This is a genomic window from Peribacillus simplex NBRC 15720 = DSM 1321, assembly GCF_002243645.1.
In the GTDB taxonomy this organism is placed as follows: Bacteria; Bacillota; Bacilli; order Bacillales; family DSM-1321; genus Peribacillus; species Peribacillus simplex.
In genome coordinates this window covers 3,425,074-3,540,416 of record NZ_CP017704.1, presented here as the reverse complement: position 1 = coordinate 3,540,416, position 115,343 = coordinate 3,425,074, and the positions used below count along the sequence as shown (strand labels likewise).

The window sequence follows — 115,343 nt, the reverse complement described above, 5'->3', positions numbered from 1 at the left end:
AATTCCCCCTCCTACCTCTGCATAACCTAGCCCTATGGATGGTGCTGATAACCCTAAATTCAACATCACTCCCCACAATAGACCGGAGTGACCTTCCATAAGTGGATACTTATGCCCCTTCCACCCCTGAAACACGCAAGCGATCCCGGTGAAAATGAGCGAGCTTCTCATGGTCATTTCCGTAACATTGGGAGGAAGATCAAAAGCTGCGCCAATCGATATGGGCACTACTACCGTATTTGCAAAAATAAAAAACAACCATTGAAAAGAAGAAAATAGAGTCACAGAAGATCTCCAACTTTTCATAGATTCCATCTCCTTTAAACATGAAACTTGTAAAGCTCATGGTGAATTTCAATTGCCCTCCCCTTGAAAAAGGCGATAGGAAAGCACCATGCTAATAAACGCGGTTACAGAATGGTCAGCTGCCATTGCTGGACACATGATCAATGTCAGATGACCTTTGCAGACGCAAGCGATATGATAACGTTACCATTAATAGTAACAAAGACTGCGGCTCCCTGCTAAATTGTTTGCTTGACTAAGGCTGCAAGGCAAATGGACAAGCAGAAGCCAGTCCGTTTAAAGTATATCGGGCCATAACGATATGACATGGGAGGGCTAACCAATATAGCAAAAAAAAAATCACTTCCACAGCATATAACATAAGTAAGTAAAAGTACACGGAAGCGGAAGCCTTTCAAAACCCAAAACGAAAAAGGAAATCCGGAAGTATCCAGAGATCCTTTTTGGTTTAGTCTTACTGTTCAATTGACTGCTTTTGTTTATATAGTGAACCGGAAACTAAGTTCCCCTTGTAAATGACCGCTTTACGTTCAGAACGCCTGGCAACTGCCTCAGCAGAACAGCTTGCGTCAATTAACACCAGACTTGCAGCATCCCCCGCTTTCGGCCATACCTGGTTACCCTTTTCATCCAATGGGGTTTTTCCGCCAGTTATATACCCGAGTGTTCGGGAAAGTGAGACTTCATCAATCCATTTGAAACGTTCTGCGAGCCTCCCTGCTCTCTCCAGGATGTCACCATTCCCAAGAGGTGACCATACATCAAAGATATTATCATTTCCTACCGATACTTCAACCCCTCTTTCTTGTAATAAATCAACAGGGGGCATCTGCCTGTTAATAGGGACACTGGTGACGATGGAAATCCCCGCATCCCTAAGAATGTCAGCCAGTTCATAGGCTTCTTCCCTGGATACGTCCCCGATACCGAAAGCATGGCTTAATGCCACCCTGCCTTCCCAGCCCGCTTGCTTGGTCAGAGCTGCCAAACGTTTCATGGTGAACGTGCCCAGATGGCCTGGATCATGTAAATGCAAATCCACATCAGCGTTCGCTTCCACCGCTAAATCCATCAATTGAACCAGCGATGCTTCAATATTGTTATCGACTGTGGCTGGATCCACCGCCCCGACGATTCCTGCTCCGTTTCGCAATGCCTCTCTGACAAGCTTGACAGAACCGGACCGCAACAATCCGTGCTGCGCAAATGCGACTATTTCTGAACTGAGTCTATTAGAATAGCCAGCAAGCGCCTGTTGTACTTGCTCTAAGTTTTGTAATCCCACTTCCGGATAGATATCAACATGAGTCCGTATATGTGCAGAGCCAGAAGCTAGAAGGATTTCCAGTAAAGATTCTGCACGTTTACATGTGCTTGTTGCAATGGAAGGCAGCACCCTCTTCTCATTTTCAAAGCGTTCAATGACACTTGAAGAAGGAGTGCACGCCCTCCAAACATCCCCCATCAGTGTTTTATCAAGATGAATATGCTTTTCAATGAAGGATGGTAACGCCAGCAATCCTTTTGCATCTTCCACTGGTAAATCACCAGGTATGGCTTCTCCATCTTTGACAATCTTCGTGATCCTTCCATCCTCCATCAACAGATGAAATAACCCGGTCATCGTTCCTGTAACTCTTTCATTCTCTTTCCGGTAGCCACATTCCAAACGAACATTCTTTAACCAATAGATTGTATTCATGATCTTCATCCCTTCTTGAAATAGACTTCATTTCGACTTCAAGGCGGATTCGCGATCGAGTCCGCCGTAAACCAGATTTCCATTGACCATAACCGCAGCCCGCGTCGATCTCCTGGCAACTGCCTCGGCAGCACATGATGCATCCACAAAAACCATACTTGCTTCATTTCCCACCTTCGGCCATAAGCGATTTCCTTCAGGGTCCAGTGTCTTGACCCCTCCCGTAATGAATTGGAGCGATTGAGACAATGCATACTCGTCCTTCCAGTTGTACCTCTCGGCCAATCGGCCTGCCTTTTCCAGCATATCTCCTGTACCAAATGGGGACCAGGAGTCATAAAAGCCATCACATCCGAGAGCAACATGGACACCTTTTTCATGCAGTGAATCAATCGGGGGAATGACCCGGTTGATCGGAACCGTAGACATGACGGCTATCCCCAGGTTTGATAATTCACTGGCCAAATCAATTGATTCTCCAATTGAAACATCCCCCAGTGCAAAAGCGTGACTCACAGCGGCTCTGTTTTTCCACCCTGCTTCATCGATCAAAGAAGCCAGTTTCTTGATCGTATATAAACCAAGATGACCGGGATCATGTATATGAATATCAATATCTGCATCAAATTCAACGGCCAGATCGACCATTTCATATAGGGAAGCTTCTATATTATTATCCACTCCGCCAGGATCCAGGCCGCCAACTAAGGACGCCCCTTCTTTCATCGCTTGTCTCATCAACCCTTTTGAATTCGTTCTTAGCAGTCCATGCTGCGGAAATGCCACGATCTCATATGTCATTTTCCCTTTGAAACGATATAGTGCACTTTGAATCTCTTCCAAGTTTTTCATACCGATGTATGGATCGATGTTAACATGCGTCCTTACATGCGTTGCCCCGCCGCTTAACAATAGTTGAAGCATCCGTTCAGCCCGGAGCCGCCCAGTTTCAGCCAGTTCAGCAAGCTCTTTTGCTTCTAACTTTAAGCGTTCTATTAAATTCGGAACAGGAGTGCATGATTTCCATGGCAGTCCTAAATAAGTCTTGTCAAGATGGTTATGCATCTCTTTAAAAGGAGGAAGTGCAAGCAGCTTTCTCGCGTCGTGAACGGGACCATCCGTTTTCAAAGGCATACTTGAAGCCAATTGCAATTCCTTTATGATCCCATTTTTTATAAACATGTTATATATAGCTGTCTTCGTCCGATCAATTCGTTCATTCTCAAAAACAAACCCACTATCAAGTGTAACGTTTGTAAGCCAGTATGCTTCATTCATCAAATCACTCTCTTTAATAGAAGATTAAACACCTGTCGTCTCAAAAGATGAAATAGATCCGCTAACAACATTGCCCCTGAAGATGACAGCGGCACGCTTTGCCCTTCTAGCCACCGCTTCCGCTGAACAGCTGGCTTCAAGCAAAACGATATTCGCCTCATCCCCGACATTAGGCCATGCCTTGACCCCGTCTTGGTTTAATGGGGCCTTCCCTCCTGTTATGAATTGCAGGCTTTTCGCTAAGGAACGTTCGTCAATCATGCGAAACCTCTCTGCAAGGCGACCGGCTTTTTCCAGATTGTCCCCGATGCCAAAGGGTGTCCAATGATCAGTGATGCTGTCATTACCCAATTCAACTTTCACCCCTTTTTCATGAAGCAGGGGGATGGGGATCGTTCTGAAGATGGGCACTGTGGATGTAATCGATATTCCTGTTTCCGAAAACCTTTCGGCTATGCCCGTTGCCTCTGGGACTGAAAGATCAGCCAACCCGCTAGCGTGGCTAACCGTTACCCTTCCTTGCCAGCCTGCGTCTTCCGTCAGTGAAGCAAGGCGCTGCATGGTGAAGAGTCCAAGCTGATCCGGATCATGTAAATGGACATCGATATCGGAATTCGATTCAACTGCGATATCCATGATCGTTTCAAGTGACCGCTCTATGTTTTCATCAATGGTGGCGGGGTCCACTCCTCCTACCAGATTCGCCCCATTCTTCATGGCCTCCCTTATTAAACCAACGGAATCGCTGCGTAATAGTCCATGCTGTGGGAATGCGACGATTTCATACGTCAATTTATCCTTATATCCTTCCAGTGCCTGAATGGTGGCCTCTAAGTTTTTCAGTCCTATAACGGGGTCAATGTTGCAATGTGTGCGTATATGGGTAGATCCGAAGTCCAATAATAAATCCAGCATTTTCTCTGCTCTTACTTTAGCGGTAGGCAATAATTCGGGCAGTAACACCTGCTCTTCCTCTATCCGGGTTTTCACGCCATTAATGGCAGGCATGCAAGCCTTCCACGGACCGCCATAGTAGGTTTTATCAATGTGGATATGCATTTCCTTAAACGAGGGGACCATCAGGAGACCATGAACATCATGCTGCGGTTCCTGATCCGTTATCGATTCCTTCGCCAATAAAATGGAGGATATTTTTCCATTTTCAATCTTGATGTGGTAATGACCGGTTTCAGTGCCGGTGATTGTTTCATTTTCATTATAAGTAAAACCATTTTCCAAGCGTACATTCGTCAACCAATACGATTGAGACATTAAACTCACCCTTCCATTTCAGATTGAACATGCATCACTTTCATTATAGTTTTAAAGATCAGCAAATAATTTCAGAATTTTTACTCGTTTTTATGTTATTTTTACTTATTGTGCCAAAGAAAAAGGCTCACCCTAATGGATGAACCCTTTCAGACTGTAGACAACTCTATGAAAACTAAGTTTGCCTGCAGTTTTTTATTTAAAAAGTTCAATTGATTTCAGAGATCCGCTCCCTTTCCGCCGACTGTCTGCCAAGCCTCCTCGGCCAAGCGCCTGTGGGGTCTCGGCTAGCCAGTAATTCGGCAGGAGTGTCGCAAATCTCTTCAATCCAATGTAGATTACAGTAAAAAACCATAAAGACCGGAGCACTTTGTTCGACCCGCTGCACTGTCTTGGGCCGTTGACGCAATTTATCGACCTAAACCACAAAATATTCGGCCGTTCACGCACAGTATTCGGCCTACCCCGCACTTTATTCGACCGTTCACGAATTTTTTTCGACCTTCACCTTACTATTCGGACTCCAATCCTCATTTCTGGCTACAGTTATACTCCCTTGGACGCGCTTTTCCCGCAGGAGTCTTGCACACCCGTTCCAATCAACTTTGTTAGAACACTTAGATAGAAACCATATCTGAGGAATTGAAAATGTTGCTTTGGGTCAGTTGGTCGGGAACATCATTTGATGAAGGTACGTTTTCCCAACCCCTTTCGTCTACAAACTGAAAGGCTCACCCTAATGGATGAACCCTTTCTACTTTTCTGCCCATCACTTTATCGTTACGTTATTTATCTCCAGATAACCTGAAGGGCTGATTGAAAATCCTTTTACTTCTTTCGCGACTGCAGCAACATTTTCTATGACCCTTACAGGAATATACGGGGTGTCACCCATCTCGATTTCCTGTGCCTCTGCGTATAGTTCTTTGCGTTTCTCCTCTTCCTTTTCCTTCCTGGCGGCATCTATTAAACGATCAACCTTTTGATTGCTGTAAAAGAATGTATTTCCGGCCGCTCCCTGTGATTCCGTATGAAATAGATTATATTGATTATAATCAGCATCCCCCGTCGCGTTTCTCCAACTGATGATGAACATTTCCGATTGCCCTTTATTCACTTGTTCCACGAACGTACCGTACTCCATGACCTGTACCTTCAAATTAATCCCTATACCTTTTAGTTGGGATTGCAGGACCTCAGCCAAGTTAACTCTTTCTTTACTGTCCATTGTCAGGATGGTCGCATCCAAGCCTTTTGAATATCCAGCTTCGGCCATCAGTTTCTTTGCTTCCTTTAAATTGTAATCATAGGCTTCGAGTTCTTCGTTGTACCCGAATACTTTAGAACCCATCAAGGAGTTCGCCTTTACTCCCACATTATTGAAGACACCTTTGATAATCGAGTCCATTTCAATGGCATGGGCAATGGCTTTACGGACCCTTACATCATTGAACGGCTCATTATTGACATTGAACCCTAAATATTCGGTACCGTACCCTTCACTGCGATAAACATCCATTGCCGGTGAAGATTCAACCTGGTCCATTACAGCTACAGGAAGAGGCTCTGCGATATGCGCTTCACCCGTTTCAATCATGGATATCCTTGTGGAGTCTTCCGGGACGACCTTGAAGATGACCTTGTCCACTTTTGGCTCGTCTCCCCAATAGCTGTCGTTTTTCGTCAAGGTGATTTCCTGGCCTGGGGACCATGAATCAAAAACGAAAGGACCGGTTCCATTCGGTTCCTGGATAATCTTTTTTCCATACTTTTCAATCGTTTTCGGACTGATGATTCCGCCTTCATGATTCGCCAATATCGAAAGGAGAGGGGAAAAAGGTTCCTTCAAAATGAATTGCACGGTAAATTCATCAACCGGTTTCACCTCTTTTACCATATCGAATACTACCGCTCTGGGAGAAGCGACCTTCGGATTCAATAGTCGATCGAACGTCTTTTTTACTGCGTCTGCATTAAATGGTGTGCCATCATGAAACTTTACATCTTCCCTAAGCTTGAATTCCCAGGTCGTGTCATTTAATTGCTTCCATTTTTCTGCTAGCATTGGCTGTATCTCACTATTCTCATCCCGTTGTACAAGTCCTTCATAGATTTTATGGTGAGTGACGCTAGCGGCGTTAATCGTGGACATGAACTGCTGATCCAAATTCTCAGCGTCGGATAAGCGGGCAATAACCAATGTACCCCCTTCGTTTGATGCTTTGTTCGGATCACTTGCTGTTGTGCTTACGTCTTTGTTAGAAGAACAGCCCGTAATGATGATGGCCATGATCATGACTAGAAAAAACTTTCCTGTCCCACGTTTTAACCCCATGGACTTCGACCTCCCAATTTCATTTTTTGAATACTTGTCTAATTATAAGAAATATTCTGACTATTCATTTCGAATATCTTTACTATGTTTTTCATTTTCTTTACTTGTTTGGTTTTTATGCTTCTGTATCGCTATCGATTCCACGACCTTGAATGATGGCTTAAACAATTCTTTCTCAGGAAGCTCCTGATAATCCCTTTCCATATATCCTCTTCTCATCTTAGTAAAATATTGTTGCCCCTTATATTTGATTTCAGTTAAATCAAGATTGGGGATTATTTGATCCTTCATGACTACCTTTCCATTTATGATGGATAATTTAACGTCCCTCCCAGACCCGCTTACGAACATGGTTCGAATGGGATCATCGATTACTCCCATATGGAAACCGTCCAAGTCAATCGCGATGATATCCGCCTTGGCCCCCGCTGCGATGCGTCCTAGATCGTTCCTGCCAAGAAAAGCGGCCGCATCTAGTGTGGCTGAACGAAAGAAATCGGCATAGACAGAGCCTTCCGTTTCTCCTTCCACCATCCGTGAGAGCATGCTGCCTGTCCTGACGTTCTGGAACATATCAGGAGGGAATGTGTCCGTTCCAAGGGCTATATTGATCCCAGCCCGTTTATATTTAGCAAAGGATTCTAACGCCTCCCCATGCCTCCCAATGATCAGAGGGCAATGTATCACCGTTGTATTCGTTTCCCGCAGCAGCGCCAAGTCATCACCCTGTCCATATTTCGCTTTACTATATCCTGAAACAAAGTGGGCATGCGGGATCCCTGTTCTTGGACCGAGAAAGCCAAGGTCGTATAAATATCTGATCGGTGTAACATGATGGGCTTCCCATATGGTGTTGAATTCAAAACTTCCTTGTGCAGCATGAAGCTTTATGGGTACATCCAACTTTTCGCTGTAATATTTAATCTGTTTTAATTGATCTGCCGTTTGAGACTCTATACGTTCCGGAGCAAGCATTCCTCTGACCATTCCTTCAAAGGCTCCATCGAATTTTTCTACAAACTCGACCGCTTTCCGTAATCCCGCTTCCCCGGCTTTTTCATCCCAATGCAGTTTAATTTTCCCGTTAGGCTCGACGACTCTCATTCCTGATTGGAAACTCGGGCCCAGGTAAATCCTTAACCCCAATCCAGCAGCATGTTCTGCGGCAGCTGCCAATTCATCATAGGTTTCAGCCCAGCTTTTATAAAAAACGGAAGTAATGGGCATCGCCGTCGTCACGCCATGAAGAATGAGCTGTGAATAAGCATATAGTGATTTGAAGGCTTCTTCTTCCCCGATCATTAATTCAGGATGTCCGCTTTTTATATATTTATCTGACCAGAGAAGGTTCTTCTGTCTGTCGGTACCGGCTTCAAAATGTAAAATATCATGGTCAATGTCCCCTAATGCATTTAAATCTATGAAGCCAGGACTGATAATGGCGTTACCGGCATCCATTACCTCGTCAACTTCTTCTGGATAATTTTTTCCGACATACAGAATCGTGTCTTTTTCATAAACGATCTCTGCATTTTCCAAAATGACATGATCGTACCCATCATACCCAATTACATATCTTCCTTTAAGCTTGGTTTTCATCTTATTCCCCTTTCAACATCGATAGCGTCTTCTCGTTCGTCATATCGCTTTTCATCTACATAGGCCCTGGCATGGCCCCAGAAATATTTCGTCGGTTGCATATACTTTTCGAGCCCCGCACGCTTTATCGTTGAAAAGGCCTCCTCATTCGCTTCGTTCAGCACTGTACTTTCATGTACGGTCCGTACATTCCTCCCTTCCATGATCAATTTCCCATCCACGATGACATGCTCCACGTCATTCGCCACTGCTTGGAATACAAGCCGGTGAACATGCATGAATTCCGGGGTCAGATGAGGCTGATGCAGATTGACCGTAATGACATCCGCTTTTTTCCCGATCTCAAGGGAGCCTATTTCATCATCCCAACCAATGCATTTCGCAGCATCTATCGTGATCATTTCCAACAGCTTGCCTGGGGGTAGATAATAGTAGTCCCTAAGGGCTGCCTGGTGAACAAACTGTGTTTTCCTCATTGCCTGAAACATATCGAAGCTTGTGGAAGGGGATGTCCCATCCGTGGAGATCGCCACAGTTGCCCCCATCTCCAATAATTCAGTTATCGGGGTACGGGCATGAACCTGGCCAAATCCAGGTGATGCACTGACGTTGGTACCTGTTTCCGCCAGTATTCTTGCTTCATCGAAGGAGATGCCCCGACAGTGCTGTAAATGGACATCTGGACCCAATAGGGCATTTTCCTTATCCTGTATCGCTAAATGAATCATCCCGCCAAAGGCATCCGAGTGAATGCGTGTGTTATATTTCCTGGCAATCTCCCTTATTTTCTTCGCTTGATAAAGATCATGATCATTCAGCCCATAAAGCCTGTCAGGAGAGGTGGGATTGGAGGGATCCACTGATGTAACGATGACAAATGGTGTAATGAAGGCTCTCGTGCGGTCTTCATTTGCATGGTTCAGCGCCTCGATTACAGCTTCCGCCCCCTGTAACACTTCTTCATAGGAAACTTCCTTTACCACTCTCTTTCCGTCAATCCACCGGCTGAATGAATGGGGCCATGGAGGGTTGCAAGGACCCGTGCATACCACTTCCCTGATCCCCACTTCGGCGTATGCTTTTGCATGATTGATGGCGAAAATCGGTTCATCGGATCGCGGCATGGATCCTAAAACGCTAACCCCAGTTGTCACGCCCGCCTTTAATCTCTCAAGAGAGGATAGCTTTCCTTCGTAATACCAAAAGTCATCTGTAACAAAATGCTTGTACGCATTCGTCATGATGGGCATCCAAAAATCAATATTCTCCATTGCGATCGTTTTGAACATGGAATGTCCCCCATGACCATGAACATCTATCAATCCAGGCAATATGCATTGATGGCTGCAATCGATGACTTTTACAGCTTCATACTTCATTTTCAGTTTTTCCGTTGAATCTACGGCTAAAATCCTTCCTTGATTTATGGCGATGGCGCCATCTTGCAGAATTCTCCTGTTTTGATCCATGGTAATAACGGTCCCATGGATTAGCAGTAAATCTATCATATTTTCCCCTCCTAATTGAGAAGACAGCATAACTTCCTTATGCTGCCTTCCCTTTGTGATGAATTCCCTACTTCACGGTTACGTCATCAAGCATTAAATAATTTGCCGGATTCAGCCAAAGTCCTTTAACCGTCCCACCGTATACCGCCAAGTGTTCATAGTTACGGATAGGAACATATGGAACTTCTTCCCTTTCAATTGCTTGTGCCTTCGAATATAGTTCCATACGTTTATCGCCATCCGATTCTTTACGTGCATTTTCAATCAATTTATCCACTTCAGGGTTGCTATAGAATGAACTATTTCCCGCTGCACCTTGGGATTTGGTATTGAAAAGATTAAATTGATTATAATCTCCATCCCCAGTTGCATTGCCCCAGCCGCCTATCGATACCTGATGCTCGCCCTTGGCTGTCGCGTCAATGTAAGCACCATACTCAAGGACTTGAATCTTGACCTTAATACCGATTCCTTTTAGCTGGGATTGAATCACCTCGGCCATATTGATCCTTTCCTTACGATCACTCGTCGTCAGTGTAAACTCCAAACCATCCTTGACCCCTGCTTCAGTCAAGAGCTTCTTCGATTCATTAATATCATAGTCGTAGCCTTTTATATCCTTATCATAGCCAAACACCTTCGGGCTCATTGTTGAATTAGCCCTCGTACCGACGTCGTTATAAACCCCTTTGATAATGGAATCGACCTCGATGGCATGAGCGACCGCCTTACGGACCCGTACATCATCAAAAGGTTTTTTCTTAACATTGAAGCTTAAGTATTCAACTGCAAGTCCCTCCGTGCGATATAAATCCATCGTGCCCGACGCTTCGATCCTATCAATCTCCGTCACTGGCACTTGATCGGTCACATGCGCTTCTCCCGTTTCAATCATCGCAATCCTCGTGGCATCTTCAGGGACAACCTTGAATACCACCCCATCAATCTTAGGCTGATCCCCCCAGTAGTCCTTGTTTTTCGAAAGTGTGATTTCTTCACCTGGTTTCCATGATTTAAAAACGAATGGCCCTGTCCCAACAGGGTTTTGACTCAATTTGTCACTATGTTCCTTAATCGCTTTAGGGCTGATGATGCTTCCTTCATTACTCACTAAAATCGATAATAGCGGAGCATAAGGATATTTCAGCTTGAATTGTACAGTCGTTTCGTCAACGACTTTAATTTCTTTGATCATTTCCAATTTACCAGCCTGCGGAGAAGCTGTTGCCGGGTCCAGTATCCTGTCGAAATTGGTTTTCACCGCTTCGGCATTGAATGGAGCTCCATCATGGAATTTGACTCCCTCCTGCAATTTAAACTCCCAAGTGACTTCATCCAATTGTTTCCACTCTTTTGCGAGCAGCGGTTTAGGATTCATGTTTTTGTCAGGAACGACCAATGTTTGATAAACCTTTTCATAAATGACGTTTGCAGATGGAATGTCTGTTATGAAATGAGGGTCCAAGGTGGTCGCGTCAGATAATCGCGCGACGATCAGCGTTCCTCCTTCTTTCGCTTTTCCCTCTGTTTCCTTGCTGCCGGTTTGTTCTGTTGCACACCCTGATAAAACGGATGAGATGCCTAATAAAGATGCAAAAAGCAACCCAATCATACCTTTTCTCATTCTATTTCCTCCCTTTTCAACCTGCCTTTGTTTCTCCAAGTAACTTTCAGCTATGAGTACATCGGGCTTACTGTAAATTATAAAAAAAAACCGAATTTTATATTTTCAGAATCTTTACTCATTTTTTAATTATCTTTACTGCTTTTCCGCATCATATTTACTTCAATACCTTTTTTGAATAAATTGAATGAAAGAAAAGGAGGAAGTCCAATGAAGCCAGAGGTCGTAATGAATAATACCGAATTGAATGTAAAAGAAAGAAAATCTCCGAAACTAAGACACTGGAAAGCCTTTTATAAAAAATTCAAGCGAAATAAATTGGCATTGATAGGCGGGTACATCGTACTTTTTTATATTTTATTGGCTATCTTTGCACCTTTGATCTCACCGCAGGATCCCTATGAAATTGATTTAGTCAACAAACTCCAGCCTCCGTCAGCCGAACATTGGATGGGTACGGATGATAAAGGAAGGGATATTTTAAGCAGATTATTATATGGAACACGGCTTTCATTAACGGTTGGGTTTGTCTCTGTATTCTTCGGGGCGTTCATAGGCATACTCCTCGGATTAACAGCTGGTTATTACGGAAAATGGATCGATACCGTCATTATGAGGATTGTCGATGTTCTACTGGCTTTCCCGGGAATATTGCTTGCTCTTGCCATCATTAGTGCCCTTGGTCCAAGTTTAATCAATGTAATGGTAGCGGTCGGCGTCTTTTCCATACCGATGTTTGCCCGGATTGTACGCGGTTCCACATTGTCAGTCAGAAAGCTGGAATATATCGATGCCATTCGTGCATTGGGAGCCACTGACATAACGATCATATGCAAGCATATTTTTCCGAATATTCTATCACCTGTCATCGTTCAAGCTACATTGCGTCTGGCAACAGCCATTCTGTCGGCTGCCGGATTATCATTCCTGGGACTGGGAGCCCAGCCCCCCTCACCAGAATGGGGAGCGATGCTGAGCAGCGGTCGGGATTATTTGTTCAGCGCCCCGCACATCGCTTTGTTTCCGGGGATAGCGATATCAACATTGGTACTTGGCTTCAACATCTTCGGGGATGGACTTAGAGATGCCCTGGATCCAAGAATGAAAAAATAAGGAGGAGAGAAAATGTTCGTATTTATTATCCGACGAGTACTTCAAACCATACCGGTTTTACTAGGAGTAAGTCTTGTTGTTTTCCTCATCATGCAAATGGTCCCTGGAGATCCGGCAACACTGCTTGCGGGTGAAGGAGCGACTAAAGAAACGATTGAATCGCTGCGGCATGAGCTTGGCTTGGATCGTCCAATCCTTTATCAGTACGTCGACTATATCCTTCATGCTGTTCAAGGGGACTTTGGAGAATCACTCCGCAGCAGCCGCCCTGTTTTGGACGAGATCATGGTCCGCTTGCCCATCACCCTTGAACTGGCACTTGCCAGCATTTTCATAACCGTTGTGCTTGGAATGCTCGCAGGAATCATCTCGGCTACCAAGCAATACTCGGCAGCTGACATTTCCATCATGATCGTTGCTTTACTTGGAATCTCGTTACCTAGTTTTTGGCTGGGCCTCATGCTTATCTACTTCTTTTCCGTAAATCTTCATTTGTTTCCGGTTTCAGGTTGGGGAACTTTCAGGCACATGATACTCCCAGCCATAACCCTTGGGGCCGGCGGAGCGGCAATCGTTGCCAGGATGACCAGGTCAAGCATGCTTGAAGTCGTTCGCCAGGACTACATCCGGACCGCAAGAGCCAAGGGATTAAAAGAATATATCATCATTTATAAACATGGTCTGAAAAATGCGCTTATCCCCGTCATTACGGTCGTTGGCCTCCAGTTCGGTGCACTCCTTGGCGGCACCGTATTGACAGAGTCCGTTTTTGCCATCAATGGACTTGGGAGATTGATAGTCGATGCAATCAGAACGAGGGATTTACCGATGGTTCAAGGCGGGGTCCTTATTGCTTCCGTTATCTTCGTATTCATGAATTTAGCAGTAGATGTCCTCTATCGATACTTTAACAAAAGAATAGACTTGAACTAAGGAGGTATGATGATGAATCAGGTTGATGATAAAATACTGGAGGTAAAAAATCTGCAGACCCACTTTTTTACTGACGAAGGTACGAGTAAAGCAGTCAATGGAATCAGTTTTACCCTCAATAAAGGGGAAACGCTTGGAATCGTCGGGGAGTCGGGAAGCGGTAAAAGCATAACATCTCTATCATTGTTAAGACTCATTCCATCGCCACCCGGCAAGATTGCCGGGGGCAGCATCCTTTTTAAAGGGGAGGATCTGCTTACGAAATCTGAAAAACAGATGCGGTCCATACGCGGGAATGAAATTTCGATGATATTCCAGGAGCCGATGACATCATTGAATCCCGTATATTCAGCAGGCGAGCAAATCGCAGAAGCGATCCGGCTCCATCAAAAGCTGGGAAAAAAGGAAGCATGGAATAAAGCGGTCGACATGCTTCGGCTCGTCGGAATCCCCTCACCTGAAAAAAGGGCAAAACAGGAGCCGCATGAGCTAAGCGGCGGAATGAGGCAAAGGGTCATGATTGCGATGGCACTTGCCTGCCACCCTGAGGTTTTAATAGCGGATGAACCTACAACAGCACTGGATGTGACGATCCAAGCCCAAATCCTCGAACTAATCAAGACGCTGCAAAAAGATTTCGGGACGGCTGTCATTTTGATTACTCATGATCTGGGTGTCGTATACGAAACCTGTGATCGGGTTGCCGTCATGTACGCAGGGAAAATCGTTGAATACACTTTGGCCAAGGAAATATTCACAAACCCAAAACATCCATACACCATTGGTCTATTAAGCTCCCTTCCGCGTCTGGACATGGACCAGGAAGAACTGACTACAATTCCCGGGACCGTTCCAAGTCCTTACAACATGCCCAAGGGATGCAGCTTCGCTCCCCGCTGTGCAAACAAGAAGAGCATTTGTGAACAAGCCGTACCGGATCTCCAGGTAACCGGCCCAAACACCCAGGTCAGCTGCTGGATGTTCACCCCCCAATGGGAGAAAGAATATGACGCTCAAGAGAAGGTGGGAATTTAATGATGGTTGTACCAGCTGCAGAGAAAAAGGTTCTGCTTAAAGTGGATCAATTGAAACAATATTTTCCGATAAAGGGTGGATTTTTCGGAAGAACCATCAATCATGTAAAAGCCGTTGATGACATTACCTTCGATATCCATCAGGGAGAAACCTTAAGCATAGTCGGCGAATCCGGCTGCGGAAAATCGACTACCGGCAGGGCCATACTTCGATTGGATGAACCAACAAGCGGGAGCATTCACTTTCAGGATAAGGATTTACTGAGTTTAGGAAAAAAAGAAATGAGGCGTACCAGGAAGGATCTGCAAGTCATTTTTCAAGATCCATTTGCCTCCCTTAATCCTAGACAGACTATCGGCCAAATTCTCGGGGAAGCTTTATCCATCCAAAATGTAGTGCCTAAAGAAAATCGAAAGAGCAGGATTGAAGAATTATTAGGACATGTCGGGCTGAGACCAGAATCCATGGAAAGATACCCGCATGAATTCAGCGGCGGCCAAAGACAGCGGGTCGGTATTGCGCGGGCTCTTGCAGTGGACCCAAAATTGATCATATGTGACGAAGCTGTATCTGCACTGGATGTCTCCATTCAAGCGCAAGTGTTGAATTTATTAAAATCCTTACAGCGGCAGTTTGACCTTACCTTTCTTTTCATATCACATGATTTAGGTGTGGTCAGACATATCTCGGATCGGGTAATGGTCATGTATCTCGGAAAGATAGTCGAAATAGCCGATAAAAAGTCCATTTTCGAACAGCCGCAGCATCCATATACAAGGGCATTGCTGTCGGCCATCCCAGTACCGAATCCTGTGCATGAAAGGGAACGGATCCTATTGACGGGTGATGTACCCTCACCCATCGACCCTCCAAGCGGCTGCCGCTTCCATACACGATGCCCTTTTGTACAGGATATCTGCAAAACACAGCTACCCGAACTAAAACGATCGGCACAAAATCACCAAGTGGCTTGTCACATTGTGTCATAAGCTGTAGATTTCCGAAGGGGTCTTTAGTATGATACTAATAAACAGAATAATTCAAGTTATTTAAAAATATAACCAGCAGAGGTTCTCCATGCTAAGTTACGAGGGATTCACCTTAATTATCATGCTCTTCATTTTAGCTCCCATCATGGGAGCTATCGCTCTTTTATTTCTATTCATATTCGAGAAGAGGATCGACCTTCTTGAAAATAAAAACAAAGAGATCCGCCTGGAGCAAGCACTGCAAGAAGCACAATATAATAAATTGAACCAGCAAATCCAGCCACACTTTTTGTTTAATACACTAAATGTCATATTGGGCTTGGCCCGCCTGAACAGGACGGCTGAATTGATACGGGCCTTAGAGGCATTTTCGCAATTCTTGAAATTCAAATATAAAGCATCAGAACCATTGATCCCCCTTTCCCAGGAAATTCAGTATACCCAGCATTATCTCGACATCCAGACCCTTCGCTTCGGTGATCGGCTCAAGATTGATATGGAGTGCCCGGAACCATTATCAATCGCACTGGTCCCTCCCTTCATTCTCCAGACTTTGGTGGAAAATTCGTTTAAACACGGATTGGAAAAAAAAGTGGGTGAAGCCCTTCTGCATATCCGGTTTTATCTGGATTCGCAGATGGTATATCTGGAAGTGGCGGATAATGGATTAATGGGAAATGAATCTTCCATTACGGACGAAGGCGGCCATGGCCTGGATAATATCCAAAAACGTTTATATTTGTATTTCAATGACCGTGCACAATTGAATATAGTTTCTAATGAATCGGGAACAAAGGTAGAGGTATCATGGCCACTGGTTTTTGATAAGAAAATGGAGGAGGCCGCGCCGGAATGAATGTATTATTAGTTGATGACGAACCATTGGTCCTTGAACAAATGGAATATATGATTCAGTCCATATACCCTTTTTGGAAGTTTTACAAAGCTGCTGATGCCTGTCAGGCACTGACCCTCAACCAAAATCATAAAATCAACCTCGCTTTCCTGGATATTAATCTACCGGGGCGATCGGGTCTTGAATTTGGTGAAGACCTAAGGGCACTAAACAAAGAAGTCGAAATCATAATGGTGACCGCGCATCAAAGTTTCGATTATGCCCAACAATCCATCAGGATAGGCGTGGTTGATTATTTAACGAAACCTGTAATAGAAAGTGAATTGCATAAAGTCCTGGCTAAGTATGACAAAAGGGAATCTTCCCATAACTATTCAACCCTTATTCACCATTCGCTTTCATTCATTCATGAAAATTATGCCGAAAAGCTCTCCCTTTCGGACATCGCTCGTGAAGTGCATACCAATCCGACTTATTTAAGCAGGAAATTCCATGAAGAAGTAGGCACTTCCTTTTCGGAATATTTAATGCACTATAGAATAAAGGCCGCTAAAAGGGCCTTAACCAATAACACCAGCTGGAGCATATCAGACGTCGCTGAAAAATCGGGATTCAATAGCCAGCATTATTTCAGCACTTTATTCCGGAAGATAGAAGGAATCACGCCCAAGGAGTTCCGCGAGAAAGGAAAATGAACATTGCGATCACGTACATTTCAAGAATACGTACAAGGCCCCATTCAAATCGGGATGGGTTTAGGGATCATCTCCCTCCTGGCACGCTGGGTGACAGGAACCACGATATTATCCTCCCCCGAATCGATGGTGAAGTATGGAGTTTTCGGAGGGATCGGATACGCCCTGATGGGAGCGATCGCCCTGTTCATGTTCAGCTTCATCGGGAAGAGGGTCCGGCAGGATTTTCCAGTGGGTTTGACCATCGGGGACTATTTAAAAGCCCGGCTTCATCCCCTCGGATATTGGATATTGATCGTGATTCTTATCATAACCAGTTTACACATTTTATTCATTCAGGGAATGGCCGCGTCCACCCTATGTCAGTTTCTTTTCGATACCCCGCTCTATGTCGGGTTGTTCTTTTTCTTCGGTTTTTGTGTCCTTTTTGCTGGATTCGGCGGGTTAAAGCTCATTCATGGATTCGCAGCTTTTCAAGTCGTCTTCATGTTTGCCGCAGTTATCTTAATTCCTTTATACTTTTTCGTTAAAGAAGGGATTCAGCCTGTTTATGATGGGATTCGTTTATACCATCCATACATGCTCGTCATCAATAAATATGATCTATGGAGTTTTCTTTTTGCAGGACTTCTTGTTGGATTCGGCCAGTTTTTCTTTGACCTGACATCATGGCAGCGATTATTCATGATAGAAATCAAAAAGGTTCCATTGACATTCTCTTTATCTGGCCTTATATGGATCATATTCCCGCTCTCCTTTTCATCCCTGTTCATCATGGTTATCTTTACGGGCGGCTTCACTGATATACACTCGATTCTGGCTGGATTGGCAAACAAAATAACCACACCATTCTTTTTCATCCTTTTTGTGCTCTGCGCTTTCAGTGCAATCACCTCAACATTCGGTGCCTGCCTGCATTCATTGGTAAGCCTGATCGTAGCCAATATTCTTGAACCATTAAAAACAAAAAAAAGCGACCAGCAAAAAATAAGGATGGCCTGCCTGCTTTCAATATGTATTGGAGGATTGGTTTTCGTTGCTACACTCTTCTATTCCCCAAACCTATTGGAGCTCTTATTTTATTCAGGCAATATATACTCGGCATTGCTGGCTCCAATCCTGGTTATCGTATTCAGCAAAGGGAAAGTTGCTGATTACATACCGATAAGCGCGGTACTGGCCATTGTGGCTTCATACATCATCCAGCCTTATGTAAGTGAATTCCAAAGCATATGGTTTAGTGGATTAGCTTCATTGACGATCCTAGTGATTTGTACGATCCTTACCCTTATTAAGAACAAATGGAGATTCGTGAAAACAAAACTATGAATACTGCCAACCCCATTCATTATGATATTCCTTACATGAATGGGGTTCTTCTTTAATCTCGTAAAAACTTAGCTTGCCACCTTTCTGAAATACCGATAAACCTTTTCTAGCTTTTGAGTTTGTTTCCCCTTTGGACTTTCCATATTACCGAATTCGAAAAACTTCACTTTTTTGATTCCGACAAAATTTAATAAGGCTCTTTTCATCAATATTTTATGCGCATCATTCAACCAGAGAAGCGGATACTTTGCAGGTCCCTTCATCGTGGACACACATACGACCGACTTTCCTTTCAGAAGACCTTCCGGGAACAATCCCTTTTTATCCCTGTAGGCAAAATTCGCAGAAAATAATTGATCAATATATCCCATCAGCATTGCCGGAGGCCTACCCCACCAGATTGGATAGACAAAGACAATCTTGTCGGCCCAAGTAATTTGATTTCTATATTTTTCAAGCTGAGGATCACAATGCATATCACGCCTTCGTTTATGCTCATTGAACTCCAAGAGCGGATTAAAGCCCTCTTCATATAAATCCAAGACCTGGAGCCCCTTTATGTTGGGGTTCTCCTTACTGCCTTTGATGACTTTTTCTAAAAAAGCATAGCTTAAACTTTTATGGTTTGGATATGTGTAAATGACCAGCATGTTCATGACGCACCCCATTTACTTATCATTTGATAACAATAATATAACACCGTCTATTTTTAGTTGTCAAATGATAATTGTATTTTGATAACACTTTTGATATCTTCTCAGTAAGAGGTGAAAGTTATGGACAAAAAAGCTCTTTTTGAAAAAATGGTTACATTTACAACTTCCGTACATCAAGTCACAAACGAATTGACACAAAATGCAAAATCCGATTCCATCACGCCGGTACAATATAAAATTCTTGAATATATAACAGTCAGTCAGCCTGTCACACCAAGTGAAATCAGTGACTGTCAACATATCTCCATGCCTAACACGAGCCGTGAATTGAAAAAATTAAGCGAAAAGAATTTAATTGAAAAAATAAATGATTCGGAAGATCGACGGAAACAATACATCCGTCTCTCCAAAGAGGGGGAAATGATGATGAACGAGGCTTTTGCAATCGTAGAATCCCGTTTCCAAAGCCGGCTGCAGCATGCATCAAATGAAGATTTAGCGGATATTGACCGTGCCCTGGACATTCTTCAAACAAAACTTTTTTACTAAAGCATGAATACACAAAAATGGCTCCCGCAATTGAAGTTGACAACTGATCAACTTAAACCGCGGGAGCTCCTTCATTATCTCCATGCACGCAAAAACTAACTTATAATCAGGTACCGCAAAAGGTCCGGTAAGGTTTTGTTGACTCAGGCAGTGTCGAGTATTCAGCTTGTTCTTCGCAGTGTGCATAAGGATTTGAAAGAACAGCCAATAGCCGTTCCATCACGCTGTAGTCCCCTTGTTCCACCGCCGCTTCCAATGCCTCTTCCACCCGGTGGTTCCGTGGGATCACTGCAGGATTGCTGTTCTGCATCAACTGATTCGAAGATTCTTTCGATTCCTTCTGCCTGCCCAGTCTTGCCTGCCATAGCTCTTGCCACTGAGCGAATTCCGGTGTCCCGAAAAGGACCGTATCCTCCATTTTATCAAAGGTCAAAGCACGGAAGGTATTGGTATAGTCGGCACCATGCTTTTTCATCATACTGAGGATGCCATTAATAAGGGCTTCATCCTGAGTCTCTTCATTGAATATCCCCAGCTTCGCCCTCATTCCCGCTAACCAATTAGCGTGATACAGATCGTTAAAAACGGAAATCTTATCTTGGGCCAGTGTAACGGCCTGATCCATGTCATCATGAAACAGCGGCAATAAGGATTCAGCGAATCGCGCAAGATTCCACCCCCCAATAACCGGCTGGTTACCATAGGCATAGCGGCCTTGTGTATCAATTGAACTGAATACTGTTGCAGGGTCATAGGCATCCATGAAGGCGCAAGGTCCATAATCGATGGTTTCCCCGCTAATCGTCATGTTGTCGGTGTTCATCACCCCATGAATGAAGCCAACCAGCTGCCATTGGGCAATGAGCTTTGCCTGACGCTTGACCACTTCCTGCAGCAGCGAAAGATAACGGCTTTCATCGGTTTCAATGTCTGGAAAATGACGCTTAATGGCATAGTCGGCAAGTGTCCGGAGTTCCTCGATCGTGCCCCATTTTGCAGCGAATTGAAAAGTTCCGACACGAAGATGACTCGAAGCAACACGGGTCATGATGGCACCAGGCAGCCCCGTTTCACGGATTACCGTTTCACCGGTCGTCACCACTGCCAGACTTCGGGTGGTAGGAATGCCGAGCCCGTTCATCGCCTCGCTGATGATGTATTCGCGCAGCATCGGTCCAAGCGCAGCCCGGCCATCGCCCCCGCGGGAGTACGGCGTTCTTCCTGGACCCTTCAGCTGGATATCGACCCTATCGCCTTCGGGCAAGACCTGCTCGCCAAGCAATATCGCCCGGCCGTCCCCTAACATGTTAAAATGACCGAATTGATGCCCCGCGTATGCTTGGGCAAGAGGCGAAGCACCTTCAGGAAGCTCGTTTCCGGCAAACACCGCCACGCCATCTTCGCTTTGGAGCGACTTAACGTCCAAACCAAGAGTTCCAGCCAAACTCTCATTGAGAATGACCAACTCCGGTGAACTTACAGGAGTCGGGTTCGTGCTCGTGAAAAACTTTTCCGGAAGACGTGCATAGCTATTGTCTAAATTCCATCCCGTTTCATTTGTCATGGTTTCTCCTTTTCTTATTTTGACTTTTTGTATAAAGGTTCTTTCACTCATATTCAGTTAATACACGCGATAAAACTCAGTTGCAGTCCATTTTTTAATGTCTACCTCTGCCTATTAATTATACCGTTTCTGCATAAAAATGGCTCTTTTAAAGTCATGTTAAATTCATGACGCGTCCCGGGATTTCATAAAACGATTTTGTGAAGCGCCAATATCCTCATCGGTTCCTGCTGCTTCTCCTTTGAATATCTTTATCGATCTGCATTTCCGCTTTTACAATTGTGATGCGGTTTAACTCCCGTACGGAATTGGTTCAAGATTTTTAAGTTAATTTAGTGTAATAGTTACAATTTCATCAAGATTTTCACATCAAAAAAAGCCTGCCGTTAATTCGGCAGGCTTTTTTATCATCATGATTTTCACAAACAGGTGAACTGAAACTTTCTAATCGTGTGGAGGATTCATGTTTTCAGCATGCCTCCCCCACCTTTTTCTGTCTTCTTCCTCTTCTCCCACATCCCTCTTCTAATCCAGGATATGCTTAATTCAGTAAAGTCAGGCTGATAAAGGCAATGCCAAATATACAGTACAGAATGAGGGTAAAGGGCTGGGGAAAAATAATATATACCATCATGCTAATGATCATCAGCAGGATGCTGAAGGCATTTATCCTATCTCTCCACATACTCACCTTTGGTCAACTCCTTTTCCATTGCGTTCAAGCGTAAGGTACATTTTCATCGCATACTTCTTCCGGTGCTGCCTGGTCGGCTTTGAGGAAACGCCATAAAAATTCTCCTCCCACAGTCAAAGCGAATATCAGCAAAAATAGAGTTTCTTCTTCATCCATCGTTCCTCTTTGTTATAATGGCTGTGTGCCTAATTTGTATTTTTTCATTTTTCGTTAGTAAGTAAGCGACTGATAATTTATAATTATAAAATTGAACCCACTAAACAGCCATGTAGCCAAAATGATAAATTCATGAAAATAATTTAAATTTTCAGATTTTTTAAGGGGTATGAAGTGAATGATCTATAAAACTTTCAAGGTTGTATTGAGGACCATGCACAAAGGTCAAACCGAGGAATTCTCCTATGTATTTGAAGGGAAAAGCCTGCTGATCGGCCGTGCAAGCCAGCACTCCAAAGCTGATTTCAAGCTTTACAATGACTTTGTTTCCAGGGAACATTGCCGGATTTATATGGAGGAAGGACAGCTACTCATTGAGGATTTGGCAAGCAAACACGGTACCTCGGTGAACCAGATGCCGCTCGTACCGGGCAATCCCTGTCACATTGAACCGGGGGATTCAATTACTTTGGTTAATGGATTGATTGAATTTATGATTTCCATCGACAACGATTTAACACGGGATTTCACGCCGGTGAACTCGGATATCCAGCAAACCGTAGCTATCAATGAGCACCTTCAGACCGTGATCATCAATGAAGAATCACCCATTAAAATGCCGACTAAGGAATTCAATTGCTTTAAGCTGCTTTATGAGAATTTGGACAACCTTATTTCAAAGGAAGAGATTGTCCAGCAAGTATGGCCAGAGAGAGTCGGTGATCCCGAGCAAATTGTGACTGCAGAAGAAATCGCTTCACTCCTGTACCGGGTGCGGAAACGGATAAATGGGCACTTCGCAATAAAAGCCGTCATTCAAAAGGGATATTATATGGAATCCATCCTTTCATTCAATCTATCGGACTTATAATGAAAATCATTCGAAGACATGAAAAAAAGCATTGCGGATAACAATGCTTTTTTTTCATGTTTATTGGAGATGGCAAGCAGGTATCCACTCTTCCATCATTCCGATATCCACTGGTCCATTATCACTTCTTTGGTAAGTCTAGATTAGTGAATTCATCGACTGGAACGATGTCTTCTTCCATATCCATCACCTTCAGCACAACCCGGTCTCCTACATTCGTCAACACAATATCAGATAGCGCATTGACACCTGGGTCCACCGAGAACCTCTTGGTATTGCCTTCGACGATTAAATGGAATACGTATCCATTTGAGAGATTGGCATCATTTATCCTTATTACCTTCCCCTTTATTTCTTTCATTTCAAATCCTTTTTGAGGCGTCACACCGCTGACTTTCCCTAATGAGGCAATCAGTTTTTTATAATTACGGAAAGCTTCGTCTTTCGTTTTCCCAAAGACCACTTGAGGATTATCGCTATTGGCGTAAACAATCGCCACTCCTTGGAACTTGCTGCCCTTTGTAACCGGAATGACATAAGTGGGAGCACCATAAATCGTATAGAAAATTCCATTAGTTGCTTTCCAGCCTGGATATTTAGACAAAAACTCACTCGCATTGGCGTTGGATTTTGCTTCCTTGCCAGTTAAAACGGACGTGACGCCTTTATAGTACGTCATTTCACCGGTTTTGGCATTGAAAACGCCATAACCTACAAGGGTTTTGGAGTTGCCTTTTGATTTAGCCCGGGTAAAGTCCACTACATAAATCAATTCGCCTTTTTCGTTAAACGTAACTTGCATATTATCCTCATTAGGAATCAGGACATCTTTCTTCGGCCCAATCAGGGACTGGTTTTTCCACCCGTGAACATATTTTCCCCAGTAGGTCCAATATTCCAGGGCTGTTTCCAATGTGAATGTTCTATCCACCCATTTAGGTTCTTTTCCTTTTGGATAGTATTTCGTGTCTCCCGTTTCCGGATTTACCAATACCACCCCGTCCACTACGGGACCGCTGCGGTATTTCAAATAATGTCCGACTGAAGCTACGAAGAAGGGCTTTCCATCTTCGTCCGGTTCCAAATATGAATCATGGATGATTTTATTCGGATATGCCTTGCGGATGGTCCTTTCCAAATCATGATCGAGGTACTGTGAGGGAGCATACAGCATCTTCCCTTTGACAGTACTTGCCCCTTTATCCGTTGATACGGCGGAAATCAGATTATAACCTGGCGTGTATTCCGCTTTCCCTGCTTTCAAAAACCCGTCCATTTCAATGGGTGATGTATAAGCCAATTCACCATTTATATTGGTTAGACGGTATTCGCCTTCAGTGAAATATGATGCATTTTCAATTTTATTAATCGCTGCATCGCCTTTTGCGTCAGCCATTTTCACTGTAACAAGCGGCATGGTTTTTATATCTTGAACTTCTTCCAGCTCTTTTTTCTTATCGACCTTCGCCAATCCATGCAGATCTGCGGCAAAAGTGATCGGGTAAAACAGCATGATGACCCATGCTGCAATCAAAACGACACCTATCAAACTATTGAAATGTACGTTCCAAGGTGTTTTTGGTTGCTTCGCAGCTACATCTCCCCTCCGATTCCGTCGGGTACTTGAAGATTCACTCGCACTGTACATATACATTCTTGAATCGATGATGAGAATGAGCCCAAGAATAATGGCAAAACTCGAAAAGAATGCAGCGGCAGTAATATCCAGCAGCATGATATCGATAACGAAAAACAATACGACAGCAGAAACTAAAAGTCTCAGCACTTGTTCAATGAAAAAAGGTATATCCTTTTTGGTGATTGCGTTTGTCCATCTCTGCGGAATCATGGAAAGTCCCAATATGGCAAATGGTATTTTCATTAAAATTCCTTTCAAGATGAAAACGAGTAGTGAAAGTATCATGGTTTTAAAAATCTCTCCTTGTCATGTATGTTCCCATTTACCCATTTTATCACTTTTGTACAACTAATTTACTATTTTTTAAATATATCGAAATAACGTCAAAAAACTTCCAAAACTATTTACTCCAATGATGCTACTTTTACCGATTTAATGTTTATATAGACTCTAGAAAAGGATGGATGCCTTATGATATATGAAGAAACTTACCAATACCTATTAAGGAATGTATCTTCCACTGAATTCGATACGTGTTTGTATGCCTTGCTCCACAGTGATTGGGACGGGGTCATCCAGAGCCCGCTTCATATGATGGCCCGAGGAGTCGGAACGACAGAAAAGTATTTAAGGCAGATCATCAATAAATTCACCGCACCACAAGGATCACTAAAAAAAGTGTTTGTGCCTGTTCATCAAGGTGAAGATATTTTTTATAAGTTTAACCTTGGTCCTGCAAGTAATCTTGGCTATAACAGGAAGACGGACCGTTATTGCAAGAAATACCGTTTCTTTTATAGCGATGCTTTCAAAACCTTAAAGATTCATGGAAAACGGCTGCTGCTTATGGGTGCTTTCCGAATGTCTGTTTTGAAATCTGAAGAAGTACTATTTGATTATAATGAAATCGTTCCTGATTCCAGCTCGCTATTCACAAGGCAGCGCTTATTAGATGCAGTCGATGCAATCCATGACGCTTTAAGCCATTTAGTGACGATTTCTTTTGCGAGCAGGGCTTTTTCAAAGAAAGAAGTTCTGGTATTCACCTTTACCGAAGGCGTCTTGGAGCAGTATAAGGAAAATAGGGCGGAACGGACATTGTTGCGGAGAACGATTTTTAACTCTGGCTACCTTGGGCATATCAATGATTCAGTATGCAGGGAATTGGAACGGGTCGGCAAATATATTTTCCGTTCATTTCTGCAAGAAGCGACAAACACCTCCAATGATATCCAAAAGGAACTGCAGAAGTTAGCCCGTTTCGTCTATTCTCATTCTCTTAAGAAATTTGGCCAGGCACTTCCTGCCAATAAGCAGTTACTTCTTGCCCCAAAACAAGCCTCTGCTTATTTAAGCAAGATCATGTACAACGAGACATTGGAACAGATGGTCAAGTATGCCCACCAGGCAGAATCCATCAAAAGCCTGCTTGAACGCGCTCATTTTCATAGAAACATTTCCGAGAAAGCTCTCTGCCGGGAAGTGAATGATTTAGAAATGGCTGAACATATCGAGCCTATTCTCCATAAGTACCATCAAGCGGACTTCATCCGCCATGTGCTGAACGACTGGTGCGAAACATGGCTCATTTCCCGTGTAAAGACTGTGACCGAAGAATCTGGGGCAGAAGGAAAAAGGAAAAGTACCGATGATAAGCAGATCGCTGCCGAGTATATGGCGCGCATTAGAAACGATACATATGGCCAGTTGGACAGGCTGTTGACCTTGCTACTTAAATTCGGCAATCATGCAGTCGCTCCGTCTGTCCGGAACTTCCCTCTCACAAAGAAGAAAGAAACCCTCCAATCCTATTTCGCGATCCAAAAGGAGCGTCTTGATGTTCTCTCCATTTCATCTTAAATTCACAGCCTTTTAATATGTCATATGTTTTCGAAGAGAGCGGATCCGTTCTCTTTTTTTTGCTTGTAACGAAAGCCGACTGTGAATTGCAGAATGACGATTGTGGTTTGGTGATTGGCCCACTGTGGATTTCTCCTCTGAATTCGTGTATTGAATATGGATCTTGTGAATAAGGGAACTTGGGCAGCATGTTGTTTTGACGGCAGGCCATAACCCCTGTAAGGGCAAAGGCATTTATTATGGAGTTATTCTAAGGGTCTTAGAAAGGGTCTATATAAAGGAACTAAAAAAGGTTCTGATCATCAATATGAATAAGGTGTTGAATGCGGCAGGCCACTATTCGGGTAAAGGAAATGGGCCCCCATTTAAAATGGAAAGCCCACATGACTCGTTATGGTATTAATAATATTTTCCCCGAACTTTCCCGGCCTTCAAGAAGTCTATGTGCATCCGCCCCATTTTCCAACGAAAAAAGAGTCGGTTCCTTGATGAGGATTTTCCCTGACAGAATCCATTGGAACAGCTCTGCTGTTCTTCTTGTCCGTTCTTCATGGGTAGTCAGGACGTTCCAAAGGTCTCCACCTATTAATGCCTTGGATGTATCCATTAACATTCTAGGGTCGATTTTCTCTGGATCACCGCCTGCCATACCAAAAAACACCACAGTCCCTCCAGTCTTGGTCGCCTCGAAACTATCCATCAAGGTTTGGCCCACTGATTCATAAACGACATCAACGCCTTTACCGCCGGTTACATCCTTAATGGAATCCACCCAGTCAGATCCGTAAAGGAAAACATGATCCGCACCCATTTGTTTGGCAACAGCCGCTTTATCATTTGATGAGGTCAAGCCAATGACCTGACCGCCCTTCATCCTGATCATCTGTGTCATTAATTGACCGACTCCACCTGCAGCGGCATGGACCAGAATGGTTTCCCCTTCTGTAACTGAATGGCTGTCATGAGTTAAATATTGGGCAGTCAATCCTTGAAGTAAAACGGTTGCGGCCGTTTCAAAGGAAATGCCCTCAGGCAGAGGTAACAGTTTATCAGCTGGAACAGAAACCAGCTCCGCATTGGCATGGGGAACATCAGCGAACCCGACACGATCACCGGCTTTCACATGATAGACATCTTCCCCGACATATTCGATGACACCGGCCCCTTCATAACCTAAAATGAATGGGGGATCACCCACCAAATGATAATTCCCTTTCCTTCTATATATATCAGCAAAATTCAAGCCGATCGCTTTCATTCGAACGATCACGGCTGATTTTGAATGTTCAGGTTCTGCAATTTCCCTTACAGACAGGACTTCCGGTCCGCCAAAATTATCAAAGACAAGTGCTTTCATCATCCTAACTCCCTTCAATGCTTCTTCATTCTTTAAGATATAGGATGAACCGTTTGATGGCAAGAAACACAAATAACCGCCCTGCCCTTTAAAGGCAAGAGCGGTCACTAAGATTACTCAATCTGAATTGGAACCAGGACCGTTCTTTCGTTTATTTGCAGAAAATTCCTTACCGTGTGCTTCATGTTCTGCAATGATGTCCGCTTTCGGAATATGGTTATTCTTTTTCGGTGAACCGGTACGGTTACGATGTTTTTTTCCCATGATCTATCTCCCCTTAAATTCAATAAATGTTTAATGCCTGCTAATGTTAGCTTGTCCGATTACTCCCGAAAATACCGGCAAAATAGGCACTTCAAAATAAAGGAAAAATCTCGTGGAGACCGAATAGATATAAAACTGATATATGAGGAGGGAATACTATGTTTCCTGTATTGAACACGGAAAGGTTACGATTACGGGAAATTCGTGAAAGTGATGCGGAAGCTCTATTCCAATGTTTATCAAAAGATGAAGTCACCCGCTTTTATGGGCAGGATTCATTGGAAAATATCGAACAGGCGAATGATATTGTAGCATCCTTTGCGAAAAACTATCTTGAAAAACGGGCGGTTCGATGGGGAATTGAAAGAAAAGATACGCAAGAATTAATTGGCACTATCGGCTTTCATGCCCACAGTCCCAAATACAGACGGGCGGAAATCGGATATGAAATCCATCCTGCACATTGGCGGAAAGGATATGCGTCAGAAGCTCTTAGAGAAATTATCGCTTACGGTTTCAACGACCTTGATTTAACCCGCATTGGCGCGGTCGTTTTTCTGGAAAACAGTCCATCAAGTGAGCTGTTGCTTAAGCTGGGCTTCATCCAGGAAGGAATATTAAGGAGTTATATTTACCAAAACGGCATCCCTCATGATACATATGTCTATTCCTTGCTGAAGTGAAACGAAAACCTTCTTTGGAGGGTTCCATTTAAGAAATTTGCGACACTCCTGCCGAATAACTGGCTAGTCGAGACCCCACAGACGCTTGCTTTGATGAGGCTTGGCAGACAGTCGGCGGAAAGGGAGCGGATTTCTGAAATCAACTGGAACCTAGATTTGGTTTGTTCGGAGCATCCGTTCCCCATTCCATTTACTTATTCGAGTCGAAAAAAACAACAAATAAATTCCCTTAATATCCCAAATTACCCACAAAAAAAAGTCACCAAAACATAGCGACTCCCACTTCACGATTTAGGTGATTACAAGATAGTCCTTCAAGGCCTGCTGCAGCGTCCCTTTTGTTTCTGCTTTATTATCTACCTGAACCCCTGAACGGATCATTTTCGTAACAACTTCAGGGCGTAATCCAGTCACAACAGCTTTACACCCCATCATTGCCGTTCCATCGAGGATTTTCATTAAATCATTGATCATTTCAACTTCCATTTCAATGATACCGGATAAATCCAAGATCAAGGTCTGTATCCGCAGCTTCCCTATCTCCATCAATACTTTTTCCTCAATTATCCGTATTCGTGAATAATCGATTGTCCCAATTAACGGAAGGACACAGGTGGTGGAATTGACTGGAATGATTGGGACGGATAGATTTTCCACCAAGTTTTGCTGAGCCAGGATCAATTTATCTTTGTAATCGGAGTAACTGACGAAAAAGGATTTAAGAAATACATCAACCTTTTCATTCACTTTTTTCTCTAATTCAAAAAAGGTCTTGGATTCACTAAACACTACTTTTGCACTTTCGAACTTATAAAGAAAGGTCCAAAGAGTTCTGCGGAGGGCCTGAATCCATTCCAGCTTGAATGAAAGCGTCAAGGAGTGGGTGGCCCATGTAACTCCCTCTTGTTCGGCAAAGGTAATCATATCCGTTTCATTCTGTTCCACTATATATCGGATGAGCTTATGTGCATTATTCAAAAGGTCGACATTTCCAATCAGCAGAATTTCTTCGATTTTATCCCTGACATTGACAGCTTCTGATAAAAGATATTCTTCAAATTCACTTTTATTCTGCAAAAGGAATTCCATTATTTTTTCTTCCTCATAAACAAAACTCACCCTTCTCCACTCCCTTTTTGAACTTCCAACTGTGATTTTTGTTACTAATTACTTTCTATATAGGTGAAGTTTTTTCCTGCTGATTGCTCATATTAAAGATGTAAATGGGTAAAAACCGGTTACATCTTCTCGCCTGAAAAAACATTTTTCGATGCAGAAGAAAATATCAGGTGGGTGGACGATTTCCCATATTTAATGGCTTCATCAACGAAGTCCTCCAGCGTTTCCATGGAAAATGTACTAATTTTAATCAAATAACTGTATTGACCGGCTAACCGGTGGCATTCCAGTACTTCCGGATGGTTCAAGCTAAATTGATAAAAGTCTTTGCATCTATCCGTTTCGAATAATATGAATGCCGTTATGCTCCTATCAAGTTTTTCAAGTGATATTTCGGTTTTATATCCTTTTATCACTCCGCTTTCCTCTAATTTATTCACACGTTCTTTCGTTGCTGGAGCCGTTAAGGAAACTTCATGTGCCAGTTCTTTCATGGACATGCGCCCATTATTCTCCAGCAAGGAAAGTATCTTTTTGTCCGTTCGATCCATTTCAATCACTCCCACTTTTTATTATTAATAAAAATCCATTAAATACATTATAAAATAAACAGAAGCGAGATGATTACATAATTTATCGTATGTATTAGGCAATTTCAATTTTATATAATAAATACAAATATAAATAAGGGGGATGCTGCTATGAAAAAAGTATTGATGCTGCTATCCAATGGATTCGAAGCGGTTGAAGCAAGTGTGTTTACGGATGTATTGGGCTGGAATAAATTAGAGGGTGATGGTACCACTGATCTGGTTACGGTGGGACTTCATGAACAATTGAAATGCACATGGAATTTCATCGTGCAGCCCGAATTGACTATCGATCAAGTGAACCTTGATGACTTCGATGCTTTGGCCATTCCAGGAGGTTTTGAAGAAGCCGGTTTCTATGAGGATGCCTATGATCAGAGGTTTCTTGATGTGATCAAGTATTTTCATAACAAGAACAAAATCATAGCAACCATTTGTGTAGGTTCTCTCCCATTAGGAAAAAGCGGGATATTGGATGGAAGAAAGGCCACTACGTACAACCATCCAACCAGTAAGAGACAGGGGCAGCTAAAAGATTTTGGTGCGATTGTCGTTAATGAACCGATTGTCATCACGGACAATATCATTACATCCTACAATCCTTCCACAGCATTCGATGTGGCCTTTACGCTCTTGGAAATGCTCACTTCAAAAGAAAATTGTAAACATGTGAGGGAATTGATGGGCTTCCATTAAAAATGTGCTGATGAAAAAGGTTCCGAATGAATTCGGAATCTTTTTCACGTCACTTCCAATAAGCCAATGAACGGGTTTTCATGGATTCACTAACTGTTTTGTTGATTCTGGAAGGACTTTATTCGTTGCATATTCGATGATGACCCATACTGTCGAATGACATCCAGACTATCCAGCTCGCCATTGGCGAATTTATCTTCAACGCTTTGAATGTTTTCCTCAAGCCATTGTTTTCGGTTGGTTTTGATATTTTAAGTAAACATAAATGTTTCGCTATGCTTACACAACAATCTTATTTATCAGGTGTTTCCGATGTGCCTTCCTCACTGTTTTTGAGGTAAACTTCAGAAATTCCATTCATACCTTCCAAAAGTTGCGCTTTAGTATACTCCATACTGCCAACCAGTTTATGAAGCTTCTTATCATTATTCTCTTCTGTAAGTTTAGATTCTGAATCAGTCACATTTTTTCACCTCCATCATTTTAGGATGGCAAATCAAGATGGAAATATGTATGATAGGGGGACGATGATAGACAACCTCTTAAAGTCCAATTTAGGGGAAAAATGGTATCTCTCTTTGGAATTTGTACTTCGAAAAAGCAGGAAATGATTATTTTATGGATCTTTTTTAAAAAATCAGCTGTTTTCATGGAACTAAAGGGATATACTATAGGATAGCTTTTATTACATTTTTGTTAGTATTTCTTCTTGTCACACATTGTGTAATATTTTACAAGTTTTTCTATTTATATCAACAAAATGCTTAATGCAAAGGAGAATTGGATATGTCAGAAACGATTACCCAATCACAAACTGAACAACTTAATGCCCGCCAAAAACAATTAGATGTACTGGACCAATTATTAAAGCCTGAGGTTCAGGAATCATTGAACACTTTAGTTGAGCAGTTACCAAAACTGACTGAATTAGTGAATATTTTAACAAAGTCTTATGATTTCGCTCAATCGGTTGCGACTGATGATGTTTTGAAAAATGATACGGTCAGCGCCATTTCGGAGATCGCGACACCTGTAGTACATTCAGTAAAAGGGCTTGCGGCTAATGCCATCGAAGCTAAGGATCGTGCTGAAGTGAATAATGATGTGATCGGTCTTTTCGGTCTGTTAAGGATGATGAAAGATCCGCAAGCACAAAAACTTTTCCGTTTCGCCCAAGCTTTTCTTGAGGTCTCTTCAGAACGTAATAACCAAAAATAATTTGATAAACTTTCAATCAGTAAGGACGGGGGATTAACTATGTCAAAACAAATCATCATCTTAGGTGCAGGTTACGCAGGATTACTATCTGCCTTATCCGTACGTGAATATTACAATAAAGATGAAGTTCAGGTTACAGTGGTGAATCAATTTTCAACGCACCAAATCATCACCGAATTACACCGTCTTGCAGGCGGATCCATTTCTGAACAAGCCGTTTCCATTCCTTTGGAAAAGCTTTTCAAAGGAAAAGATATCGACCTTATCATTTCCAAAGTGGAGTCTTTCTCAGTCGATAACAAAGAAGTGAAACTTGCCAATGGTTCCACTTTATCTTATGATGCCCTGGTTGTTGCTTTGGGAAGCCAAACAGGATTCTTCGGCATTCCGGGACTTGAGGAAAACAGCATGGTCTTGAAATCCGTAAATGATGCAAACAAGATTTACAAACATATCGAAGATCGCATCCGCGAATATGCACAAACCAATAATGAAGCGGACGCAACCATCGTGATCGGCGGCGGCGGATTGACGGGCGTTGAGTTAATCGGTGAAATCGTGGATCATTTCCCTAAAATCGCTAAAAAGTTCGGAGTGGACTTCAAGGATTTGAAAATCAAGCTTGTTGAAGCTGGTCCAAAAATTCTTCCGGTCCTGCCTGATCACTTAATCGAACGTGCGATGACAAGCTTGGAAGCACGCGGCGTTGAATTCTTGACAGGTCTGCCTGTAACGGGTGTTAAAGGAAATCAAATCGAATTGAAAGACGGACAAACGATAACTGCCAATACGCTTGTTTGGACAGGCGGAGTTGCGGCTCTTCCTATCGTAGGCGAATCAGGCCTTGAAGTGGATCGCGGTAAAGCAACCGTTAATGAGTTCTTGCAATCCAAATCCCATAATGACGTATTCGTTGTCGGGGACAGCGCCGTTGCTTTCCCTCCAGAAGGCGGACGTCCATACGCTCCTACTGCACAAAATGCTTGGCAAATGGGCGAGCTTGTTGGATACAACCTATATGCAGCCTTTGAAGGCAAGAAACTTGAAGAATTTTCACCTGTAAACTCAGGTACACTTGCGAGCCTTGGCCGTAAGGATGCGGTGGCAACCGTTGGGGCCAATAACACGTCCCTTAAAGGTCTGCCGGCTACATTGATGAAAGAAGCAAGTAATGTTCGCTATCTAACACACATCAAAGCCCTATTCAGCCTAGCTTATTAATTTATTATCGCCGTGACATGTCACGGTACATGCCCTTTATTCCCGTTTGGAAATAAGGGCATTTTTCGTTTCAAAAAAGGCGGGCCCCCACTGAAGGAGCCCGCCATATTTCACTCTACATTACTATGTTTGGAATAAGTAAGCTCGTGGCTTATGGACTGGGTTAATGAATAGTCCAAGCATACTGCATCACATAAAACATGTACACATTGATCAAACAATGAACTTAACGGCTGGACGCTTTTCGTTTCATGTTCCAAGCGATTTTTCGTTGCAGCCGGAATCACCAAGACCTCATGAGAGACATTCGCTAAATCCGATTGGTCATTAGTCGTGATCGAAAACACCTTGCATCCCACTTCCCTGCCTTTTGCCGCAACCGATATCACACTTTTGGTCGAGCCGCTCCCGCTAATGGCTATGATCAGATCGTCTTTTGCAATAGAAGGAGTAATCGTTTCCCCGACTGCATAGACGTTTAAGCCAAGGTGCATCAATCTCATCGCAAAGGCTTTGGCCATGAAGCCCGATCTGCCTTCACCCACGATGAAGATCCTGGTGTCAGACCGTAAATTTTTTAGGAGCGCATCCGTTTCCCCTCCGTCCATTTTGTGAAATACACCGTTCATTTCTTCTAAAATAACCGCAATTTCCTTTTTCAAACTTCCTTCACACCTTTCTCCCCATTCACCGTTTCCTTAATTAGACGGGCAGCTTCTGCTGGATACTTTGCTTTTGTAATCGCCGAGCCAATGATAATGACATCAAGCCCCTTCCTGATCATAACAGGCAAGGACGAAAGAGTGATCCCTCCTGCTGCAGCTCTCATGGACCCAGCATGATTTCTCATATTGATCATGGCATGACCTGAATTCTCCTGGCTGTCCTTGCTTACATGCTCACAGAATATTGCCTGACTGTAAATCCGTAATTGATCAAGCCGGGTATCGGATACATTCAATAAATCAATCATGATCTGCCCCTTGTATTCACACGCTTTTTCCAGGCATTTTTGGATGGTTACATCCGATGCAGCCCCCATTACCGTAGCTACATCAGCCCCGCTTTGAAAGCAAAGATCCATTTCATAAGCCGCATTGTCCATCGTCTTCATGTCGGCAATGATTTTTTTTTCAGGAAAGTGATTTTTCATTTCTTTGATGCTGTTCACTCCGAACTCTTTAATCAGAGAAGTCCCCACCTCAATCCAATCAATCGAGGCTTCCACGCTTCGTGCCATTTCAATGGCTTCCTCCATATTCATGCGATCCAACGCCAGCTGAATCTTCAAGACGAAACCACCTCCATTTGCTTGACTGGCGTAACCGCAGGCTTTTTAACCATCAATGTGAGTAACGCTGAAATCAATAAAGATCCCGCCATGAAAATATAGGATGCTCCAGGCCCGCCGGTCAATCCGTTTAAATATCCGACGAAATAGGCACCTACAAATGAGCCAAGCGCCCCCATGCTATTGATCAGGGCCATTGCTCCGCCAGCCACATTTCTTGGAAGGATTTCAGGAATGATGGCAAAGAACGGTCCATACGGGGCATACATCGCACCGCCTGCAATGACCAACAGGGCATATGAAAGCCAGAAATTCGATGTGCCGAGCATGAAGGACCCGAAGAATGCGATTGCCCCGACAAGCAGCGATGTCCAAACGAACGTTTTCCGATTTAATGTTTTATCCGAAAAATAGGATAGTGCCAGCATCGATATGACCGCTAACAAATAAGGTCCGGATGAAAGCCAGCCCGTTGCCACTATATCCATGTTCGACGCCTGTTTAATAATGGACGGCAGCCACATGACGAACCCATAAACCCCGATGCTCCACATGAAGTATTGGATACTGAGCACGATGACCTGCTTTGACTTAAAAGCTTCCCTATAATTTTTTACAGGTTTTAATGCAGCCTGTTCTTTCTGGAGGGTCGCTTCCATATCTTGCTTTTCCTGATTTGTAAGCCACTTGGCATCTTTGGGACGGTCATTGGCGAGCTTATACCAGATAAACGCCCACAGGACAGCCGGAAGTCCTTCAATGATGAACAGCCATCTCCAGTCGAATGCCTTCAATAGGTAGCCGGAAAGGATCGACATCCACAATACAGTAACAGGATTCCCCAGAATCAAAAAGGTGTTGGCCCGGGAACGTTCTTCTTTTAGGAACCAGTGGCTAAGGAAAACGAGCATCGCAGGCATAACAGCGCTTTCAACAACACCAAGCAGGAAGCGAATCGGATAGAGCCATGCCACACTTGTCGCCATCCCCGTCAATGTGGCCAGTCCTCCCCAGAGAATCAAGCTCCAAAAAATCAGGATCTTGGCACTTTTCTTTTCTGCATAATGTGCACCTGGAACTTGAAAGAAGAAATAACCAAGGAAAAACAGCGCGGCCAGAAAGGAAGATACCCCGGCTGTGATATTAAGGTCTTCCCCCATTCCTCCCGCTACTCCAAACCCATAGTTGGCACGGTCGAGATATGCAAGACTGTATGTGATGAACACTAGGGGGATCAATCTCATCCACCTTTTTCTCGAAGCTACTTGTAATTGAGACATGATTGAAGCACTCCTTTTTTCATAAAGTGTTCTAGCTCTTCCATATTAGGGAGGCCTTCGTGATCTCCGGGAGACATCACGGCCTTAGCCCCTATCGCATTTCCGCGTAAAACTGCTTCTTCATACGATGCCCCTTCCAGTAAAGCGCTAATTACCCCGACAGCAAACCCGTCTCCTGCCCCTACGGTATCCACGACTTCCGTTACGGCAAAACCAGGTACCTCCTTCCTTTCATTTTGGGTCGCAAAGTAGGCTCCTTCTTCCCCGAGTTTAATCACCACAAGCTTAACGCCGAGTTCGAGGTAGTAACTGGCGATATCCTCCTTGTTGCTGTATCCTGTAAGAATTTCACCTTCCTGCATTCCGGGAAGCAGCCAATCCGCCTCTTCCGCAAACATATTGACGATGCTGATCATCTCCCTTTCATTCGGCCAGAGTGATGGACGCAGATTTGGATCAAATGAAACGGTTACACCCTTTTGTTTCATATGATTCAAGACTTGCCACGACAGCTCTCTGAAACTACTGGAAATGGCAGGAGGTATCCCCGTTAAATGCAGGTGCTGAGTTGAAGGGAGCTTCTCCAGGGGAAAGTCCTCCAGGGAAATCTTACTCGCACTTGAATTCTTCCTAAAGTACTCAACGACCGGATCTCCTTGTTCGACTTTCGATTTTAACTGGAACCCAGTTGGATTGAGTGGATCCACCAAAACATTGGAGACATCCACCCCCTCATTTGTGAGCGTTTTCATAATCATGCGCCCGAACGAATCATCCCCCACTTTGCTCATCCATGCAGTTTTAACCCCTAACCTTGACAGGCCAATCGCTACATTCGTTTCCGCCCCCGCCACATAACGTTTATAACTAAAGCAGTCTTCAAGATTCCCTGGCTCATCCGCTATGAACATCGCCATAGCCTCTCCCATCGTCAATACCTTAAGCTCGCTCATGGCTAACACCCCGCTCCATTTTCATGTGTGAAATATAGGTTTCTACATTTTCCAGGGTTACCGGGAATTCTATCGCTCTCGGGCATGTACCACTGAAACGTTCCATTAACTCTATTACATCAGGCTGCAGCGGCAAAGATACCGGCTCGGTCACCCATTCCTCTTTCTCGCGCTTCACTTGCTTCAAATGAATATAGTCCACATATCCCGCTAAATCTTTCGCAGCCTTCATTGGAACTTCTTCTGTATACAGCCAGTTGCCCGTATCAAATGTCAATCTAATCGGGATATCCAACTTTTCGGTGCGACTCAGGAAATGAGCGATCCGGTTTACATTTCCACCGCCCAGCGTTTGATCGTTCTCGATGGTGATTTTTAATTCACGGTTTTGCAGATTTTCCACCAAGACCTCATTCATTCGAAACATATCAGTTTTAAAGAAATCGTAGTTTCCTAGAGGCATCTTCAGCAATTCCGCTCCCAGTTCATCCGCTTCCCTTGCCAAACGTTTAAAACCTATTTCATTCATTTGATGGTTTGTTCCGATCAGGAAATCAGGAGCGGAATAATAAATGTCCAAGTTAAGCTCCCTGCATAAGGCACCCAATTCTTCCAACGTATCATCCGGGCCCAATAGCTCTCTTCTGATTTCGATTCCATCAGCTCCGGCAGCCGCTGACGCTTTTATAATTTCAAGATGTCCGAGTGTTTGAAGCACTTCCAGTGGTATTGAATTCATGCATACAAAGACTTTCATCGTTTATCCTTCCTCCTTTTGAATAAATGGTACCGGTACCATTTTACTTTTAAATAAAGTCTTCCATGCTTAGAAGACTTATTTCTGTATAAAAGGCGTCGTTTGCCTAACATTCAATTTCGCTTGATACGCCATTGTCTGCGCTGGGGAAACCTGTCCATCAATGCGGCGCAGGATCATTTCCATAGCAGCGACCCCTATCTGGTATGTGGGCTGTTCAATCGTTGTAATGCCCGAATAAACAATGGTGCTCCAATCAGGATTATCAAATCCCATCATGGCTAAATCTTCCGGGACCGACAGTTTCTTTTCTTGTAAAAGTAAAATTAATTTTAATAGCACGACGCTATTTGCCGTCAATATAGCTCTTGATACTCCTTTTGAGTCATCTAAAAAATGCTGGAGCTTGGACTCGACATCTTTTAAATCGTCGACATTGACTTCATAAACATCACCTGAACTCGGATGACTGTGGCTCATCAGCGTTTGCTGAAAGGATAGCCGCCGTTCATACCTGGTACTGACCTTGCTTGCAGGTTCACTGAAAAAAGCAATTCGTTCATAATTTTGGCCAACCAAATAATTGACCGCTTGTGAAGTAGCCTGAAAATTATCCAATCCTACCGTATCGATTTCAAGATCTGGCACCTTCCGATCCAAAAGGATGATCGGGGTCTTTTGCTCTTGCATCTGTTTTAGCATGTCGTGATTTCCGCCAGTCGTATGAATGATAAGTCCGTCGATGCGATGGGATAGAAGCATATCAAAATAGCCTCTTTCCTTCTCGGGGTTATTATCCGAATTGCAAATCATCAGATTATATCCATTCTGGCTGCATATATCCTCAGCCCCCCGAAGGATGGCCGTCGTATATGGATTGTTGATGTCCGCCACGATGATTCCAATCAAATAACTCTTATTGCTTTTGAGCCCTCTTGCCATCGTGTTTGGGCGGTACTCCATTTTGTTGATCGCCAGCTCGATTTTCTTACGGGTTTTGTCAGAGAGTTCATCATATCTCCCCCCTAAATAACGGGAAACGGAGGTTTTTGAAACACCTGCTTCTCTAGCAACATCGTAAATTGTAACTTTTGCGTTTTCTTGTTTAACCATTACATTCATCCATTCGCGAATTTTGGAACCGGTTCCATTTTTATAAATATTAACACATTACCAATGAATGTCAATCCATTTTATTCAAATTCTTCTCACATCAATTTTAAATAGCAGAGCATGCGTTTGATACACGAGCTTCTTCTTCCGGTTCCTGAATAAATACTCTTTGTTTAAAAATTAGAAAACCAATTTTACCGTGAAGCATATGAAAAATAAAGTAGTATCACTGCACCAGGGTTGACTTAGATACAGAAAATCACGATCAATTCAACGGTGAACTTGATGATAAATCCCCCTTATTGTTCGATGACATCGAGTAGGCAATTTTGCTTCCATTTTATTTAAAGAATCCATTTTGAAAGATCAAAATGGATTCCTTTTTTTGCAGGGATATTTAAACTTACATTTTAGTCGGCGCCGAAATTCCCAATAAACTTAGCGCATCCTTTAAAACAATCGCAACAGAAAAAGCGAATGAGAGCTTCATTTGTTTCCATTCATCTTCAACTAAGATTTTCGTATGTGCATAATACTTATTGAATGCACGCGATAACTGCAAGCTAAATTTCGCGATTTGTGATGGGTCGGCTTGTTCAAATGATTTTTGGACAATGATCGGGTATTGCTCCAGCAGCTGGATGACTGACCACGCATATTCTCCTAAAGCGTCATACTGGATGGCCTGCTCTTTAAATTCACCTTTTTCAAGCAATGAGGAAATTCGCGCAAATGTGTACTGTACATATGGACCCGTTTCTCCCTCAAAATTCATCATTTGCTCTAATGAAAAATCAATATCGTTCATACGGTTATTTTTTAAATCATTAAAGATTACCGCTCCGACACCAACCTGTCTTGCAACCAGCTCTTTCTGTTCAAGCGCTTGATTTTTTTCTTCAATATTGCGCTTCGCAGTTTCGATCGCCTCTGCCAATACATCCGCAAGCAGCACGACTTTCCCTTTACGTGTCGACATTTTCTTACCGTCTTTTAACATCATGCCAAATGCTACGTGCTGCAAATCTTTTGACCAATCATAGCCCATTTTTTCTATGACGTTAAAGAGTTGCTTAAAGTGCAGGGATTGTTCGTTTCCGACAACATAAAATGTTTTCTTCGCCTCATACTGTATTTTACGATACATGGCTGCAGCTAAATCACGCGTGGCATAAAGTGTCGCACCATCCGTTTTCGTAATCAAACAAGGCGGCATATCTTCCAATTGCACGACATAGGCACCTTCGGATAAGGTAAGTAAGCCTTTTTCTTTTAGTTCCCCGACAACAGCATCCATTTTGTCATTGTAAAACGCTTCGCCGGCATAGGAATCAAAACGGATGCCCAATAAATCGTAAATCGTCTCAAATTCTTTTAGAGACGCATCCCTGAACCATTTCCACAATGCCAGTGCTTCCTCGTCCCCATCTTCAAGCGACTTGAAGCTTGCGCGTGCTTGTTCATTCAACGATTCATCCGTTTCAGCTCTTTCATGGAACTTCACATAGATTTTCAATAATTCCTCAATCGGCGAAGCTTCGATTGCCTCTTTGTCGCCCCACAGCTTATACGCGACAATCAACTTACCGAATTGCGTGCCCCAATCTCCTAAATGATTAATACGCACTGCATTGTAGCCGTTTTTTTCGGCAATGTTAGCCAGCGCATTCCCTATGACCGTTGAGCGTAAGTGCCCCATGGAAAAAGGCTTGGCAATATTCGGGGAGGAATAATCAATCACGACATTTTCCTGTACAGGCTGCATCGAACCATACTGATCCTTTTCCCTTAATATCGTTTGCAGCACGTTTTCCGTCACCATCTGTTGATTGACGAAGATATTCAGATAACCCCCCACTACGTTCACTTCTTGGATCAACTTACTGTTTAATTGTTGGGCTATTTCAGACGCAATCACTTGAGGCGATTTTTTGAATTTTTTCGCAAGAGTAAAGCACGGAAAGGCGACATCACCTAACTCCATCAATTTTGGCTTTTCCATTAATTTTTCTATTTCACTTGCTGGCATTTCATTGTTCAAAGCAGTTGAAATCAATTCTGCAATTGGTTTATTCATCGTCATTTTCCCTCCTAAACAAAAAAGCCCCCGCCTCTAAATAAGAGACGAGAGCATAGATTCCCGTGGTACCACTCTAGTTGCCACAAATTGTGACCACTTTCCATTGTTAACGAGGTGACTCCCCGATTTTCCCTACTAAACGTTTCAAGAAATTTCTCCAAAGTGCGCTTCATTCATCCGTCCTGCATTAGGCTCCCACCATCCCTAACTCGCTTTCCATTTCAAAATGAACTACTCTCTTCATCACAGAATTTTCAATATTATAATTTAATCCATAGTACACAATTTAAAAAAACGTGTCAACAGGATTTAAGAAACAAATCCTAACCAGCCGGTAACTTCATTTTATCCTTGATGGTCGAAAGATATTTCCTAACTGTCCCTATTGTGCCGCTTAGCTGATTAGACGGTTCAATTTTGGATTGACCATCGGCTAAAAGCCCTAACACTCCCATTTCCCGGCCATTATTGCTGGAAGACTCATCTATAAGTTCTGGGGAGTATATTCGCTTGCCATCCATTATGCTGCGAATCGAGCAGGCTAACTCTTCACCCGGGCTATCCTTCAATAAATAACCACTTACATTAGCTTTTAATGCGAGTTGAAAATAACCAGTCCTTCGAAATGTCGTTAAAATGACCACTTTGCATTCAAATGACTTTAAAGATTCCGCTGCCTCAAGTCCGCTCATTACAGGCATCTCCATATCCATGATACAAACATCAGGCTGTAATTGCTGTACAAGTGACATCGCTTCTTCTCCATTACTGGCTTGCCCGACAATTTCTATATCTTCTTCAAGATTGAGTAGAGAACTTATTGCCTCTAACAGCATTTGCTGATCTTCTGCAATGACAATTCGAATCATTTTAAGTTCTCTCCTTTATCGAGTTCCTTATATGAAACAAAGACTCCCCAAAATCCAAGGATTAATAAGGGAGTCTGAAATGATACATGAACGTTACAGTTCAGATTTCACTTGAGCGGAAACGCTTTTTTTCGTTAAATATTTTATGTCTTTAAATCCAACAAAATTCTTGGATTCCTCATCCCATAAACGGAAACGGAGTGAGCGCAAGCTTGTCGCAAGAGTAATCGTTGGAACGTTCTTTAAAGGCTGCGTATTATTGTGAGCCATTTCCAATTTATAGTTAGGTACCCTTGGACTTAAATGGTGAACATGATGGTAACCGATATTACCAGTAAGGAACTGCATCAGTTTTGGAAGCTTATAAAAAGAACTTCCTTCCACTGCTGCTAATACATATTCCCACTCCTCATTTTCTTCAAAATAAGAGTCCTCAAATGTGTGCTGGACGTAAAACAGCCAAATGCCCACTGAACCAGAAATCATGAAAATGGAACCTTGTACCAGAAGGAACGACTGCCAGCCTACTGCCAGGCAAAGCAATGTTGCTAATACGACGATTAAAGCATTCGTCAAATACGTATTCATTTTCTCCTTCTTTCTAGCACCTTTACGGTTAAATCTATTTTTAAGAAGGAATACATAAATTGGACCTAAACCAAACATAACCAATGGATTGCGATAAAAACGATAGGCAAAACGAATTTTAAGCGGTGCAGCCAAATATTCATCTACCGTAAGGGTCCAAATATCTCCTGTACCCCGCTTATCCAAATTACCGCTTGTTGCGTGATGCACAGAATGCTCATGCCCCCACTGATCAAACGGGAATAAAGTCAAAACACCCATGATCGTACCGACTGCTCTATTCGCACGGCGGCTTTTGAAAAATGAATGATGCGTACAATCATGGAAAATAATGAATATTCTTGTCAAGAAGCCAGCTGCAATCACGGCTGGAATTAAAGTTAACCAATAAGAAACGGAAAGACTTATATATGCTAGGTACCATAGAATGATGAACGGCCCCAAGGTATTGACGATCTGCCATATACTTTGCTTTGTCGTTGATTGTTCAAAAGGAGCAATTTGTTTTCTCAAGTTCTTCGTATTTTGCAAGGTCATTATTCAATTGCACTTCCTTTTATTTGTCGTTATTCATAGTATAAAGAAATCAACCTGAAATTATTAGTACCAGGTGTCATGACTAGAAGATGACAAATGTCATGTACAAGTCATTTTCAACGGCAAACAAGCTAAACCAGTAAAAGCTGGTTTACCTTTCCTATTTTCGACAATGCCACACTACCCTCCACGGTAAACGTAAAATGAACTGTCATAAATCTCGAAGGCATGACAATTTTGATAATACAATAGTAAGTAAAATGATTTTAGAGAGAGGTTTGTTATCAACAAATGCTACTTATGATAGGCTTAGACTATAAGGATTTACCAGTTAAAAAGCTGTAAAGGGGGATTAGATTGGATAAGGAAATGGAGAAAATAATTGTAAAATCATTTTTCACCAAAAGGCTCCAAGATAGAGTTCTGTTCGAATTGTCTTCAGCCAAGAAACGCAAAGATGCCTTAAGTCGACTCTGTCATACTTACAGAACAACTCTTCGTGAAGAGTATATCATTGAGATTCCAAAACCTAATTCAGATCCAGTAGATATAGCTAAATTACTGAAACAGAATGGTGCTGAACACTCTTGTTATGTAATATCCTGGGATGAAGATATTGACGGTAAGGAGCTACCCTTATTAACTGCCTTAGAAAAAGCTGTTGGGATGGGGATGCCGTCAATTATATCCTGCATACCAAATAAACTCGCTTATTTTGAAGCTGAACAAGAAATCCTTCCATCTCCAAGATTTTTACTTAAAAGAAACCATATATAGGACTACCAAGTCCTATTTCTAAAAATATCAACATTAATCTTTAGTTACTGTCTTTTTAAAAATAAATAAAGACCATAATCCGTCGAAGTAGAAGCATAACCCATTTGGCGTAACATGGCTGTGATATTGCCACGGTGATATGTTCCACAGCATAATCGTAAATCCTTTTTATATCCCTATTTTCTTCTATATAGGGCCTTTCCACAATGTACCTCTATTTTAAAGGCTATTCTCCATAGTAAACTAGTAAAGTTAAATTTTACAAAGGGGAATAAAATAATTGTGAAAAAATTCTTTGGATGTTTTATTATGTTAAGCCTTCTTTGTATGTGTCTCTTTCCAACCAATGGTCATTCATCAAGTAAAACCCAAAACGTAGGTTCTGTTAAAGTGGACAATACAAAAGTTTTTAGTTCTCCTAAATTAAGTTCTACTCTATTAAAGACCTTAAAAAAGGGCGAGGAGTTTCCCATCATTTCTTCTGTCGTTGGGGATTCCGCGAGCCCTATCATTCATAAAGTAAAGACTGGAAACACATTATGGAAAGTAGCAAATCAATATGGAGTTTCAGTAAGTGCGTTACAAAAAGAAAACAAATTGACTTCTTCCGACATTACTGTTGGCCAAAGCCTGAAGATTCCCCAGAAATATAAGATCCATAAGGTTGTATCAGGCGATACATTGTGGAAGATTTCTTCTAAATATAAGGTAACCACAAGCGATTTGACGAAATTAAATAACTTACAAACGGTTACCCTTAAAGTGGGCCAAAAATTGAAGATTCCGGATTATTACTACCAGGTTCAATTGCTTGGCGGAAAAAAGGGATGGATAAAGAAATCCCAACTTCAAAAAAGGGCGCAAAAACGTATCGTCATGGGCTGGACGCATAATGGATCGAAAGAAAACTACACCCAACAAATTAAACACCCCAATTTAAATGTAGTTTCTCCTCGTTCCTATACACTGACGGATACCGGTAATTATGTTTCCGTTTCTGTAGATGAAAAACTCGTCCAAAACGCTCATAAACAAGGAAAACAAGTTTGGCAACTTATCGGTAATAAATTTGACCCTGTTTTAACTGGCTCTGTACTAGGCAGTACAAAAAAACGCCAGAAATTAGTTTCAACTTTACGCGATTCACTTGTAAAAACTAAAAGTGATGGAATAAATGTAGATTTTGAAAACATCGATCCAAAAAATAAGAAGGACTTTGTACTTTTCATAGGCGAACTTAAAAAGGCACTAAAACCACATGGAATTAAAGTATCTGTGGATGTCACCCGAGAAAATGAAGACCCTTTTTGGTCAAAAAGTCTAGATAGGAAAGCACTTGGCAAAATAGCGGATTATATAATCATAATGGGTTATGACGAGCATTGGGGAGGAAGCCCAGTAGCCGGGTCTGTTTCCTCGTTACCTTGGATCAAAGAAGGAACGAAGCTTTTAATGAAAGAGGTACCTGCCCATAAGATCATATTGGCTGTACCATTTTATACGAGAGAATGGGTAACCGATTTATCGACCAATAAAGTGAAAAGTCATGACCGTACCATGGCTGAGGTCAACAAAATCATTTCATCTCATAAACTTAAAAAGGTATGGGATAAAAAGACTCAACAAAATCACGTGGAGTATACTTCCAAAGGGAAAAAGTATCAAATATGGATAGAAGATAAAAAATCGATGAAGCTCCGTATTGACCTGGTAAAACAAAATCATCTAGGCGGTGTATCTGCTTGGTACATTGGATCAGAAACTCCTGACATTTGGGATGTATATCATTTTAATCAATAGGTTAATAGAAAAACCATAAAGGAAAAAGGCCTCACATTGTGTGCGGCCTTTTCTGCATGACATCATTTTCAGTCGGTCTTGAAGTCTTAAGCGAATAGACCACTCCAATGAAAATCAATGAAATACCCAAGATTTGAATCCTGTCCGGTTGAAATCCTGAAAGCAGAATATCCAATAGGATGGCAACTGCCGGATCTACAAAAATCATGAAAGATACTACATTTGTAGGCAAATGGCGAATACTATTAAAAAATAGAAGATACACGACGCCTGTATGAACGATGCCAGTAAGTACCGTATAAAGCCATTCGGAAGTTTTTAGCGTTGTGTATACTGAAAAATCTACAAAAGGAATCAATAATAGGAATCCAATGAACATTTGCAGAAAAGTGGTCGCATATACACTTGTCTTTTTAATGCTCTTTCCTAAAAGCATGGTTGCCGCATAGAAAAACGCAGCAATGATTCCATACATGATGCCTTCCCATTCAGGAGATGATGATCGAAATCCATCTGTTCCCATAATGAATAATGTGCCAATGAAACAAAGTGAAATTGCCAGGATGGAGAATAAAGTCATTTTCTCCCTAAATATGAAGCTGCCTATAATGAGTACAATGATCGGAGCTAAATGATAAAGAGAAATGGCAATTGTCACGGATATCAGTTCGAAAGATTTAAAGAGGAATATCCAGTTTAACAAGTTGGCCACTGCGCAGAAAATGATAAGCATTACCTCTCTACCATTCCATCTTTCCTTCTTGAAATGTCCGGTGATCATCCATGCTGCACATAAGAATACAGCAGCACAAATGCAGCGAACAAAAACCAGTTCCAATGCAGGAAGTCCTGATAGTTCTGAAAAGAAACCGACAGAACCAAAGATTGTCATGGCTAGAGACAGTTGAAAAAGTGCAATTTTATTCATTTAATTTCCCCTTATGAAATTACTATTTTTTACATTAATATTATCATTTCTCGGGCATGCCGTCACGAGTGATGATATTCTCCCACATATGATCTGGAATCATTAATTTACACCTGCTATCGCGCGGCAAGGTCGTCATGATCTCGTCTTCCCTACCCTCCTTTATTTTATTAGCCCAGTCCGGTTCCATCAGTAGTTCTCTTCCTAATGCGAAAAGCGGTATATTTTTCTCCAGCACAGCATTTGCTTCCTCTGGTGTATGAATCGATCCAAGTGATATGAAACTGGTCCTGCCTGCGATGATATCGCGGATGATTTCGGTCCTTGTTAACCCCATATTCAATCCACTTCTGGGGATGGACCAGACATTTTTAACAGAAAGGTGTAAATAGGAAAGCTCTTGGCTTGCCAATTTATCTACCAATGCAGCTGTGTCATCCATTTTTAATCCGACTTCTTCCGGTTCTTCAGGGGAGAAGCGATACCCAATAATGAATTCCTTGTCTGCGTATAGATCACGGATTCGCTTCACCTCCGCGATGACGGCAAGTGGAAAATGCATTCTATTCTCCAAATTCCCTCCCCAATGATCTCTCCGTCTGTTAGAGTGGGGTGAGAAAAACTGCTGAAGGAGATATCCATTCGCTCCATGGATTTCCACGCCGTCGAATCCTGAACGAATGGCATGGCGGGTGGCTCTTCCAAAGTCTTGAATAGTGGATAGAATCTCAGTGTGGCTCATTGACCTTGGAATGTATTCCCCGCCCATTTCTTTATAAACGGTTGCAATGATTCCACTCGGACTTACCATTTTTTCTCCGCCTGTACAGCTTGGAAGGCTCTCGCTTCCTCCATGATGAAGCTGGAGAATTGCTTTTGCACCTTTTGATTTGATTGTTTTTGCAAGCTGTTTGAGTCCAGCGATGCTTTGCTCGTCATATACTTTCATTTGCCGGGGAAAGCTTGTAGCAACAGGGGAAATGGCGGCAGCGGCAGTAATGAACATGGCGGGTCCATCTGCTCTTCTTTTATAGTAAGCTAATTCCTGGTCAGAAACCAAGCCATCCTCTTGACCTGAATAAGTGGTCATGGGCGCAACTACAATCCTGTTTTTAAGAACCGATCCATTAGAAAGCGTGTACGGTGAAAAAATTTGCTCGTATTTCCGTTTCATCATTTTTCCATCACCCATTCGTATTTTATTTTTGTAATTTTATTGTATTCTCGACCACACCATAAGTAAAATGAATGTTTTTCATTACTTGGATTAGAGTTTCTCATGTATAATTCATTAGAAGAAAGGTGTGGGGCATTTGAACTTTTTTCAGTTGGAAGTCTTTTTACAAGTTGTTGAACACGAAAGTTTTACGAAAGCGGGAGACCGGATCGGACTGACTCAATCAGGCGTGAGCCATAACATTACAGCACTTGAAACGGAACTTGGTGTGACTTTATTAAAGCGTGACCGCAAAGGTATAACACTCACGACTGCGGGAGAACAGGTTATTCCACATATGCGGGCCATCGCTGCCAACCTTGCACATATCGAGCAAAAAATTGCAGCTGTGAATGGAATGGAAATCGGGAAAATAACAATTGGCAGTTTTCCAAGCTTTACTGCCAGATTCATACCTCTGCTATTCTCTGCCTTTAAAGAAAAATACCCTAATATTGATTTGCTGATTCATGAAGGAGGATATGAGGAAATCTTAAAATGGGTAGAAGAAGGAACAGTGGACGTCGGCTTTGCAGCAAAACCAGTAAAGAACGTGGAATTCATCCATCTGCTAACAGATCCTTTATCAGCTGTCGTATACGAGGGCCATCCACTTTCAGAGAGAACCGTAATTAACCTAGAGGACTTCGTTGATGAACCATTCATCATGCTGCGATCTGGCTGCGAAACACTTATAGAAGATAGGTTCCTTGAAGCCAAGCTAAAACCAAACATTTCATACGACATTAAAGACAATCAAACGGTCCTATCAATGGTAGCAGGAAAATTAGGCATCACGATTATGCCCGACCTGGCTTTGCCGGAAAAACCGGAACGTATCAAAAGCCTGCCCTTGAATCCGGAACTTTCCCGGGAGATTGGATTGGTCATGAAGTCGTCTAAAGACCTTTCACCCGTCGCAAAGGAATTTTCAAAAGTCGTTCAAGACCATTTCATCGGGTAATGAGCTGACATGATGAAGAAAAAACAAAAATCCCCTTTTCATGAAAAAGGGGATTCCTTTCGTGCCAGTGATCATCCAAAGAAAAGATCCAGCAGATTACTGCCTGCAGATGATTGCTTATTATAAAACTCCGAATAACCGCACTGCTTGCAATACACAACCGTAAATTGATTATTCTGGACATCGAACATTTTTGACAAGCCTGTTCCTGTCATGGCTACATCCTTCTTAGCAGCATCATTGCTTCCGCATTTCATACAACCCTTTTCGCTCATGATCCTTCATCTCCCAAATTTCATTTATTTACAGGGCTCATCAATTATGAGACTCCATGATCCTTCCTGGCAAAATCAATATACCTTGTTCCTTGGAAGGTTAAAGTGCCGTTATCCCCTTCTGCAAGAATACCAAACTCCCTGCCTGAAAGACGGAATTCGCCCCGATCTCCACTCTCAAATTCAAATGTACTAAAATAGGTCGTAGAGGTACTTTGCGAGGAGACATTTTGATCGTTTGTGTGAACATTTCTCGTGACTTTTGTCCGTTTACTTTTCACGATAGCAGGAACCACCAAGCGAGGGGATTCCTCGTTTTTCTTCCATTGACTAAGCCCGATGAATAATTGAACGATGATGACTATAAAAAAGATAACAAACATAATTCCGATAAAGTCTGGAGCACCTGTGAATACCCAATCCCCGCTTCCGCCAAAACCGTCCATGAGAAACCTCCCCCTTGCCAGATGTTAAAATATACGGATAAAATGGAAAAAAGTTTCAGCCTACAATGAAAAATATATACCTCATCCAATAACGAACCTCTAATGAGATTACCTATCCCAAGTTGTACAAATGTGACGCTAACACCTCCGGCTCTGAAAAAGATCTGTCGATATTATCCCCTTAAGGTAGGCAGTATAGACACTATTACCAGGAGGCTTTTGGCTAAAAATTATAAAGAACGTTTAAAGGAATTCGATAAACTGGAAAAATGCAAAAATCAGTGGAGATAGTTAAGGGTGAATAACGCGAAACACATGAATTTCCGAAAATAATATAGTATAATAAAGGCAAGAAAAGAATAAAATAAAAAAAAGGTAAGGTGCTCTAACACCCTGCCCAAAACATCATAGAATTCCCTTCAAGGGGGAAAGCTTACTCAGGTGTTACAAAGCAAATAACCACCCTTTCTGCTTGCTGGCATGGGGTGGTTATTTTTTGTCGCTTTTATCTGTTATAGCAAGAATTAACATCGAAAATGCTATGCACAAAGCTTCATATATGCTCATGTAATCACCCCCTTTCTGTAAGGGGTAATACAAGAAGCTTCCACCCATGATGCAGACTATGACATTTATACTATTTTTATACCGTAAAACATATTGTTCTCTCCTAGTTTTTCCGATGCAATGGTCAACGACTCTATTAACCAATTAGCCTTTAGGATTATTTGCATGGAAGAAAAAACATACATCGAGCCTGTTACTCAAGAGGTTTCCAATTTGGATCTTTTATATCGGACTTATTAGGCTGTCTAACATTATTTATATATTCTTTATCAGAAACTCCAAAGTTTATATAATTTTGTTGTGCTTCTTTTAAGGAAACATGATTTGCTCCACCATCCTCATCAGGATATTTATATTGGTAATTATCATCTTCCCAAAAACAGATTTTACAAATATCATATGTTCCAGGTGGTTCTTCATCTAAAGTTTTATAGCCACAGCATGGGCATGTATACTTCAATTCCACGCTAATTCACCTCTTATTAGTAATATTTAGCATATTCGTTAAACTTGATAGGCTCGAAATGCTTGTTAAAGAAAAGCTCTGCAGCGATTCCCTCCACAGAGCTTTCTTCGAAACTATTAGTCTTTTATATAGTTAGAGTAGTGACAGACACCTACTTATGCTTTGAAAATAATGTATTTCCTTTCCCATCCGTTTTAACTCGGAAGATGTCCTCATGACCATTATTTTGTAGTAGATCCAATTATCCAGTTCATTTATATCTGACACTTCTTTATCCATCAATAATTGATTTTGTTCCCCATTCTTTTTCATTTTATAGACATGGTAATGATCACTTGGATTCAAGTAATAAATCCAGTTTTCATCTACGATTAAGGATGAAAACTTCTGATCGGTTATTTTCATTTCCTTACCATTTTGTTTATCCACTTTATACAAGTGATCTTCTGTATCTGTATAATAGAGAAATTGCTCATCTGCATCATCAATAATCTGAATATACGAAACTGTATCATTCAATTTCTTTATGTTTTCTCCGTTTAGTGACAAAGCTTCGCAACTTTTTTATAAACGGTTAAACTTAATTTGTAATCCACACAATGACTAATCTCTATCATTCTTTCTAAAATTAAACCATTGATAAATAATGTATCCAAAAGTTATACCAATGGGGCCAGAATAAGTAGCAGGTCCATCCGTTAGAATATAACTTAAAATAAGCAAAATGATCATAAAAAGAAAAAAACTAAAGATGTTCCATTTTTTCGCTTTTAAAAACTCCAAATTATTCTAACCTCCAAATTATTTAATAAATATCCGTGCTATCAAGACAGTTAAATATATAATATCGTGGGTTTGAATAATATGAACATATTCTTTATCACATCGCATTCTTATTCACTAAACGGCCAAACCCCTACAGGACACTGGTGAAAAAACATTAAATGACCTCTGCATCATCCAATCGTATTTCTGCAACCCTTCCACCTTGAACACACCAAAATTCTAAAGTAATATTCCGTTTATGGTCAATGTAGCCGATAATATCTGCTCCCTGTTCATAACTTTTATAATAATGATCTCCATACTTTGAAAGAACGTCTGTTTTCTTACTTCCTAATTTAATACCTTTGCTTGTTTGAAGGGAGTTTTCATATAGAGCGTCGTCCGTACTTGAAATGATTAACCGCATAATTTTCCCTTTATCCTCGTCTGAATTGATAGAGGCCGTTTTTAACCCGCCTTTCCAATAATAATAATCATATGCATTATTATTATCTTGATCGATGGGTTCGCCATATTCCCTAATAAATTCCGGACTCGATATGTTATCCAAAACTTTAAATCCCCCGATAGATTCATCAGACAAATCTGTTGATTTTGTCAATTTTTCAGAGAATGCCGAGTACACGTAGAAACCTAATGCTGTTCCAATAATAATAAGTACAATTATTAACTTTCGTTTATAATGCCTTTTTCCCATCTTTAAATCTGCTCCATCTCTATCGGTTTATTTTCGCGTAGGTCGAAATTATCGGTGTGTAGGCCGAATCATTGGGCTTCCCTAGTCATTTTGCACCCCTATTACACAACTAAATATCCTCATATTATCTTATACGGATAAATTTGGATGAAAGTTTCACTTTTTGCCTAGTTTCAAGAAGCAAACGGCTCATGCACTCTCTGTTGCATAAGAAAAACCGAAATCAGCTACTGATTTCGGTTTTTCCAGTAAGGATTATTTAATTAGTGATATCTTTTTTCTGGAAGAAGAAGAAAGTTAGCGCTAAAAAGATAAGGTAATAGATACCCAGTACACCCATTGAAAATCCAAGGGTAGCTCCATCGAACATTTCTATGGTTCCGGAAATATAGCCCCTTAAATCAAGGTGGGGGAATAAGACGAATTTTAACCACTCGTATTTACCGATGAATGATTGAATGACCATATTTAATGTCGAAGAAGCAAATAGGATGAAAATGGATATACCTACTGCAAGTGCTTGGTTTTTAAATAATGTGCTTAACATGAAAGCGATGGTCGTGATGACTAAGAATCCTGGTATCCAGTAAACGATCATGTCTACGAAATATTCGCCGACTACCACTAGACTGAATTCACCGAAAGATGCGGGATCCATGATTTTGTCTGAAAACGAGCCATTGCCAAAGAATATGATTCCGATTAGATAACTGAATATAAGTAGGCTCGCCAGTAATAACGCTGCAAATAACAGGGAAGTAATATATTTGGAAAGTAGAATCTTCCAACGTTTATAAGGCCTGATTAACAGTTGTTTAATGGTACCATCCGAAAATTCCGAGGAAACGAGCGAGCTGCAAACAATAACGACGAATAAAGTGACAAATGATGTTAATGATGTAGTCCATTCCGCCATATAGGTCCAATTCGTGTTTAAGTCAGGGTTTATATTATCAGCTAACATTTGCTTATTTAGATCAATGTCCGCCATGATCGCGGCTTTTTCATCTTCACTGATGTCCTTAGCTTCCAATGCCTTTTGCTGTTCTTGTATTTCTACTTTTAAATCTTGCTTCCAATCTTTACCCGATTCTTCCGGACTTAGTTTATAATCGATGATTGCGGCCCCTAATGCTGCCAATAAAAGAAAAGCGATGAATATATAAGTTGATACTTTTGAAAAGATTTTCATCCATTCATTTTTTACTAAGGACATCATACAGACTCCCTCATTTCCTGCTCAGTGATTTCAAAGAATTTATCTTCCAGTGATTTTCTAGTAATGCCAATTTCATAGACATCCAGTTGATTTACATTAAAACTCCTGTTTATCTCTGCCGTTTGTTCACGAGTGGCCGATACCGAGATTGTCTTCGCATCATATTTAAGAATCGTAATATCCACAAACTGTTCTTGAAGGATTTTTTTAGCTAGCTCCCCATCACTCACAGTAAATGAAACTTCATTGATCGTTTCGGTTTTTTCATCAACAATATGTTCTTTCGTATGTATCAGTTTTCCCTTTTCAATAACGGCAAAACTATCACACATCAATTGCATTTCCGATAGCAAATGTGATGAAATCAATATTCCGACGCCTTCACTTGCCAGTACTTTCAAATAATCACGAAACTCACGAATCCCTTGTGGATCCAAGCCATTCGTCGGTTCATCAAAAATCAATAACGACGGTTTATGTAAAATAGCCTGTGCCACACCAAGGCGCTGACGCATCCCTAATGAATATGTTTTAACCTTCTTATCGATGGCATGATCCAGTTTGACAAGCTTTATGACCTCTTCTATTCTCTCATTGGATATGTCATTTGATGACATTCGGGCATAATGCAGGATATTCTTTCTGCCTGTCATGTACTTATAAAACTCTGGATTTTCAACAATGGCCCCCAATTGATTCATCGCACCTTCGAAATCATTATCCAGGTCACTGCCATTGATCATGACAGTACCGCCCGTACGATTGATAAGACCTGTGATCATACGGATGATAGTGGTCTTACCAGCCCCATTCGGACCAAGCAAACCAAATATTTCATTACTTTTTATTTCAAAGCTAACATTGTCTACGATGGTTGCTTTTCCAATTTTTTTAGTTAAGGATTGAACCTTAAGAACCGATTCAGACATATAATACCTTCCTTTTTTTATATTTTCCAAAATAACACAAATTCAATATTACCATATTATGCATATTATTACTATACTGATATTTGGATATAAGCACCCCTTGAATCAGCTGCAATCAATAGATTTGAATTTTACCTTTCTTTTACCCAATGATCGTTTCTCTTACTATCCTTATTGCGCAATAACATCGAACTCTCGTTAAAGCCTTCCGTCGGCGTCAACTTCCCGCCCCCATGATTGATAACACTGCCATCACTTTTTTCCTAAAAATAGCAACAACTCCTATATATTGTTACTATTTAATACGATTCCGAAAGAATAAAGTTTCAGGATATTTTTATCTAATAAGGTAAATTTATCATAATTTAAGCAATATATAGGTAAATCCGATAGAAACGGCCAGACCTAAGGCAAATAGAAGGACTTTTCTAATAATGGAAGGTAAAAGCTTATATATCATCATTAAAATTACATCGATGAAATTAGTTGGTATTGCGGAGCCGAACTCTTTGATCTCTTTCTTTTTGCCAAAAATGGCGAACCACATTATAAAAAGACCACATAAAATAAAAATGATGGAAAAAATCTTATATCCCATTGTATGTCACCTGTTTCCTCATAGGTTAAACGATATTGTTATATTCTTATCTTAACGGGGGTTTCCTGATTCAAGTTTCAAAATGAATTCTTCAACCTCTTTGCCTCTTGTATGGGAATACCCTTTGTCTTCATCGAATCTTTCAAACCCGCATTTTTCCAACACTCGGATGGATGCAAGGTTATCCTTGGCTGCGCGGGCATAAAGAGGGCGGACTTTTATTTTCGGCAAAAAATTTAGCAGTGCTTCTGATGCGATTCCTTTACCCCAATATTGCTTCCCGATCCAATAACTCACTTCCGGGTTACCAAACTGTTCAAACTTGAGAATGTTGCCCGCAACACATCCGTTGCAGAGTATAGTCATTTTTTGAATATCCAGGTTCGATAAGATGTTCTTCCAGTGTGTCAAAAAAGCCACCTCGTCTGATGGATCCTTAGATGTGAAAGCAGCCATATAGTTTGCGGCAGGATCCAATTGCTGCTCGAAAAAGATAGGAAGATCGCTCTCCTTGACCTCCCGCAGCCGGACTCCTTTTTCATTGGTTTGCAATTCCATAATGTCACCCTCCCTACCAATTCATTAAAAACCAGAAAAGCCGAAGACTCTGCCATCTTCGGCGTGGTTTCATTCCTTTATCATACTATAATTTCGTTCGAAGGCTTATTGCTCAATATGTTTTATAACGTCAGACAAGCTCTTATCCAACATGGATCGGAGGCGTAAATGATGATTTTCAAAAGCTAGAGCTTCCGTCACGGGATTAGGAACGATAACACACTTTAATCCTGCAGTCAGGGCGGCTTGAAGCCCATTTAAGGAATCTTCAAATGCTACGGCTTCTGTGGGCCGAATACCCAGGACTTCAATTGCCTTTACATACAAATCAGGCGCAGGTTTTACTTTTTCAACATCATCCCCTGTGATAAGAACTTCAAAATAGTGTAACAGTCCAAGTTCCCCCAAATGATGAGTGACCCACTCTTTTGTCGAGCTTGAAGCGAGGGCGATTTTATATCCATTGTTTTTTGCTTCTTCTAAATAATCCTTTACACCTTCACGTGCCTGTGATGTTTTCATTTTGACTTCATGAAGGCTTTTTGCTCTGGATTCAATTTCTTCAATATTACAACTTTCCCCCAGCTGATCCTTGAAGTACTGATTAAGTTCAGTATTATCCGTTCCAATACATTTTACGAAATGTTCAAGAGGCAAATCAGATTTATAAAAAGCCATCGTTTCTTTATAAGCCTCATACCAAGCCGTTTCTGTGTCTAAAATTAAACCATCAAAGTCGAAAATAACTGCTTTAATCATGATGATTTCCTCCTTCAACCTTGAAATGGAATTTCTATTAACATAAACGTACATGAATGAATGCCCTTGTTCAAACAAACGGTTCCGTTCGTTCCACGGGAAGCTCGATCGTTTTCCATAATTAGTTAATCACTAAGGATATGGTAACCCGATGTCCGCCTCATTTCTTTTTTATATGTTACATGTTTTAACAATTACATAGTGCCTTCGCGGTGTTTTTCCTTAACTGCGCCTAAAAGAGTGATAGTTTAACGAATCGTTTATTGCAGGAAACAACGAGGAGGATAAACATGAAGAAAATTTTATTAACGATCCTAACGGCTTCTGTATTCATTCTAGGAGTATGCATGCCAACAAAAGGCGAAGCCGCTGCTTTGGATCGCACACTTTCATTTGGAATGAGTAATAGTGATGTAAAAGTATTACAAGAATTATTACTGACAAAAGGGGTCTTTCCCTATCACGAAGCAACAGGTTACTACGGACCGATTACAAAAGAATCCGTAAAGAAGTATCAGGAAAAATCAGGACTGAAAGTCGATGGAATAGCAGGAACAAAAACGAATCAGAAAATACAGGTACTAAAAAGCGGGGATATGGGAAGACCTGTAGCTGAACTGCAAAGATTATTGAAGGACTGGAATGTTTACACATCAACGATCGATGGTATTTATGGAACAGGTACAAAGCAAGCCGTCATCAACTTTCAAAAGCAAAAGGGATTATCCGCTGATGGAATAGCCGGTGCTCGGACCTTCAGTAAATTAAAAGAAAGAGCAAGTTTAGCAAGCTCTGCCGTTAAAGAAATAACGGTAACAAGTACAGCATATACAGCGAGCTGCGAGGGATGCTCAGGCACTACAAGAATGGGCGTTGACCTAAAAAAATATGATGATGCCAAACTGATAGCAGTCGATCCGAACGTGATTCCGCTAGGCTCCATCGTTGAAGTCGAAGGCTATGGACAAGCAATCGCTGCAGACACGGGCGGCGCCATCAAAGGAAACAGAATCGATGTATTCATCGCGAGTGAAGCGGATGCTTTAACGTGGGGAAGAAAGCAAGTGAACGTGAAGATAATTAAATGATGCGTGACATACACATCGTTTTCATATAAAAATAGATACATAACCAAACCGAGAGAGCATGTATTGAATTAATTCATGCTCTTTTGGTCTGTTCAAACCATTTTGTACATGATAATATCATCGACGTATTCACTTTCGCTCATCTTAAATTCCTTTATTTTACGGCCCTCTTCAACAAACCCCATCTTTTTATACAGTGATATTGCCCGCTGATTTGTTGAAAAAACTCCCAAGCTCACCTTTTCAATGAACGGATTTGCTTCTGCCCATTCCAATAATGCTTTTATAAGCTCTTTTCCAATTCCTTTCCCTCTGCAATCTTCCCTGATCATCATTCCAAATGAGCCCTTGTGAGACATTCTCTTCCTATTTTCCGATTGAAATCCTATCCATCCAATGACCTCACCATTTATTTCGGCCACGATGATGGTTTCTCGTTCATTTTCCAATAACCTTTGTATCCAATCCCTTTGTTGTTCTGGTGTTTTATTGAACTCCTCCGATACCGCAATAAAATACTCTCCTTCGGAAATAACGGAATTCTGTACATCCAAAACCGCTTCCGCATCTTCCAATTCACCGGTCCGAATCGTATATGCAAGTCCATTAATTTTCATTTCTGACATTCCAATCCCCCTTAATGAACCATGTTCGGATCGAAGTGAACAATAGGACGGCTATCCATGATTCTTTGTTCGATACTTTTGACGGTTTTGAATAATTGACCATCCGCGTTCTTCAAATCATACTTTTTATGAAAAAAATTATATAACGTTAGATCCCTTAACTTTAAAAATAGAGGAATCGCTTCGTATTCTTCAGGTGCCAGGATATTTTCCGTCTCATAGCCTTTTATGAATTCCCTCATGAACTTGGCGGCATATTCATCGAGCCCTTTTACCCCTTCACGTTCCAAGCTCCATATCAAATAGTACAGAGGTATGGCCAAATCGCTGGCAAACCAGTGATAAGAACAGTCATCAAAGTCAAAAACATGAATCTTCCCCTCATGAAGATGGAAATTGCCGTTATGTATATCTGAATGAATCAATCCAAAATTATCTTGATGAACTGGGAGGGCATTTAATTTCTTCTTGATTAATTCTTGTTGGTGCATCAATTGCTCTGGAACATCGGATGCATAGAGTTGGACATTCAATAATTCTTCTTCATACCAATCCAGCCTTTTATATTTTGTTTCAGGCTTATAACTTTTTGTTTGTTTATGCATTTGGCCAATGGTTCTTCCCCATTCAAAAAATAAAGGTCCGTCGAAATTTTCATCGGTGACTTTCATCCTTACACCAGGAGCTTTTTCAAACAGGCAACAATAAAATTCCGTACCATCCAGACCCTTCACAATTTCAACTAAGTTATTTTCTATCGAAGTTATGACTTTAGGAATTTCACTACCATTATTCTGTAAATGCTCAACCCACTTTAACTCAGCAAGCACTTGGTCTTTTGTACGATGTGATTGATGTGTCATTCTTAAGATATATGGAGTTCCATCCCTGTAAACCTCAAATACGTAGTTCTCTGCATCTCCAAGTTTAACCGGATTCCCCGCATTCACTTGAAAAAAATGCCCAGCCAATTTCACCAATTCATTAGAAAAAATTCGTTCTACCGCTGCTTCCATGATCTTCACTCCCATTAATGATATGGCCAACTTTATTAATAAAAACGATTTATACTATGCTTTATACGATACCAAGATGCCTTTTCCCTTTATTTGTATATTATTGTTTTTTATAAAAAGGTAAAGATATGTTCTTTTGCATAATAATTTATTAGCGGCTCCTTCTTCCTTCTCAAAAAAAAAACGCCCTATAGGGCGCGTCCAAAAATCAAGTTTCCTTTTCTTCTTCATTCGCTATTTTATTGAACTTCAAGATAGTTTCTTCGATTACCGGATTATTGAATTCCTCTTGGATGGCTGATTGTACAAATTTATCTTCACCATTCATTTCGTCCCAAGCATTAACTCTGTAATCTGGATCATTGTTATGCTCTGAACCTTGCCGTGAATTTGATTTACCGTTTTGTTCCTCATTATTTGACAACTATTTTCACCTCTTAAACATAGTAGAGTTCGTACCATTCATAGGTAGAAAAAGTATAACTTTTTAATAATCTTCCTTGATTGAAATGGGTGAACCCGTTGAGGTATGTTGATTAACCCACTCAAGCGACACTTTTGAAACGGTATCCCACTCAGGTATTTGGGCTTTATGCTGTTCCACCCAGCTCATGCAATATTGCGGATCTATATTGCTTTCTTCGGATTTTTCCAAGAATGACTGAATTGTAGTTTCCGTACAATTTCCCCATGATCCACATGTATCCTGCCAAATGTTCTCCATTTTCATTTGTATATTTTCGTTAGCCATTGGGTTTCCTCCTTAATTAAATGTTACTTTGTGATATCTTAATTAAGTATGTCCAAGGCTAAATAAATCATTACAAAAATTTTTTCGACTTAATGTTCAGTGCGACTACATGATCTAGTGAATCGGTGATACTCGTGAATCGGCGTTTACTTGTGAGTTTCAGCGATTTACTCGTGAATCGGCGTTTACTCGTGAATTTCGCCTGTTTACTCGTGAGTTTTAACGATTTACTCGTGAATTTCGGCGATTTACTCGTGAGTTTCAGACTTTTACTCGTGAATTTCACGCGTTTACTCGTGATTTTTAAAATTGATCTATTCTTACTAAAAATGTTTATAATCCAATACACATAGTGGACAATGTGTATTACATTCACTCCATTTCCTCCATCAATGGCACAAAAAAAAAGCTGAATACTCAGCTCTTTTACTTAACATTTCGCTATTTCCACTCACAGCGTTTTTCTAAATGAGTAGCACCATTTATCATAATCTAATTTTTCTTCATAAAAGCGGTGGGCATCGTTTCGCTGGATGCCAGATTCCAAAGCCACATATGCAGCACCGTTTTCTTTTGCCCAGTTATGTATATAATTTAATAACTTCTCTCCAAATCCAAATGAGCGGTGCGCAGCATCTGTTACAAGGTCATAAATAAACACGTGACGTTTATTATAAAAGTTCACTCTCCAACTTAAACCAGCCAAGGATACAATCCGGTTATCCTTATATAAAGCAAACAAACAGTACCCATCCTTCCTCATTTCTTCAAGTAACTCCAGGTATGTTTTTTGAGTTAAGTCAGTACGTAACTGATTCATGATTGGAAAGGCTTCTAACCATTGTTCTTTATTTGTTAATTCTTGTATTGTTTCTATCGAATTCACATTAACACCCCTGAAAGTTTTATTAGAAAGTAATTCAACTTTGAACACCGTAATTCCTTCCTCACTGGATTGCCTCAATATTGTTGTAATCGTTTGCAGAAGGAATCAGATGTTTAACCGTACTTTCTTAAGGCTAAAGTATGACTAGATCAATAGTTTAAGAGGAGGAGATTTTCTTTGAATATATATGAACAGCAAAAAAATGGACAGCCCGGACAAACACAGGAAAGACAGCCTGGCATTGAATCAGAGATGAATCCACTTCCGATTCAGCCAAAGGATTACATAGGAAGCGGTAAGCTAAAGGACCGCGTTGCCTTGATTACAGGCGGAGATAGCGGCATCGGACGTGCGGTTGCCATTGCTTATGCAAAGGAAGGCGCCCATGTGGTTGTGAATTATTTGGATGAGCACAGCGATGCCGAAGAAACAAAGCAGCTAATTGAAGCGGAAGGCGTTCGCTGCCTCCTACTTCCAAGTGACGTTTCCGTGGAGGCGAATTGTAAGGAATTGATTACGAAGACGTTGGACGAGTTCGGAAAGCTGGACATCCTCGTCAATAATGCAGCGGTGCAATCCCCGACAGAAAACATTGAGGATATCACGGACGAGCAATGGGACAAAACGTTCTGCACCAATATATATTCAGTATTTTACATGAGCAAGCACGCGGTTCCTCATATGAAACAAGGCAATGCGGTCATCAACACAACATCGATCAACCCGTACAGAGGACATGCAACTTTGATGGATTATACGGCGACAAAAGGGGCAATCGTCGGATTCACACGCAGCCTTGCACAGAATGTGGCTAAAAAAGGGATCCGGGTCAATATGGTGGCACCAGGCCCGATTTGGACTCCGCTCATCCCGGCGACGTTCGACGAACAATCCGTTGCCGAGTTCGGTACCGAGGCACCACTTGGCCGCCCTGGGCAGCCGACAGATCATGCAGGCGCATATGTGCTGCTAGCCTCTGATGAAGGTGCTTATATAACTGGACAGTGCATTCACATCAATGGCGGGATCACGATGTCCTCATAAATCCAAAACGACCGAAAAGCATGATGCTTTTCGGTCGTTTTCATTCCAATGAAATTTCGAAATTTATTTTCCTATGCCGGGCGAATTCATCAATACAATTCTCCAACCATCCGGATCTTCAATAGTAACACCTGATTTTTCCCAATATGGATTTTCCGGAGAAACCGGTTCATACCCCATACCTTTCAATCTACTTGTGATTTCTTCAATGGTTTTACGTTCAGGAATATAAAAGACTAGCAGATTATCTTTTGATGGGGCAGGACAGGGACTGCCATCTTTATGTTGAGTAAACTCCAGATGATAGCTGGAATCAGGAAGCCCAATCATGATGCCGTCATATCCCTCATGCCCTTCAAAAGAACCGATTTTTTTCAAACCTAATCCTTCACAATAGAAGTTTACAACCTTTTTTAGCTGATCAGTAGGACGTGCAACCCGGATTTGCGCTACTTTCATTTCATTTGGCCATTTACTTTCCATTGTCCCATCCCTCTCTGAAAATCAAATTAAATTTCTTCTTTCAAATTACGTTTACCAATATTCATGCCAAAACCTAATGCAATAGCGGCACCTAAACAACTGAAAAGACAGCCAGCTCCCAAGAAAATGGATGGATCTGATTCACCAATCATCACTGAAGCTATACCTCCAATTGCCGGAAAAAGGGCAACCATGTATCCACTTTTCGCCCCACCTATTTTTTCTACAAGCTTGAGGTAGAATAGCCAAGCTCCAAAGGAAGCGAATATAGTTAAATAGAACAAAGCAGATAAATATGTAATAGAGGTCGGTAAAGTGACTGCTTGTCCTTGAATGAACACAATTGCCGCTAAAAGAATTCCTCCTGCTGCAAATCCAAGTACATTAGCATAGATTGGGTTTACTTTCTTCCTGGCATTTCTAGCTGAGCTTGCATCGCCCAATGCAGTAAGGATGGTACCAAGAACAGCCATCATGATACCCTTTATATCATTGAATCCATGAATATTATTTAAACTCGGATAAATAACAATACAAACAGCCAGCACACCAATTATCCCGCCAATTAAGATACGTGAATGTAATGGTTCCTTCAAAAAAACACGAAGGGCAATGGGCGTTAAAATGACTTTCAATGAAAATATTAAAGTAACCATTGCCGCTGAACTTAAGATAGTGGCGTAATAAAGGCATAAATAGCTTAAAGCAAAATTACAAATTCCAAACACAATAATAAATGGAACATCCTTTTTCTTGGGTTTTCCTTTAGGTCTAAGAATACACAATAAAATTAAAAATAGGATTGCCGTCAAACCTAAACGATATGTTAAAGATAATTCTAAACTCACAGGTGTACCTTGAATCTTAACGGCAATAAAATTAAGTCCCCATACTAATAAACAAAATATGTACATAAAGTTAGTCATAATAACATGACCAATTTGCGATATTGCCCACTTTCTATCAGTTTATGGAACTCGTCGTAAATGATTTTCCCATCCATAATTAAACCGCCTTCTATTAAAAATCACATATGTAATAATAAAGTAAATATTACCAATTGAAAAGGAATTGTCAATATATAAAAATACATTCCGAAAAGCCCTCCAGTTAATTTGGAGAGCTTTTCATTGGCTAATGACTATTAGTCTCTGACTGTATACAAACTCGGTAATTGAATTTCTACAGTTTTGAAAAACATTCCAGCTGATTTCAGAAATCCGCTCTCTTTCCGCCGACTGTCTGCCAAGCCTCCTCGGCGCAAGCGCCTGTGGGGTCTCGGCTAGCCAGTTATTCGGCAGGAGTGTCGCAAATTTCTTCGATCTATTTAGGGTTTCATCTCATATAAAACAGTAAAAAAATCATGTAGTATAACCAAGTCTTCAGGGTTCGGGATACCATTCCGATTCCCTTTAGTCTAAAAACTGTGGCCAACGACTATTAGCCTTTATAGCTAACCTGCCCAGTTTCAACCAATTCCTTCAGTCCCATAAACATTAAATTCCAGCCATGTTCAGATCCATCGTGATACTCCCCAAGAGCTTTTTCGATATCGGATTCTGTCCAATTTTCTTCATGAGGAACAATGATGTTTTGATAAAATGTCATTTCACAGCCCCGTTGAAGTTCTTTCAGCTCAACTGTAATTGTATCTTCTGATTCACTGAATTGCGGCATTTTAAAAGTGAACACTAATTTATTGGGAGGGTCCATTTCAAGATACTCCCCTATCGCCCGATAATCTTTTCCATCGCGATGGTCAATAATTTCCCAAGTACCTCCCACTTGAGGTTCATTTTGTGTCACCTTGTTTGTCCCTTCCAATGTAAAAAACCATTTTCTCATCATCTCTGGGTTCAACCAAGCTTCAAAAACCCTTTCAGGCACTACATCAAAATTCCTTGTCATCTTTAAAGTGGTTGTTGAATTTTTTTCCATTTACATTACTCCTTACGTCATTTTATGGATTTACCTTTTTACATACTATTCAATTCTTCTTTTGAGACAACATGCCAACTGTGTGCTTCCAGTTTCTCTATATAAGTTTCCATCTTGATTTCCTCAATTTCGCTCGCAAGCGGGTGCAGCGAAACAAAACATTCATTCGAAGCATAATTGATCGAAACCTTTACAACTTCATATCCATTATGAAATCCTGGATCATCCATTATATCCCCTTTAACAGGACGAATATCATATTCAAATGTTTTCATCATTGATATACTCTTTTCTTGTTCTATTGCCGATGAAATAAAGATCATTAAATTTATCTTCATCTGCGCCGCCACCCTTGCTCCAATTGGGGAGTAAGCATCTGTTGGTTCTTTATGACTTAGGAATTCACTATTTCCTTTCTCATATTTTGAAAGGAATAAATATCATTTACCACTTTAAATAGTTCCCCGTTTTTGGAGAAAATTGCACTTCCATTTGGTATTGCATATACTTTTCGTTCATTTGATAGGGGAATTAATTCTCCATCTATATTATCCTCGTAATGGACCTCAACGCTAAACCCAACTAATCCTAAGCCCTTGATCATTATCGTTTCTGGATAGTCTTTATCTTTTGTTATTATGCAATCATTACAGAAAGCTAATGAACCCGCACTATATCCAATGATTAAACCTTGAAAGTCTTTAATAATTGGAGCAAGTCCTTTTTCCTCTACTACATGAATTAACCTTTCTGGCTTTCCACCAATAAAGTACAAAATATCATGTTCTTTTATAGACCTTTTCATTTCTTTGTCCGAAAGGTCTTCGTTTAATAATTCAACGCTTACATTATCCATTATTGAAAAAGCTTGTTTGATACTTGCCATCCAACTTTCATACCTGGAATTGTCAGTAGCAAAAGGGATTATTAAAATCTTAGCTTCAGGTTTAATCATTTTTGAAAGTTCCAGAAACACTTCACCTAATTCATTATTATTGTGATTTCCGCCACCGATAAAACAAATTTCCATATATGTCCCCCATTTATTCACCTGCTATTCTTAAAATATTCTATGTAAAAAGGACAATACCTTTATATGTCACCGCTCTTCAGCTAATCTCCCCCGATAGTGACATAAAAAAAGACGGTTTTACCGTCTAATAGATTGCACTAGTTTTATTAGTAAAAACAAAACTAATATTGCGAAAAGAGAAGATAGAATTTATCCTGGAATATTTATAGTAATTAACAAATTCACACTGCCCGATTAATACTATTTACCAAGTTTTAGGTGTTAAACTAATGATGGGGTTAGTACGAATAAAATATGATTAGGTTCATCACTCTTGTTCAAAAATCGGTGTTTAACATTTGGTGGAATACGTACGACATCTCCTTCATCTAAAAAATATTCGGTTCCTTCCAGTTCAACATATGCTTGACCTTTCATAACCACAGCAATCTCTTCTTTATTGTCATGTGAGTAATGACTCTCAGTAGTAGTAGAATGTGCATTCAAATCCATCATTAAGAGTTCAATATGTGCTTTCATAAAATCTGGTGTTAATACATCATATACAATATGATCACTATTTTCTCGATATACTTTCTTTCGATCTTGCTTTCTGGAAATGAGGGAATCTGTATCAATTTCATTAACAAACAGAGTAAATAGTGGCACGTTTAGTGCTTTTGCAATTAACTCTAGTACACTTAACGACGGATTCCCTTGTCCTCTTTCAATTTGGCTAATAAGTGATGTGCTAATTCCAGCATAATCAGCAAACTCACGAATTGTCATACCATTCTTCTTACGATAGTTTAATACTGTTTGTCCTAAGCGATGATTTTTCATGGCATATGCCCCTTTTAAAATAATGTATGTTTGATGTCTTTTGTGCTGACATTCTAAACATGGAGAAATAATTCTTTTTCCAATAACATAAATATTTTATACTTACATTTGTACATTATAATATATTATTTTTATTATAGTAAACAAACGTCAAGGGGGAACAGTATTGAAGTCACCACTTATTTCTTACACGATCTTATTTTTGGGCGTATTTGCATTGTCTACTTCAGCAATCTTGGTGAAATTAGCAGATGCACCTGCGACAATTACAGCATTTTATCGGATGCTTTTTACAGCAGTAATGCTTTTGCCATTTTTATTAGTAAATAAAAAGAACCGTAAAGAAATACGTTCGTTGTCAAAAAAACAATGGGGACTTGGATTACTCTCAGGTTTATTTCTGGCAGCACATTATTTATTGTGGTTTGAATCATTAAATTACACATCAGTAGCAAGTTCGACTGTCATCGTCACATTACAACCACTTTTTTCGATGGTTGGCGGTTACTTTCTATTCAAAGAGCACTTCAGTAAAGGCGCTATAATGGGCTGTCTCGTAGCGATTGCAGGAAGTATTGTCATTGGATGGCAAGATTTTCAAATTAGTGGTCAGGCATTATTTGGCGATATACTTGCTTTTATTGCAGCAGGTGTTATAACGGCCTACTTCTTCATTGGCCAGCATGTTCGTAAAAGATTATCTCTTATCCCTTATTCAATCATCGGTTATACCAGTAGCGCACTATTTTTAAGTATTTTTGTTTTCAGCCAGCAAACTTCTTTCGTCAATTATTCCAAACAAACATGGTTGTCCTTTATTGGATTAGCGTTTATTGCAACGATATTAGGGCAAACGGTTTTTAATTGGTTGTTGAAATGGCTAAGTACCTCAGTTATTTCAATGAGCATATTAGGAGAGACGATCGGAACTTGTATACTCGCATATTTCATTTTGGATGAGGTCATTTCTTTACAACAAGGTATAGGAATCGCACTCATCTTAATTGGTCTAGCATTATTTTTACTACAGCAAAGAAATAACAAATAAATAATTGGAGTACAAGTGATTTAATTTAAGGACAGTTATTAGAAGCTTGTTCAACTAAAGAAGGCATTAATTGAATCACTCCTACACTTTATCACTTAGACTTATTAACTAAATAAAAGTTGTGTTTTTGCATTTAAAAAATCTCTAAAAGATTAGATTAGAGATTTTTTCGTTTTTTTATAGAACTGACTTTTAAATCAGTTGTCTTAGAAATAAGGTAAAAATCATGCTCTAAGCTCATGTTTTCCTCCTTAAAATAAGTTCCTCGTTAGATCTAATATTAGTATTCCTTATGGAACTATCCTGCCCAGTTAGTTGCATAAAGAAAAAGCTGCCTTATAGACAGCTCCGATCATCAGCTAAAGCATCTGTTAGTTTAACAAGGTTTAAATTATCCCTGACGTAATATCTTTTGAACCATTCTCGGTTGATGTTTTTCAAAACCTTTTATCAGCCACCGATAATGGCAGCTGATAAATTTTAATATTTAGATATCATATCGACTTTTAAATTCAAAAATCTCATCAACCGCTTGGTGATATCCACCCGATTTTTGAAAGGATTCCCTTATATTTGAAACAGCTTTATGGAAAGATGGGTCGTTTAACACATGATCTGCGGCCTCACGTAGTTGATTTGTAGTCAAGCTTTGCATTTGTAATCTAATACCGGCTCCGATATTGGCAACTTGGTGAGCAATAATCGGTTGATCCGCGCTTTGTGGGATTACAATTAGCGGAACCCCGTAGTAGAGACCCTCATTGGTACTATTCATTCCACCATGTGTGATAAATAATTTGGTGTATTTTAGCACTTCCGTTTGTGGAACATATTTTTTTACAATGAAGTTTTGGGGGATCTCTCCTAAATCAATTAGTGGGGTTTGTTGACCGATCGACATTACAACCGTGTGATTGCTATTTCCAAATGCTTCAAAACAAAGCTTATAAAAATCAACAGCACGGTTAAAAACTGTCCCGAGTGAAATGTAAATGGGACTTTTTCCTTTGATAGCAGCAAGGTCAAAGTTATCCTGTTTTAATCGTGAAGAGATGGATGGACCTACAAATTTGTAAGTTTGGTCGAATGCTTCTCCAAAAGGTTGAAACTCCCTAGTTGTATAAACGATTGAAAGTGGTGCAGGATTACAAAAAACTTCGTAAGGAGAATGGATCTCCACATCATATTTTTCCTTCACCATTACCGTCAGTCTTTGAAATTCATCGTATATAGGTTTAACTATTTCTGTAGGAATTTCTTTAGAAAGCTGTTCCAGTATTTTATCGAATGATGCATTTGTCTGCGCAAAAGAAGTACAAGAATTGATTGCGGGAAGTTTAAGGATTTGGGCAAGTAAACGTCCACAACCAAACATGGAATCATGGATGATGTAATCAAAATGTTCTCCTTTGATCTGTTCAAGAACGCTAGGTATGACGATATCTACCGTACGTAAAAGACCGTTGATTCTTTCGAGTAAATAATTTCTTCCACCTGAGAGAAAAGCTTTTATAAATTTTTCACCGTCAATTGTTCGTACAGTAGCTCCCGTCTTCTCAATACGTTCTCGAAAAGCTTCTATCGTAAAGTACACTACCTCTTCTCCACGCGAAATAAGCTCTTGCACAACTCCAATAGTTGGATTGATATGTCCTTCTGACCCACCATTAATAAATAAAACACGTGCCATTTTATCACTCCTTAGGTAATTCTGTAAGAGTATGGTCACTGTCCCATACCCTTCCCAACTCAAATAATTTAAATTTATCATAGTACAATACTTGAAAACCTCAAACTCCTAATCACCCTTGTAATCTAAAATTAATATCGTTTAGGTACCATTCTTCTTCAAATAAAGGGCCAGATTGTTCTTTTTCTTTTTTACTTATGTACAGATGATAGTCTTTTTAGGTATGAATTGCTTGAGCAGATAAAATGATTAAATCTTTCAAAACTTAAAATCTTCGCTTCAAAAACTACAAATTCAACCTTAGCCTAATCAAAAAAAAGACCGAAATTAAACGGTCTTTGTTTGTAAGGTATTGTTTGAAGATGGTGCACGCACCGTTTCTGCTTTTTTACAATCGCTTATTTTTCTTCCTCTGTGATGTTTTTATTTATTTGGTTATCTCAATCCTGTGCACCTAGTCCAAGCCTTTTGAGTAGATTCGCTAACTGTATTTTTTCCTCATTACTTATAAAAGACAAATTTTTAGTTATGACTTCAACGTGTTGGGGAAAGATTTCTTTAAATAAACTTTGTCCTTTGTCAGTTAGAACTACGTTTGAAGCTCGGCGGTCTGTTGGACTTGGCTCCCTTTTAACGAATTCTTTTTTTTCAAGTTTATCCACAACGTAAGTGATGCTCCCACTTGGAATAGACAATTTTTCACTAATTTTTTGAATGGAGTGGGGTCCCTTATTATAAAGAAGTTCCAGAATCATAAAATTCTCTGAACTAATCCCGTGTCTTTCAATATCTTTAACGACATGACCAAAAATAGTTTTACTTGCCTTAAGCCAGATACGGAAAAGACGTAGATCAATCTGGCTTTGTTCATCTCCTTGATACATTCACCGAACCTCCTATTACAACTAACTTTTGAAATTACAATTGGTTATTTTGGTTTTCTGTATAAAGGATAATCAACTTCAGTCGGAACTTCAATTAGGAAGATTCTAAAGTCTTTATCTAATGCTTGAATTGTTACTTCTCCGCCCTGTCCTGATTGAACGATGGCAAAATCTTTTTCTGCTACACGAGTGGGTTCATTCGTGTCTAATGAAAATGCTCCATCGCCTCTGATGGCTAAACCAGCTAATATACGATCCGATGAAATGCCATGAGTATATACTGTTCCCTTTGGAATGATTACATCCCACATCGAAGCATCTGTCACGATTTTCATTGACGAATCATTTCCCAGTAATGTTTTTATTTTCACACCATCTTTATCCGTTATAGAAAAATCATTGGAGTCGTATTGTGAATAAGACGGTGTACGTTTTACAGCCTGACTTAAATGCGGTTCAAACCAGATTTGAAAGATTTCCGATGGTTCTTTTAATGCTTCTGCATGATACACACCGGAGCCTGTTTGCATGAGCTGGGTTCCCCCTTCTTCTACAACACTTTCCGTACCAAGTGTATCCCGATGATAAGCTTTACCCTTTATCACATAGGTGATGATTTCAAAACCTTGATGTGGGTGCAGCCCAATTTCTGCATGTTCTTGAGAATGCCCCCAAGCCCAGTAAAATAATGGTCCTAGTCGATTTATTAGAGACCCTTCTCCAGAAAAGCCAATCGGTTTTTGCTCTTTTATTTTTCCATCATCAAACTGCCCGTGTGCTTGATCTTCTGGTTTAATAATTTTAATTTCCATTTTTAACCCTCCTATAGGTCAATTGGCTATTTATCCAAGCAAAGCTCCGAAATTTATAAGTAGAACCACTAATCCAAGAATGAATAAAATGATCGGCATCATCATTTGTTTTACAGTATCTTTCATTTTAATATGAGTAAAAACGGCACCAATCATCGTTATTACAATGAATAATCCTCCCCATGCAGCTAAACTCTCATTCCAAATACCTGCGATGACCAATACCGCTGAAACGACTTCTGCCATACCTGTAAACACTCTAAACCATCCTGGATACCCATAATGCTTAAACCCTTCCACCATTTGCTTTGATCCGAACTTCATAAATCCAAACATTAGGAATCCCAATCCTAATATAACTTGAAGAATAATTGACAATACACTCATTATTTCTCTCCCCTTTTTCCATTTATTTCACTATTTTTTATCCTATAATTATTTATCCTAACAATAGGATAAATATAGCCTAACATTAGGATATGTTTCATGTCAACAAAAATACCAATTTAGTTATTCAGTTGTTGTTTTACTATTCATGATTATTTTCATTAAACTAACCTGCCCCTTTTACTCCACAAAAAAAAGGCTGCCGCAGCAACCCCTGTTATTGAAGTAATGGACCTGTTAATATAACCCCCGCTTAAATTAACCTTTCATTATCTAACAATTCCTCCTCATCACTTAACATATTGATAAATTTCATTAAAGACGCAGGTGCATACTTACCTTTTCGATAAATGAATACTGTTTTGACTTTTCCGTTTTGATTCGGAATTGAATGTTGTCTAAGGCCGTCTTGTTCATGCTTTGCAATAACACTTTGTGGAAGCATACTTATACCTAGACCAGCTGCGACACAACCGATGATCCCATCTAAAGTGCCAAATTCCATTATCTTATTTGGTATTATCTTCTCTTGTTTTAACCATAGTTCAAACTTTTCCCGATAAGCACATCCTGCATGAAAGACAAGCAGCGTCCTTGTTTGAATATCTTCGATAGAAGATATAGGAGGATGAACTGTATCTGTAATGAGAATTAGTTCCTCTTCGAATACTTCTTTCTGAATGAGATCGGGGTGATTAATGGGTCCAGCCACAAAAGCTCCGTCCAATTCATTCTGAAGGACTGCTTGAATATTTTGTTCAGTAGAGCCTGTTTTTAAAGTTAAATCTACCTCCGGAAAACCTTTATGATACTTTGAAAACAAGACTGGTAAGCGAACTGCTGCGGTTGTTTCCATTGAACCAATATTTAACGGACCTCTAGGTGTTTGATCATCATTCATCATATTTTTGGTTTCTTCTATGAGGTCGAATATTTTTTCTGTATATGTTAGCAACATGCTTCCTTTGTCAGTTAATGCAGTGCCGCGATTATGTCTATAAAAAAGAGTTGTTTGAAGATCCGATTCCAACTGCTGTATTTTCATCGTGATATTTGACTGTGCATATTGAAGTTCCCTTGCTGCTTGAGAAATGCTCCCCATCTTAGCAACACTCTGGAAAATTTTTAATGAATGCAAATCCAAAATAATCTCTCCTTGGTTGATTTATCTTTTAGCCATCATTAAAAGTGATACCAAATATAAATTTTAAGTATTATACCATATAGCAAAGAAAAGATATGCTTATAATATCCTACATTTCAATTGGACACTCTAAAACCATTTTATTTTGAGGGGAGATACACAAAATGCCATTATTACGTTTTGATTTGGTAGAAGGAAGAAGCGAAGAAACGTTAAAAAAATTATTGGATTCGGCTCACCATGCGATGGTGGAAGCTTTCCAAGTACCTGAAAGTGATCGTTATCAAATAGTTCATCAGCACCCGCCACATGAGCTAATAATCGAGGATACCGGACTGGGGTTTAAAAGAAGCAGAGACCTAGTGATCATTAGTATAGTAAGTAAAAAAAGAACTGAAAAACAGAAAGAAACCTTATACTCACTTCTTGCTCATAAACTTGAATCGGACTGTGGGATTTCTCCACAGGACTTGATGGTTTCTATAACAGAAAACAGCGATGCTGACTGGAGTTTTGGACGAGGGGAAGCACAGTTTCTAACAGGTTCATTATAGCTATAAAGGTATGCTTAACGTATACAATTTCATTGGAGGAGAATCTTTGAAGAATCAAACTTATCTTTTTTTAATAGGGGGAATATTTTCTTTAATCATTGCTATGGGGATTGGAAGATTTGCATATACTCCCATCCTTCCCCTTATGCAAAAAGAACTTTCTTTATCAAATACAGTTGCTGGTTATATAGCATCCAGTAATTACGCAGGATATTTGCTTGGAGCAATTTTAGCAGGTGCCATTCCTTTTAAGAAGTATAGAACCATTTTGTTAAGAATAAGTCTAATCATCAGTATCTTAACCACTGCCCTAATGGGTCTCTCATACTCTCATTTACTTTGGAATGGACTTCGCTTTCTATCAGGGTTTGCCAGTGCGTTTGTGTTGGTCTTAGCCTCCGGTATCGTGTTAGATAAACTTGCAACTATAAGAAAAACCAGTTGGTCGGGGATTTTTTATGGGGGAGTAGGTTTGGGAATCTTTTTATCCAGTCTAATGATTCCGAGTTTAAACCATTTATTTCGGTGGGAAGGAACATGGATAGGATTAGCTGTTGTAAGTGGAATTCTTGCGATCTTTGTATGGATCTGGCTCGATGAAACCCCTAACGTTGTCGAGAAGAAAAGTAAACAAGCTATGATTGTAAAGGTGCCCCCCGCTAAATGGCTTATATGGTTGATTATTGCGTATGGTTTAGAAGGATTGGGTTACATTGTTACCGGAACGTTTATCGTATCCATCGCTGAAAAGACCACATACTTTCATGATGGTGCTACCTTAGTTTGGATGATGGTGGGATTGGCTGCGATTCCATCGTGTCTCATCTGGTCTTTACTAGCTAAAAAATGGGGATTCATTAAATCTTTAGTGCTTGCAATGGCTCTGCAATCCTTGGGTATTGCGATGCCAGCCTTTTGGATGTCAAAAACTAGTTTTGTCATAAGTGCTTTATTATTTGGAGCCACGTTTATGGGTATCACCACCCTTGCTACAACATTGGGACGGGAAATGAATCCATCTGATAGCAGTCGGACTATTGGCATTTTGACCGCTATTTATGCTATTGGACAGTTGATAGGACCAACCCTTGCTGGAGTTTTATCATCACTCACACATGATTTTAATGCTGCTTTTATTGGCGCAGCAAGTGTTGTCTTCTTTGGGGCAATTTTGCTTTCAAGTGGGATTCATTTCGAGATCAACCCTAACGTTCATCCATCCAATATAAAAAAAACAGAAGAGAATTAATTGGGATTAAAATACAAAATTAGGGGAGTCGCTGATGTTAAATAATGGAATGATGAAGCATTTGAAGATTAAGAATCCTATTATACAAGCTCCTATGGCTGGCGGGATCACCACTTCGAATTTAGTAGCCGAGGTATCCAATGCTGGGGGACTTGGAATGATCGGAGCAGGCTATCAGACACCAATACAAATAAGAGAGCAGATTAGAGAAATCAAGCAGTTAACTTCAAACCCTTTTGGCATCAATCTATTCGTGCCAAACGAATTTAACGTAACGCCTGACGCAGTCCAATCAGCTAACCAGCTTTTACACACCATTCGTAAGCAATTAAATTTAGAACAAACAGACAGCATGGACATTCCTGAGTATAAAAAAATTTATGAAAGCTTCATTGAACAAGTTAAGGTTGTCATTGAAGAGAATGTATCTATTTGTTCCTTTACATTTGGTATTCCTCCTAAGGAAGTGATGGATGAATTAAAACAGCATAACATCACTCTTATAGGAACAGCTACAACGGTAAGGGAAGCCGTTGAAAATGAAAAAGCGGGAATGGATATGGTTGTTATGCAAGGCAGTGAAGCTGGCGGGCATCGCGGGAACTTTATTGATGGTCATCAGGAGAGCCTAGTAGGTTTAATGTCACTTATTCCGCAGGCTGTTGACAATGTAAGCATACCTGTTATTGCTGCAGGAGGAATTATGGATGGAAGAGGATTAATGGCTTCACTCTTCTTAGGAGCACAAGGTGTACAAATGGGTACAGCTTTCTTGACTTGTATAGAAAGTGGGGCACATAAGGTACATAAAGAAGCCATTTTGAATGCTGATGAAGACCAGACAACCTTTACTCGTGCCTTTTCTGGTAAATGGGCAAGAGGTATTAAAAACAAATTTATTGCAGATATGCTGGAGCATGAATTGCTTGTACCAGATTTTCCTGTTCAAAACCTATTAACTCAAGTAATTAGAAAAACGTGCAGTGGACAAAATAATCAAGATTTCATGTCACTCTGGTCTGGACAAAGTCCAAGATTAGCCAAGAGTCAAACCGTTGAAAGGTTAATGAAAGATATTATGTCTGAAGCTAATATAAATTTACATTTGTTGAGGCAGCAGCTCACTGCTCTTTAATAAATCTAATGTTGCCATTCGTACTATAAGGTCACCAGATATTCCTGGTGACAATTTTTTGTATCGTTTTTCTATAATAGTAGCAAGTGGAGAAGTTAATACTTTTTAGCTCTTCACTGCCCAAATAGTTCCATAAAGAATAAGCTGCCTTAAAGACAGCTCTGATCTTCAGCTAACGCACCCGATTGTTTACGTACATTTTTTCACATACTAAATAAAAAGAATCGTTTTCTCATAAGAAAAACGACTCTTTTGGTAAACATGGCAACAAATTGACCAACGTTGTCTCCATGCAATTACTTTTTATATATTTCGAGAATCCGATACTACTTCCTTCACTTACAGTTTCGCTTATAGTACCCCATTTATAACCAAACTTCTTATATACTGGTCTGCACATTTTGAATTGCCAAGCCATATTTTTTGAAATACCTTTTATCTATCTGGGGCTCTATCACCTCATCGACTAATTGATTTTTTCTTAAATAAATCAATTTACTCAATATCAAAATGACTAGATTCTCTTTTTAATATCCTCCCTTATTGATTCAATGATAGTACCTGATAAATTTGCTGGAAGAGATGAACCATCCTCCAAAACCCATGTATTAATTATTTCAAGATCTGCTTTTTTTAAAGTAATGCTATATTCTTTATAATTGTGAGTAAAATCAGCTGTAACCGATTCTTCACCATCAAACTCGTCATCAATAATCATATTTTTTATTTCATATGGCTTCACTTTGTAATCTCCTTTTTATCATTCTTGTATATAGAATTGACCTTATATGATTGTTTATTCATTTTTTTCAACCAGCCGCCCAAATCAAAATCTTTTCCATTTCCCTCTTCAGTGAATACAGCGAAAATTTTATAGAGGGATTTATTTTTATTTTCTTTATTAAACTATCCTGCCCCTCCATCTCCACAAAAAAAGGCTGCCGCAGCAACCCCTTTTATTTACGCACAATGTCTAATCCAATGATTTTTCTAATGCCATATTAACAGCTTCAATGGCATGGATTACAGCTGTATCAAATAATGGCACTTCTGAATCCTCTGGTTTAACTAGTAATCCAATTTCGGTGCAGCCTAATATTATTCCTTCCGCTCCATCATCAACTAACCCCTTGATAACCTTTTTGTAATAATCCCTCGATGATTCTTGAATTTCCCCTAAACATAATTCTTCATAAATTACTTTATTGATGACTTTTCTATCCTGATCATTTGGTATTAAAACCTTGATTCCATTGGACTCAATTCGTGTTTTATAAAAGTCTTGCTCCATCGTATATTTAGTGCCAAGTAAACCAACCGTACTGATTTTGGACTTTTGAATTTGTTTAGCTGTTGAATCAGCAATGTGTAAAATCGGTAAACTGACTTTTTCTTCAATATACCCGACCACTTTATGCATCGTATTTGTACAAATTACAATCATTTCGGCACCTGCCTTTTCCAAAGACAGAGCTACATCGCCTAATAATTCACCAGAGCTTTCCCAATCTCCGTCAGCTTGGTAGCGTTCGATTTCTTCAAAATCGACGCTATATAAAATGCACTTGGCTGAATGCAATCCTCCCAATTTGGTTTTTACTTCTTCGTTGATGATTCGATAATATTCTAACGATGACTCCCAACTCATTCCGCCAATAAGGCCGATAGTTTTCATGAATGTTCCCCCTTTTCCTTTGAAAATAGCTTACTTATCAGTCGAAAAACTCCATATGTGTTTTTTCTTGTTTGTAGTAATCCATTCTATCTTTTAAAGAACCTGTATGAAACTCAAACTTATGACCATCTGGATCAGTGAAATAAATGGACTTCTTATCTTTTTCATCTCTTGGACGACCTGACAAGATGTTTACATTCAATTCCATTAGTTTCTCGTACATGTTCATAAAGTCAGCTTCTTCTATGGAAAAAGCTATATGTGTGTATGATTGGCTTATTTCATTACGGGGAATATCTTTTTCTACATTCAAGGCAATCCATATTCCATTCAAATCAAAATAGGCTGTGTTTCTCCCCTTAACCAACAATTTTGCATCAAAAACATTTTGATAAAATTCAATGGAACTCTCTAAGTTAGAAACGGAAAATAAAAAGTGATTCAAACCTTTTATAGACACATTACCACCTCATATTAAGATTGCTTTTTTTTCGCCATTAGACGCTTATAGAGAGGATACCCGAACATGTAATACCCTGAAAATGACAGCAGTATTAAGGATAAACCGGTCATTGTGAGGATAGTGTATCTATACCAATCGCCAAAGAACGATCCATCATGCAAAGTAATGAGGAAAGTCGAGTAATCTGGATTTGTGGATAACACTTTTCCCGTACTCACATCTATTTGAACACCTTGACCGTTATTAAAGCGCACCTGGTACACATTTGCACTTGGTCTATATTCAATTCTAAATATATCTTCAACCGAGTCCGCACCTGGAAGATCCTGAGACGTAGCAATGGACACGACCTTCTCCATAGGAATCGCTTGATCTGGACTCGCCTCTTTCCCCGTCCTTAACTCATCAGCCACTCCGAGTGGTATCATATAAACAAGCACGAGGCCTGTGACTGCGATGAACATAAAAAAAACGGATAAAATTAGTCCAGTCCACTTATGTACTTTTCGGCTTAATTGATACAATTTTACAGATTTCGACATTGTTCCATCACATCCCATGACTATTTTTCAACATAAATTTTTCTTCATAACCACCCTATCTTCATTTACAACATAATAATTTTTTAGATAAAATGCTTCTGCAAGCCCGTCATTAGCAGTTAATAAATATAGACTTTTAATCTCTCTCTTCATTAGTTCATCTTCTAAAGAATGAAGCACTTTTGAGCCATGCCCTTTACCTTGCATTTCATTATTCACACAAAGTTCTGCCAAATAATAAGTTAAACCTTGATAAGACACCTTACTATTTCCAGCAATGAAACCAACTGGATTGTGATCAATATGAAATAAAAAGCCAAGAAATTTAGGCGTATGCAATAAGTCTGAAAGTCTCTCTTTAGCCGTTTCATATGTCCATCTTTCATTCCATGGTTCACTATTAAAAACTTTCATATAGAGTTCGATACATAGCTCCAAATTCTCCGACGTCAGTGGTACCATTTCTGTCATATTTATGTTTCCTTTCTATTTTCATTAAAAAATTATATATTAATCCAAATTATATCTTATCTTTGTTGAACTATCCTGTCCCTATAGGACCATAAAAGAAGAGCTGCCTAAGAAGAAGAAAATCACAAAAAATACCAGACAACTACAAAATCATGGAGGGGAATCCAATGAGCAGATTAGATAATTATGAGATTCTAGATCAACTGAAATACATTGATGGCATTACCATTATAGATAATAAAGGGACAATCTTATTTACAATCAAATTTAATCCTATATTTCACTCTGAAATTCTCGAACGAGAGGAAATATTAGGAGAAAGCTTATTTTCTGTATTTCCTACGTTAAATGAAAAATCGAGTACGTTATTAAATGCACTGAAAACAGGTCGCCCTATTTTTAAAGGCAAGCAAGAAATTGTTGATTTTATGGGACGGAAAATTGAAACCACAAATATTTCTTTACCAATCAGGGCCCATGGGAAAATTATTGGTGCAATTGAATTATCGAAAGAAAGAAGTAAAGAAGATTCAATTCCTAATAATGCAATCGAGATAAATTCGGAAATGTTTAAAGGTGATAAACGATTACTGGAAAATATACGGCCAGAACGAGCAAAATATACGTTAAAAGATATTATTACTGATAATGAACAAATGAAGAATTTAAAGAGTTTAACTGAAAAAATCGCTAAAGGAAGCTCCCCCGTCTTTATATATGGTGAAACAGGAACAGGAAAAGAATTATTTGCTCAATCACTGCATAATGCCAGTAATCGTGCAGAAAAGCCTTTCATTGCGCAAAACTGTGCTGCCATTCCGGAAGCCTTAATTGAAAGTATTTTGTTCGGGACTATAAAAGGAAGTTTTACAGGGGCAGAAAATAATCCGGGTTTATTTGAAATAGCGGAAGGAGGAACCATTTTCCTGGATGAGATTAACTCAATGCCAATTCATCTCCAGTCCAAGTTATTAAGAGTATTGCAGGACGGGTATATTCGAAGATTAGGAGATAGAAATATTAGAAAAGTTGATGTACGAATAATCACGGCTTCCAATAAACGCCCTGAAGATTGTGTAAAGGATAAAGATATGCGGCTTGATTTATATTACAGATTGTGTGTAATGACGCTCAATATTCCGCCATTACGTGAACGGATAAATGATATTAAGCCTTTATTGGATTTTTTCATCTCTAAATATAATGTGCTGCTGCACAAAAATATTACCAACGTATCGAAAGAGGTATATGACTTTCTCTTGAGGTACAGCTGGCCAGGGAATGTACGGGAGTTGGAACATATTGTTGAATTTGCGATCAATCAAATAGATGAATGGGAAGATACACTTCAAATGAAAGATATTGAAGAGCGTGTGAAAAATTTCATTAGACATAGTGAAGAAGAATTTCAGATTGAACCATTAAAAGATGCTGTTGCCAGATTAGAAAAGATAATGATCGAAAAAGCGATCCATCAAACAAAAAACAACGTATCACAAGCAGCTAAATTACTCGAAATCCCAAGACAGACTCTGCAAAATAAGATCAGATTGTACGAAATAGTGCCCAAAAGCTAACAATGGACAAATAAACGATGTAGAAAGTGCCCAAAATATAACATCCATTGCTTAAATATTAACAATTTAATCATTCTCATTATCTGAAATCGACATTTTCATAACGGGAAACTCTTATTTTTCTGCATAAAACAGCGGAAAATGATGAGTTCTCTTGGCATACTTCTTGCTAAGTTTACAGATGTAGCACAAAGCATTTCATTTCTATAAAAAATAGGAAGAAGGGGTATAGTTATGAAAATTGGTATGCCAAGGGAAATCAAAGCTGGAGAAGATCGCGTTGTATTTACGCCAATAGAAGCTGCTGAGTTAGTTGGAGATGGGCATTGCGTGTTAATCGAGACAGAAGCTGGTTTGAAAGCTGGCTTCACTGATGAGGAGTATCTTGAAGTAGGCGCACAAATCAGACTGACCATGGACGAAATATATAAGGAAGCTGACTTTATTGTGAAAGTTAAGGAAATTTCACCTGAAGAATATGAGCTGTTAAGGGAAAATCAAATGATCTTCGCCTGCCTTCATCCGGCTTCAAACAGAGAAGAAGTGGACGTATTAATTAAGAAAAAAGTGATTGCACTTACGGCAGAAGATTCCCATAGATACGGTTCCCCGAATTGTGAAGTTGCAGGCAAATTAGGAGCTTTAATGGGAGCTTATCATTTGCTTAGTATAAATGGAGGAAACGGACAGCTTATATGCGGAATTGGCGGCGCATCGGGAGCGAATGTCTTGGTGCTTGGAGCTGGAATTGTTGGAAAAGCAGCTACAGAAATTGTTTCCGCCTTAGGTGCTGACGTCACCCTGATGGACATTAATATTGGTGCATTAAGGCATTGCCAAGAAATTTTCCCTAAAAATGTAAACACAATGATTTCCAATCAACAAAGTATTAAGAAAGTCCTTCAAGATATAGACTTAGTCATTAATTGTGTTAAATGGCCAAAACATAGAAAAGATCATTTAATTACTAGAGATATGTTAAAGATCATGAAAAAAGGTTCAGTGATTGTAGACATCAGTGCGGATGTAGGCGGGGCAATTGAAACCTATAAACCGACAACACATGCAGACCCCACTTATGTGTTAGATGGCGTAGTTCATTACGGAGTCGATAATATACCAGGAGCTGCACCACATACTGCCTCTAAAGCCTATGCTGCATCCGTTTTACCTCATATCCGGTCTATCGCGAACAACGGTGTAGCGGAGGCATGTAGGAGAGATGGGTACTTAAGAAGAAGCTTAACCGTATATAAAGGCATTCTTACACATGAAGAAACGTGTGTCGTTCAAGGCAGAGAATTTACATTTCCGGAAGAAGCACTGGGTTTAACGGCTCGCAATGATCTCGATTTTGTACCTAATGCTACAACTACAAAATTACCGATGAAAATGAGTTAGCACATCAACTATTTAAAAAGAAAGAAGTGTTAAGGGGGGAGAAAAGTCCATGAATGAAGTTGAAAATAAGGTTTCACTCAAGGTGGCATTGCTGACTATTCTTGTATTAATAACGGTTTTATCAATCGGCAACGGCATTTTGAAACTGCCTACTGATATAGTATTTATTGTCGCAACCATCGCCATTTCCATCGTTCTATTAACCCAGGGATTTAAAGGCAAGGAACTGCAAGAATACTTTGTTGATGGTTGTAAGAAATCATTGCTTGTCGTGTTGATTTTAATGAGTGTGGGAATGGTCATTGGTTCCTGGATTGTCTCGGGAATCGTTCCCACCATTATTTTTTATGGGCTAAAATTATTGTCTCCCACCGTGTTTTTAGTATCAGGTTTTCTAATATTATGTGTTACGTCCTTTTTTATCGGCAGCGCTTATGCATCAGCAGGTACACTTGGAGTCGCATTTATGGGCATTGGCTATGGAATGGGAATACCACCGGCATTAACAGCAGGCATGGTTGTATCAGGGGCCATATTTGGAAATAAAATCTCGCCATTTGCCGACACTACAAACTTGGCAGTAGCTGTTACGGGAGTCGAACTCACGAGCCATATTCGGTCCATGCTTTATTCCGTTCTCCCAATACTGGTCATCAGTACTATCTTGTATGGAATTCAAGGAATGAAGTTTTCCCATAATTCGCTGGATGTGACCAAAATAGATTTAATTACAGATACGTTGTCTAAACACTTTGTGATTAGTCCCTTTTTGCTGCTAGTACCGGTTTTAACGATTTTATTAGCTGCAAAGAAAGTTCCTCCATTAATTGCCTTGTTAATATCAGCATTAGGCGGGGTGGTTGCTGCTGCCTTAATTCAAACAAATTATGATATAAACACCATTTTCACCGCATTATCTAAAGGATTCCAAATACAGACCGGGGTGGAACAAGTCGACAACTTACTTAATAGAGGCGGTATAGCAAACATGATGCCGACTGTTACTCTATCAATTTTAATTCTCGGTTTTGGAGAGATACTACAAAGAACAGGTATTGTAAGTGCTATTTTAGGCAGCATTAAGAATACAATCAAAAGTGCACGGAGTCTTGTTTTAACAACCTTATTCTCAGGATTAGTTACAGATATGCTTACAGCAAGTCAGTATATGTCCATTATATTGCCTGGTCAAATGTTTAAATCCGCTTATAAAAAACATAACGTATCGCTAACCGTTCTTTCCAGAACGTTAGAAGATGGAGGAACCATGTTTTCCTATCTCGTTCCTTGGTCGTTAACAGCCATTTATTTATCAGGGGTATTAGGAGTCTCGACTTTGGATTTTTTCCCTTATGCTTATCAAGCCGTCTTAACACCCATTCTTGCCATAATCTACGCAATAACAGGATTTGCAATATTTAAAGAAAAAGGAAATGTGAACGAGGATAAAGAACATCTGGAAGAAAAATCGTTTATGCAGAAAAAGATAAGCAATGAATAAAAAACACTTTAGCTGACAGTCCCGCCTTAGTGGATTCTATGAAAAAAAGGTCGACCAGATTTTTACTGGTCGACCTTTTTTCCATTGTCAGTCCTCGTAACTTGATAACTGTTTCATGAATAAAACTCTATCTTGATTGGGTCCGTCATAGTCAGTGTGGACTGAAACACCATCAATTAATTTATCTCCCTCTTCAATTTCAAATCCCATCTTGGTATGATAGGCAATTGAAGATTTGTTGACAGGTGACGTTACACAACGGACAACATTGCGGCCATTTTCATTTACTACATTAAAAAATTGTTTGTATAAATGTCTTCCGATATCATTTTTTCTGTATTCAGGATGTACTCCGACAAAGTGAATATATGCCTCATCAGATTGAGATTGAGATAGAATCCCTATTAGGAAACCGACTATTTCCCCTTCCTTTTCGGCTATGAAACTTGTATTTGTAAAATGATCAAAGAATAATTTCGGTAACATATCAGACATTTGCCTTCCTCCCCACCACTCATTGATTAGTGGAGATATTGCATAGTAATCTGACCCTTTCACTGAACGAATTTCCATCCTTCTCCCCCTTTAATGATGTAACAGTCCATTTAACTAATTTTATCATTAAGGTCATTTTCACGTAATTCATTCTATAACTATCCTGGCCCGATGCATAAAGAAAGAGCTGCCTTAAAGGCAGCTCCTATCTTCACTTCATAATAACTGCAATAATCCCTATAATAATACACAGAATTCCACTCAAAAATTGCCCTAATCCTGAAGCTTCTCCCATTAGCATTAAATTGAATATGTTTTTACTTTTTCGGTTTTTCCCAAATAAGCCATCATCTGTTTTCATACGATAAATACCCCAAACTATTAAAACAGCCCCAAAAATAAATAATACATTAAGCATTTATGTTCCTCCGTTGTTTGTTTAATATGTTCATCTTTGTGAAATGTATTATTTGTCATCCTCATCAAAAATAAAAGTTTCTTCAATTGATAAATTAAAAACTGAAGCTATTTTATACGCAAGTAACACAGATGGATTATACTTTTGTTTTTCTAATGAGATGATCGTTCTAGAAGATACACTTACTTTATCAGCTAATTCTTGTTGCGTTATTCCATATTCTATTCGCAATTCTTTTACTCTATTTTTCATAAATCCTCCGAATTAAAGGAAATGATTGTAATACTTTCTAGACCCAATTTGGCTAATTATTAATGAGACTAAGACAACAAATAATACAGTATTTGTTGGGATAACGACATAATTAGTTATAAACATAAGAATAAAAATTTCGCACATCAGAATTTGCAAGGAAAAGCGAGCAACTTTCCCATCAATTAAAGCATCTCTTTCGTCGTACTCCTTCGATAGTTCCTTTTCTAGTGATTTATTCTTACCGGATGTTATGTAAGAAATTGTTGAGTACAACAAAATTATCCCACCTAGGAATACTATGATATAGCCAAAATTAAATCTTTGTGATGTATCGAGAATTATTTGAATGATTCCCAATATTATTATCACCGTTGAGACTAAAAAACGCTGTATGAATAGATTTTTCAATCATACCTCTCCTAACCAACTTATTCACCTGGGGGTGAAGTTTTCTTCACATGAAGTTAACTTCATGTGAAGTTGATTTCATGTTAATCTGTTTCAAAACAAATGTCAAGGGTAAATACTGATTCAACAACTTTCAACTAACCTGCCCCGATGCATAAAGAAAAAGCTGCCTTAAAGGCAGCTCTGATCTTTGCTAATGTACCTGTTATTTTAACAAGGGGACATCCTTTATTTAAATACCTCGTCTATTTCATTTCTGTCGTAATCTAATAACCAGTCGTTGTATTTATCATAAACATCTCTTATTGTTTCGGGCGAAGTCGCCAATAAATCACAACCCCTGTCATCATAAACGTGAAATATAGTTTTCCTGTTGATGTTTATAAAATAGACTCTATTAAAAATACTTGGCCTTATTCCCATATCTTGATTGCAGATTGCTTTTAACATATGAATGTATTTGAAGTCAGACGCTTTACATTTTAATGTAAATCTATGTGTTTTATAGGTTCCTTCTTCATCATCGTCATGAAAAGTTGTCTTTTGGTTTAACCGGTATAAGATCGACTTCTCTTTAATATACCGTGAAAAAGTATTTGATTTATGTTTAAAACCATCTGCATAATCGTTTACGTCAACTACGATATAAATATCATCGTTATGAGAATGCAAGGACTTGAATAAAGTGATAGCCCTTTTATATACTCCTTGTAAATAGGGGCTATTTTCATAAGCATAATCACTATCATAGTCCACACCTAATTCAAACCGGATACCAGTTTTCCAACTATAAAACAAGGGTGGTCTAAGTTCTAAGTTTGGAAAATTCTCATTCATAAAATCGTTTAAAAGCATGTTTGCACCTCGTTAAGTTCCTTTATTATACCTTTCCATGTTAACATGCCCCTTAAGTTGCATTAAAAAAAGAGTTGCCAAAACAACTCCCAGACTGTAGACAAACTAGATGAAAATCGAGTTTGTCTACAGATTCTTTATGGTTTGTACAATTTAGACGCTGATTTCCATTCCAGGCACTCGCTTTCCGCGGGCGGTCCGCCCTCGGCGCCCTTTGCTCCTGCGGGGTCTCCCTTAGACGCGCTTTTCCCGCAAGAGTCTCGCACCTTCCTCTCCAATCAACTTTGTTATAAAATTTAGAAATCATACCTGAGGAGTTGAAGGTATTGCTTTGGTTTAGTTGGTTCGGGAACATCATTTGATGTTACCTATTTTCTGAGATTTTTCGTTTCATTAAAACCTCATTTTCGTACATATCTCCCCAATCTCGCATTAGGTAAATAATAGGTTTTAATGTTTCCCCAAAGGCAGTAAGGGAATATTCAACTTTTGGAGGAATCTCCCGATATATTTCACGATGTACAATACCATCCTGTTCCAATTCTCGAAGTTGTAACGTTATCATACGTTTTGTTGTATAGGGCATAAGTCTCCCTAATTCGTTAAAACGTTTAGGGCCGGAAATTAAGTTATATAATATGATCCCTTTCCATTTGCCTCCTATCACATCTACTGTAACTGCAACAGGACAAGCAGTGGTATCAGGACACTTTTCCGTTTTAAAGTCCTTCATATCGACACCCCAATCTTTTTAAGTATCAAATTGTATACTATATTACAAATTTTATCCTATTCAACAAAAATGTGCGTACTTTTAATTTTATATTATATAAAGTATCATTGATTTTGCAAGTAAAGACTAAACATTCACTCTTTTCATACTATTCATCATTAAAGATGTTACTAAAAAATCGGATTAATGTCTCCGGTGTATTCATCCTTAACATGAATAGGTGATGAGACATTTCCCCATAAAATAAATAGGAGTGACTAAAGTGAAATCACAAGTTATTCAATCTTTTGGTGATCCAAATGTATTTCAATTTAAAGAGATTTCAAAACCTGAACTAAAACCTGGACATGTACTTATTCAAGTCAAGGCTACAAGTGTAAATCCTATTGATACGAAAGTCCGTGCTGGTGCAGTTCCAGCCGTTGCCCCCGAGTTCCCAGCAGTATTACATGGGGATGTTGCAGGTTTGGTATCTGCAGTGGGTGAAGGAGTAACTGAGTTTAAAGTTGGCGATGAAGTGTTTGGATGCGCGGGTGGTTTTAAAGGGACTGGCGGTGCACTTGCAGAATATATGCTAGCAGACGTTGATTTACTGGCTCACAAACCGAAAAATTTGACGATGGAAGAAGCCGCAGCTTTACCTTTAGTTGCCATTACCGCATGGGAAGCATTATTTAATCGGGCAAATCTTGTCCCTGGACAAGATATACTGATCCATGCTGCAACCGGCGGTGTTGGACACATTGCCATTCAACTGGCCAAATGGGGAGGCGCGACAGTCTATACAACTGCCTCTTCGCAAGAGAAGCTGGAGATTGGCACGCGCCTTGGTGCAGATGTAACTATTAATTATCGAGAAGAAAGCGTTCACGACTATGTACAAAAATATACAGACGGAAAAGGTTTTGACGTTGTGTTTGACACGGTAGGTGGTGAAAACCTTGATCGCTCTTTTGAGGCGGCTGCGGTACATGGAACGGTAGCAGCCATTGCTGCCCGTTCGACTCATGACCTCTCCCCAGTGCATTCAAAAGGACTTTCTCTACATGTAACCTTTATGTTGTTGAAGATATTAAACAAGGACATGCATAAGCATTATGGAGAAATTTTGAAGAAGGTTGCTAGTTTGGTTGAGGAAGAGCAGCTGCGTCCGCTTTTGGATTCAAACATTTTTACGTTTGATGAAGTCTCAAAAGCCCATGAGTACATGGAGTCAGGCGAGGCCATAGGAAAAATTGTTTTGAAAAATAATTGGTAATATTTGAAATGCCTATTTAAAAGCAGACGGTACCGTCTGCTTTTATTTTTAATTACCGTAAAAACCAATAAGGGCATAGTCAATTCAATTTCTTTTTCGGTTCTAAGATCATACTTTAGACCTCAAGAAAAAAATTCATCTTGAACTAGCCTGCCCCAATGCATAAAAAAAAGAGCTGACCTAAAGACAGCTCTTTTCTTTACTAACTATTTATGAACATTTTCAAATTTGGCATTAAGAATACTGGCAAATCCTACTGAACCTCATTACATAACCGACCGATATTCTCGACTTCAACAACGACCTCATCCCCCGACTTGATCGGGCAGCTGCCAGATGGTGAACCCGTGGCCAAAATGTCACCTGGCTCAAGTGTCATTACCTGCGAAAGCCAGCTGATTAGATACGGAATGCTTAGAGACATTTCATTGGTATTCCCGTCTTGGACAACGCGGCCGTTTAAAGTGGTCACAATCCGCAAATTTGTAGGATCTACCCCGGTAACGATGCACGGCCCCAAAGGTCCGAACGTATCAAATCCTTTGCCCCGCGTAAACTGTGGATCTTTTTTTGTAAGATCTCTTGCTGTGACGTCATTAAATATCGTGCAACCAAACACATAATCAAGCGCATCTTCTTCTTTAATGTTTTTTCCGCGCTTTCCAATCACCAGTGCAACTTCCCCTTCAAGCTCTACTTGGTTGGATAGATCATTTGGAGGAAGGATAATTTTCTCCTTGTCTGGAATAAGCGCAGATAATGGCTTTAAAAATAGAAATGGTTCTATAAGGTTTGCCTCTCCCCCTGTTTCCTTCGCATGACCTGCATATGTCCAGCCGAAATTAACCACTTTCGAAGGTTTTACAGGTTCCAAAATTTTCACGTCACTATATTTCAGCTCTACCCCGTCATACTTTATTTCCTTGTTGACAAGTTCAGCAAAACTGCTAGACAGTTGTAATATCATCTCATCCTCAACAATACCGTAATGTATTTTGCCCTGTTGATTCTGATAGCGAACTATTTTTTGTGTTTTTTGTAGCACATGCATTATGAATAAACTCCTTTGATGATTAAGATTACCTCAGATAATATAAAATCCGGTTCTCCTATACTATAACATGCCTGTTCTTTTACGTGAAAAAAGAGCTCCCGTCACAACTCCATCTTCAGCTAAACCGACCTTTAGTTCAATAAGATTAAATTATTTAACTATGTATTTTATGGAACCTACAATTTATTTATAATTTTATCTGTGTATTGCCTTATATAGGCTGCAATAAATATTCCGATTGGTAGTCCTAGTAATACATTCCCCATGAAATGTTTACTTAATTTTATAAATACAATTACAACTAATACACCCGAAACCAAGCCAATTAACTTGTATAATACTTTCTTCACAAATCTACCCTATTACATTCAAAGACTTGGTGCTTATTGATTATCTCAAAATATCAAAACTTTTGTACTGGTAATTCGTCCCTTATTCAGCTAACCTGCCTCGTTAGTGCATAAGAAAAAGGCTGCCTCAGCAACCTGCCTTCTTGAAGTAAATCACCTGTTAGATTAAGTGGATAACTTCACATTTAACCCTGATCTTTCGCTCCTGATAAGGGAGCATAAAAGTATGTATTGAGCTTTTATGTATCTGTACTTATTTCCTCCCATTCTTGATCCATATAATTTACTAGCCAATTAAGAGTGTAGTGTCTTTCATATACAACGCCTTCATCTAGAGATGATGGAACTTCCAAATGATTTATTTGAGCTTCTCGTACCGCCCAATGTGCTCTATAAATAAAATCAAGACTATCTAATATATCACTGGTTGGTTTTAAAGTGGATTTATCAAGCAACTCTTGTTTAGAATGAAGAAAAACCGTCTCAAAAACATATTCAGCATTACACGTATCGGCCGGAACATCTATATCGGGTATTAGATTTACAGACCAAAGCAGAAGCCAAATACATTCTAACTTCCAAGAGTACTGGATCAGCTCGTTCTGATTCAGATGTTTTTTCATTAAAAACTTTTGTTCTTCTTCTGTGAACAATTCATTAGCATTATATCTTTCAATAAATTCGTCAATTTTTTCTGGCGGTGCCTCCATGGCTTTAGCTGAGACTATCGCTAATGAAATAATTCTGTTTATTATCTCTTCCTTTGTTCTAAGAGAAACTTCTTCTTCATTTTCCGTTAAGGGTAAATGTTTATTTATTGGTACCTTTAGGGTCTTTAATATTTTTTCGGATTTTTTTTTCCTATTTTTCGTACTTTTCATACCGCACCTCACTATTAGGTAATCCCGTTATCTTTAAAACTACTATTAGAAAAACTTTCCACTCACCATTTTTTATTGTAACATTCTTCTCAACTTTCCTGCGCCTTTAGTTGCATAAAGAAAAAGCTGCCTTAAGACAGCCCGATTACTCAGCTAAGGCACCCATTAGTTCTTTTATTCCCCAAAAATAAAAATAGTGCCAACTTCTCTTTAATAGAAATCAGCACTTCAGTTATTCGCTATACGTTATCGTGCCGCTTTAGGCGGTTGGCACACATCACATTTACGTTGGTTATTATTTTTAAATTTCTTAAATGTTTTTTCAAAATTGCTACCACATGTACATTTAAATAGTAACTTTTGAGAAAAACCGTGATATTCCGTCGTTAATAACTTACTTTCCGAATTGTTCTCAACAAATTCTTTAATTTTACCAATCGTCCATTGTTTATTCATTCTCTTACACCTCCATATTTTATCGTTATGCGGAGGCTTTTCTTGGCATCCGTTCAAAAATAGTAATTATCGTAAGTTATTCATTATAACATGAGCTGGCACTCAATTAAACAATGGAAGGCATCTTATTAACTAACCTGCCATGTTAGTTCCATTAAGAAAAAGCTGCCTAAAAGATAGCTCTGATCCTCAGCTAACGCACCCGTTAGTTCATTAAGACATACGAATTATTGTAAGCCAGCTTTATATGCGTATATGTAAACCTAAAAGGTCATAATTATCACTTCCGATAATTATGACCTTTTAGGTAACGACAAAGAGAGGGTACCCAAGGGAGTGACCTCACTATTATGTGGGGCTCTGACCCTTTGAGAAAGCCTCTCATTCTTAAACAGTTTTACTTAGTTTCAGATTCATTTTTGCCCATATCTTCAGCTAATTGTTCAAATGACCTGACCTTACCATGTGGATTCTGCGATTGTTTACGATCTTTCCATTGGCGTTCTTGTTGTTGCTTAGATTGAGTCATCTAAATAAGCTCCTTTACATAAAGTTCAGTAAACAGTTTGAAGCATGAGAAGCCTCCACTTTGTACTCGGTGCAGGCATCACTTATCATGAGTTCGAGTCTGGCAGGTATTAATTAATGCATGCCTTTCCACTCACCTTGATTTTTAGATGCTTTTTCTTTTTTTGCTTTATTTTTATGTGCTTGATTAGCGTTTGCACTGCCAAATTCTTGAGAGAATTCTGAATCAGTTTTGCTTGAATCAAATCCTTGTTTGTTCTTTTGGTCTGCATCATTTTTCTTTGTTCGTTTTGCCATGGATACCCCTCCTTCTTATCTTTAGTATGAGATCAGAAAGAAGAAATATACCCCGAATTAATACCGATAGTAACATGAATCTGTCATGTAATTCAGGTAAAAAAACAAAGTGAATAATAAGTTCCAGTTCGGTTATTTTATAAGTTATTTATCGCAGCGGCTGACTATTAATATGGCTAATCCCATAATGGTGTACTTACCCTAACTGGCGTTTAAATACTTTACTGGCGAAGAAGTAAGCGATGACCATGATGCCGACGCACCAGGCAAGTGCGATCCAGATATCGTTGCCAACAGACCCTTCATACAAGATGGCACGAATCGCATTCACGATTGAAGTCACGGGCTGGTTCTCAGCGAACGCACGGACAATTTTAGGCATGGTTTCGGTGGGGACAAAGGCAGAACTGATAAACGGCAGGAAAATCAGCGGGTACGAGTAGGCTGTCGCCCCTTCCATAGACCCTGCTGTCAATCCGGGAATGATCGCCAGCCATGTCAGCGCCAGCGTAAACAGCCCGAGTATCCCAGCTACCGCAAGCCAATCCAGGATATTAGCGCTGGAACGGAAGCCCATCAAGAGCGCGACGAGTATAACCACGACGACAGTAAGCGCATTGGATACAAGCGAGGTCAACACGTGAGCCCACAATACCGACGAGCGCTTGATGGGCATGGTAATGAAACGGGCCATCAGCCCGCTCTTTACATCCGTAAACAGCCGCACGGAAGTGTAAGCGACGCCGGATGCGATAGCCATCAGCAAGATTCCCGGCAATAAATAATTGACGTAGTTGTCCGTGCCTGCCTCTATGGCGCCGCCAAATACGTAGACAAACAGCAGCAGCATCATAATCGGCGTAATTGCCACCGTGATAATTGTATCCGGGCTGCGCATGATGTTGCGCATTAAACGCCCTAGTAATACCCCTGTTTTGCTATTCATTTACATCTCCTCCTTTTTGCCGATGATCGCGAGGAAAATTTCCTCCAATGTCGGCTGCTTCTCGATGTACTCCACTTTCGCTGGCGGGAACATCTCCTTGAGTTCGGTAAGGGTCCCGGTCGAGATGATTTTTCCGCCATGCAGGATGGCGATACGGTCCGCCAGTTGTTCGGCTTCCTCCAGGTACTGGGTCGTCAGCAAGATTGTCGTGCCGCCGCCGGCAAGCTCCTTGACGGTATCCCAGACTTCAATCCGCGCTTCGGGGTCGAGCCCTGTCGTCGGTTCGTCGAGAAAAATGACTGCTGGCGTCCCGATCAGGCTCATGGCGATGTCAAGCCGGCGCTTCATCCCGCCGGAATATTTATCCGCCCGGCGGTTGGCCGCATCGGTCAGGCTGAATCTCGCAAGCAGATTGTCGGCGACTTGAGCGGGATTGGAAACTCCCCGCAACTTGGCGATCATCAGCAGGTTTTCCCGCCCGGTGAGCATGCCGTCTAAAGCTGCAAACTGCCCTGTCAGGCTGATGCTCTGGCGAACATGATCCGGTTGACGCTGGACGTCAAAGCCGCATATACCTACTTCGCCGCCATCGGCCTTCATCAGAGTCGAGAGGATGTTGACCGTCGTCGTCTTACCCGCTCCATTTGAGCCCAGCAGTGCGAAAATTTCGCCACGCCGTACCTCAAAATCCACCCCCTTTAAGACTTCATTGTCTTTAAAGGATTTTTTTAACCCTTTTACAGAAATCGCTGCATTACTCATACTTTTTTCCTCCTTTTAATAGCGCAGCAAAGCCGCTTGTAAGATTCGTAATTATCCTTCCGAGCGCCTAGCGGAACTATATTGCCTATTCTCTTCTATTTAGTCTGACTGATAATCTGTATAACTTATTACCGGGTTAAAAATATAACTGAATAGCGAAGGTGGCAATTCACATTTGTAACCAGCTATTCAGTCGGCATTATTTATTGAATTTATTTTTTCCCAATCGCTTCATGATACTGTCATTCAAATCTTCACGATACTTGGCGAAATAGGTTTTAGCATTTGCCACTAGTTCGTCAGCAAAGGACGCCACGTCGTCCCCAGTGATTTCCAGCACTTGTCTACCTTCCGCCGCACCGGCTTCGAACAACTCGATTAATTCATACTGCATGTGCAGCATATCCATCCCGTTGCCCGCTGAGAAATTCCACATGTAATTTTGAATTTTCTTAAATACAAACTGGTAGTCCTCTGGCAGGGCTTCAACCCGTGCCATCATCATTTTATACTCTTTTTTATCACCAATCATTTTTTTGAACAATTCCATCATGTTATTTTTCCTCCTTTTTTATAAAGCTGAACAAGACACTCCAAGAATAGCGTACGGAATATCTTATGAAGCTAGATTGACTTTAAGACATTGATTTTTGATGATACAAAATCCCATTTTTTCCAAAACAATTCAAGTTCCTGGCGGCCAGCCTCATTAAGTGAGTAAAACTTGCGGGGCGGCCCCATATCTGACGGTTTCTTCTCTATGTTCACCAGGTTTTTCTTTTCTAATCGCACGAGGATGGTGTAGACCGTCCCTTCCACGACTTCAGTAAACCCAAGCTCGTTCAGGCGGCGGGTAATCTCGTAGCCATAGGTTTCATGGCGGCTGATGATTTCCAGCACGCAGCCTTCCAGCGAACCCTTCAGCATTTCAGTTAAATTTTCCATGTTCAGAGCCTCCTCTATTTTGTGACTTATATTATAACGTAGTTCCGAGGGGAATTTTTACTGAATAGCTTTTGGGAAATCACGCTATTTAGTATTACTTATTACACCTAAACTGTAACACTGAGTAGCAGAGGTGTCAACTTTTTCTTAAAAATATTTTTGCAACTTCACTATTCAGTGCTATTGGTATCAAATGTTACTTACTACATGGTATGCTGTAACACGTAGTAGGGTGACTGTCAAATTGATTTTTTAATTTTTTTTAAAAACCAGCTATCTCCATTGGATACAGCCGATTTTCTTTATGGAGCTTTTACTTCCAACTATGCTTCTTTCACAATGATTACACCGCGGATCACTCCCATCCAGCAGCTGTACATGTAGGTTCCCGGTTTCTATGGTGTGAAAACGATGAGGTTTTCTCCTACTTCCAGTGACCAATTCCTTCCGAAGAAATGTTAAAGAGTATTCCCGAAATGAAAGAAGAACTTCGTAGACCTATGTTCTTAATAATCTCAGCAGAAAAGTAAATGTTTATTATGCGTTCCTGCAAGATGCATTTCTTCACAATGTTAGAAGATAAAGTTATTTCGTTTTAACGCAAATCCCTCCTAATTTACTACAATAAACCCCCTCGAAAATGCTTATAATATATCCAGGCATCTAATGTGGACAGATCTCTAAAATTTTTTGTATTTATAAAGGAGAGAAATAAAATGCAAACATTTAAAAAAGTTACAGCAGAAACAACAATTCAAGCACCCATAGAAAAGGTGTGGAAGTATTGGACAGAGCCGGATCATATAACAAAATGGAACAATCCTTCAGATGATTGGCACACACCATTTGCCGAAAATGATCTAAGACCAGGTGGGAAATTCGTTTCAAGAATGGAAGCCAAAGATGGCAGTGCTGGTTTCGATTTTGGTGGAATCTATGATGAAGTAAAATTACATGAGGTTATTGCTTATACCATGGGTGATGGAAGAAAAGTAAAAATCACTTTTAAAGAACAAGAAAACGAAATCGAAGTAATTGAAACTTTTGATGCTGAAACTATAAATCCGATTGAGTTTCAAAAACAAGGATGGCAGGCGATTTTAAATAATTTCAAAAAATATGTTGAGCAAACAAACAATTAAAAAAGTTGCTCCAGTTATTAATTTTATAAGTCATTAAAATCATTAGTGGCGTATCTGTGGATATAAAATAACCACAGATACCGCCATTTTTTATTTTTCCTTTATTGTACTAACCTGCCCCTTTAGTTCCATAAGAAAAGGAGCTGCTGATCAGCTCCGGTAATGAAGTAAAGCATCCGATAGTTAAAGAAAGACATACCTAATGAATGAATTTCCAGTTGTAAAAATGAGTAATACACCACTACCGATGAAAACAATCCGCCAGAACCAATAACTACCTATAAAAGGTAAAATATCGATTTTTCCTTCTTCAACTTCCTTTATACCCTTATACAACCACTTGTACTGAAACAAACCAATCCATAGAAAAATAACTCCCGTTACAAAAACAAATGAACCACCTATCATTTCCTCCATTTCATCGAACTCCCTTTTTCATCCTACCATTATCTTAGTATATATTACGCTTCAACAAATCTTCCCCTATTGTTGCATAAAGAAAAAGCTGCCTTAATGACAGCTTTGATCTTCAGCTAACGCACCCGTTAGTTCATTAAGCAAAGGTTGCTTCAACAACCTCCCTTATTGATGTAAAGCACGTATTCCCTGACTTTCTTTGAGTGTGGGGTGTTGAGAAAGTATCTTGCTGAAAAGATCGAGACTTATCTTTTTATTCAGCTACCTAAGCCAAGTGAGTATCCAAATGTTTTAAAAATTTCTGCTGGAGATTACTGGTGTATCCAAAATAACGGCTGGTCTATTGATTCTGCTACTGAAATTTTTAGTGAGGAATGGATTTCTGATGACGAGTTTTTTGTCACCGAATCTGAAATTTATGGGAATAATAAACTCTATCATCAATTGAAAAAAGAACTTCGAATAAGAAAAACATAGGGAGATTTTAGTCTTCCTATGTTTTCATTCATATTATTTATCTGTTTGTTTTTGCTTCTTTTTCAAATACTCCGCACGTATTTTTTCAAGATGCTGCTTTTTATCAAATTTGGCAGGCGTCTGTTTTTCATGAAACTTTGTCACAGCTACCTTACCTTTGGTATCCAATTGATATTTTCCCACTTTGTTCACCTACTTTTCTTGTCTTTAAAGAGAATCTATTCAACAAATATAATATACCTTATTTTACTGAAGTAAACCTTATTACTTTATTAGTGTACTGCTAACTTTGCATATATCAGTAAAAACATTAAAAACTTAGTAAAATAATTCATCGCCAAATGGTATTCATTTCATTGCTATAATCAAAATAAAATGCCTTGACACTCTGCATAAGCCTCAATAATTCTATTTACTGTTTGTTCAGCTCTATTCTAAAGGTCCAATTGTTCGGTAAATAAGGTTTAAAATATTAAAACAATCTAAGTCTACTCCATCTTTTAAATGGTTCTTAATGCTAATAACCATTACGTTCTCGATGATTTCAAATTTAGGTTTCTGAGGGGAAATATTGTTTTTTTGCAAAGTCTTTTTACTACTTGTTAAAAAAAATCTACATCCCCAATATTTTTCTCCAAAAAATCACCCCTTGTTATTAACTTTTCTACTTATATCTATCTTAATCCAAATATCACCTTATTCAACTAACCTGCCCCTTTAGTTCCATAAGAATAAGCTGCCCTAAAGACGCTCCGATCTTCAGCTAACGCACCCTATAGTTTAAGTAGAAACCTTCACAATCCCTTATACATGTTAACATAATCCAATCCCTTAAATGTATTGTTCTAGAATCTTACTCATTACAAAAAGACGCCTTCTTATTCAAGAAAAGCGCCCGATTATTGAATAACTTTTATTCGATAATTCCTTTCGGAACATCTTTTTTTTGTTGGGGAATCTAGCTTCCCGTTGGAAGTATTTTAACCTCATATTCTTATCCACTATCTAATTCCTATAAAACTAAAAAAGAAAGATGGTCTTCTCCAAACTTAGACTATTCTTCATAATTAAAGAGAATGTCCCAGGTTTCCGGTCCGACAATTCCATCTACTTTTAGTCCGAATTTTTTCTGAAAATCCTTTACTTTAAGCTGAGTGTTCGGACCAAAAACACCATCAATTTTAATCGATCCCCCAGCATCATTAAGACGCGCTTGAATGTATGTTACATTTATGCCCTGATCCCCAATTTTAACGGCATGGCCCGGATAAGGAAATGCAGTATGATAGAGCGCAGTCCAAGTTGAAGGCCCTACTATCCCATCAGCTTTCAAATGTCTCTGCATTTGAAATCCTTTGACTTTCTTAAGGGTTGTCGGACCAAATATGCCATCTACATAGATTGGTACATTGTTTTTGTTTAGCTGGTTTTGTACTTTTCTCACATCAGATCCTCGAGCTCCGTACTTTATGACATGGCCCGGATAAGGTTCACTTGCGGCTTTTATTTCATGGGTGTTTGTATTTGATTTTGTACTCGCTGATGCTTCAGTCATTGTTGGAAGTTGAGTTTGAAATGCAATGATTCCAGCTGCTGACAAACAGAAAAAGGATTTTTTTAAACTCATAATAATTTCCTCCTTAAATATAAATCCGTACTACATTATTTCAGAAAACTGCTCATTCGCTTAATTACAATTATTTAAAAACTTGTTATTTTATTCAATATTTAATTCTACTAAAAAAGACACTTTCCATTTTCCAGAAAAGCGCCCTTTTATTGAATATCACTATTTATCTTTTAATTATCTAATACAAAGTATCTATGTAATAAATGGAATTCAGTTGTTTGACTAAATATCACTAGGTAAGGTAGCCGAATTGTTGATAGTTCATCATACTTTAAGTTGATGGACTTATCAGCTTTACATATTTTCTATTCGATATTTTTCAAGTAAACTTTTAATTGCTTTTCCAATTTTAATTCTTCTTTGATTGACTATTTTTTCACGCTGACTTTCAGCTTCAATCCAATCTATGCAGCATTAACATCTGCATAGAGTATCTTTTTTTATTAAGACTTATTCATGATCATAGTAGCTCTTTCTGCCTTGTATGTAAGAGTTGGCAAGGTCCAATGCTTTTTGAACGGCACCAATTCGGTTATAAAAGTGGAAGAGTTTTTTTTCGTAGTGTTCAATAAACATGGTGAAGCCCATATTTTTAAAAAAAGGAAGGGCTGTAGTCTCAATAAAATGATAGTAATCGTCTTCTTCATGATTAAGCTGATAAAGGTGTAATTCAAAAAAAATCCAGTTATACGATTTTGTCGATTTTGCTATTCTTAGGCCTTTATGTGCTAATTCCAATAAAATCTCGAATGAGAGTAGTTTTCCTTTATAACAAGTATTAATATAACCATCTAATGCAGTTAAATAATGAGGAACCTTTTCATCAATTAGTTCCATGGCTTCTGTGTATAGTTCGGATGCTTCTTTGTATTTTTTTCTTCTGTAAAGTTCAAATGCAAGATTATTAAGGAGCTTTGATTTACGGTCTATTTCATTAATGGTATCACAGGTACGTATTAATTGTTCGTAACGTTCTTTCGTCTCTTCAAAATCATGAAGCTCCTTTGCATTTAATTGTAATAACATGATCGTCTCTGTATCAATTATTCGGATGACATTTAACGTTTTTTGAAAATAGTCAAGGACTTTCTCTGCATAATAATACGATATTATATTAGAATGAATAAGGTGATAGGCTAGTGCCAAATGGTAATAATATTCAAAATGATTATATTGACTTTGATCAATCGATGTTAAAATTTGAATACAATCTCGATACTGTCCGTTGTGAAAATAATACATACCTAGAACATTCTTTAACATATTGCGGTCTTGCGGAGAAAAAGATGATTCATTTTTTTGCAGGTTTTGAATAATTAATAATGCTGTTTCTAATTGATAATTAGATAAATAATACCTTGCAGAGAGTAATTGATAGAAAACTTGAAAATCTGGCAATTGAATCAGTGTTTCTTTTTCGATTTCATCTTTTAAAATTTCTGATTCTTTGCTTTGTTGCATAACGAACGTGTCGTGCCATAACTTTAGTTTCTTTTGAAGATTATGATACCGCACAAATTCATCATCAAGACAGATATTCAATCTTTGGGATAATAAGTGAGTAATTTCCCCTGAGTAATCTGTTATCCCTCGTTCTATCTTACTAAGATGTGTAACCGAACAAATCCCCCCACAAAGCTGCCCCTGAGTCAACCCTGCTTTTTCACGATAAAACTTGATAAGTTTCCCCTCAATCATAGCTGCACCTCTAGATTGTAATTTTATCTACTATATATAGAAAAAAATGAATATATAATCTATATATTCTAGTAAAATTAAGAAAAGCGCAAGGCTACTTTGATAGCTTCCCTCTATTTATTAGCTTTTTCAATAATCACTCTTGTCTCCCTTTTTTACGAATTCCCAATCTACCTCAATATTTTATTCTGAAGAAAATTCAAATAACGCAACCTTATTGGAATACTCTCCTTCTTTAAAAATACTTTTAGAAAAATTTTATACTTTCTTTAAAAGTTAAAACACGATGAAGCTAAGCTTTCATCGTGTTTTTTAATATTTATGGCTGTATTCCCAACTCAACTAAAATTGATTCTAATGTCTTACCTTTATACTTCTTCTTTGGTTTTGGAGCATTATCGACATGCTCATTTTGCTTGAGATAGTTTGTTTGAACATATTTCATATCTTTAGCATCAACCATTCCATCAAAGGTGATATCCGCTGCACGCTTCTTTGTTTTCCATGCATTTTGAATTTCAATCGCATCTAGAACATCAATGACATTGTCTTGGTTTACATCACCTGCAGTAATATCAAGGGCAGGTATCCAGCGATTTTGACCGTATAACTCACCATTGTGCTCAAAACCAATACCAGAATTTAGTTTTTCTTTCGTGGCAAAGTGGCCTGGGACTTTCATTTCAATCGTGAAGGCATTTGTGCTTAACGGCAGCTTGTTGAATACATATTGTCCATTTTCTTCTACCGTTGATGTCGCATCGAACTCATTTTCTTCTGAATCAAAGATTTTCACTGTACCGCCAACCTTGCTCCAATCCCTTTTCTCTGTAACAGTCCCATCTTCATTTTTAAATCCTTGCGGAGTGACATAACCTCTAGCCATTGAGAATTGAGGGTTAACCTTCCAACTATAACCAGATTTTAACACACTGCTTGTCTGATTATTAGCATCCATTACGCTCACAATCGGATTAATCGCTGCTCCGAGGGTATATTGATCATCCTGAACCTTTAACGTAACCTCAACGACTTTTGCATGGTCCAATGCTTTACTCTCTTCATTAAATTGGACAGTAACGACCTTGTCTTTAATCGTTAAAGAGGCTTTGTCCGAGAATTTGCTGTGAAGCTTGGCATCAACTAACTCTACGCTATCTAAACCTCTGTCAAAGTCTCCGTCACCATTAAAGTTCCATTCCGCCTTTGACACTGCGTTTAGGTTATCTAATGATAGCGTTGCTTTTACCGTATCGCCTGTTTTCACCTCATACTTTTCGCCAATAGTATACGCGACAGGTGTACCTTCTTTTACAAAGTAATATTGCTTTGTTGCCGGTTTGTTTCCTGCCATATCATATCCATTCATGCGGAATTGAAGTGCTGGGATGGATTCATCCAGGGCGATTTCTTCGACAAACTTTCCTTCTTTATCCATTGGAATTGGCGTAGAAGGGAAACCACCTTGACCCCAGTAATACACCATCGAGTTCGATGATTGATCGATATTTACGCCCAATTTCTTTAGTTCGTCAATGGTTGGATCTGTGATTTGAATGTCGAATGGATATGTTTCTTGACCTGGCTTATATTCAATAAATGGAGACTTTCCATCAAGTGAACTTTTGAAGCTCGGTGCATCGAGATCGATGAGCAAATGCTGCGTTTCAGTTGTAACCTTCCCGGAAGTACCTGTACCAATGAATTTCAACTTGTAATGTCCCGGTTTTTTCACATAACTTGCTTCTTCCGAAATGGGCTGTTTTGAGTTTCCTGTAAACTCATAAAAAGCTCCATTAAATGCATATAATCCATAATCTACATTGTCATAAGCGTAATCTAAATTTATTGTTCCGACCAAACCGAGGTCCTTTCCTGTTTTGCCATCTTGAAGAACGACATCCATTTTTTCCATTGGTGCACGAAGGTTAAAATCAGCTAATACAAATGGAGTACGCATAGGATCCCATGCCACTTGGTTTAAATGACTTGGGGAATAGGCAGGATTTAGTACCTCAACCTTATTAAACCCATCTTCCATTGTTCGGAAGCTGAAAGGAATCCGATACTGCTCTGATGAATTCGCATTGTTTGTTAATGTAATATAGCCTTCGTAAATTCCATCCTTTGCTTTCTTAGGGATAAGCAAACGTGGTGTTACTTTTTTGAAGTCTTCACTTTTTACAGAAATTTTGCTTGGAATATCCAGCTTCACTCCATTTTCCTTCAAGCTGTTTGAACCATTCGATTCAGTTACAGATACACTGAAAGTTTTGTTTACTTTATCATGGTTTTCAATAGTGATTGATTTTTTTAGATTTAGTTTTTTATCTGCATAGTGAACGTCAAAGCTGAGTCCGCCCGTCAATTCTTTTACCTTGATTAATTCCTCAGCACCTGGAACAAATGTTTTATCGTTAATTTTGAAGCTTGTTCCACTATACACAGCTTGGTATGGATCAACTCTTCCTGCTCCAACTTCAAATACACTATAGTCTCCGTTGAGAGGATCTGCCGTATTCATTAGAACGGCTTTAATATCTTCCGGCTCAAATTGCGGATTCGCTTGAAGCAAGAGTGCTGCAATCCCTGCTGTATGAGGAGTAGCCATAGATGTTCCAGAATATCTGGAATATGCATATTGATAGTTTTCTTGATGTTCAGCGTCCACCATATAAGAAGGGACTGTTGAAAGAACACTTACTCCCGGTGCCGTCACTTCTGGCTTCATATCGTATGTTTCTCTTGCCGGGCCTCTTGAGCTAAAGTCCGCTAAGTGGTCACCTTCTGTTTGTTTATCCGCGTATTTGGAGAAAGTAAAATTCGCTTCACCTGCTTGAATCTGTGCTTTAATGCTTTCTCCCGCTTCTTTTGTTAAAGAAAATGACGGCACAAAGTCAACGGACTCTCCAAGATTGGCATTAATTTGCCCTTCCACATTATTATAAAGAAGAACGGCGGCTGCTCCATTTTGTTTCGCATTGCTGACCTTTTCGGCTAAGGCGAATTCTCCGCGTTCCACAAGTGCAATTTTCCCTTTTACATCCTTGCCGGAATAATCAGAGCCATTTCCTAAACCGACATTCACTACCTCATAGGATTTTCCTTCCCATTCCTTTAATTGGTCTGAATAGTGGCGTGCCAAACTAACAAGTTCGATCGAATCTTTATTTCCGATTTTCCCATTGAAAGTAGAAACCGCCATCGGCACATCACTCGCCCCGACTGTCAAAGCAAGTGCTGCTGAGCCAGGTGAACCTAATGTATAATCATCTGATCCTGCATTTCCAGCTGCTACAACTGCTGTTACATCATTAAGGACAGCATAGTTAATGGCAGTACTGGTTGGATCATAAGGATCATTGATGTCCGATCCGAGGGAAAGGTTGATAACATCCATGCCATCGTTTACAGCTTTTTCTATACCTGCAATGACCCCTTCAGATGATCCTGATCCATATGGTCCAAGAACACGATACGAATATAAATCCACATCAGGAGCCACACCTTTCACAGAAACCTCTGCATTCGTTCCTTGTCCAGCAATGGTACCTGCGACATGTGTTCCATGGGAAGTATAATAGGAAGAACCGGACCAGCTAAATTCTGGTTGCCCCGACGCTTGCCAATCCTTGTAAGTTGCCTCCATTGGATCATTATCTTGATCAACTAAATCGTAACCGCCCTTATAGGCATCCTTCAAATCAGGGTGGTTGTAATCAATCCCTGTATCAAGAACCCCAACTTTGATTCCTTTTCCTGTAATACCTTCATTGTGCAGCTGGTCAATTTTTAAATATGGAATACTTTCAACGGATGTACCAGGGGCTGATTTCTCTCCCATGGCGATCGGATCGACCTTAAATTCTACATCTTTATATACTGCTTTTACGACTTCGGATTGTAAAAGCTGCTCTACCTGATTAGCTGGCAGCTTCATAGCTACCCCGTTATAAACGGTCTTAAAGGTAGAAGTGATTTTATGACCTGTTTTCTTGCTTCTAAGATTAGTAGATGGAAGAATCGATTGAATGTCTTTATTAAACTGAGCATGTTCCTTTACTACTTGATCATCCGCTTGTTTTTTAGAAAGCTTCTTTCCTTTTACATTCGCATCCAAGACTGCAACTTTTCCCGGCTTTGATTTAAACTGGACGATGACCGAGATTTCTTTATCCTTTTTTAACTCTTCCATTTTAAATCCTTGCAATCCGACATTATCTGTCATTTCAAGTTTATTTAACGCTTTTCGTTGTTCACTTGTCAACGAAGCCAAGACGTCTTCTGCCTTTATGTTCGCTGCATTTGCATAAGGAATGAAAGGCGTGTTTGCTGATGATAGCAGCAAGCCAGCTGACAGCGTAATCGCCGCTGTTCGTTTAATGAATGAATGAATTTTCATATGTTCCCTACTTTCTTAGTTAAATAGAAGATTTCCGAAAAAAATATCCCTTTCTAAAAATTTAAAATATTCTCATAATAATATTAATTGCCTTTGTATTGGATTTCAATTGGTTTAATTTTGTAGTTATTTCTACCTTCTTTTTCTATTAGATGCTCTAAAAAGGTATTATTCCTGCGAAAATTAGTAAAAAAGACTTAAATTCATTTTTATAAATTGGGGTTTTCTTTAGTAAAATAAGAAAATATGAATTCCATTGAGTGAGTTGGGGAGGGGAAGGTCTATACTTAAGTTGCAGCAAAAAGGTTTATTCCTGAAAATATCCAAATTAACTTCCAAGTGTTATTCTATTATCTGGCCCAATTGTTGAACAAAGATCAAACAGCACTGTTGAACCAACCTGCCTTTAGCTACATAAGAAAAAGAGCTGCCGAAACAGCTCCCTTTTTGAAGTAAAGCACCCGTTAGTTCCATAAAGAAAAGGATTGCCACAGCAACCCTCTTGTTAAACTCAAGAATCCGTTACCGAAGCAGAGCAAAATTAGTTGTGAGCAGTATTTCTTCTATACCAATCCTCTAATGACATCTCTCCAAAGGATTCCTCAAAGTCCAATCTTAAAGGAGCAATCAATTCAAGAGGATTTCCGTCTGGGTCATTAAAATAAATAGCTGCGTGAGCTTGTGGATTGTTATCAAGAACTAAAGGTTGTTGTTCTTCAGTTAAGTCAAAAGTTGTACGAATTTCGATTCCTTTACTATTTAACCAATCCTTTGCTGATGTCATGTCCTCTATATCTATTTGTAAAGCTACATGTCGTATTGAAGGATGGTACGGGATTTCTACATGGTTCGTTTCCCATAGACCAAGCCAACTTTTACCTTTCTCAATCCAGAAGAAAGCTAATTTATCATTTTGATATGCAATTTCTAAATCTAACTTTTTATAAAATTTTATTGAGTTTTCAAGATTACTTACAGGTAAATGTGCCTCATAAAGACCTTTTATCATTTCTCGTCCCACCTCGTTATGATATCTATAAATCCCTTATATTTACTGTATCACGCTAATATTTGGAATCTCCAGATATTAGTATGAATCAAGCCACATTTTTAATCGTATTTTTTGAGTTAAATCAGAATTTTGTTGAACTAACTTGCTCCTTTAGTTCCATAAGAAAAAGGCTGCCTCAGCAACCCCTGTTATTGAAGTATAGCACCTGTTAGTTGAACAAGACTGAGTATTTACCGTGTATAATGTTCTCTAAAAATCAGTTTATATTTTGGCTTAAAATCAATTTCTATTGTTTGTTGGGAATCCTCATTCAGAACCGTTAAAAGTACACTTGATAGTTCCTTTTTGTCTGCTGTAATCTTAAATTTGTTAACTCGTTTTAAATCCAAAAGTGATAACAATTTATTTGAAGTGGGTTGGGTTACTTGTATTTTTACTTCACCGTAAGATGGAGAAAGTGTAACAGTAAAGTCTTCCTCTCCATTAGAAAATTGATATGTTGCTTTATTGTAATAAAACGGTAAATCTTTCGCAGTGGTCTCAAATAATATAGGTTCACACTCAAACAACGAAAGAAAGTCGTTTGCTTCCGGGAATACATTCACTCACCATCAACACCTTTTAACTCCCAATTTTAACACTTTCTTGTTGAGCAACCCTTCCCCGTTAGTTACAAATAGAAATAGCTGCCTTTTTTTAAAAGTCCTTTGACTTACCTTTCTTTTGTTTGGATAGGGCAGATAGAATGGATTGTTCGCCCATCTCGTGATTTCCTAAAAATTTCTTAGTCAGACTTAAATTAAGAACAATTTTGTAAACGATCGTGGCTGAAACGATACTGATGATGGCTCCGACAATAACATCTGCTGGATAATGGACACCTACCCAAATTCGCGAAATACCTACAAAGACAGCCAAAATTCCCCATAAAAACCCCCAACCCCTTTTGAACAACCAGAAGGTTATACAAAATGAAAAAAATATGATCGTATGGTCGCTTGGAAAGGAATTATTGACTGCTTTTTCAACTAACTTATTAACGTTGGACAACTCAGCAAATGGTTGATAATTCGAGTGGAATTGCGCTGCTATTTTCGCCAATATTTCCGAGATAACTAATGTAATAAATGCACAGATTACCATAATTCTATTTTTATTTCTTCGAGAAAACAAAAACATCAGGACTGCCAATACTAAGAAAAAAATCATGTATTCAGCGATGAATACAAAGAAAGGATTTAAATCGGTGTATTGTTTACCTAGATTATTAATCATTCTAAACAATTTACTATTCATTTCGGACAAAGCCATTGAAAAATTCCCTCCTAATTCTATTATCACTTTAACCTTTATTAAGCTCCACTATGTAAATAAGATGAACTTCAATTAAACCTATATTTTACATCTTTCAGACAGAAAGTCCATCATCAACTTACATAATAAATGTATTCCAATCCTCAAATACAAATATGGTTTATCTTGGAGATAAAAAATCGTACCTTCCCATTTGTCTGATAGAGAAGCCGTGTCTTATGCGTGGATTTCAGGATAAAGTTCCAGGTCAGCCAGATTCTTTATTAACTCAGCATTTTGATTGAACGAAGTGCATTACTGGTGAATAAGTAATATATAGTAATAGACAATTCACTTAGTCTATTACTTTTTTATTGCACAGTTTGTATCTTATGCACACTGGGGTGTATTTTACTTGTTGTTATGGAACTAACCTGCCCCGTTAGTTTTATAAGAAAATACCAAATCAGTAATGATTTTTTGGTTTATCATGTTTATAAACGGTTTAACTTTTTTGATCGGATGTTGTCAGGCAAGGATTTTTTCTACTATTGCTGTACTAATTATTAAAAGGTTTTCTTTATTTTCAGCTGTACTCCATAGTAACAAAGGGATAATTTTAAAAAACAGAAAACCTTCTTATAAGTACTATCGTCTATATATCTAGGGAAGGAAGTGTGAACTGTTTTGGAGGAGTTTGTGTTTAAATGGTCTCAAATGAAAGATAACGAATCCTTACTGGATGAAATCATGTCCCTTTATGGACAGGATATTCTGCAATTGGTCTATTCCTATGTAAAAGATGCAGTTGTGGCAGAGGACCTGACACAGGAGATTTTCATCAAATGCTATAAGGCGCTGCCCACGTATAACCAACAATCAAATATAAGGACGTGGCTTTGGAGAATTGCTATTAACCATTGTAAGGATTATAGGAAAAGCTGGTACTTCCGAAAAGTTTCGACTGCGGAAGAGGAGCAGGAATGGACTTCTACCGATAATGTGGAAGAAGAGATCATTCAGCAGGATGAAGACAGGCAGCTTGCTGATGCAGTCATGGAACTGCCAATCCACTATCGCGAGCTCATTTATCTCCATTATTTTCAGGAAATGAAGCTCAAGGAGATTTCTGAAATTACCGGGGTCAAACTTGGAACGGTGAAGACCCGGATGCGCCAGGCGAAAAGAAGGTTAAAAACCTATTGGGAGGAATCCACCGATGGAAGATAAATTAACACGCTTGAAATCGGCTATGAAAAAGCATACATTTCTTGATTTGAAATTCACGGAAAACCATAGAAACTCCATCCATACCGCTATCGAAAAGCAGGATGTAAGTAGGGAAGACATCTTGATTGGTATTTTCAGATCATTGGATAAGGAGAAAAGTGGTTATCAAATTAATGAATCTCTTTACCAGAAAGGCATCCGGAAATTTGAAAATAATGAAGGCTCCTTGTATGCTGTCTTGCATGAGCTTGAGAAGGAAGGCTGGCTCCAGTCTTTTTGGGAAACTGAAGAAAGAAAGCTCTATTCCTTGGATGAACGTGCGAAAAAGTGGCTAAAGAAAAAGGAATCTAAAAGTGGTTCCGCCTCTGCTCTTTGGCGGACAGCGTTTGAAGGAGGAGGAACCGATTGAGAAGCAATCATTTTTTAGATGAGGTTTCGTCATATATTCGATCAAAAGAAGCAAAAAAATATATAGAAGCTGAATTAAAAGCCCATTTGCATCAAGCTAAAACTGAACTGGTCAAAAAAGGATATACAGAAGATGAAGCAGAGGAACTGGCTGTCCGAAAAATGGGAAGCCCCGCTGACATTGGACAGAAGATGGACGAGCTGCACAGGCCGAAGATTGATTGGAAGCTAATGAGCATGTTTCTATTCATGTCAGCTACGGGTCTGTTTTTGTTTTGGTTCTTATTTAAGAATGGTAATTCATTTTCAGTGCTGAAGCAGGTATATTCTGTCACAGGAAGTGTCATTTTGGCCTGTGTCCTTCTTTTTTTCGATTATCGGAAACTTCAGAGATGGGGCTGGGTTTTCTTTACGATGGGATGTCTGATTCTTGTTCAGTTCCAATATTCCAATTTAACAATGAACGGGCGTCCTCAAATGAATATTATGGGCCTTTTATCGGTCGATTCTATTGTGGTTCTGCCAATTTTTCTGCTTGCCTGGGCCGGAATGCTGCAATCAAAAAAGATGAATGTTTATTTGGCTGCCATTTTATACATTTGTTCTGCCTTTTTGTTTATGGTTACAGCCAACTTGCAGGCGGTGGCGCTTTACTCATTGATGGTCGCTGTAATGGTCTGGAAGAGCGGCCTAAATAAAAGGAAAATCCTTATCACTGCAGCGGTCCTGCTTACTACATGTGTTTCACTTCTGCTTATAGAGTTAGCGTTGAAAGATATAAGGACCTATCAATTTGAAAGACTTTTTGCGTTCATTACGCCTGAAAAATTCAGTGAGACATCGGGGTATATATATTTGAAACTGGAAAAGCTAATTGAGGATGCCGGATGGTTTGGACATTTTGGTTCCCTCGGGGAGATTGATTTTTCAAATGAAATGATGACGGATTTTATCTTTGTAACGATTACCTATACGCTTGGCTGGGCCGGGGCCTTGCTCATTGGTCTGCTGTTTTTATGGATGATCTGGCGAATTTCTCGTATATTCCAAACTGTGAAAGACCCATTTGGGAAAATGCTTGTTTCCGGCAGTTTTGCCATATTCACTGCACAGGTAACTATCAGCATCGGAATGTCTCTCGGCTTATTACCAATAATAAGCGTATCCCTGCCATTTATGAGCTATGGTGCTTTATCAGCGATGATTAACGCCTGCTTGTTTGGTCTGGTTTTAAGTGTGTATCACAAAAAAAATATTATACTGATGAAGAAAATATGAGAGTATGGTACTGTAGCTCATACTCTCTTTTCTGAAGAAACTAGGAATGGGTAAAGGCCAAGCTTTGAAAGATGCAATGAATCATGAGGATAATTAACAGGTGGAAAATTCCCTGAAAGTTGAATATATAGGAACTGATAAATGATCAGTAAGTCGATTTATCAAAATATAGAACTAATTAAGATCTAGTGTATTTTGGAATCAAGATTGATCAAAATTTCCTCTTGAACCCCCATATTAGCGAAAATAAAAAGAATCCATTTTGAAAATAGATTGATCGAAATGGATTCCTTTCCATAGATTACACTTCAATTTTGCGAGGCAAATTTTTTAACATCTTACATGTTTGCGTTTAAAACCAAGCTTTCCTTTATCGACTTCTTTTTGAATACTTTCGTAAGCATTTAGAAAACTGCTTTTTTTCTTGTCCCGTTTGACTTCTACTGTTCCTATTGCCTTTGCGGTCTCGACTGCCTTTTCATGGAGTGGCACATATGAAATCCCCACGGTGTATAGAAAATTATTCATAGCGGATTTCGTTCGTTCTGGCGAATCGTGAATCGTATTTTTCACAATTTCAAGCATATTGGAAATCTTGCTTTCTGAAAATTCAACGTCTAGGCGATTCCCTAAAAGCCAGCAGTAGCAACTCCAACCCGCTGACATTCTCAGCTCTTCACCGCTTGCGATCCATTTATCAGAAACTTCTTGTGCAATATCTGACTCTGATAAAGTTACAGCCACTACAAAATCAGACAGCATATAAAAATACGCAGCATCCATCCAACGATCATAATCCGACTCAGTCATGGCTTTTGGGTCTGCAATAATGCCTGCAAAGTACATTGCATCGTAGTTCCCCGTGGAATAAAGCTCTTCAGCTAAACGTTGATCTATTTTTATTTTCTTTGCAATTGGTTTCATAGCGCCTGTAGCCACGCCAAAAAGCGGCTCATGCGCACCATTGGATATGTAAATTTTTTTAGTTCGTTCCTTGCCAAGGGCTTCTAGCTCCTGCATAACCATTTCTAAATTCATCGTTTAGCACTTCCTTCTTTTTGGAGTTTTCCCCCTAATATTTTGCCCATAAAATATATCACCATTATCCTATAACAAACTACCATTTGTCAGCAAAACTACCGTCTAAGCACATGAGTGTCACGCAGGAATCCACTTAACAACGCTTAGAATCATGGGATTTCCCCTTTGGACTTGTTCAACTAACCTGCCCCGTTTGTATTTATTTTCTTTTGGAACGCATACCTTTAAGTTTTGTAATGTCAACTTGATTAAGCAATTGGTTATACATTTCACTCTTAGCATCATATATGGCAATTTTCCCTTGATTATTATAATGAATTCCCCAACCATGATTCTTTACTAAAGGAGAAGCTCTGAAGCAAGCCTTGGGTTTTGAAAAAAACTGTTCTCGAAGTTCATCTGCATTTTTCTCTTCAATTTGATTCTTGATCATGTATGTTTTGAATTGTACGTCGTCTTGTGTAAATTTATATGGGTTATTATTAATTAAATCATGCTCAATATAAGCAATTGTGTGTTTTTCGTTTCTGATGATAGGTACCTTTCCTGAAGTAACTTTTGAATCCTCTGAAATGGTAATAAGTGTGTTCTTATAACTCATATAACAACCTCCTTATTAAGCAGTGTGATTACCCTTATACCATATTATACCATCATCATCTTCCTGTATGCTGCCCCGTTAGTGCCAAAAGAAAAAGGCTGCCTCAGCACTCTTCACTTCACTGAATTTACTTGTTTTAGTTCGTTAAGTTACAGCAAGAAAAAAAAATTTTTTGTTCATTCCATAAAATTGTCATCAAACCATAGAATAATTTTCATATAACAACTATTGCTATTAATGTGCCGAACGCAGCTTTTCTCCAAAACCCCTTTTCTTACAGGAAAGCTAGTATTAAAGAGACTATAAATACTGAAATCGTTATTAAGAAAATATGATTTCCAATAAAATCAACAACAGGTGCTAAAACAAAAAAATTAGTTACTCATATCATTAAAAAGGAAAACTGATAATAACCCAGCATTTTTTTCAATGCGCTACCTCCATATCGTTCTCTTATTTATCACCTGGACCGTAAAAGGTATTAATAGCCCAAAAGTTTAAAAGGATGAGGATTCACATGAAAAAGGGTGAGGTCCGAAGACCATCACCTCAACATTTGGGGAGAACAACAAAAACATGTGGACTCCATTTATCTTAATCTTATGCCTGAATGCTTGACTGTTCGGTTTGAGCTTTCCATTCTTCCTGACGGAACTCTTTTTCCCACTTCGAAACCACAATACAAGCAAGAACATGTCCAGGAGTATTACAAGCAGTACGTGCCATATCCAGCACACGGTCAATGCCTGCTATAATTGCAACGCCTTCTGCAGGAAGCCCTACTGCTGAGGCTGTGGCTAAAAGGACAACCAGCGAACCGGATGGAACAGCAGCAATTCCTTTTGAAGTTGCAACAAGAACACCCATTACAATCAACTGTTGGCCAAAATCCATCGGGATGCCATATGCTTGTGCCAAGAAAATAGAGCAAACAGAAAGGTACAATGTCGAACCATCACAATTCAGTGATAGCCCAGAAGGAATAACGAATGAAACAACACGTTTCGAACAACCGTATGCTTCCATTCGATCCATTAACTGAGGCAGAATGGTTTCCGTACTTGTTGTAGAAAAAGCGATAAGGAACAAATCCCATACCATTCGAAACACTTTAAAGTAAGAAATCTTCAAGAACCAAGCAATTATTGGAAACAGAACGAAAATAACAATAGCAAGTCCAAGATACACAACCCCAATCAATTTTGCCATAGGGATTAAAAGGGCGATACCATACTGACCTACAGAGGCTGCCATGAGAGATAGTACACCAATCGGTGCGGTTACCATGACCATTTGTGTCAGTTTAAACATGATATTTGCAACTGATTCCATAAACTTCATTGCCGGCTCTGACTTTTTGCCAATTGCTCCAGCAGCTGCACCAAATAAAATTGCGAAGAATATAACAGCTAATAAATCACTTTTTGCCATCGCATCAACAATGTTGCTTGGAATGATGTTAACAAGCATCGTTTTAAAATCGACAACTTTGGTAACGCTTTCATTTAATTGTGTTATATCTTTCTGGGCAAGATGGGACAAATTAAGCCCAGCACCAGGCTTTAAAATGTTAACAAGTAAAAGACCAATACCTAGAATCAGAGTGGTAATAAATTCAAACCATATAATTGTTTTAAGTCCTAACGACCCCATTTTTTTCATGTTTCCGTCGCCTGATGACCCAATGACAATAGTAGTGAAAACAATAGGCACAACAATCATTTTAATGAGATGAATAAAAGCGTCGCCAATTGGTCTTAAAGATTGGCCAAGTTCAGGAAAAAAATGTCCGATAAGTGCTCCAATAAACAATGCAATTAACACTTGAAAAGCAAAAAACTTTTTCATAGATTGTCCTCCCTGAACGAAAGATTAATAGCATCATCACACAATAAATCAATAAATAGATAATTCCTTTTTCTTTTGACTATTTAATGAGAAAGAAGAAATAGCTTTTAAAATTGTTTCTGCATATTTCATAGCTAACCCCCAATGTAAATAAATTTGTAAATATAGAAAATACTGTATCATTTTTTCGTAATTCAGTAAAATACTGAATTACTATAAAGTTATAAGAATTAATTATTAATCCCGTTCGAATAATAAATGCACTTCCAACACAAAAAAGGGCAGTGTTAATCAATTTTAGTAAATTATACAAAAATATTTAGATATTAATTTATATTAGAAACTTTCCATATAAAAAGCTACCCATTAAGAATGGGTAGCAAGTAATACAAGTTATTTGAAAATAATTTGTAGTTTTCCATATACTTTGCCAGAAGAATATCCATCTTTCACATCAACATAGAATTTACCTATTTTCATACCTGTGAATAATGTCTTTCCACCTGCTAAGCTATGATAGCCTGTGCACTTTCCAGTACTAGCATTGCAGAGGCGAGACCATACGTTACTATAATTAGTCAATAACTTACTTCCAGAAGAGGTCTTTAAATAGATTGGGGAAACTAGTTCTACCTCTAAGTCACTACCGCTGTTAGGATTTCCAATTTCACCATCCCATTTTCCATCTTCTGTTTGAAAAGAATACTGAGGAACACTTGCTTGTGCAGAAGAAGTACATAATACCATTCCACCTGCCAGAACCAACACAAAGGTACTTAAGATTGAAAATAAGCTTTTTATGTTATTTCCTCCTCCAATCTTTATCCCTTCCATAATATCAGAATAAACTGACTATTAAAATAGTTAAAAATGACCAAAGCTTCTTAGGTTCAAACATCTTTTGGTTTCGTCAATTTCATCAATTGCAATACCATAATTCACCTATAATTCAACCGAATTTCTTTGTTGAATTTTACTGCCCCTTACGTACTATAAAAATAATAATTTCATCACTAATGATCTTTTTCCTTATTCAACAAAGCTGCCTTAAGACAGCTCCAATCTTAAGCTAACGCACCTTTTTGTTTAAGTACATCCCTTCATAAACTTGCTAAATGCCTAGGTTGTTTACACTTTTATTGACTAACACGCATGATGCTGAAGCGATTTTTATTTTTGTTCCGCAATCGGGCCAGATAATTGATTTACACTCGGTAGTTAATTTAGATATTTATGTTAAAAATAGTGATTGAGAAGGAATGTACTTAAAGTAACGGGGCAGTTAGTGCAATAATGCAGTTACTCAACCATCGCGCGGTATTTGTATGAACCAGTTGTATAAACATAAGCAAATGCCCCTCATAATGAAAGAATCTCCAACAGAATGCTGGAGAATTCTTAAGATTATTTTTTAAAACTTATCCGGAAACTGCTTTACAACTCCCGCAGAGATATTATCTGCCATTAGGATTATATGTGTGACCCCATCGTCAATTGAAACGATCCTTGCGTTCCAATCTTTTGCTAAGCTTGCAGTTAAATCATTTGTCACTAATTTCAGATGCATATACAGCAAATTTTTTAGATCTTCATTTTTCAAATAGGGGTTGGCACCGCTAAGGAAAGCTGCTATTTCATCAGCATTTCTATACCATTCTTTGTTTAGCTGTTGCACCAAGGCATTATTTCCGCTTTTAGCCGCATCTACAATCTTTCCCGCAATAACAATATGCTCCTTAAGCAGATCCGTAAGTTTGTTCCCAGCTTTCTCTCCGTATACTGGCTTTACAGCATTACCAATATCCTCCTGATTCTTCAGAAGCCTAGCCAGTACCTGTTTTTGATCCTCCGCTCCAGCCGTTGTTGCACTTGTAATATAATTACTTGTCCACAATACATGATCAATCCAAAGTCTCCTGAATTCATTTTCGAACTTTACCTCAGATTGGCTAATACGTTGTACCTGCGGTTTAGCATATGCACTGGTTGTTCCAGCCACCATGTTTAGAGGAAATAAAAAAATAAATCCCATCAATAATAATTTTTTCATAAAACCATCTCCTTCCAAAGTTAAAATCACCTTTTTATTATTGATAATATGGAATTTTAATATTCATAATAATGGTTCTACTTACACTGTTGATCTGTAAATAAGTGGATTTTAAATGAAGGAGCAAAAAAACAAGTTATTCCTTATGGAACTCTCCGCCCCGTTAGTTCCATAAGAAACTTCTATGGCTGCGATCCTCGCCGCCACCATCTATCACGAAACATGCTCGGAGTATAACGAGAGTTTTTTTGTAAATAATAAGATTGTTAAACAATACATTGAGGAGGACTTGTATGCAACAGGATCAACAAGCTAATGAGAATTTGGGTTCTATTATGAAACCAGAATTTTCTGGAACTGATGCACAAAAAGTAAAACAAGAAATTCAAAAAGATGTAAGCGAAGGACAAGGTGCAATGACTTCCCGTGAGGCAGGAGCAATGCGCGATTAATAAACCACTCTGAGTGGTTTTTTATTTTTCTGCTTCAAAATTAAACACTTTACACCTCTCATTTCGACTTGATGGAGATGCTGTAAACTTAATGATTAAGCACGGTTGGTTTGAAAGACCACCTCAAGCCATTGACCGTGAATACCTAGCTAAAGAAATAAACAAATAAATATAGCAGAAGGTAAGCTACAATTAATTGGGTAACCCTTATTTTTAACCTTCCCCGTTAGTTCCATAAGAAAAAGCTGTCTTAAAGACAGCTCTGATCTTCAGCTAACGCACCCGTCGGTTCAAAAAAACTGGGTTTTTGCCGTGTATTATGTTCTCTAAAAATCAGTTTATAGCTGCTTTTCTGCCTTTTATGACAGCTCCGGTTTACCACTAGTGAGAAATCCGTTAGTTCCTTAACGCTTTTCTGACTTTCCTTGCAAAAACTAATGGGTCATCAACAGCCTCGATATTAACGTAAATCAAATTCGGATTATCAAAAAGCCACTCATTGTGTATGGATGAAACTATTATTCCTTGTTTAAGAATGGAAGCAACAAAATTCTCAACTTCTTTTTGCAAGAGTGCTACCCTACCTAGACACAATGCTCGTCCAGTCTTATTATCTCTTGATTCAAATGAGAAAGAAGAGGTCACGCTAAAACGTTTTCCTAAAATTTTTGCTTTTATTTCATTTCGATTTATGGTTGTCACACATTTCCCACCCGCAAATCCTTCTTGGCCGCCGATAATTCTTGCAAACTCTTGACAAATTAATTCATCATTAGATGCCATCTATTCATCTCCTCCCTAGTATTAATAGGATATGAATTAATGATTTGATCCGAAACGGATATACATCTATTTTGAATTACAAATTTTGAAAATTGTTTATATCTTATTCAAACTATTCTGCTCCCCTTAGCTCCATAAGAAAAGAGCTGATCGTCACAGCTCACTAATGAATTAACGCACCTGTTAGTTCTATAAGACTTATTGCAGAGTTGACACATACTGTGTCACAAAGTATTTATATAAAATCAAAAAATAACTGCTCCTCAAAGAGCAGGAGCAGAAAAAAAGATGTTATTTCACAACCTTAAGAGGAACAAGTACTTTATTAAAAAAAGACGTTTCGAGCTTGGCTAACCAACCGTTTCCGTTTTCTCCATTAGCTACTTGAGCAGCGTGTTTTTTGTGAAATTCTGCTACCCGTTTATTATGCTCTTTATGCCATTGGTGCATTGAATTATGTTTCATTCTTATTGCCTCCTTACCGTTTAATTATATTTCTAGAAAAGTTGAATAGAAAGTGCTTCTTATTCAACTTTTGAAAAAGAGGAAATCGATA

123 protein-coding genes, 2 pseudogenes and 1 other annotated feature (1 of these 126 running past the window's edge) are annotated in these 115,343 nt (G+C 39.4%); of the genes and pseudogenes, 34 read left to right on the top strand and 91 right to left on the bottom strand.

All coding sequences use genetic code 11. The annotated features are described in order from the left end of the window. The 8 genes from BS1321_RS17085 to BS1321_RS17050 form a co-directional block, all read right to left on the bottom strand. On the bottom strand, positions 1-306 hold the 5' portion of the coding sequence (locus BS1321_RS17085) for a uracil/xanthine transporter (protein ID WP_063235105.1). Its footprint begins 990 nt before the window's first position; the window shows 306 of its 1,296 coding nt (coding positions 1-306); its start codon is at positions 304-306; the stop codon falls past the left edge of the window. Between the two features lie 454 nt (positions 307-760). Further along, on the bottom strand, positions 761-2,008 hold the full coding sequence (locus tag BS1321_RS17080; protein WP_063235104.1) for an amidohydrolase: 1,248 nt from the start codon (positions 2,006-2,008) through the stop codon (positions 761-763). 27 nt (positions 2,009-2,035) lie between these two features. Beyond that, positions 2,036-3,286, bottom strand: coding sequence for an amidohydrolase family protein (locus BS1321_RS17075; RefSeq protein ID WP_063235103.1), 1,251 nt, complete (start codon positions 3,284-3,286; stop codon positions 2,036-2,038). Positions 3,287-3,310: 24 nt separating this feature from the next. Further along, positions 3,311-4,558, bottom strand: coding sequence for an amidohydrolase family protein (locus BS1321_RS17070; protein WP_094246630.1), 1,248 nt, complete (start codon positions 4,556-4,558; stop codon positions 3,311-3,313). A 769-nt stretch (positions 4,559-5,327) separates the two neighbouring features. Further along, a complete protein-coding gene (locus BS1321_RS17065) occupies positions 5,328-6,893 on the bottom strand; it encodes a glutathione ABC transporter substrate-binding protein (protein WP_063235101.1) in 1,566 nt (521 codons plus the stop codon). A gap of 60 nt (positions 6,894-6,953) precedes the next feature. After that, a complete protein-coding gene (locus BS1321_RS17060) occupies positions 6,954-8,492 on the bottom strand; it encodes an amidohydrolase family protein (RefSeq protein ID WP_081113036.1) in 1,539 nt (512 codons plus the stop codon). After that, positions 8,489-10,000, bottom strand: coding sequence for an amidohydrolase family protein (locus BS1321_RS17055; RefSeq protein WP_063235100.1), 1,512 nt, complete (start codon positions 9,998-10,000; stop codon positions 8,489-8,491). Before BS1321_RS17055 ends, BS1321_RS17060 begins: the two co-directional genes overlap by 4 nt. Positions 10,001-10,067: 67 nt before the next feature. Next, the gene (locus BS1321_RS17050; RefSeq protein WP_063235099.1) at positions 10,068-11,624 is read right to left on the bottom strand and encodes a glutathione ABC transporter substrate-binding protein; all 1,557 of its coding nucleotides are present in this window, start codon (positions 11,622-11,624) and stop codon (positions 10,068-10,070) included. A gap of 210 nt (positions 11,625-11,834) precedes the next feature. Between BS1321_RS17050 and nikC the strand changes: the two genes are divergently transcribed. The 7 genes from nikC (at position 11,835) to BS1321_RS17015 (ending at position 18,574) form a co-directional block, all read left to right on the top strand. Beyond that, the gene (gene nikC, locus BS1321_RS17045; RefSeq protein ID WP_063235098.1) at positions 11,835-12,737 is read left to right on the top strand and encodes a nickel transporter permease; all 903 of its coding nucleotides are present in this window, start codon (positions 11,835-11,837) and stop codon (positions 12,735-12,737) included. Between the two features lie 12 nt (positions 12,738-12,749). After that, the gene (nikB, locus tag BS1321_RS17040) at positions 12,750-13,670 is read left to right on the top strand and encodes a nickel ABC transporter permease (RefSeq protein WP_063235097.1); all 921 of its coding nucleotides are present in this window, start codon (positions 12,750-12,752) and stop codon (positions 13,668-13,670) included. A 12-nt stretch (positions 13,671-13,682) separates the two neighbouring features. Next, on the top strand, positions 13,683-14,705 hold the full coding sequence (locus tag BS1321_RS17035) for an ABC transporter ATP-binding protein (RefSeq protein WP_063235096.1): 1,023 nt from the start codon (positions 13,683-13,685) through the stop codon (positions 14,703-14,705). After that, positions 14,705-15,694, top strand: a complete 990-nt coding sequence (locus BS1321_RS17030; RefSeq protein WP_063235095.1) for an ABC transporter ATP-binding protein — start codon at positions 14,705-14,707, stop codon at positions 15,692-15,694. Before BS1321_RS17035 ends, BS1321_RS17030 begins: the two co-directional genes overlap by 1 nt. Before the next feature lie 88 nt (positions 15,695-15,782). Beyond that, positions 15,783-16,550 carry a sensor histidine kinase gene (locus BS1321_RS17025; protein ID WP_063235094.1) on the top strand — a complete coding sequence of 256 codons (768 nt, stop codon included), beginning with the start codon at positions 15,783-15,785 and terminating at the stop codon, positions 16,548-16,550. Further along, positions 16,547-17,245 (top strand): response regulator transcription factor, encoded by a 699-nt coding sequence (locus BS1321_RS17020; RefSeq protein ID WP_063235093.1) that lies wholly within the window; start codon positions 16,547-16,549, stop codon positions 17,243-17,245. Before BS1321_RS17025 ends, BS1321_RS17020 begins: the two co-directional genes overlap by 4 nt. Before the next feature lie 3 nt (positions 17,246-17,248). Further along, entirely contained in the window at positions 17,249-18,574 is a 1,326-nt protein-coding gene (locus BS1321_RS17015) for an SLC5/6 family protein (protein ID WP_094246629.1), read from the top strand. Between the two features lie 68 nt (positions 18,575-18,642). Here the strand turns inward: BS1321_RS17015 and BS1321_RS17010 are convergent, their stop codons facing one another. Next, positions 18,643-19,230 (bottom strand): NAD(P)H-dependent oxidoreductase, encoded by a 588-nt coding sequence (locus tag BS1321_RS17010; RefSeq protein ID WP_063235092.1) that lies wholly within the window; start codon positions 19,228-19,230, stop codon positions 18,643-18,645. Between the two features lie 120 nt (positions 19,231-19,350). On the opposite strand from BS1321_RS17010, the gene BS1321_RS17005 reads away from it, so the two are divergent. Further along, the gene (locus BS1321_RS17005) at positions 19,351-19,779 is read left to right on the top strand and encodes a MarR family winged helix-turn-helix transcriptional regulator (RefSeq protein ID WP_063235091.1); all 429 of its coding nucleotides are present in this window, start codon (positions 19,351-19,353) and stop codon (positions 19,777-19,779) included. A gap of 106 nt (positions 19,780-19,885) precedes the next feature. Here BS1321_RS17005 and BS1321_RS17000 read toward each other — a convergent pair whose 3' ends face one another. Both BS1321_RS17000 and BS1321_RS28525 read right to left on the bottom strand, forming a co-directional pair. Beyond that, positions 19,886-21,343 (bottom strand): protein adenylyltransferase SelO, encoded by a 1,458-nt coding sequence (locus BS1321_RS17000; protein ID WP_063235090.1) that lies wholly within the window; start codon positions 21,341-21,343, stop codon positions 19,886-19,888. Between the two features lie 718 nt (positions 21,344-22,061). Beyond that, positions 22,062-22,193 carry a hypothetical protein gene (locus tag BS1321_RS28525; protein WP_257790325.1) on the bottom strand — a complete coding sequence of 44 codons (132 nt, stop codon included), beginning with the start codon at positions 22,191-22,193 and terminating at the stop codon, positions 22,062-22,064. Between the two features lie 178 nt (positions 22,194-22,371). On the opposite strand from BS1321_RS28525, the gene BS1321_RS16995 reads away from it, so the two are divergent. Next, the gene (locus BS1321_RS16995; RefSeq protein WP_063235089.1) at positions 22,372-23,064 is read left to right on the top strand and encodes an FHA domain-containing protein; all 693 of its coding nucleotides are present in this window, start codon (positions 22,372-22,374) and stop codon (positions 23,062-23,064) included. Between the two features lie 121 nt (positions 23,065-23,185). Here BS1321_RS16995 and BS1321_RS16990 read toward each other — a convergent pair whose 3' ends face one another. Beyond that, positions 23,186-24,946: a hypothetical protein gene (locus tag BS1321_RS16990; RefSeq protein WP_155726504.1), complete on the bottom strand. Its 1,761-nt coding sequence runs from the start codon at positions 24,944-24,946 to the stop codon at positions 23,186-23,188. Positions 24,947-25,174: 228 nt separating this feature from the next. Here BS1321_RS16990 and BS1321_RS16985 point away from each other — a divergent pair, with 228 nt between their 5' ends. Then, positions 25,175-26,563 (top strand): hypothetical protein, encoded by a 1,389-nt coding sequence (locus BS1321_RS16985; RefSeq protein ID WP_063235087.1) that lies wholly within the window; start codon positions 25,175-25,177, stop codon positions 26,561-26,563. Positions 26,564-26,954: 391 nt separating this feature from the next. Here BS1321_RS16985 and BS1321_RS16975 read toward each other — a convergent pair whose 3' ends face one another. Together BS1321_RS16975 and BS1321_RS27875 are read right to left on the bottom strand one after the other, a co-directional pair. Beyond that, on the bottom strand, positions 26,955-27,920 hold the full coding sequence (locus BS1321_RS16975) for a quinone oxidoreductase family protein (RefSeq protein ID WP_063235167.1): 966 nt from the start codon (positions 27,918-27,920) through the stop codon (positions 26,955-26,957). A gap of 117 nt (positions 27,921-28,037) precedes the next feature. After that, positions 28,038-28,184 carry a hypothetical protein gene (locus BS1321_RS27875; RefSeq protein WP_162268747.1) on the bottom strand — a complete coding sequence of 49 codons (147 nt, stop codon included), beginning with the start codon at positions 28,182-28,184 and terminating at the stop codon, positions 28,038-28,040. A gap of 158 nt (positions 28,185-28,342) precedes the next feature. Here BS1321_RS27875 and BS1321_RS16970 point away from each other — a divergent pair, with 158 nt between their 5' ends. After that, a complete protein-coding gene (locus tag BS1321_RS16970; RefSeq protein ID WP_063235085.1) occupies positions 28,343-28,867 on the top strand; it encodes a GNAT family N-acetyltransferase in 525 nt (174 codons plus the stop codon). 291 nt (positions 28,868-29,158) lie between these two features. Here the strand turns inward: BS1321_RS16970 and BS1321_RS16965 are convergent, their stop codons facing one another. Together BS1321_RS16965 and BS1321_RS16960 are read right to left on the bottom strand one after the other, a co-directional pair. Then, complete coding sequence (locus BS1321_RS16965; RefSeq protein WP_094246628.1) at positions 29,159-29,986, bottom strand: STAS domain-containing protein; 828 nt, start codon at positions 29,984-29,986, stop codon at positions 29,159-29,161. A 119-nt stretch (positions 29,987-30,105) separates the two neighbouring features. Beyond that, a complete protein-coding gene (locus BS1321_RS16960) occupies positions 30,106-30,537 on the bottom strand; it encodes an Lrp/AsnC family transcriptional regulator (RefSeq protein ID WP_063235084.1) in 432 nt (143 codons plus the stop codon). Positions 30,538-30,687: 150 nt separating this feature from the next. Here BS1321_RS16960 and BS1321_RS16955 point away from each other — a divergent pair, with 150 nt between their 5' ends. Next, positions 30,688-31,272 carry a DJ-1/PfpI family protein gene (locus BS1321_RS16955; protein WP_063235083.1) on the top strand — a complete coding sequence of 195 codons (585 nt, stop codon included), beginning with the start codon at positions 30,688-30,690 and terminating at the stop codon, positions 31,270-31,272. A 292-nt stretch (positions 31,273-31,564) separates the two neighbouring features. On the opposite strand, the gene BS1321_RS27550 is transcribed toward BS1321_RS16955, so the two are convergent. After that, positions 31,565-31,735, bottom strand: a complete 171-nt coding sequence (locus BS1321_RS27550) for a hypothetical protein (RefSeq protein WP_155726503.1) — start codon at positions 31,733-31,735, stop codon at positions 31,565-31,567. 323 nt (positions 31,736-32,058) lie between these two features. Between BS1321_RS27550 and BS1321_RS16950 the strand changes: the two genes are divergently transcribed. Together BS1321_RS16950 and BS1321_RS16945 are read left to right on the top strand one after the other, a co-directional pair. Continuing rightward, positions 32,059-32,490 (top strand): helical membrane plugin domain-containing protein, encoded by a 432-nt coding sequence (locus BS1321_RS16950; RefSeq protein ID WP_094246627.1) that lies wholly within the window; start codon positions 32,059-32,061, stop codon positions 32,488-32,490. Between the two features lie 39 nt (positions 32,491-32,529). Then, positions 32,530-33,711, top strand: coding sequence for an NAD(P)/FAD-dependent oxidoreductase (locus BS1321_RS16945; protein ID WP_094246626.1), 1,182 nt, complete (start codon positions 32,530-32,532; stop codon positions 33,709-33,711). Between the two features lie 110 nt (positions 33,712-33,821). Here BS1321_RS16945 and hxlB read toward each other — a convergent pair whose 3' ends face one another. The 9 genes from hxlB to desA all read right to left on the bottom strand — a co-directional run bounded on the left by hxlB (position 33,822) and on the right by desA (position 43,179). Then, positions 33,822-34,373, bottom strand: a complete 552-nt coding sequence (gene hxlB, locus BS1321_RS16940) for a 6-phospho-3-hexuloisomerase (protein ID WP_230161454.1) — start codon at positions 34,371-34,373, stop codon at positions 33,822-33,824. Next, complete coding sequence (gene hxlA / locus BS1321_RS16935) at positions 34,370-35,002, bottom strand: 3-hexulose-6-phosphate synthase (protein WP_063235883.1); 633 nt, start codon at positions 35,000-35,002, stop codon at positions 34,370-34,372. Before hxlA ends, hxlB begins: the two co-directional genes overlap by 4 nt. Continuing rightward, on the bottom strand, positions 34,999-36,282 hold the full coding sequence (locus BS1321_RS16930) for an MFS transporter (RefSeq protein ID WP_063235882.1): 1,284 nt from the start codon (positions 36,280-36,282) through the stop codon (positions 34,999-35,001). The genes hxlA and BS1321_RS16930 overlap by 4 nt, the downstream gene beginning before the upstream one ends. After that, positions 36,264-37,235: a sugar kinase gene (locus tag BS1321_RS16925; protein WP_063235881.1), complete on the bottom strand. Its 972-nt coding sequence runs from the start codon at positions 37,233-37,235 to the stop codon at positions 36,264-36,266. The genes BS1321_RS16930 and BS1321_RS16925 overlap by 19 nt, the downstream gene beginning before the upstream one ends. Then, positions 37,222-37,992, bottom strand: a complete 771-nt coding sequence (locus BS1321_RS16920; RefSeq protein WP_063235880.1) for a sugar phosphate isomerase/epimerase family protein — start codon at positions 37,990-37,992, stop codon at positions 37,222-37,224. The genes BS1321_RS16925 and BS1321_RS16920 overlap by 14 nt, the downstream gene beginning before the upstream one ends. Positions 37,993-38,070: 78 nt before the next feature. Further along, positions 38,071-39,105 (bottom strand): LacI family DNA-binding transcriptional regulator, encoded by a 1,035-nt coding sequence (locus BS1321_RS16915; RefSeq protein WP_063235879.1) that lies wholly within the window; start codon positions 39,103-39,105, stop codon positions 38,071-38,073. Between the two features lie 403 nt (positions 39,106-39,508). Beyond that, complete coding sequence (gene argS, locus BS1321_RS16910; protein ID WP_411836535.1) at positions 39,509-41,188, bottom strand: arginine--tRNA ligase; 1,680 nt, start codon at positions 41,186-41,188, stop codon at positions 39,509-39,511. A gap of 34 nt (positions 41,189-41,222) precedes the next feature. Continuing rightward, positions 41,223-41,441, bottom strand: a binding site (T-box leader). A 67-nt stretch (positions 41,442-41,508) separates the two neighbouring features. Then, positions 41,509-42,054 carry a response regulator transcription factor gene (locus BS1321_RS16905; protein WP_063235878.1) on the bottom strand — a complete coding sequence of 182 codons (546 nt, stop codon included), beginning with the start codon at positions 42,052-42,054 and terminating at the stop codon, positions 41,509-41,511. Positions 42,055-42,147: 93 nt separating this feature from the next. After that, on the bottom strand, positions 42,148-43,179 hold the full coding sequence (gene desA / locus BS1321_RS16900) for a Delta(5) desaturase DesA (protein ID WP_063235877.1): 1,032 nt from the start codon (positions 43,177-43,179) through the stop codon (positions 42,148-42,150). Positions 43,180-43,536: 357 nt separating this feature from the next. Between desA and BS1321_RS16895 the strand changes: the two genes are divergently transcribed. Continuing rightward, on the top strand, positions 43,537-43,956 hold the full coding sequence (locus tag BS1321_RS16895; protein ID WP_063235876.1) for a hypothetical protein: 420 nt from the start codon (positions 43,537-43,539) through the stop codon (positions 43,954-43,956). A gap of 44 nt (positions 43,957-44,000) precedes the next feature. Here BS1321_RS16895 and BS1321_RS16890 read toward each other — a convergent pair. Next, a pseudogene (locus BS1321_RS16890) lies at positions 44,001-44,102 on the bottom strand (DinB family protein); the annotation flags it as partial. Between the two features lie 163 nt (positions 44,103-44,265). On the opposite strand from BS1321_RS16890, the gene BS1321_RS16885 reads away from it, so the two are divergent. Then, complete coding sequence (locus tag BS1321_RS16885; RefSeq protein ID WP_232522702.1) at positions 44,266-45,756, top strand: LysM peptidoglycan-binding domain-containing protein; 1,491 nt, start codon at positions 44,266-44,268, stop codon at positions 45,754-45,756. A 31-nt stretch (positions 45,757-45,787) separates the two neighbouring features. Here the strand turns inward: BS1321_RS16885 and BS1321_RS16880 are convergent, their stop codons facing one another. Both BS1321_RS16880 and BS1321_RS16875 read right to left on the bottom strand, forming a co-directional pair. Continuing rightward, positions 45,788-46,684 (bottom strand): DMT family transporter, encoded by an 897-nt coding sequence (locus tag BS1321_RS16880; RefSeq protein ID WP_063235875.1) that lies wholly within the window; start codon positions 46,682-46,684, stop codon positions 45,788-45,790. Between the two features lie 43 nt (positions 46,685-46,727). Continuing rightward, the gene (locus tag BS1321_RS16875; RefSeq protein WP_081113078.1) at positions 46,728-47,861 is read right to left on the bottom strand and encodes an NADH-dependent flavin oxidoreductase; all 1,134 of its coding nucleotides are present in this window, start codon (positions 47,859-47,861) and stop codon (positions 46,728-46,730) included. A gap of 136 nt (positions 47,862-47,997) precedes the next feature. Here BS1321_RS16875 and BS1321_RS16870 point away from each other — a divergent pair, with 136 nt between their 5' ends. Then, complete coding sequence (locus BS1321_RS16870) at positions 47,998-48,864, top strand: LysR family transcriptional regulator (protein WP_063235874.1); 867 nt, start codon at positions 47,998-48,000, stop codon at positions 48,862-48,864. A gap of 71 nt (positions 48,865-48,935) precedes the next feature. Here the strand turns inward: BS1321_RS16870 and BS1321_RS16865 are convergent, their stop codons facing one another. From BS1321_RS16865 to BS1321_RS16815, 10 genes are all read right to left on the bottom strand, one after another. Then, positions 48,936-49,139 (bottom strand): zinc ribbon domain-containing protein, encoded by a 204-nt coding sequence (locus BS1321_RS16865; RefSeq protein ID WP_063235873.1) that lies wholly within the window; start codon positions 49,137-49,139, stop codon positions 48,936-48,938. Between the two features lie 44 nt (positions 49,140-49,183). Then, positions 49,184-49,585, bottom strand: a complete 402-nt coding sequence (locus BS1321_RS16860; RefSeq protein ID WP_063235872.1) for a DUF2500 domain-containing protein — start codon at positions 49,583-49,585, stop codon at positions 49,184-49,186. A gap of 760 nt (positions 49,586-50,345) precedes the next feature. Then, positions 50,346-50,612: a CPCC family cysteine-rich protein gene (locus tag BS1321_RS16855; RefSeq protein ID WP_063235888.1), complete on the bottom strand. Its 267-nt coding sequence runs from the start codon at positions 50,610-50,612 to the stop codon at positions 50,346-50,348. 138 nt (positions 50,613-50,750) lie between these two features. After that, a complete protein-coding gene (locus BS1321_RS16850) occupies positions 50,751-51,167 on the bottom strand; it encodes a DUF5050 domain-containing protein (protein WP_063235871.1) in 417 nt (138 codons plus the stop codon). Positions 51,168-51,558: 391 nt separating this feature from the next. Further along, positions 51,559-52,101: a hypothetical protein gene (locus tag BS1321_RS16840; protein ID WP_063235869.1), complete on the bottom strand. Its 543-nt coding sequence runs from the start codon at positions 52,099-52,101 to the stop codon at positions 51,559-51,561. Between the two features lie 259 nt (positions 52,102-52,360). Next, entirely contained in the window at positions 52,361-53,317 is a 957-nt protein-coding gene (locus BS1321_RS16835; RefSeq protein ID WP_063235868.1) for an ABC transporter permease, read from the bottom strand. Then, positions 53,317-54,249, bottom strand: coding sequence for an ABC transporter ATP-binding protein (locus tag BS1321_RS16830; RefSeq protein ID WP_063235867.1), 933 nt, complete (start codon positions 54,247-54,249; stop codon positions 53,317-53,319). The genes BS1321_RS16835 and BS1321_RS16830 overlap by 1 nt, the downstream gene beginning before the upstream one ends. A gap of 358 nt (positions 54,250-54,607) precedes the next feature. After that, positions 54,608-54,847 carry a hypothetical protein gene (locus BS1321_RS16825; RefSeq protein ID WP_063235866.1) on the bottom strand — a complete coding sequence of 80 codons (240 nt, stop codon included), beginning with the start codon at positions 54,845-54,847 and terminating at the stop codon, positions 54,608-54,610. Positions 54,848-54,898: 51 nt separating this feature from the next. Next, on the bottom strand, positions 54,899-55,405 hold the full coding sequence (locus BS1321_RS16820; protein ID WP_063235865.1) for a GNAT family N-acetyltransferase: 507 nt from the start codon (positions 55,403-55,405) through the stop codon (positions 54,899-54,901). Between the two features lie 105 nt (positions 55,406-55,510). Further along, complete coding sequence (locus BS1321_RS16815) at positions 55,511-56,164, bottom strand: HAD family hydrolase (RefSeq protein WP_063235864.1); 654 nt, start codon at positions 56,162-56,164, stop codon at positions 55,511-55,513. Positions 56,165-56,454: 290 nt separating this feature from the next. Here BS1321_RS16815 and BS1321_RS28565 point away from each other — a divergent pair, with 290 nt between their 5' ends. Beyond that, positions 56,455-57,252 carry a peptidoglycan-binding protein gene (locus BS1321_RS28565; RefSeq protein ID WP_063235863.1) on the top strand — a complete coding sequence of 266 codons (798 nt, stop codon included), beginning with the start codon at positions 56,455-56,457 and terminating at the stop codon, positions 57,250-57,252. 92 nt (positions 57,253-57,344) lie between these two features. Here BS1321_RS28565 and BS1321_RS16805 read toward each other — a convergent pair whose 3' ends face one another. The 6 genes from BS1321_RS16805 to BS1321_RS16780 all read right to left on the bottom strand — a co-directional run bounded on the left by BS1321_RS16805 (position 57,345) and on the right by BS1321_RS16780 (position 60,531). Continuing rightward, positions 57,345-57,878, bottom strand: coding sequence for a GNAT family N-acetyltransferase (locus tag BS1321_RS16805; protein ID WP_063235862.1), 534 nt, complete (start codon positions 57,876-57,878; stop codon positions 57,345-57,347). Positions 57,879-57,889: 11 nt separating this feature from the next. Then, on the bottom strand, positions 57,890-58,894 hold the full coding sequence (locus tag BS1321_RS16800) for a phosphotransferase enzyme family protein (protein WP_063235861.1): 1,005 nt from the start codon (positions 58,892-58,894) through the stop codon (positions 57,890-57,892). A 208-nt stretch (positions 58,895-59,102) separates the two neighbouring features. Next, on the bottom strand, positions 59,103-59,318 hold the full coding sequence (locus BS1321_RS16795) for a hypothetical protein (protein ID WP_063235860.1): 216 nt from the start codon (positions 59,316-59,318) through the stop codon (positions 59,103-59,105). 63 nt (positions 59,319-59,381) lie between these two features. Continuing rightward, entirely contained in the window at positions 59,382-59,645 is a 264-nt protein-coding gene (locus BS1321_RS16790) for a hypothetical protein (RefSeq protein ID WP_063235859.1), read from the bottom strand. A 70-nt stretch (positions 59,646-59,715) separates the two neighbouring features. After that, positions 59,716-60,021 (bottom strand): hypothetical protein, encoded by a 306-nt coding sequence (locus BS1321_RS16785; RefSeq protein ID WP_063235858.1) that lies wholly within the window; start codon positions 60,019-60,021, stop codon positions 59,716-59,718. Between the two features lie 75 nt (positions 60,022-60,096). Then, on the bottom strand, positions 60,097-60,531 hold the full coding sequence (locus tag BS1321_RS16780; RefSeq protein WP_063235887.1) for a GNAT family N-acetyltransferase: 435 nt from the start codon (positions 60,529-60,531) through the stop codon (positions 60,097-60,099). A gap of 177 nt (positions 60,532-60,708) precedes the next feature. Here BS1321_RS16780 and BS1321_RS16775 point away from each other — a divergent pair, with 177 nt between their 5' ends. Then, the gene (locus BS1321_RS16775) at positions 60,709-61,575 is read left to right on the top strand and encodes an SDR family oxidoreductase (protein WP_063235857.1); all 867 of its coding nucleotides are present in this window, start codon (positions 60,709-60,711) and stop codon (positions 61,573-61,575) included. Positions 61,576-61,638: 63 nt separating this feature from the next. Here BS1321_RS16775 and BS1321_RS16770 read toward each other — a convergent pair whose 3' ends face one another. The 6 genes from BS1321_RS16770 to BS1321_RS16745 all read right to left on the bottom strand — a co-directional run bounded on the left by BS1321_RS16770 (position 61,639) and on the right by BS1321_RS16745 (position 65,851). Then, entirely contained in the window at positions 61,639-62,058 is a 420-nt protein-coding gene (locus BS1321_RS16770; protein ID WP_094246625.1) for a VOC family protein, read from the bottom strand. Between the two features lie 26 nt (positions 62,059-62,084). Beyond that, positions 62,085-62,984: a DMT family transporter gene (locus BS1321_RS16765; RefSeq protein ID WP_063235856.1), complete on the bottom strand. Its 900-nt coding sequence runs from the start codon at positions 62,982-62,984 to the stop codon at positions 62,085-62,087. A gap of 514 nt (positions 62,985-63,498) precedes the next feature. After that, positions 63,499-63,996, bottom strand: coding sequence for an SRPBCC family protein (locus tag BS1321_RS16760; protein ID WP_063235855.1), 498 nt, complete (start codon positions 63,994-63,996; stop codon positions 63,499-63,501). 38 nt (positions 63,997-64,034) lie between these two features. Then, the gene (locus BS1321_RS16755; RefSeq protein ID WP_063235854.1) at positions 64,035-64,334 is read right to left on the bottom strand and encodes a hypothetical protein; all 300 of its coding nucleotides are present in this window, start codon (positions 64,332-64,334) and stop codon (positions 64,035-64,037) included. Positions 64,335-64,390: 56 nt separating this feature from the next. Beyond that, positions 64,391-65,026: a Type 1 glutamine amidotransferase-like domain-containing protein gene (locus tag BS1321_RS16750; RefSeq protein ID WP_063235853.1), complete on the bottom strand. Its 636-nt coding sequence runs from the start codon at positions 65,024-65,026 to the stop codon at positions 64,391-64,393. A gap of 264 nt (positions 65,027-65,290) precedes the next feature. Continuing rightward, positions 65,291-65,851, bottom strand: coding sequence for a helix-turn-helix domain-containing protein (locus BS1321_RS16745; protein WP_063235852.1), 561 nt, complete (start codon positions 65,849-65,851; stop codon positions 65,291-65,293). 166 nt (positions 65,852-66,017) lie between these two features. Between BS1321_RS16745 and BS1321_RS16740 the strand changes: the two genes are divergently transcribed. Continuing rightward, complete coding sequence (locus BS1321_RS16740) at positions 66,018-66,899, top strand: DMT family transporter (RefSeq protein ID WP_063235851.1); 882 nt, start codon at positions 66,018-66,020, stop codon at positions 66,897-66,899. 487 nt (positions 66,900-67,386) lie between these two features. Here the strand turns inward: BS1321_RS16740 and BS1321_RS16735 are convergent, their stop codons facing one another. The 5 genes from BS1321_RS16735 to BS1321_RS16715 all read right to left on the bottom strand — a co-directional run bounded on the left by BS1321_RS16735 (position 67,387) and on the right by BS1321_RS16715 (position 71,816). Beyond that, positions 67,387-68,589: a macrolide family glycosyltransferase gene (locus BS1321_RS16735; RefSeq protein WP_063235850.1), complete on the bottom strand. Its 1,203-nt coding sequence runs from the start codon at positions 68,587-68,589 to the stop codon at positions 67,387-67,389. A gap of 440 nt (positions 68,590-69,029) precedes the next feature. Next, the gene (locus BS1321_RS16730) at positions 69,030-69,473 is read right to left on the bottom strand and encodes a MarR family winged helix-turn-helix transcriptional regulator (protein WP_063235849.1); all 444 of its coding nucleotides are present in this window, start codon (positions 69,471-69,473) and stop codon (positions 69,030-69,032) included. 44 nt (positions 69,474-69,517) lie between these two features. Then, positions 69,518-70,285: a pirin family protein gene (locus BS1321_RS16725; protein ID WP_063235848.1), complete on the bottom strand. Its 768-nt coding sequence runs from the start codon at positions 70,283-70,285 to the stop codon at positions 69,518-69,520. A gap of 30 nt (positions 70,286-70,315) precedes the next feature. Further along, positions 70,316-70,672: a DoxX family protein gene (locus BS1321_RS16720; RefSeq protein ID WP_069981781.1), complete on the bottom strand. Its 357-nt coding sequence runs from the start codon at positions 70,670-70,672 to the stop codon at positions 70,316-70,318. Positions 70,673-70,925: 253 nt separating this feature from the next. Next, positions 70,926-71,816 carry a LysR family transcriptional regulator gene (locus BS1321_RS16715; RefSeq protein WP_063235847.1) on the bottom strand — a complete coding sequence of 297 codons (891 nt, stop codon included), beginning with the start codon at positions 71,814-71,816 and terminating at the stop codon, positions 70,926-70,928. 164 nt (positions 71,817-71,980) lie between these two features. Between BS1321_RS16715 and BS1321_RS16710 the strand changes: the two genes are divergently transcribed. The 3 genes from BS1321_RS16710 to BS1321_RS16700 are packed head-to-tail and all read left to right on the top strand — an operon-like array spanning position 71,981 to position 74,754. After that, on the top strand, positions 71,981-72,370 hold the full coding sequence (locus tag BS1321_RS16710) for a tautomerase family protein (RefSeq protein WP_063235846.1): 390 nt from the start codon (positions 71,981-71,983) through the stop codon (positions 72,368-72,370). A gap of 46 nt (positions 72,371-72,416) precedes the next feature. Further along, a complete protein-coding gene (locus tag BS1321_RS16705; RefSeq protein ID WP_094246624.1) occupies positions 72,417-73,619 on the top strand; it encodes a YbfB/YjiJ family MFS transporter in 1,203 nt (400 codons plus the stop codon). A 34-nt stretch (positions 73,620-73,653) separates the two neighbouring features. Further along, positions 73,654-74,754 carry an NAD(P)H-dependent flavin oxidoreductase gene (locus BS1321_RS16700; protein WP_063235844.1) on the top strand — a complete coding sequence of 367 codons (1,101 nt, stop codon included), beginning with the start codon at positions 73,654-73,656 and terminating at the stop codon, positions 74,752-74,754. A 514-nt stretch (positions 74,755-75,268) separates the two neighbouring features. On the opposite strand, the gene BS1321_RS16695 is transcribed toward BS1321_RS16700, so the two are convergent. The 5 genes from BS1321_RS16695 to BS1321_RS16675 form a co-directional block, all read right to left on the bottom strand. Further along, positions 75,269-75,496, bottom strand: coding sequence for a hypothetical protein (locus BS1321_RS16695; protein WP_063235843.1), 228 nt, complete (start codon positions 75,494-75,496; stop codon positions 75,269-75,271). Between the two features lie 231 nt (positions 75,497-75,727). Next, a complete protein-coding gene (locus BS1321_RS16690; protein ID WP_063235842.1) occupies positions 75,728-76,429 on the bottom strand; it encodes an aspartate/glutamate racemase family protein in 702 nt (233 codons plus the stop codon). A gap of 37 nt (positions 76,430-76,466) precedes the next feature. Next, complete coding sequence (gene fosM, locus BS1321_RS16685) at positions 76,467-76,889, bottom strand: FosM family fosfomycin resistance protein (RefSeq protein WP_063235841.1); 423 nt, start codon at positions 76,887-76,889, stop codon at positions 76,467-76,469. A gap of 14 nt (positions 76,890-76,903) precedes the next feature. Further along, a complete protein-coding gene (locus BS1321_RS16680; protein ID WP_063235840.1) occupies positions 76,904-77,434 on the bottom strand; it encodes a PepSY-associated TM helix domain-containing protein in 531 nt (176 codons plus the stop codon). A gap of 27 nt (positions 77,435-77,461) precedes the next feature. After that, entirely contained in the window at positions 77,462-77,905 is a 444-nt protein-coding gene (locus BS1321_RS16675) for a GNAT family N-acetyltransferase (RefSeq protein WP_063235839.1), read from the bottom strand. 167 nt (positions 77,906-78,072) lie between these two features. Here BS1321_RS16675 and BS1321_RS16670 point away from each other — a divergent pair, with 167 nt between their 5' ends. From BS1321_RS16670 to nhaC, 3 genes are all read left to right on the top strand, one after another. Beyond that, positions 78,073-79,482, top strand: a complete 1,410-nt coding sequence (locus tag BS1321_RS16670; protein WP_063235838.1) for a sigma-54 interaction domain-containing protein — start codon at positions 78,073-78,075, stop codon at positions 79,480-79,482. 234 nt (positions 79,483-79,716) lie between these two features. After that, complete coding sequence (locus tag BS1321_RS16665) at positions 79,717-80,883, top strand: alanine dehydrogenase (protein ID WP_063235837.1); 1,167 nt, start codon at positions 79,717-79,719, stop codon at positions 80,881-80,883. A gap of 49 nt (positions 80,884-80,932) precedes the next feature. Further along, positions 80,933-82,384, top strand: a complete 1,452-nt coding sequence (nhaC, locus tag BS1321_RS16660) for a Na+/H+ antiporter NhaC (protein WP_063235836.1) — start codon at positions 80,933-80,935, stop codon at positions 82,382-82,384. A gap of 87 nt (positions 82,385-82,471) precedes the next feature. Here the strand turns inward: nhaC and BS1321_RS16655 are convergent, their stop codons facing one another. From BS1321_RS16655 to BS1321_RS16625, 6 genes are all read right to left on the bottom strand, one after another. Further along, on the bottom strand, positions 82,472-82,957 hold the full coding sequence (locus BS1321_RS16655) for a GNAT family N-acetyltransferase (protein WP_063235835.1): 486 nt from the start codon (positions 82,955-82,957) through the stop codon (positions 82,472-82,474). Positions 82,958-83,090: 133 nt separating this feature from the next. Continuing rightward, positions 83,091-83,297, bottom strand: a complete 207-nt coding sequence (locus BS1321_RS16650) for a hypothetical protein (RefSeq protein WP_063235834.1) — start codon at positions 83,295-83,297, stop codon at positions 83,091-83,093. Between the two features lie 48 nt (positions 83,298-83,345). After that, the gene (locus BS1321_RS16645; RefSeq protein WP_063235833.1) at positions 83,346-83,549 is read right to left on the bottom strand and encodes a helix-turn-helix transcriptional regulator; all 204 of its coding nucleotides are present in this window, start codon (positions 83,547-83,549) and stop codon (positions 83,346-83,348) included. A gap of 12 nt (positions 83,550-83,561) precedes the next feature. Continuing rightward, entirely contained in the window at positions 83,562-83,921 is a 360-nt protein-coding gene (locus BS1321_RS28915) for a DUF2178 domain-containing protein (RefSeq protein WP_473743245.1), read from the bottom strand. Positions 83,922-84,188: 267 nt separating this feature from the next. Then, positions 84,189-84,815: a DUF3885 domain-containing protein gene (locus tag BS1321_RS16635; RefSeq protein ID WP_232522701.1), complete on the bottom strand. Its 627-nt coding sequence runs from the start codon at positions 84,813-84,815 to the stop codon at positions 84,189-84,191. 364 nt (positions 84,816-85,179) lie between these two features. Beyond that, positions 85,180-85,548 (bottom strand): winged helix-turn-helix transcriptional regulator, encoded by a 369-nt coding sequence (locus BS1321_RS16625; protein WP_063235830.1) that lies wholly within the window; start codon positions 85,546-85,548, stop codon positions 85,180-85,182. Between the two features lie 262 nt (positions 85,549-85,810). On the opposite strand from BS1321_RS16625, the gene BS1321_RS16620 reads away from it, so the two are divergent. Beyond that, positions 85,811-86,806: a zinc-dependent alcohol dehydrogenase family protein gene (locus tag BS1321_RS16620; protein WP_063235829.1), complete on the top strand. Its 996-nt coding sequence runs from the start codon at positions 85,811-85,813 to the stop codon at positions 86,804-86,806. Positions 86,807-87,059: 253 nt separating this feature from the next. Here the strand turns inward: BS1321_RS16620 and BS1321_RS16615 are convergent, their stop codons facing one another. From BS1321_RS16615 to BS1321_RS16580, 9 genes are all read right to left on the bottom strand, one after another. Beyond that, positions 87,060-87,857: a fumarylacetoacetate hydrolase family protein gene (locus BS1321_RS16615; RefSeq protein WP_063235828.1), complete on the bottom strand. Its 798-nt coding sequence runs from the start codon at positions 87,855-87,857 to the stop codon at positions 87,060-87,062. Between the two features lie 592 nt (positions 87,858-88,449). Then, positions 88,450-89,091, bottom strand: a complete 642-nt coding sequence (locus BS1321_RS16610; RefSeq protein ID WP_063235827.1) for a DUF4272 domain-containing protein — start codon at positions 89,089-89,091, stop codon at positions 88,450-88,452. A gap of 246 nt (positions 89,092-89,337) precedes the next feature. After that, a complete protein-coding gene (locus tag BS1321_RS16605; protein WP_063235826.1) occupies positions 89,338-89,547 on the bottom strand; it encodes a hypothetical protein in 210 nt (69 codons plus the stop codon). Between the two features lie 397 nt (positions 89,548-89,944). Then, positions 89,945-90,076: a DUF6254 family protein gene (locus BS1321_RS28205; RefSeq protein ID WP_221408210.1), complete on the bottom strand. Its 132-nt coding sequence runs from the start codon at positions 90,074-90,076 to the stop codon at positions 89,945-89,947. Between the two features lie 113 nt (positions 90,077-90,189). Next, on the bottom strand, positions 90,190-90,372 hold the full coding sequence (locus BS1321_RS16600) for a hypothetical protein (RefSeq protein ID WP_056524041.1): 183 nt from the start codon (positions 90,370-90,372) through the stop codon (positions 90,190-90,192). Positions 90,373-90,568: 196 nt separating this feature from the next. Further along, positions 90,569-91,318, bottom strand: coding sequence for an ABC transporter permease (locus BS1321_RS16595; RefSeq protein WP_063235825.1), 750 nt, complete (start codon positions 91,316-91,318; stop codon positions 90,569-90,571). Beyond that, the gene (locus BS1321_RS16590; RefSeq protein ID WP_063235824.1) at positions 91,319-92,080 is read right to left on the bottom strand and encodes an ABC transporter ATP-binding protein; all 762 of its coding nucleotides are present in this window, start codon (positions 92,078-92,080) and stop codon (positions 91,319-91,321) included. 199 nt (positions 92,081-92,279) lie between these two features. Continuing rightward, positions 92,280-92,633, bottom strand: a complete 354-nt coding sequence (locus tag BS1321_RS16585) for a DUF1048 domain-containing protein (RefSeq protein ID WP_063235823.1) — start codon at positions 92,631-92,633, stop codon at positions 92,280-92,282. A 71-nt stretch (positions 92,634-92,704) separates the two neighbouring features. After that, positions 92,705-93,025: a PadR family transcriptional regulator gene (locus BS1321_RS16580; protein WP_063235822.1), complete on the bottom strand. Its 321-nt coding sequence runs from the start codon at positions 93,023-93,025 to the stop codon at positions 92,705-92,707. A 437-nt stretch (positions 93,026-93,462) separates the two neighbouring features. Between BS1321_RS16580 and BS1321_RS28200 the strand changes: the two are divergent. After that, positions 93,463-93,555: pseudogene (locus BS1321_RS28200) on the top strand (class I SAM-dependent methyltransferase); the annotation flags it as partial. Between the two features lie 186 nt (positions 93,556-93,741). Then, positions 93,742-94,167: an SRPBCC family protein gene (locus BS1321_RS16575; protein WP_063235821.1), complete on the top strand. Its 426-nt coding sequence runs from the start codon at positions 93,742-93,744 to the stop codon at positions 94,165-94,167. A 183-nt stretch (positions 94,168-94,350) separates the two neighbouring features. Here BS1321_RS16575 and BS1321_RS16570 read toward each other — a convergent pair whose 3' ends face one another. Continuing rightward, positions 94,351-94,584 carry a hypothetical protein gene (locus BS1321_RS16570; protein WP_063235820.1) on the bottom strand — a complete coding sequence of 78 codons (234 nt, stop codon included), beginning with the start codon at positions 94,582-94,584 and terminating at the stop codon, positions 94,351-94,353. Between the two features lie 213 nt (positions 94,585-94,797). On the opposite strand from BS1321_RS16570, the gene BS1321_RS16565 reads away from it, so the two are divergent. Then, a complete protein-coding gene (locus BS1321_RS16565; protein ID WP_056529736.1) occupies positions 94,798-95,061 on the top strand; it encodes a hypothetical protein in 264 nt (87 codons plus the stop codon). A 33-nt stretch (positions 95,062-95,094) separates the two neighbouring features. Here the strand turns inward: BS1321_RS16565 and BS1321_RS27870 are convergent, their stop codons facing one another. The 7 genes from BS1321_RS27870 to BS1321_RS16530 all read right to left on the bottom strand — a co-directional run bounded on the left by BS1321_RS27870 (position 95,095) and on the right by BS1321_RS16530 (position 105,114). Then, a complete protein-coding gene (locus BS1321_RS27870; RefSeq protein ID WP_094246623.1) occupies positions 95,095-95,244 on the bottom strand; it encodes a hypothetical protein in 150 nt (49 codons plus the stop codon). An 871-nt stretch (positions 95,245-96,115) separates the two neighbouring features. After that, positions 96,116-96,688 (bottom strand): peptidoglycan-binding domain-containing protein, encoded by a 573-nt coding sequence (locus BS1321_RS16555; protein WP_063236396.1) that lies wholly within the window; start codon positions 96,686-96,688, stop codon positions 96,116-96,118. 453 nt (positions 96,689-97,141) lie between these two features. Next, positions 97,142-98,389 carry a helix-turn-helix domain-containing protein gene (locus BS1321_RS16550; protein WP_063236395.1) on the bottom strand — a complete coding sequence of 416 codons (1,248 nt, stop codon included), beginning with the start codon at positions 98,387-98,389 and terminating at the stop codon, positions 97,142-97,144. A 319-nt stretch (positions 98,390-98,708) separates the two neighbouring features. Further along, positions 98,709-102,791: a S8 family serine peptidase gene (locus tag BS1321_RS16545; RefSeq protein ID WP_063236394.1), complete on the bottom strand. Its 4,083-nt coding sequence runs from the start codon at positions 102,789-102,791 to the stop codon at positions 98,709-98,711. 541 nt (positions 102,792-103,332) lie between these two features. After that, a complete protein-coding gene (locus BS1321_RS16540) occupies positions 103,333-103,800 on the bottom strand; it encodes a VOC family protein (RefSeq protein WP_063236393.1) in 468 nt (155 codons plus the stop codon). 233 nt (positions 103,801-104,033) lie between these two features. After that, positions 104,034-104,408 carry a hypothetical protein gene (locus BS1321_RS16535; RefSeq protein WP_063236392.1) on the bottom strand — a complete coding sequence of 125 codons (375 nt, stop codon included), beginning with the start codon at positions 104,406-104,408 and terminating at the stop codon, positions 104,034-104,036. 91 nt (positions 104,409-104,499) lie between these two features. Continuing rightward, the gene (locus tag BS1321_RS16530; protein ID WP_063236391.1) at positions 104,500-105,114 is read right to left on the bottom strand and encodes an undecaprenyl-diphosphatase; all 615 of its coding nucleotides are present in this window, start codon (positions 105,112-105,114) and stop codon (positions 104,500-104,502) included. 669 nt (positions 105,115-105,783) lie between these two features. Between BS1321_RS16530 and BS1321_RS16525 the strand changes: the two genes are divergently transcribed. Genes BS1321_RS16525 through BS1321_RS16515 form a run of 3 tightly spaced genes read left to right on the top strand, consistent with a single transcriptional unit; the run spans position 105,784 to position 108,012 of the window. Next, positions 105,784-106,326 carry a sigma-70 family RNA polymerase sigma factor gene (locus tag BS1321_RS16525; protein ID WP_063236390.1) on the top strand — a complete coding sequence of 181 codons (543 nt, stop codon included), beginning with the start codon at positions 105,784-105,786 and terminating at the stop codon, positions 106,324-106,326. After that, positions 106,316-106,735, top strand: coding sequence for a PadR family transcriptional regulator (locus BS1321_RS16520; protein ID WP_063236389.1), 420 nt, complete (start codon positions 106,316-106,318; stop codon positions 106,733-106,735). Before BS1321_RS16525 ends, BS1321_RS16520 begins: the two co-directional genes overlap by 11 nt. Beyond that, a complete protein-coding gene (locus BS1321_RS16515; protein ID WP_063236388.1) occupies positions 106,732-108,012 on the top strand; it encodes an FtsW/RodA/SpoVE family cell cycle protein in 1,281 nt (426 codons plus the stop codon). Before BS1321_RS16520 ends, BS1321_RS16515 begins: the two co-directional genes overlap by 4 nt. Positions 108,013-108,342: 330 nt before the next feature. On the opposite strand, the gene BS1321_RS16510 is transcribed toward BS1321_RS16515, so the two are convergent. The 5 genes from BS1321_RS16510 to BS1321_RS16490 form a co-directional block, all read right to left on the bottom strand. Then, entirely contained in the window at positions 108,343-109,050 is a 708-nt protein-coding gene (locus BS1321_RS16510) for a DNA alkylation repair protein (protein ID WP_063236387.1), read from the bottom strand. Between the two features lie 202 nt (positions 109,051-109,252). Then, positions 109,253-109,654: a DUF6157 family protein gene (locus BS1321_RS16505; protein ID WP_063236386.1), complete on the bottom strand. Its 402-nt coding sequence runs from the start codon at positions 109,652-109,654 to the stop codon at positions 109,253-109,255. 600 nt (positions 109,655-110,254) lie between these two features. Next, on the bottom strand, positions 110,255-111,502 hold the full coding sequence (locus tag BS1321_RS16500) for a dicarboxylate/amino acid:cation symporter (protein WP_063236385.1): 1,248 nt from the start codon (positions 111,500-111,502) through the stop codon (positions 110,255-110,257). 393 nt (positions 111,503-111,895) lie between these two features. Beyond that, complete coding sequence (locus BS1321_RS16495) at positions 111,896-112,336, bottom strand: hypothetical protein (RefSeq protein WP_063236384.1); 441 nt, start codon at positions 112,334-112,336, stop codon at positions 111,896-111,898. 577 nt (positions 112,337-112,913) lie between these two features. Further along, positions 112,914-113,552: a hypothetical protein gene (locus BS1321_RS16490; RefSeq protein WP_063236383.1), complete on the bottom strand. Its 639-nt coding sequence runs from the start codon at positions 113,550-113,552 to the stop codon at positions 112,914-112,916. Positions 113,553-113,845: 293 nt separating this feature from the next. Between BS1321_RS16490 and BS1321_RS27865 the strand changes: the two genes are divergently transcribed. Continuing rightward, positions 113,846-114,004 (top strand): hypothetical protein, encoded by a 159-nt coding sequence (locus BS1321_RS27865; protein ID WP_169803994.1) that lies wholly within the window; start codon positions 113,846-113,848, stop codon positions 114,002-114,004. A 396-nt stretch (positions 114,005-114,400) separates the two neighbouring features. Here BS1321_RS27865 and BS1321_RS16485 read toward each other — a convergent pair whose 3' ends face one another. Both BS1321_RS16485 and BS1321_RS27860 read right to left on the bottom strand, forming a co-directional pair. Next, positions 114,401-114,787 (bottom strand): DUF1259 domain-containing protein, encoded by a 387-nt coding sequence (locus BS1321_RS16485; RefSeq protein ID WP_063236561.1) that lies wholly within the window; start codon positions 114,785-114,787, stop codon positions 114,401-114,403. Positions 114,788-115,078: 291 nt separating this feature from the next. Then, the gene (locus BS1321_RS27860) at positions 115,079-115,252 is read right to left on the bottom strand and encodes a hypothetical protein (protein ID WP_169803995.1); all 174 of its coding nucleotides are present in this window, start codon (positions 115,250-115,252) and stop codon (positions 115,079-115,081) included. Positions 115,253-115,343: the final 91 nt, after the last annotated feature.

Bases quoted from the DNA above. Each gene is read 5' to 3' on its own strand.
- BS1321_RS17080 (WP_063235104.1), bottom strand. From the start codon at position 2,008: ATGAATACAATCTATTGGTTAAAGAATGTTCGTTTGGAATGTGGCTAC.
- BS1321_RS17075 (WP_063235103.1), bottom strand. From the start codon at position 3,286: ATGAATGAAGCATACTGGCTTACAAACGTTACACTTGATAGTGGGTTT.
- BS1321_RS17070 (WP_094246630.1), bottom strand. From the start codon at position 4,558: ATGTCTCAATCGTATTGGTTGACGAATGTACGCTTGGAAAATGGTTTT.
- BS1321_RS17065 (WP_063235101.1), bottom strand. From the start codon at position 6,893: ATGGGGTTAAAACGTGGGACAGGAAAGTTTTTTCTAGTCATGATCATG.
- BS1321_RS17060 (WP_081113036.1), bottom strand. From the start codon at position 8,492: ATGAAAACCAAGCTTAAAGGAAGATATGTAATTGGGTATGATGGGTAC.
- BS1321_RS17055 (WP_063235100.1), bottom strand. From the start codon at position 10,000: ATGATAGATTTACTGCTAATCCATGGGACCGTTATTACCATGGATCAA.
- BS1321_RS17050 (WP_063235099.1), bottom strand. From the start codon at position 11,624: ATGAGAAAAGGTATGATTGGGTTGCTTTTTGCATCTTTATTAGGCATC.
- nikC (WP_063235098.1), top strand. From the start codon at position 11,835: ATGAAGCCAGAGGTCGTAATGAATAATACCGAATTGAATGTAAAAGAA.
- nikB (WP_063235097.1), top strand. From the start codon at position 12,750: ATGTTCGTATTTATTATCCGACGAGTACTTCAAACCATACCGGTTTTA.
- BS1321_RS17035 (WP_063235096.1), top strand. From the start codon at position 13,683: ATGAATCAGGTTGATGATAAAATACTGGAGGTAAAAAATCTGCAGACC.
- BS1321_RS17030 (WP_063235095.1), top strand. From the start codon at position 14,705: ATGATGGTTGTACCAGCTGCAGAGAAAAAGGTTCTGCTTAAAGTGGAT.
- BS1321_RS17025 (WP_063235094.1), top strand. From the start codon at position 15,783: ATGCTAAGTTACGAGGGATTCACCTTAATTATCATGCTCTTCATTTTA.
- BS1321_RS17020 (WP_063235093.1), top strand. From the start codon at position 16,547: ATGAATGTATTATTAGTTGATGACGAACCATTGGTCCTTGAACAAATG.
- BS1321_RS17010 (WP_063235092.1), bottom strand. From the start codon at position 19,230: ATGAACATGCTGGTCATTTACACATATCCAAACCATAAAAGTTTAAGC.
- BS1321_RS17005 (WP_063235091.1), top strand. From the start codon at position 19,351: ATGGACAAAAAAGCTCTTTTTGAAAAAATGGTTACATTTACAACTTCC.
- BS1321_RS17000 (WP_063235090.1), bottom strand. From the start codon at position 21,343: ATGACAAATGAAACGGGATGGAATTTAGACAATAGCTATGCACGTCTT.
- BS1321_RS28525 (WP_257790325.1), bottom strand. From the start codon at position 22,193: ATGGATGAAGAAGAAACTCTATTTTTGCTGATATTCGCTTTGACTGTG.
- BS1321_RS16995 (WP_063235089.1), top strand. From the start codon at position 22,372: ATGATCTATAAAACTTTCAAGGTTGTATTGAGGACCATGCACAAAGGT.
- BS1321_RS16990 (WP_155726504.1), bottom strand. From the start codon at position 24,946: ATGAAAATACCATTTGCCATATTGGGACTTTCCATGATTCCGCAGAGA.
- BS1321_RS16985 (WP_063235087.1), top strand. From the start codon at position 25,175: ATGATATATGAAGAAACTTACCAATACCTATTAAGGAATGTATCTTCC.
- BS1321_RS16975 (WP_063235167.1), bottom strand. From the start codon at position 27,920: ATGAAAGCACTTGTCTTTGATAATTTTGGCGGACCGGAAGTCCTGTCT.
- BS1321_RS27875 (WP_162268747.1), bottom strand. From the start codon at position 28,184: ATGGGAAAAAAACATCGTAACCGTACCGGTTCACCGAAAAAGAATAAC.
- BS1321_RS16970 (WP_063235085.1), top strand. From the start codon at position 28,343: ATGTTTCCTGTATTGAACACGGAAAGGTTACGATTACGGGAAATTCGT.
- BS1321_RS16960 (WP_063235084.1), bottom strand. From the start codon at position 30,537: ATGGATCGAACGGACAAAAAGATACTTTCCTTGCTGGAGAATAATGGG.
- BS1321_RS16955 (WP_063235083.1), top strand. From the start codon at position 30,688: ATGAAAAAAGTATTGATGCTGCTATCCAATGGATTCGAAGCGGTTGAA.
- BS1321_RS16950 (WP_094246627.1), top strand. From the start codon at position 32,059: ATGTCAGAAACGATTACCCAATCACAAACTGAACAACTTAATGCCCGC.
- BS1321_RS16945 (WP_094246626.1), top strand. From the start codon at position 32,530: ATGTCAAAACAAATCATCATCTTAGGTGCAGGTTACGCAGGATTACTA.
- BS1321_RS16930 (WP_063235882.1), bottom strand. From the start codon at position 36,282: ATGTCTCAATTACAAGTAGCTTCGAGAAAAAGGTGGATGAGATTGATC.
- BS1321_RS16925 (WP_063235881.1), bottom strand. From the start codon at position 37,235: ATGAGCGAGCTTAAGGTATTGACGATGGGAGAGGCTATGGCGATGTTC.
- BS1321_RS16920 (WP_063235880.1), bottom strand. From the start codon at position 37,992: ATGAAAGTCTTTGTATGCATGAATTCAATACCACTGGAAGTGCTTCAA.
- BS1321_RS16915 (WP_063235879.1), bottom strand. From the start codon at position 39,105: ATGGTTAAACAAGAAAACGCAAAAGTTACAATTTACGATGTTGCTAGA.
- argS (WP_411836535.1), bottom strand. From the start codon at position 41,188: ATGACGATGAATAAACCAATTGCAGAATTGATTTCAACTGCTTTGAAC.
- BS1321_RS16905 (WP_063235878.1), bottom strand. From the start codon at position 42,054: ATGATTCGAATTGTCATTGCAGAAGATCAGCAAATGCTGTTAGAGGCA.
- desA (WP_063235877.1), bottom strand. From the start codon at position 43,179: ATGACCTTGCAAAATACGAAGAACTTGAGAAAACAAATTGCTCCTTTT.
- BS1321_RS16885 (WP_232522702.1), top strand. From the start codon at position 44,266: ATGTTAAGCCTTCTTTGTATGTGTCTCTTTCCAACCAATGGTCATTCA.
- BS1321_RS16880 (WP_063235875.1), bottom strand. From the start codon at position 46,684: ATGAATAAAATTGCACTTTTTCAACTGTCTCTAGCCATGACAATCTTT.
- BS1321_RS16875 (WP_081113078.1), bottom strand. From the start codon at position 47,861: ATGATGAAACGGAAATACGAGCAAATTTTTTCACCGTACACGCTTTCT.
- BS1321_RS16865 (WP_063235873.1), bottom strand. From the start codon at position 49,139: ATGAGCGAAAAGGGTTGTATGAAATGCGGAAGCAATGATGCTGCTAAG.
- BS1321_RS16860 (WP_063235872.1), bottom strand. From the start codon at position 49,585: ATGGACGGTTTTGGCGGAAGCGGGGATTGGGTATTCACAGGTGCTCCA.
- BS1321_RS16840 (WP_063235869.1), bottom strand. From the start codon at position 52,101: ATGGGAAAAAGGCATTATAAACGAAAGTTAATAATTGTACTTATTATT.
- BS1321_RS16835 (WP_063235868.1), bottom strand. From the start codon at position 53,317: ATGTCCTTAGTAAAAAATGAATGGATGAAAATCTTTTCAAAAGTATCA.
- BS1321_RS16830 (WP_063235867.1), bottom strand. From the start codon at position 54,249: ATGTCTGAATCGGTTCTTAAGGTTCAATCCTTAACTAAAAAAATTGGA.
- BS1321_RS16825 (WP_063235866.1), bottom strand. From the start codon at position 54,847: ATGGGATATAAGATTTTTTCCATCATTTTTATTTTATGTGGTCTTTTT.
- BS1321_RS16820 (WP_063235865.1), bottom strand. From the start codon at position 55,405: ATGGAATTGCAAACCAATGAAAAAGGAGTCCGGCTGCGGGAGGTCAAG.
- BS1321_RS16815 (WP_063235864.1), bottom strand. From the start codon at position 56,164: ATGATTAAAGCAGTTATTTTCGACTTTGATGGTTTAATTTTAGACACA.
- BS1321_RS28565 (WP_063235863.1), top strand. From the start codon at position 56,455: ATGAAGAAAATTTTATTAACGATCCTAACGGCTTCTGTATTCATTCTA.
- BS1321_RS16805 (WP_063235862.1), bottom strand. From the start codon at position 57,878: ATGTCAGAAATGAAAATTAATGGACTTGCATATACGATTCGGACCGGT.
- BS1321_RS16800 (WP_063235861.1), bottom strand. From the start codon at position 58,894: ATGGAAGCAGCGGTAGAACGAATTTTTTCTAATGAATTGGTGAAATTG.
- BS1321_RS16790 (WP_063235859.1), bottom strand. From the start codon at position 59,645: ATGGCTAACGAAAATATACAAATGAAAATGGAGAACATTTGGCAGGAT.
- BS1321_RS16770 (WP_094246625.1), bottom strand. From the start codon at position 62,058: ATGGAAAGTAAATGGCCAAATGAAATGAAAGTAGCGCAAATCCGGGTT.
- BS1321_RS16765 (WP_063235856.1), bottom strand. From the start codon at position 62,984: ATGACTAACTTTATGTACATATTTTGTTTATTAGTATGGGGACTTAAT.
- BS1321_RS16760 (WP_063235855.1), bottom strand. From the start codon at position 63,996: ATGGAAAAAAATTCAACAACCACTTTAAAGATGACAAGGAATTTTGAT.
- BS1321_RS16755 (WP_063235854.1), bottom strand. From the start codon at position 64,334: ATGAAGATAAATTTAATGATCTTTATTTCATCGGCAATAGAACAAGAA.
- BS1321_RS16750 (WP_063235853.1), bottom strand. From the start codon at position 65,026: ATGGAAATTTGTTTTATCGGTGGCGGAAATCACAATAATAATGAATTA.
- BS1321_RS16745 (WP_063235852.1), bottom strand. From the start codon at position 65,851: ATGAAAAATCATCGCTTAGGACAAACAGTATTAAACTATCGTAAGAAG.
- BS1321_RS16735 (WP_063235850.1), bottom strand. From the start codon at position 68,589: ATGGCACGTGTTTTATTTATTAATGGTGGGTCAGAAGGACATATCAAT.
- BS1321_RS16730 (WP_063235849.1), bottom strand. From the start codon at position 69,473: ATGTATCAAGGAGATGAACAAAGCCAGATTGATCTACGTCTTTTCCGT.
- BS1321_RS16725 (WP_063235848.1), bottom strand. From the start codon at position 70,285: ATGGAAATTAAAATTATTAAACCAGAAGATCAAGCACACGGGCAGTTT.
- BS1321_RS16720 (WP_069981781.1), bottom strand. From the start codon at position 70,672: ATGAGTGTATTGTCAATTATTCTTCAAGTTATATTAGGATTGGGATTC.
- BS1321_RS16710 (WP_063235846.1), top strand. From the start codon at position 71,981: ATGCCATTATTACGTTTTGATTTGGTAGAAGGAAGAAGCGAAGAAACG.
- BS1321_RS16700 (WP_063235844.1), top strand. From the start codon at position 73,654: ATGTTAAATAATGGAATGATGAAGCATTTGAAGATTAAGAATCCTATT.
- BS1321_RS16690 (WP_063235842.1), bottom strand. From the start codon at position 76,429: ATGAAAACTATCGGCCTTATTGGCGGAATGAGTTGGGAGTCATCGTTA.
- BS1321_RS16680 (WP_063235840.1), bottom strand. From the start codon at position 77,434: ATGTCGAAATCTGTAAAATTGTATCAATTAAGCCGAAAAGTACATAAG.
- BS1321_RS16675 (WP_063235839.1), bottom strand. From the start codon at position 77,905: ATGACAGAAATGGTACCACTGACGTCGGAGAATTTGGAGCTATGTATC.
- BS1321_RS16670 (WP_063235838.1), top strand. From the start codon at position 78,073: ATGAGCAGATTAGATAATTATGAGATTCTAGATCAACTGAAATACATT.
- BS1321_RS16665 (WP_063235837.1), top strand. From the start codon at position 79,717: ATGAAAATTGGTATGCCAAGGGAAATCAAAGCTGGAGAAGATCGCGTT.
- nhaC (WP_063235836.1), top strand. From the start codon at position 80,933: ATGAATGAAGTTGAAAATAAGGTTTCACTCAAGGTGGCATTGCTGACT.
- BS1321_RS16655 (WP_063235835.1), bottom strand. From the start codon at position 82,957: ATGGAAATTCGTTCAGTGAAAGGGTCAGATTACTATGCAATATCTCCA.
- BS1321_RS16650 (WP_063235834.1), bottom strand. From the start codon at position 83,297: ATGCTTAATGTATTATTTATTTTTGGGGCTGTTTTAATAGTTTGGGGT.
- BS1321_RS16645 (WP_063235833.1), bottom strand. From the start codon at position 83,549: ATGAAAAATAGAGTAAAAGAATTGCGAATAGAATATGGAATAACGCAA.
- BS1321_RS16635 (WP_232522701.1), bottom strand. From the start codon at position 84,815: ATGCTTTTAAACGATTTTATGAATGAGAATTTTCCAAACTTAGAACTT.
- BS1321_RS16625 (WP_063235830.1), bottom strand. From the start codon at position 85,548: ATGAAGGACTTTAAAACGGAAAAGTGTCCTGATACCACTGCTTGTCCT.
- BS1321_RS16615 (WP_063235828.1), bottom strand. From the start codon at position 87,857: ATGCATGTGCTACAAAAAACACAAAAAATAGTTCGCTATCAGAATCAA.
- BS1321_RS16610 (WP_063235827.1), bottom strand. From the start codon at position 89,091: ATGAAAAGTACGAAAAATAGGAAAAAAAAATCCGAAAAAATATTAAAG.
- BS1321_RS16605 (WP_063235826.1), bottom strand. From the start codon at position 89,547: ATGAATAAACAATGGACGATTGGTAAAATTAAAGAATTTGTTGAGAAC.
- BS1321_RS28205 (WP_221408210.1), bottom strand. From the start codon at position 90,076: ATGACTCAATCTAAGCAACAACAAGAACGCCAATGGAAAGATCGTAAA.
- BS1321_RS16600 (WP_056524041.1), bottom strand. From the start codon at position 90,372: ATGGCAAAACGAACAAAGAAAAATGATGCAGACCAAAAGAACAAACAA.
- BS1321_RS16595 (WP_063235825.1), bottom strand. From the start codon at position 91,318: ATGAATAGCAAAACAGGGGTATTACTAGGGCGTTTAATGCGCAACATC.
- BS1321_RS16590 (WP_063235824.1), bottom strand. From the start codon at position 92,080: ATGAGTAATGCAGCGATTTCTGTAAAAGGGTTAAAAAAATCCTTTAAA.
- BS1321_RS16585 (WP_063235823.1), bottom strand. From the start codon at position 92,633: ATGATGGAATTGTTCAAAAAAATGATTGGTGATAAAAAAGAGTATAAA.
- BS1321_RS16580 (WP_063235822.1), bottom strand. From the start codon at position 93,025: ATGGAAAATTTAACTGAAATGCTGAAGGGTTCGCTGGAAGGCTGCGTG.
- BS1321_RS16575 (WP_063235821.1), top strand. From the start codon at position 93,742: ATGCAAACATTTAAAAAAGTTACAGCAGAAACAACAATTCAAGCACCC.
- BS1321_RS16570 (WP_063235820.1), bottom strand. From the start codon at position 94,584: ATGGAGGAAATGATAGGTGGTTCATTTGTTTTTGTAACGGGAGTTATT.
- BS1321_RS16555 (WP_063236396.1), bottom strand. From the start codon at position 96,688: ATGAGTTTAAAAAAATCCTTTTTCTGTTTGTCAGCAGCTGGAATCATT.
- BS1321_RS16550 (WP_063236395.1), bottom strand. From the start codon at position 98,389: ATGATTGAGGGGAAACTTATCAAGTTTTATCGTGAAAAAGCAGGGTTG.
- BS1321_RS16545 (WP_063236394.1), bottom strand. From the start codon at position 102,791: ATGAAAATTCATTCATTCATTAAACGAACAGCGGCGATTACGCTGTCA.
- BS1321_RS16540 (WP_063236393.1), bottom strand. From the start codon at position 103,800: ATGATAAAAGGTCTTTATGAGGCACATTTACCTGTAAGTAATCTTGAA.
- BS1321_RS16530 (WP_063236391.1), bottom strand. From the start codon at position 105,114: ATGGCTTTGTCCGAAATGAATAGTAAATTGTTTAGAATGATTAATAAT.
- BS1321_RS16520 (WP_063236389.1), top strand. From the start codon at position 106,316: ATGGAAGATAAATTAACACGCTTGAAATCGGCTATGAAAAAGCATACA.
- BS1321_RS16510 (WP_063236387.1), bottom strand. From the start codon at position 109,050: ATGAATTTAGAAATGGTTATGCAGGAGCTAGAAGCCCTTGGCAAGGAA.
- BS1321_RS16505 (WP_063236386.1), bottom strand. From the start codon at position 109,654: ATGAGTTATAAGAACACACTTATTACCATTTCAGAGGATTCAAAAGTT.
- BS1321_RS16500 (WP_063236385.1), bottom strand. From the start codon at position 111,502: ATGAAAAAGTTTTTTGCTTTTCAAGTGTTAATTGCATTGTTTATTGGA.
- BS1321_RS16495 (WP_063236384.1), bottom strand. From the start codon at position 112,336: ATGGAAGGGATAAAGATTGGAGGAGGAAATAACATAAAAAGCTTATTT.
- BS1321_RS16490 (WP_063236383.1), bottom strand. From the start codon at position 113,552: ATGAAAAAATTATTATTGATGGGATTTATTTTTTTATTTCCTCTAAAC.
- BS1321_RS27865 (WP_169803994.1), top strand. From the start codon at position 113,846: ATGCAACAGGATCAACAAGCTAATGAGAATTTGGGTTCTATTATGAAA.
- BS1321_RS16485 (WP_063236561.1), bottom strand. From the start codon at position 114,787: ATGGCATCTAATGATGAATTAATTTGTCAAGAGTTTGCAAGAATTATC.
- BS1321_RS27860 (WP_169803995.1), bottom strand. From the start codon at position 115,252: ATGAAACATAATTCAATGCACCAATGGCATAAAGAGCATAATAAACGG.